The organism is Pseudomonas sp. DW-iso17 (assembly GCF_058725345.1).
Genome location: NZ_JBZXEA010000021.1, coordinates 1 through 115,343 on the forward strand (window position 1 = coordinate 1; position 115,343 = coordinate 115,343).

Sequence of the window (115,343 nt, forward strand, 5' to 3'; positions counted from 1 at the left end):
ATCAAGGCTGCCAAGACGAAAAGACCTTGAAAGGGCTGGCTGTAAAAGCGGAACCATAAGTGGCCGTTACCGCAGGAATGGATATGTACTCGGTATACCTGTGTCGGCTGTCAGGCTGCTATCGCAGGCAAGCCAGCTCCCACATTTGGAACGCGGGGTGTCAGCCAGATCGGCGTCGGCTGTCAGGCCGCCATCGCAGGCAAGCCAGCTCCCACATTTGGAACGCGGGGTGTCAGCCAGATAGGCGTCGGCTGTCAGGCCGCCATCCCAGACAAGCCCCCACATTTGGAACGCGGCGCGTCAGATAGACCAACAGGCTAAATCACCAGATAAGCCCGGCCCATATGGCAAGAGAGATTGGCACCGACTTCGGCGTTACCCAGGTTGATGCCCAAGGCGCTGAGTAAAGTGTTGACGACGGGGTCGAGAATCGGCGACAGCACGTTCTGGATCAACCCCACCACCGCCGTAGTGATAGTCGCCAACAGCCCGGCAACGCCAGCCAACGCGCCATTGGAGACACTCCCGCTGGGCGGTGCGTAAGTCACCTGCAAGCCATTAAGGGTCGCCGCCAGGCTGCCGACGATATTGGCGGTGCCCGGCGCGAACTTGTAGGTGGGCGGCGCATTCATCTCGGCAACCGGCGCAAACACCATCGTGCTGGTTTGCGCGGCAATGGTGGAGTTGGCTTTCAACAGCAAACCGCCCCCCACATTAGGCGTACGGTTGGGGCTGCACAGCAGCGTCAGGACGACGCAGTAGCGCTCGCCAAAATCGATCAATCTGACGGGCTGTACATTGACTGCTGCGGAGGAAGAAAAAGCCGCCGCCGGATCCACCGTACCGACGGCCAAGGTAGCCAGGGACGTGGTGGTTTTCACTGTCAAGGACTTGGAAGCCGGCGAGTCGCAATTGAAATCCGTGACATTGGTTTGCGCACTGCCGGCTTCGATGTAAATGCCTAGCGATGTTGTGACATCGACGTCAGCCACATTGCAGGCCACCAGGCACAACACACCGCCAACCACCGCCGGCAGGTTGAGATTCAACAAGCCCTTGACCACCTGGGACACCGGCGTGCCCAGGCCCGTCAATATGGACGCCACGCCAGAAACCGCCTTGATGATCGGCGCCTGTACAGTCACCAACGTACGCACTTGCGCAGTGCGTACAAAAATCTGATCGGTCGGCGGGGTATTCAATAAGCCCTTCTTCGCCAACGCTGGATTGCCAATGGCCGACAGCTGCGGCGGTTCGATGACCTTGGTCTGGATCGACACATTGCCCACTAGCGGAATCGCGACCTGCGCCGCCGCACTCACCGCATTCTTGCTACTGGACAACTGCGCTACCGCTTCCAGCAGTTGAAACAACTGCACGTTGCTATTCAGCGCCGCTGTCGGCGTGCCGGTGGCGATGTCGACCAGGTCTCCCACCGTTAACAGCTTGCTGTTAGGTGCAATGGCTTGAATCGAAATCACGTCATTGATGACTGCCGTGGCCGCCGCGCCGTTTTTCTGCAAGACCTTCACAGCAGCGTCGATCAGTTGAGTCGCCGAGACCGCGGTACTGAGCAAGGCATCGTAGTCACCGGCCTTCACGTTCAGGTTGATCGCCAGTTGGTCCAGGTAACTGAGCAGGTTGACGTTGGTCTGCAGCAAGCCGTTCCAACCCGCCGCCGTGAGCGAAAGGTTGCCGCCGAGCAGGTTGCCGATCACCAGGTTGAGCAGCGGGGATTTGCCTGAATCGACGCTGGCCAGGCTGCTGCGGATCGACAACTGCGCCACGGGCGGCGGTGTCGCCGCGACGGCGGTGGCGCTCAAGTTGATCTGCGGGTTGATCGGCGCGCCGCTGAACAGGTTCCACAGGCCATTGGCGATGCTGGTCAGGACGGTGCGCGAGGCCACCACGCGGATTGCGTCACTCTTGGTGGCATCGGCGCTGAACACACGGGTGTTGAGGGCGTTGGTCGCCAGGGTGCCGCATGTCACCGCCAGGGTGCTGCCATTACCGACCACAAAACCGTTGCGCGCCGCATTTTGCGTGGCATAGGCGTTCGCGGTGGTGTTGGTACCGCACTGGCCACCCAGACCAGCGGCTTCCAACGCCGAGGTGTCGGCGACGGATTGCAGCTTGCGCTTTTCCAGATACAAGCGCCCGCTGTCGACCGCCAGCAACGTGAACACCAGAGCCAAGGCCAAGGTGCCTGCCGCCATCAAGCCTATTGCACCACGCTGTCTGGAACCGAATCGGGGAGACATCGAAGCACTCCTGCGCTAACTCTCCGTTGCACTGGAGTGTAGACAAGGCTTCGACAGGTTGCTGGCAACTCGCCACATTGGCGACTGGCGGAGATGCCCAGAATGTCGGCCCCCTAATACAACTCAGCTAAGCGAACGCTATGCTCAAAACACTGAAGATCAAATGTGGGAGCTGGCTTGCCTGCGAAAGCGGTAGTGCAGTAACTGAAGCAGTGACTGACACACCGCTTTCGCGAGCAAGCCCGCTCCCACAGGGGGTACGGGGGATCAGCGTGGCGGGTAGTTTGAAAGAATCTTGGTCACGGTGCTGCGGATGGCCTTGTTGCGATCCTCGGGGTTTGGCGTGCTGGCCATCATTTGTTCGTCGCTGCCGCGCCACACCAGTTTGCCGTCCTTGCCGTCGAGCAGGTCGATCTGGATGGTCGCCACTTTGTAGGTGATATTGCGCGTTTCGTTGTACATCGGCGCGCCCCAATAACCATTCCACGGGCCGCCCCAGGCACCGCCATAGTTGGTGGTGACTTGCTGCTGGCGGTCTTCGACAATCAAATAGGCCTGCACATTCAGGTCTGCCTTGGTACCCGCCGCCGCAGGACGCAAACCGCGCTGATCCAGCTGTTCGCCCACGGCCTGGCGGATGCGTTGCTCGGTGAGGTCGCTCTTGATTCGCGGGTCATCGGGACGGTACTGCAACGCCGGGTCTTTCCAGGCCCAATTGCGATAGGCGCCGAAGTCTCGGCTGGCGTCGAAATCATGGTTGACCTGGTTGCTCTGGCAACCGCCCAGCAACATGACAACAGCAAGTGCAGCGATGCGACGAAGCATGGTGTTCTCCAAAAAACAACGTGGGCCTGTAATGAGAATAGCTGCTAACTGGGCGGATAGGCGGCCATTGCCTTCTGCATCGCCTTGCGCAAGCTATCGGCGCGTTCGCTCAGGCTGCCCTGGCTGGTGGTTTCGGCGCTGGTGCTCCACACCGGCTGGCGGGTGCGCGCATCGAACAGGCTGATACGCGCCACGGCCACTGTCACTTCATAGGTACGCACCACCGGCACGCTGTTGTACATGCCATAACCATTGCCATAACGGTTGTAGCCACCGTAGCCATACCCGTAATCATCCTGGACCTGGCGCAGGCGTTTTTCCAGGCGTACATCAGCGCTCACCAGCAGGTCGGGCGCACGCTTGTCATGCAAGGGACGCAAGCCACGCTGGTCGAGAGCGCTGCTGACCGCCTCGGCAATCTGCGCCGAATCGGCCCAGGCCGTACCCGCCGGCAACTGGCCGTTGAGCCAGCCCCAACTGCGGTAGGCGCCATAGTCGCGTACCGGCGCGGGGTAAGCGCTGGCATCAAAGGTAGTGGCTGCCTGGGCGGGCGCCGGCGGCATCGGTGCCGAACTGGCGACGTAAGGGTTGGGGCTCGAACAAGCCCCAAGACCTAAAGACAACAGGATTAAACCGAGACGACGCATGTCGACCTCCCACGCTGGGCCGCTTAAACCGGGCGGCAGATCCAGTGCAAATATCGCCCAAGCCCGGCAAAGCTTGGGTGACGACGGTGAGCGAGCTCCATCTCCAACAAGTCCTGCAGGTTGGCGCGCGCCTGGAATTCCACCGGCATATAGTCGTGGAACACCCGCACGCCACTTTGGCTTTCGACCTGCCACAGCCCTTCGAGTTGCGTCGCCAACTCCCGTGGGTCCAGGGGTTGTTGCGGCGTCAGGCTCTGCTTTTCGCCGGCCATGTCGTTCTTGCGCATTTTGCGGAAGTGGCCTTTGAGCAGGTTGCGGTAGATCAACGCATCACGGTTGTAGAAGGCCAGGGACAACCAGCCCCCCGGCAGCGTCAGTTGGTGCAGCACCGGCAGGATGGCGTGGGGCTCGGCCAACCACTCCAGCACGGCATGGCACAGCACCAGATCGTAAGGCTCGGTGAGTTGGCCGAGCAAGTCCTGCCACGGTGCATGAATAAAGGTCGCGGTCTGGCCGGCGTCAGCAAAGCGCTGACGCGCCCCTTCAAGCATCGGCGCAGCGGGTTCGGCCAGGGTTACCTCGTGGCCCTGCTCGGCCAGCCACAGCGACATATGCCCCAGGCCTGCACCGATATCCAGCACGCGCAATGGGCGTTGCGGCAAGGCTTCTACCAGGTCGGCCTGGAGCACCGCCAGGCGAATCGCGCCCTTGGCGCCGCCGTAGATTTTTTCGGCAAAGCGCGTGGCCAACTGGTCGAAATGACGATCACTCATGGGCAAACCGCCGTTCGCTATCGGCCAGTTTGGCGCGCACCACTTCGTTCATATCCAGGCCCAGTTCACTGCACAGCAGCAGCAGGTACAGGACGATATCACCGACCTCCTGGCCCGCATGGGCGAGTTTATCGGCGGGCAGTTGGCGGGATTGGTCTTCGGTGAGCCATTGGAAGATTTCCACCAGCTCGGCCATTTCCACGCTGGCAGCCATGGCCAGGTTTTTCGGGCTGTGAAACTGTTTCCAGTCATTGGTATCGCGAATGCGGTGCAGGCGTTCGGTGAGGTGTTCGAGGTTCATGCGCGGGCTCCTGAATGGGTATAGCTTACCCCATGACGGGACGCGGAGCGTCCCAGGCGGCGTTCCCACGCAGAGCGTGGGAACGATCAGCGATCAGTCGACAACGCTGAACTCGAGCCTGGCGGTTTGACCGGCTTCATCCAATACGCTGAGCTGATAGCGGCCCAGCCGTTCAAAACTGGCATTGATGCTGTCCTGATTGGCGCTGTCGCCCAACGGCGCACCATTGAGGAACCACCAACGCCGGCCACTGCCGCCCAGGGCGGAGATGTTCAGGCGCAAGGCTTGCTGACTGGCAGCGGGCAGACGCAATTGATCGCCCTCGCGTACGCCTACGATGGACAACGGCGATGACGCGGCCAGCGCCGGTGGCGGGCAGTCCGGGTCAGCCGCCGGGATGCGCGCTTCGCGGCGTTCAACCCTGGGTAACCAAGGCTCCAGCGGTGCCGGCCATAGGGCAATGCTTTTGGAGGTTGCGCCAGGACAATGGGCATCGACCCGCAAGCCTTTGGTGTTAACCCAGATGCTTTCCATCAAGCCCACACTCAAGGGTTGATCCAATGCCTGCAAGGTCGGCGGCGTGGTGTTGTCCAGGGTCCAGGCAAAACGCTGGCGGCGGCAGTTGGGGTCGCTGCGGCTCATGGGCTGGCCCAGCGGCCAACAGATCGCCGCCACGCCGATATTGGCAGGCACCGGTTTGACCGGCGCACTGATGCCGCGCTGGCTGTCGCGGTTGGTCAGCACGTCGTGCACCTGCAGCATCAACGGCGCTGCCGACGCCAGGCCGAATTGCCCGGGTACCGGCGTGCCATCGGGCCGGCCGATCCATACGCCGATCAGGTAACGCGGGCCTACGCCAATCGCCCAGGCATCGCGAAAGCCGTAGCTGGTACCGGTCTTCCACGCCAGCACCGGGCGTTGGACCAGCTCGGCACGCGGGTCGCGGTCGGGCCGCGCCTGGCCGCTGAGGATGCGCCGCACAATCCACGCGGCGCCGGGCGACAGCAACGGCCGCTCCCTGAGCGCATCGTCCGGTTGCAACCGCAGGGTGGCGCTCTTGCCATCGCGGGCCAGGGCGCTGTAGCCACTCACTAGGTCCTCCAGGCGACTGCCCGCACCGCCGAGAATCAACGCCAGGTTCGGCTCGGCCAATGCCGGCAACGCCAACGGCATGCCACCGATGCGCATCTGCGCGGCAAAGCGCTTGGGCCCGTAGGCTTCCAGCAGCTGCACCGCCGGCAGGTTCAACGAGCTGGACAACGCCGTGCTCGCCGGCACTGCCCCGGTAAAGCCCATGGAAAAGTTGCCAGGGCGGTAGTCACCATAGCGTCGAGGCACATCCTGCAAGAGGGATTCAGAGTGAATCAGGCCGTCGTCCAACGCCATCCCGTAGAGAAAAGGTTTCAAGGTGGAACCGGGCGAACGCAGCGCGCTGATCATGTCCACATGGCCAAAGCGCTTGGTGTCGTTGATATCCACCGACCCCAGGTAGGCGCGCACCGCCATGCTTTCTTCTTCCACCACCAGGATGGCCGCCGAGGTGTGTTCCGGCAGGCGTGCGCGCCAGCCCAGCAACAGGTCTTCCAGACGGCGTTGCAAGGTGGCATCCAGGGTGGTGCGGATCAGCGGCGGGCTGTCGGGGCGGTTCAGCCGGCGTGCGAGCAGAGGCGCCAGGCTAGGTTCCAAGCGTGGGGCGAGCAGCAGGGGTTCTTCCAGGGCTTCATCAACCGCCGATTGCGGCCATACCTGAAACTCGGCCAGGCGGCGCAGCACTTTGTCGCGGGCCTCCTGGGCGCGCTGCGGATGACGGTCCGGGCGCAAACGGCTTGGCGCCTGGGGCAACACCGCGAGCAACGCGGCTTCGGCGTGAGTCAGCTGAGACGGTGACTTGCCCAGGTACGCCCAGCTTGCCGCCGCCACGCCCTGCAGCGTGCCGCCGAAAGGTGCGCGGTTCAGGTACAGGTTGAGGATTTCGTCCTTGGACAGGTGCCACTCCAGCTGCGCGGTACGCCACAGCTGGCGTAACTTGCCGTGCAGGGTGCGTGAATGTGGGTCGAGCAGGCGCGCAACCTGCATCGACAAAGTGCTGCCGCCGGACACCACCCGCGCGCCGCTCAGGTTTTGCCAGGTCGCACGCACCAGCGCCAACGGGTTTACGCCGGGGTGTTGGTAGAACCAACGGTCTTCATAGGTGAGCAACGCGTCAAGGTAATAAGGCGATACTTCGCTGGTGTGTACCGGGTAGCGCCATACGCCATGGGCATCGGCAAATCGCCACAGCGGTGTGCCATCTTCGGCCAGCACTACCCGGGCCAGGCCGTCCTGGGGCAGGGGCAAGGGCCAGATACGATCGGCCAGCCATAGCAGGGCAACCACCAACACCACACAACCCAAAGCCCAGCGCAATAACTGTGGGAGCTGGCTTGCCTGCGATAGCGCAGGATCAGTCAACTTATCCACAACTGCCCCACCGCTATCGCCGGCAAGCCAACTCCCACATTGGGCCGCGTACATTCGGACGTGATTAAACTAAAACTCAAACGGGCAAACCTCTATGCTTGCAGGGAACTCGCCTGCGTTATCGACAACCAAAGGCACAGTTACGCCCACCTTCTCATCAGGACACGCACATGCAGGTAGAAAGCTTTTTCGAATGGTTGGGCCAGGCGCTCGGTTCCGTCATCCGTTTTATCGTCGACGGGCTCAGCGGTTTGTTCGGGGCCTTGACCCACGCCGGCGGCAACTTTATCGACGGCCTGTCACGCACCTTGGGCATGGACACCTCGATCATCAGCATCATTACCCTGATTGTCGGGTTGTTGTTCCTCTACTCGGCGGTACGCGCCTTTATGCGGGCCTCGATTATCGTGGGGATCATCTGGCTGATGCTGGGGCTGTGGTTGCTGAGTTGGGTTGTGCACTGACAGGCAAACGCTCGATTCCCCCTGTAGGAGCGAGCTTGCTCGCTCCTACAGGGATCGAACCATTGTCTTTCAGCGGCCCTTGATCACCATATCCACCGGCGTCTCGCCCACCGCCTGCCAGTTCGGCCGATACATCGACTCTACCTGCGGCGGCGGCACGCGGTAGGTTCCCGGTGTCACCGCGCGCGCCAGGTACAGCAAGTGCGTGGTGCCATAGCCATCCAGATTCATCGCGGCCACATAGCGATCGTCCCTGAACTCCTGATGCTTGAGCGAGGCATTCTGCATCGACTCACGCCACTCCTTCACCTGGCTGCTGGCGTTCTCCAGGCTCGCCGCGCTTTGGGCCAGGTTCTGGTTTTCCAGTTCCAGGCCGGCAGGCAACAGGTCGACCACCAGGGCATCCGGCACCCGTTGCTTGGCGCTGACCGCCAAGTGCACCAGCACCAGATCACCGCTGTTGAGGTTACGCAGGTTCAACGGCTGGCCGTTCATGCCCAGGTATTCGCGGCGGATACTCAGGTTGTTGCCACCGGCCGCTGGCGGCACGTGTGGATAACCCGAGACCGTCAATTGCTGGTACACCGGCGCTTCACCCTGATTGGTCAAGGCCAGGTCGCTGGACAACAACTTACCGTCCAACTCCAACGTCGATTGCTGGTTGTTCAACTCACGCACACCGCCGCTGCCGGTGAGCGACACTTGCCAGTTCGCTTGGGGCTTGGCGAACCCGAGGCGCCCGGCCAGGAACAGGGAATTACGCTCCTGGGTCGACAGGTACGGGCTGGCGGCCAACTGATCCGACAAGGTGAACAACCGCTCCTCGCGCTGGCCCTTGGCCAAGTCGTTCTCCTCCAGCAACGCCAGGATCATCGCCTGGTCGCGCAGCGGGCTACCGTAGTCGGCCAGCCACTCATTGGCATTGCGCTGCGCCGCCAAGCCGGCCAACAACGCCTGATCCGCACGGGGCTGGTCACCCATTTTCTGCAGGGCAATGGCCAACTGCACCAGCGGTAAGCCGGAGCGTGCGTCGCTGCGCCGTTCGAACAGGCTGCGCAACGCGCCCAATGGCGCCTGCTGACTGCGCGCCAACACCATGCCGGCATACGCCTGCACGGCAAACCGGGTGTGTTCGGCGTTGTCGCTGTAATCGACCTCGATCAGATTACGTTCCTGCACATACCGCAACAGGCGCTCGCTGGCCTTCTTCAAGGCTTCAGGCGGGACGGCAAAACCCTGGTCGCGGGCGCGCAGCAGGAAGTCGGTGACATAGGCGGTCAGCCAATATTCTTCCTCGCCATCGGCGCCCCACAAACCAAAGCTGCCGTTGTAGCGCTGCATGCCCAGCAGGCGCTCAATGCCCAACTCGATCTTGCGCTTGCGCTCGGCATCCGGCTCGCCCTTGATACTCAGGCGCTTGAGCAACGCGTCGTCGGCGTACAGCGACGGGTACAAGCCACTGGCGGTTTGCTCCAGGCAACCGTAGGGGTACGCCTTGAGTGCACTGATCTGCGCGCCCAGGTTCAACGGCGGCCGGCTCGACAGGCTCAACAACGCCTCACGTCCCGATGCATCGAATTGATCCAGTGCGCCCGACGGCAAGCTCCACGGCTGCTCCTTGAGCACTGCGCGGTAATGCTTGAGCAAGGCCGGGTACGCCGGGCGTACGCCCAAGGTCCATTCGCGGCTGAACGGCGGCAGGTTTTCACCCGGCAAGTCCAGGCCGTTGACGGTGACCGTGACCTTGCCCTGGCCGAGCCCGCCCCAGGCTTGTACCGGAATATGCAGGGTGGTGCGCTGACCTTGCTTGAGCTCAACCGATTGCGTGCCACTGTTGACCAACTGCAACTGACCTTGCGCGGTCAATTGCACATCGAGTTTCTGGGCCTTGCCCGACAGGTTGGAGAGGTCCAGGGCCAAGGTGGTCTGGTCGCCTCCTGCCAGGAAGCGCGGCGCCGACAACTCGGCAATCAGCGGGGCGGCGATCACGGTCTTGCCTTCGGCCATACCGTAGCGATCATCGCTCCAGGCTTGGGCCATCAGGCGCAGTTCGCCGTTGAAGTCGGGAATATTGACGCTGACTTCACCCTCGCCTTTGTCGTTCAGAGTCACCGGGGCGCTTTGCAGGGCAACGATGGTCACGCTGGTGTCCGGGCGCTTGCCGCCTTTGGCCAATGCCGCGTCGCCACCAAATGCCAGGCTGGCCAGGCGCCCTTGACCGGCTTCGATCAGTTGCCCATAGATGTCGAATTGGTCGACGCCATAGGCTTTGCGGCCAAACAGGCTGGCGTACGGATCGGGCGTTGGGTATTCGGTGATATTGAGGATGCCCACATCCACCGCCGCCAGCAGTACGTGCACCTGTTGGGGCACGCTGCCATCGGCGTTTTTGGCGGCGATCTTCACCGTCAGCGGTTGTTTGGGGCGCATTTTTTCTGGCGCGGTGAGGGTCAGGCCGAGTTTGCGCTGGGTACGATCCAGCGGCAGGTGCAGCAAGCCCACGGCGCGTTTAGGCGTGATGTTGGCTTTGCGCTCGCCCGGACGAATCACCAGGGCGCTTACATACAGATCGTGGCGCGACCATTTCGGGTCGAGCTTCACCGCAAAGCTTTTGCCTTCGGCCGGCACGTCGATTTCCTGCCACCACAGCGGACCTTCGGCAGACTCCACCAACAGGTAGCCTTTACCGGCAGCCGGTGGCGTGACGGTGACGTTGGCGGTGTCGCCATCACCATAGGCGGGTTTGTCCAACGCCAGCTTGACCTGGTCGGGGCGCACGGCACCGCCTTCGGTGTTGTCCTGGGCCTGGTAGCCGGCCCAGAAACGCAGGCTGCTGACCAGCCCGGTCTGCGGGTCTTCGACCTCCACGCGGTAAGGGCCCCACTCCACCTGGAAGCTGACCTTGGCGGTGTCGCCAGCCTTGATGTTCAGGCTCTGCTCATCGAGATTGAGGAATTTCTCGTTGAAGTGGTAGCTCCAGCCGTCATTCTCCGAGTAGTTCCAGTAGTAGTCGCGGCGCTCACGCACCAGGCGCACCTTGAGGTCTTGTGCGGCCAGTTTCTGACCGTCCTGGTTGGCCACCAGCACTTCGAATTCCACCGGGCCATCGCCGTTGGTTTCCTTGCCATCAAACAGGCCACGCAGGCCCGGCAACTGCTCGGCCGGCCAGATCGGCTGCACCAGGCGCCGGGTAATCGGCCGCCCGCCGGACTCTTGCAGGCTGGCTTGCACGATCAGTTGCAACGGCGATTTGGCCTCGGCCCACTTGCTTTCCAGGGTCAGCGCTTGCTCGCCATTGGCGTCGAGTACGCTTTCGTCCAGCTCGAAATCCTGGCTCAGCTCTTCTTCCGTGACGGAACCGAACTGGTAGCCCGGCAGGGATTTGACCGCCTCACGCAGTGGGCGCACGTACACCTGGCCACTGACGCGGTTACCGGACGCGGGCGCGCCGTAGAGGTAACGACCGTTGACCTGGATGACCGGGTTATCCGCCGGGCTCAACGCCGTGTCACTGCCCTTGAGTTCCAGCGCCAGGCGTTCGGGCAGGAAGTCTTCGACGAGAAATTCATACAGTTGCGGCTTGCCGTCACCGAGGTCGAATACCAACTGCCAGCGACCGGTCGGCGCCTCGCCGGCCAGTTGCAACGGGTATTGATACAGGCCGGACGCGTCGGCCTCCCACACGAACTTGCGGCTCACCTGTTCATCCGGGCGCCGTACTTCGACGCTGACCGGTTGCGGCTTTACCGCCTTGCCATCCTTGTCACGCAACAGCGCGTTGAGCAGCACGGTTTCGCCGGGGCGATACAGGTCACGCGGGCCGAACACAAAGAACTGCAACGGGTGAGAGGGCTGCCCGCCGATATCGAACTCGGCGAGGTCCAGCGCGGCGCTGTCCAGGCGCAGCAGGCTGGTTTGCTCGCCCTGCTTGGCCAGTAACACCTGGGCTTTTTTCGGCAGTGGCAACTCGGCGTGGCCACCGTCTTCGGTCTTGCCCTGTCCGAGCACACGGCCTTCGGCATCGAGGATTTCCAGTTCGACGCCGTTGAGCGCCTTACCGCCTTCCAACGCCTGGGTAAACACATCCAGGCGATTGGCATAGCGGTGCACCGACAGACCGATATCACTCAAGGTGAACAGGGTGGCCGGTTGCGAATAGTTGTAGGTGCCCGAAGCACGCATCACCGCCAGGTACACGCCCGGCTGCTGCAACTGCTTGAGGCCGGCAATCGGCAGCAGCAGGGTTTCGCGGGTATTGCGCGCCGGGTTCAGGTCGAAACGCCCGCCGTAGACCAGCTCGGCCATTGGCAGCAGTTCACGGGACTCATAGCTTTGCAGGCTGGTATTACGCCCCCACTGCGCCAGGAATGACGGCAGGGATTCGGGTTTGATCCGGAAGAATTCCACGTCGATCTTGTCGACGTTCAACGCGATCACCGGCAGGCCCTCGGCCAGGCGCGTCGGCAACAGGGTGCCGCGGCTGGCGAAGCCGACGGTGGCTTGCAGGTCGCGGGTTTCCAGGCGGGCGCTGTATTCGGCGGCGAGGGTGTTGCCGTTGACTGCCTTCACCCCGGCGTCCACGGTCAGCACCAGCTTGCGCTGCGGCTCAAGGTGGCGCAGGCGCAATTCCATCAGGTTATCGGACAGTTCCCAGGCGCCATCGACCTTGCCGGACTTGCTGTCTACCAGGTGCAGCTTGTCGGCGAACTTCTGATCCGGATCCAGAGGAATGGAAAAGCTCACCGACAAGGTGCTGGCCCCGTCCAACTGCACCTCGGACACGTCCACCACGCTCAGCTCGCGCCCGGCATAGCGTTGCTTCAACGCTGCCACGTCCACCGCAGCTTTCACCGGCTTCGGCGCTGCCGCCACAGTGGGCGCAGGCGGTGCAGCGGGTTTATCGGAAGAATCGCAAGCGCTCAGCAGGGCCAGCGCGCAGGCCAGGAACAGTCCTTTGTTAAGCATGGGGCACTCATAGTCAGAGGGAACCGAGGGGTGAACTATATATCAGCGCCGACCAAGCCGCTGCGGCACCGGTCACATTGACCGACGGAGGGGCGGTTGGTTCTTGGTGGGGCATGAAGCCAAGCCAAATCCCACAACCATTGGCGATCAAGATCAAAATGTGGGAGCTGGCTTGCCTGCGATAGCGGTGGGTCAGTCACCGGATGAGTTGGCAAAGAGTCCGTCATCGCAGGCAAGCCAGCTCCCACATTGGGCCTGCTGTACAACTGATGGCCGGGTACAATGCCGCTCCCCCGAAGGAGACTACATGTCCACCTTATTGTCCGACTGGCGCCACCGCCCTACCCACCGCCGCGTCTGGGCCCTGGCCGCGCCGATGATCCTGTCGAATATCTCGGTGCCCTTGGTAGCCCTGGTCGACAGCATGGTCATCGGCCACCTGCCCCACGCCCATCAACTGGGCGCCGTGGCTGTCGGCGCCAGCCTGTATACCTTCCTGGCGTGGGCCATGGGTTTCCTGCGCATGGGCTCCACCGGGTTCGCCGCCCAGGCCGCCGGGCGCAACGATGGTGCGGCGCTGCGGCAAATCCTGTTGCAAGGCTTGCTGTTGGCGCTGGGGTTGGCGATGTTGCTGGGCACGGTCGGTATTCCCCTGAGCCACCTGGCTTTGGAATGGATGCAGCCCTCCCCTGAATTGAACCAACTGACCCGCGAGTTTTTCCACACCCGTCTGTTCGGTCTGCCCGCCGCCCTCGCCAGCTATGCGCTGGTCGGCTGGTTCCTCGGCACCCAGAATGCACGAGCGCCATTGGCGATTCTGCTGACCACCAACCTGGTCAACATTGCGCTTAACCTGTGGTTTGTACTTGGCCTGGACTGGGGCGTGGTCGGCTCCGCCCGTGCCTCGGTGATCGCGGAATGGACCGGCGCCCTGCTCGGCCTGGCGCTCACGCAAAAAGCCCTGCTCGCCTATCCGGGGCATATCGCCTGGGCCGCGTTGAAACTGTGGCAAAGCTGGCGCCCATTGCTGGCGGTGAACCGCGACATCTTTATTCGCAGCCTCGCCTTGCAGTCGGTATTTTTCATGATCACGGTGCAAGGTGCGCGGCTGGGCGATGCCACCGTGGCGGCCAATGCGCTGCTGCTTAACGGCCTATTACTGACGGCTCATGCCTTGGATGGCTTGGCTCATGCGGTCGAAGCGCTATGCGGCCACGCCATTGGTGCCCATGACCGCCAGGCGTTGCGTCGCTCGCTGGTGGTGGCCTGTGGTTGGTCGTTAATCGCCAGCATTGGTTTCGCCCTGCTGTTCACCTTCGGCGGCCATCTATTTATCGCCATGCAAACCGATATCCCCAGCGTGCGCGAAACCGCCGATATCTACCTGCCCTACCTTGCGGTATTACCGTTGATTGCGGTGTGGAGTTATTTGCTCGATGGCTTGTTTATCGGCGCAACGCGCGCGCGGGAGATGCGCAATGGGATGTTGCTGACGGTGCTGCTGGTACTGCCGATTGCCTGGGCGTTGCAGGGCATGGGTAACCACGGATTGTGGATCACCTTCCTGCTGTTCATGGCGGTGCGCAGCCTGACGCTGTGGGCAATTGCCTGGCACTTGAATCGGCAAGGGCTGTGGCTGGGCGGGAACTGAAGGAACGCAGACCCAAATGTGGGAGCTGGCTTGCCTGCGATGGCGGTGGGTCAGCCCCCTAACGGTCGCCTGACACTCCGCCATCGCGGGCAAGCCCGCTCCCACATTTTTATTACGAGGACAGGTACGAAGAACGGGTCAGGCCCAGGCGCAACGCATCCAGGAACTGGGTGCGCTCCGAGGCCGAGATCTTCGCACTGGCGCACTTGTCCCGGTAATGAGTCATCAACTCCTCCGGCGACAAGTGCACATAGCGCAGCATGTCTTCGATGGTGTCGTGGGTCTCGATCCCGGCGCTGTACACCGAACCGTCTTCACGCTGGTAGATGTTCACCGAGTCGGTGTCACCGAACAGGTTGTGCATGTCGCCCAGGATTTCCTGATAGGCGCCGACCAGGAAGATCCCCAGCAGGTAGTCCTCGCCTTCGTTCAAGCCGTGCACCGGCAGGCTGGTTTCGATGCTTTGCTCGTCGACGTATTGCTTGATCTTGCCGTCGGAGTCGCAGGTCAGGTCTTGCAGCACGGCGCGGCGCAGCGGCTCTTCGTCGAGGCGGTGCAGCGGCAGAATAGGCAGGACCTGGCCGATGGCCCAGGTATCCGGCAAGCTCTGGAATACCGAGAAGTTGCAGATGTACTTGTCGGCCAGCTTGTCGTTGAGTTCGTCCAGCACCTGGCGGTGCGAGCGCTGGCGGGCTTTCAACGAGTTGTGCAGGCGGCGGCACACCGCGAAGTAGCACTGTTCGGCCAGGGCTTTTTCGGCCAGGGTCAGCTTGCCGTCGGCGTACTGGGCCGCCACATCGCTCATGTAGTGGGTGGCGCGCCAGTAGGTTTCGGTGACCATCTCGATGTCGGTCGGGCCCAGCAGGTCCACCAGCCATTGCACGGTTTCGGGCAGGCTTTCCTTGTTTTCGATGGTCGGGATTTCGTCGTTGTGCTTCTCGACGTCAGTGACCTGTACCACCAGCATGGCGTGGTGAGCGGTCAGGGAACGGCCGCTTTCGGAGAAGATGTTCGGATGCGGCAGGCTCTGCGCGTCGCAGAATTCCTTGAGCATGCCTACTACCACGCCGGCGTAGTCGTCCATGTCGTAGTTGATCGAACTGGCGTTGCGCGAGTGGGTACCGTCGTAGTCCACGCCCAGGCCACCACCGACGTCGATGTGGTCCACCGGCAGGCCGAGGTTGCGCAGTTCGCCGTAGTAACGAATGGCTTCCTTGAACCCGTGCTGGTAGTCGGCCAGGTTGGCGATCTGCGAGCCCATGTGGAAGTGCAGCAGGCGGATGCCCTGGTCCAGGCCGGCCGCGCGGAAGCGCTCGACCACTGACAGCAGCTGCGCTGCGGATAAGCCGAATTTGGATTTCTCGCCACCGGTGTCCGCCCACTTGCTCGATGCCAGGGACGACAGGCGCACACGCAGACCCACCTGCGGCTTGACCTTGAGGCTCGCCGCCTCTTCGATCACCAGCCCCACCTCGGACTCTTTCTCGATCACGATGAACACGTTGTGGCCGAGCTTCTGGCCCATCAGCGCCAGGCGGATGAACTCACGGTCTTTATAACCGTTGCAGACGATGGTGCCGCCCTTCGGCGCCAGGGCCAGCACGGCCAGCAGCTCAGGCTTGGAGCCGGCTTCCAGGCCGATGGAGACGTTCTGGGTGGCAATGATGTTCTCGATCACCGCTTCTTGCTGGTTCACCTTGATCGGGTACAGCGCGGTGTACTTGCTCTGGTATTCCAGGCGTTCGATGTTGGCATCGAAGGCACCGGTCAATTGGCGCACGCGGTCTTGCAGGATATCGGGGAAGCGTACCAACAGCGGCAACGACAGGCCGCTTTTGCGCAGCTCATCGACTTGCTCGTACAGGTCGACGGGCGTGCTGTTCGGGCCGTTCGGACGAACTTCTACGCGACCGGCTTCATTGATCGCGAAATACCCGGCCCCCCAATGGCGAATCCCGTAAACACTGCGGCTGTCCGCAACTGTCCATTGGCTGCCATCGTCTTTGCGTGTGCGTCGTACGGACATCGAAGTCCCCTATAAATGAAGGCGAAGGCGCCACCTCTCGCGGAGGCTGGCGCAGTCTAAAGAATGAAAATGACGATTTGCCTGCAAGGGAAGTAGACCCCACTGGCAGGACAGAGTTTAGCCACAGGTTGGGAAGAGGCTTTCAGCCGCCGGACTTCTTGGCCTTGTACCCGAGCTTGATCAGCTCGGCCAACAGCAACTCGACGTGATCGCCCTGGATCTCGATAACCCCGTCTTTCAACGCGCCACCGGTGCCACAGCGCTTTTTCAGCGAGGTGGCCAATTCCTTCAGGGCCTCTTCAGCCAGGGGCACGCCGGTGATGGTGGTCACCGTCTTGCCGCCACGGCCTTTGCTCTCGCGACGCACGCGGGCAATACCGTCGCCTTCAGGGATCAGGGTCTGTTTGCAGGTGCACGAATCCACGGGCTGACGACAGTCCGGGCAGTGTCGACCTGCGTCGGTGGAAAATACCAGGCCACCAAGGGCGGCGAAGGATGCGGCTTTTTTGGCCACCGGCAATCCTCTTGGGAGGATGAAGACTGATCGGCGCCGCACAAGGCGGTGACCGACCGCGAAGCCCCACTCAGGCAGGGGCAGCGCTACCGAACCGCTAATGTGGTTCGGGTGAAAAGGCGCGCAGTGTAACGGCAAAAAGCCGACTTGCTAAGAGCCAAATGGCGCCATTTTTTGCAACTTTAGCGACGCGAGGCCAGATAGCGCCGCAAGCCTTCCTGGGCGTCCGGGCAGTAGGGCTTTTGTTCGGCCTCTTGCTGGATGATTTCGATGCTTAAAAACCGCGCTTCCATGACCTCCTCGGGCTGCAGGCGCAGGGGGCCGTCCCAGACGGCAGAGTAGGATTTGCACCAAAGCCGACTGTCGCCATCCTCAAAATAGAAATGGTCATGTTCGGTCAAGGGCACACCGCTGACGCCCAATTCCTCTTCCAGCTCGCGGGCTGCCGAAACGGCATAACTCTCACCTTCGGCCACCATCCCACCCGCCGCCGTATCCCAATACCCTGGATACAACGCCTTGCTGAGCGTGCGCCGGTGCACACACAACTCGCCTTTGGAATTGAACAGGAAGATAAACGTGCAGCGGCCAATCAAGCCGCGCTGGCGCAGGTCGGACCTGACCAGGTGGCCGAGCAGGTGGTCCTGCTCGTCGACCCAGCAGATCAGTTCAGCATCGGAAGCCGCTCGGTGTGCGGCCTCCTTTTGAGTAGCGTCCATCATCAACCCTGGTTGAGGAGCTGACGCAAGTCGATCACTGCAGCGTTTGCCCGGGAAATGTAGTTGGCCATCACCAGCGAATGGTTCGCCAGTACGCCGAAGCCACTGCCGTTAAGAATCATAGGACTCCATACCGGTTCCTGCGAGGCCTCCAGCTCACGAATGATCTGGCGCACGCTGACGGTGGCGTTTTTCTTGGCCAGTACGTCGGCAAAGTCGACTTCGATGGCTCGCAACAGATGGGACAGGGCCCACGCCTGGCCGCGCGCTTCGTAGAACACGTTGTCGATTTGCATCCATGGGGTTTCCACCACTTCTTCATCAACCTGCGGCACTTCACCCGGCGCCAGCGCCTCGGTTTTCAGCGCAGTGTTCAACTTGACCCGGCCTACGCTGGCGGACAGACGCTGGGACAACGAACCCAAACGGGTGGCCACATCACCCAGCCAGTTGTTGAGGTTGTCGGCACGCGCATAAAACAGCGCGCCGCGCTGGTTCGGGTCAGACAGGCGCGCTTCGTAGCGGCTCAGGGAATTGATGCCTTCCTGATATTCCGACTCACTGGAAGGCAGCACCCAGCTCTTGTTATCGAAGTTGAAGCGCGGCTCGGCCTTGGCCAAGTCAGCGTCTTCAGCCGACTGCGACTGGGAGCGGGCGAAGTCTTTACGCAGGGCGCGGGTAAGGTCACGCACCTGCACCAGTACGCCGTACTCCCAGCTCGGCATATTGTCCATCCACAAGCCCGGAGGGAAACGGTCGTTGGAGATGTAGCCGCCTGGCTTGTTCAGCAAGGTGCCGACCACGGTCTTGAGTGTTTCAACGGTGGTGTAACCCACCACCATCTGCTTGCCTTCCTTCTCGGCGGCAAGCTGGGCGTTTTGCTGCACCGGAAACAGCGCCGGCTCCTGGCTCCAGTACCAACCCAGGCCACCGGTGACCAGCAGGTACAAGCCGATGATGCTGAGCAACGCCCGGCTCATCAGCAGGTTGCGAAAATAGCTGCGGTTGGCCGACTTGGGCTCAGGGGCGGGGCCTTTGGCACTGCCTTCGCGGTTTTTCCAGTCCAGCATGGCGATATCCTTTCAATCACTTGAGTTCATGCACGTCAATTGTCCGGGTGCGTTCAGACATTCCGACCACAACCCTACCCCATCGTGCCCATCGGTGCGGGGCTTTTACACGAAAGTGGCGCACCGGGCCGCTTGGACTATAAAGGATGCACACCTTTTACGCTGGGCGACCAGCCGGTCAATAACTGAATCTCTGGCATGCAGACTTAATTGACGTATGACACTCATCTATCAGAAAAGAGGTGCTAGCATAGAGCCATCAGTCGACCTCAGCATGCACCCTCACAGTAGTCAGGATATGACCGAGTCAGAAGACCCCAGCCGCGAGCGTCTCAAGCAGCACTTTGCCCAGCGGGTAATTCATCAGGCACGTCAAATTCTTGAGATCTGGCAGCGCCTGCAACGCAGCGAGTGGTCGAACGCCGACTTTTCCGAACTCAGCGAAGCCAACCTGCGCCTGCAGCGCTTCGCCGAACGCTTCGAACAGCCCGAACACACGCAACTGGCACGGCATATCAGTGAGTCCCTGCAAGCCGTGGACGAGAACAGTGGCCGCCTGAGCAGCCAACTGATCACCGAGCTCAACCGCTTGATGCAACGCCTGTCCCGCACCGGCCTGCGCCAGGGCGACCAGCTTGAGCAAACCTTCCTGCCGCCGATGCGCAAGCCGATCTATGTGATGCTCGCCGACCATGACCGCGCCGAGCGCCTGGCCAAGCAGCTCGAATTCTTTGGCATGAGCGCCCACGCCCTGGACAGCGTCGCCGCCTTTCGCGCGGCCATGGCAGAGCGTTTGCCGTCGGCGATCGTGATGGACGTGGACTTCTGCGGCACAGGCCTGGGCCTGAAGCTCGCTGCAGAAGCCCAAGAGGGCCTGGAGCACAAGCTGCCACTGTTGTTTTTCAGCCTGCACGAAACCGACACCCCGACGCGCCTGGCCGCCGTGCGCGCCGGTGGCGAAGAGTTCCTGACCGGCACCCTGGAAGCCTCAAGCCTGCTGGAAAAGATCGAAGTGCTGACCTGCGCGGCCCAGTACGAACCGTACAAAGTGCTGATCATCGACGACTCGCGGGCCCAGGCGCTGCACACCGAACGCCTGCTCAACAGTGCCGGGATTATCACCCGCACCTTGATCGAACCGATCCAGGCCATGGCCGAGCTGGCGGATTTCCAGCCCGACCTGATCATCCTCGACATGTATATGCCTGCCTGTACCGGCACTGAACTGGCCAAAGTGATTCGCCACAACGACCGCTACGTCAGCGTGCCGATCATCTACCTGTCGGCTGAGGACGACCTGGATAAGCAGCTGGATGCGATGAGCGAGGGCGGTGACGATTTCCTCACTAAACCGATCAAGCCGCGTCACCTGATCACCACTGTGCGCAACCGGGCGTCGCGTGCGCGCAACTTGAAGGCACGGATGGTGCGCGACAGCCTCACCGGGCTGTACAACCACACGCATATCCTGCAACTGCTCGAAGATTGCAGCTTCCGCGCCCGCCGCGAGAACAAGCCTCTTAGCTTTGCCATGCTCGATATCGACCACTTCAAGCGCGTCAATGACAGCCACGGCCACCCCATGGGCGACCGGGTGATCAAGAGCCTGGCACTGTTTCTCAAGCAGCGTTTGCGCAAGACCGATTACATCGGCCGCTACGGCGGTGAAGAGTTCGCCATTGTGATGCCCGACACCGACCTGGAATCGGCCTGCAAGGTGCTAGACGACATTCGCCGGCGCTTTGCAGAAATCCACTACCCCGCCCAACCGCAGGATTTGTGGTGCACCTTCAGCGCCGGCCTGGTGGAGCTGTGCGACGATTCCGACAGCCTGATGATGGCCGCTCAGGCTGACGAAGCGCTCTACCGCGCCAAGGACGCCGGACGCAACCGCGTGCAAGCCGCTCGCACATCAAAGCAAAGTGCCATCTTTTCTCCAGAATCCACCGATTCGGTCATAACGCTGTAATACAAACGCAATAAATTCAGGCGCTTATCTCTTGCCGTCGGTTGAAACCCCGCATGCGCCTGAAGCTGCTGACCAATCTCAATACCCTTCTGCTGGTGGCCGTGTGCCTGGCCCTCGGCGCGACGCTGTGGTGGTCGCAACGGGCGCTGGAGCGCCCGTACTTGTTGATGGAGCGCTACCTGGGGTTGTCCCAGATTTTTCAAAACCAGGCCGCCCGAAACATCGAGGACTACTTGGCCAGCGGGGATGCCCTGCGCCTGAGCAGTGCCACCCAGAGCCTGGAAAGCCTGCAGCTGCAACTGGGCGAACTGCCGCCCGAATTGGCGCAAAGCCTGCGGCCCAGCCTCGTGGAGTTGGAGACCTTCAGCAAGACTGACCTGTTGGCCGCCGGTAAATTGGCTGGCGACCCGCAAGCGCTGTTGCTGCAAGCCGAACGTGAACTGGGCGCAAACCTGGAACAACTGAGCCAGTACGCCAGCGGCGTCAATTCCGCGGAGGCTGCGCGCTATATGTCGCCGCTGCTCGCCGCCTCGCAACATTTGGGCAAACTGTCCCTGGCCCGCGACAAGCTGGTCAGCAGCGGGCGCGCCGAGTTGGCTGCTGATGTCGAGCGGGAGGTGACTAACCTGCGAACCCAGGCCGACCTGCTCGCGCAACTGCCCCTATTGGGAATAAAGGCCAGCGCTGAATCCAACACCGATGATTTTTCCGCGCTGATGGGGCTGGAAAACACCGAAAAAACCGAAGCTCAGGACACCGGCGTCGACCTCAAGCGCGAACTCAACAGCCTGCTGACCCGCTACCCCGCCGAGCTGCAGCGCACCCGTGAACAGATCCAGCAACGCGCCGATCTCGCCGCCAGCACCCACCTTAAAATCACTAACGTGCAACAAGCCATCGCCGGCCTGGAACCCGTGGTGCGCGCGCAACATGCCAGGATCCAGGGCGAAGTACGCGTGATGCAGGGCGTGATGATTGGCCTGATCCTGCTGATCGCATTGCTGATCGACACCCTGCAACGCCGCCTGGCGCGCGTACTGACCAACCTGGCACCCGCCTTGTCGACCTGGGCCGAAGGCGACTTCAGCCAACCGATTGCCCTGGGCAAGACCAACCGTGAACTGCACGATATCGAGGCCTCCCTCAACCGCCTGCGCGCCTATCTGGTGGATTTGGTAAGCACCATCCGCGGCAATGCCGAAGAAGTGGCGGGCAGCAGCCGCGCCCTGGCCGAACTGAGCAGCGGCCTGCACGACGGCGCCGAACGCCAGGCCGGCGACACCGCGCAAATCCGTGATTCCCTGGGTGAGTTGGAAGCCACCATCCAGCAAGTTGCCGGGGATGCCAGCCAGGCGGCCGGCGCCAGCCGCAGTGCGGGCCAGGCCGTGGAGCAAGGCCAGCGTGTGATCGGCCTGAGCCTCACCGGGCTGCATGCGCTGGTGGGCGAAGTGCAGCAAAACGCGCAGATGATCGAGAAACTTGCCGAAGAGTCCGCCACCATCGGCGGCGTGCTCACGGTGATTCGCTCGATTGCCGACCAGACCAACCTGCTTGCGCTCAACGCCGCCATCGAAGCCGCCCGCGCCGGTGAGGCCGGACGTGGTTTCGCCGTGGTAGCCGACGAAGTGCGTTCCCTGGCCCAGCGTACCGCCGGTGCCACTGCCGAAATCCAGGGCCTGATCGCCGGCCTGCAAACTGCCGCGCACCAGTCGGTAGAAGGCATGCGCGCCCAGGTCGAACACGCCGAAGCCACCGCCCAGCAGGCCCAGGCGGCGGATGGCGCGCTGGATGAAATCGTCGGCGCGATCCAGACCATCTCGGATACCGCCGTACGCATTGCCGATGTGACCGCGCAGCAAAGTGGAGCCGTGAGCGAGATTCGCGACAACAGTGAACGGATACATCAATTGGGTGAGGATAATTTACTGCGCATTGGCCAGGGCCGTAGCCAGGGCGAACACCTGCTGGTACTGGGCGGGCAACTGACTACCGCCGTGCAAGCCTTCCGCGTCTGACCCGATCTAATGTGGGAGCTGGCTGATCGTTCCCACGCTCCGCGTGGGAATGTCGCCCCAGACGCTCCGCATCCCGCTTTAAAGCCGTGACGCAGAGCATCACTGGATGCGTGCCCACGCGGAGCGTGGGCACGATCAGCTCCCACACTGACCAGATGCAGGGTCTTGGTCACAAATTTTGCGCAATCCTCGCTAATCGTGCCGGCTACTGCATAGAACTGGACAGTCACAAAGGCTTTGCGGCATAGTCGCCGGGTTCTGACGTACCCACACCAATAACAAGGAACAGCCAATGGCGACCTTACTGGTTCTTCACGGACCCAACCTGAACCTGCTTGGCACCCGCGAACCGGGCGTCTACGGGGCAGTAACCCTCGATCAGATCAACCTCGACCTGGAACGACGGGCACGTGAAGCCGGCCACCATTTGCTCTACCTGCAAAGCAATGCCGAGTATGAATTGATTGATCGTATCCATGCCGCGCGCGGCGAAGGCGTGGACTTTATTCTGATCAACCCCGCCGCTTTTACGCATACAAGCGTTGCATTACGTGACGCGCTGCTGGCGGTGAGCATCCCATTCATCGAAGTGCATTTATCGAACGTGCACAAACGCGAAGCTTTCCGCCATCACTCTTACTTCTCCGACGTAGCGGTAGGAGTGATCTGCGGCCTTGGCGCCAGCGGTTACCGACTGGCCCTGGAGGCCGCCCTGGAACACATTGAAGAACAGGCTAAACGCCCCTGACCGACCCTTGGGAGTTGATGATTCATGGATATCCGTAAAGTTAAGAAACTGATCGAACTGCTGGAAGAATCCGGTATCGACGAGCTGGAAATCAAGGAAGGCGAAGAGTCCGTACGGATCAGCCGTCACAGCAAGACCCCGGCCCAACAGTTCTACGCGCCACAGATGCAAGCACCGGCTCCAGCCGCTGCAGCTCCGGCTGCCGCGCCTGCCGCCGCCACTGCACCTGCCGCCCCAGCCGCGCCTGCGCTGAACGGCTTCGTGGTCAAGTCGCCAATGGTCGGTACTTTCTACCGCACCCCGGCACCGACCTCGCCAGCCTTCGTTGAAGTGGGCAAAACCGTGAAAGTGGGTGACACCATCTGCATCGTTGAAGCGATGAAAATGATGAACCACATCACCGCGGAAAAAGCCGGCGTCATCGAATCCATCCTGGTAGAAAACGGTCAGCCGGTTGAGTACGACCAGCCGCTGTTCACCATCGTTTGAACCGCGGAGCGCCTTCGATGTTGAAACCTGCGAAGAAACTGCAAAAAGTCCTGATCGCCAACCGCGGCGAGATCGCGCTGCGTATCCTGCGCGCCTGTAAGGAAGAGGGCATCAAGACCGTCGCTGTTTACTCGACGGCCGATACCGAATTGATGCACGTGAAGCTGGCGGACGAAAGCATCTGCATCGGCCCGCCACTGGCCACGAACTCGTACCTGAAAGTCTCGAACATCATCGCTGCGGCAGAAGTGACCGGCGCCGATGGCATCCACCCCGGCTACGGCTTCCTCGCGGAAAACGCCGATTTCGCCGAACAGGTGGAAAAATCCGGGTTTGCCTTCATCGGCCCGAAAGCCGAAACCATTCGCCTGATGGGCGACAAGGTCTCGGCCAAGGACGCCATGATCGCGGCCGGCGTGCCCACCGTTCCAGGCTCCGACGGCCCACTGCCTGAAGACGAGGAAACCGCTCTGCGCATTGGTCGCGAAGTCGGCTACCCGGTGATCATCAAGGCCGCCGGTGGCGGTGGTGGTCGCGGCATGCGCGTGGTGCACAAGGAAGAAGACCTGATCGAAGCCGCCAAGCAGACCCGCTCCGAAGCGGGCGCCTGGTTCGGCAACCCGATGGTCTACCTGGAGAAGTACCTGACCAACCCACGTCACGTGGAAGTCCAGGTACTGTCCGATGGCCAGGGCCACGCTATCCACCTGGGCGACCGCGATTGCTCGCTGCAACGTCGCCACCAGAAAGTCCTGGAAGAAGCTCCGGCTCCGGGCCTGGATGAAAAGGCGCGTCAGGAAGTCCTGGCACGCTGCGTCAAGGCTTGCATCGATATCAACTACCGTGGTGCCGGCACCTTCGAGTTCCTCTACGAGAACGGCCGTTTCTACTTCATCGAGATGAACACTCGTGTGCAGGTAGAGCACCCGGTATCGGAGATGGTCACCGGTATCGACATCGTCAAGGAGATGCTGAGCATCGCCGCCGGTAACGTGCTGTCGTTCACCCAGGACGACGTGAAGATGCACGGCCACTCGCTGGAGTGCCGCATCAACGCCGAAGACCCGAAAACCTTTATCCCAAGCCCTGGCCTGGTCAAGCATTTCCACGCGCCCGGCGGCAACGGCGTACGTGTGGATTCGCACCTGTACAGCGGCTACAAGGTTCCGTCCAACTACGACTCGCTGATCGGCAAGCTGATCACCTGGGGCGCCACTCGCGACGAGGCCATGGCCCGTATGCGCAACGCCCTGGACGAAATCGTGGTCGACGGCATCAAGACCAACATCCCGCTGCATCGGGATCTGGTTCGTGATGAAGGCTTCTGCGAAGGTGGTGTGAACATTCATTACCTGGAACACAAGCTGGCCAACCAGTAAGTGCTCCACCCAACAAAGCCGCCTTCGGGCGGTTTTGTTGTTTATGGGCCACCGACCCCCGATCGTTCCCACGCTCGGCGTGGGAATGCCGCCTCGGACGCTCCGCGTCCCGTTGTTAAGGCGTGGCGCGGAGCGCCACAAGAGGCGTTCCCACGCCGAGCGTGGGAACGATCGTCGGCGCAGTCGTCTTCTGGCTTGCTCTCGCGTAAACTTGCGCGCTTTCGCGGCCTGCCCGCCGCACATTCATTTTTTTTCAAAGGTGCCCGCCATGCCTTGGCTGCAAGTCCGTCTCGCCATCAGCCCAGAACAAGCCGAAACCTACGAAGACGCGTTCCTCGAAGTGGGTGCCGTGTCGGTGACCTTCATGGACGCCGAAGACCAGCCGATCTTCGAGCCGGAACTCAATACCACGCCGCTGTGGTCCCACACCCACTTGCTGGCCCTGTTCGAAGACGGCACCGACGCCGCTGCCGTTCTGGCCCATATGGAACTGCTCACCGGCAGCCCGCTACCCGAGCATCACAGCGAAGTCATCGAAGACCAGGACTGGGAACGCAGCTGGATGGATAACTTCCAGCCCATGCGCTTCGGCCAGCGCTTGTGGATCGTGCCAAGCTGGCACGCTGCTCCTGAGCCAAACGCCGTCAACCTGCTGCTGGACCCGGGCCTTGCGTTCGGTACCGGCACGCACCCGACCACCGCCCTGTGCCTGGAATGGCTGGACGGCCAGGACCTGACCGACAGCAACGTACTGGACTTCGGCTGCGGCTCGGGGATCCTGGCCATCGCCGCCCTGCTGCTGGGCGCCAAGGAGGCCGTGGGCACCGATATCGACGTGCAGGCCCTGGAAGCCTCCCGCGATAACGCCGGGCGCAACAACATTGCCGAAGGCAAATTCCCACTCTACCTGCCTGAGGACCTTCCCCAGGTTCAGGCCGACGTACTGGTCGCCAATATCCTCGCCGGGCCACTGGTGTCGCTGGCGCCGCAACTGTCGAGCCTGGTCAAGCCGGGCGGGCGCCTGGCGCTGTCGGGCATCCTCGCCGAGCAAGGTGAAGACGTGGCTGCGGCCTACGCCAAGGACTTCGAGCTGGACCCGATCGCCAACCGTGATGGCTGGGTACGCATCAGCGGTCGTCGGCGCTAGAATGAGCGCTTGCCTGAATCGGATGGCCGCATGACCGACAGTTTCGTCACCCAGTGCCCACATTGCCAATCGCGTTTTCGCGTCAACCACGCTCAGCTGAGCGTGGCTCGCGGCGTGGTGCGTTGCGGCTCGTGCCTGCAAGTATTCAACGCCGCTCGCCAGTTGCTGGAGCAACGGGCCCAGGCGTCTGCGCCGGAGCCTGAAGTGCCGACCACCGCCGAGCCGGCCGCCGAACCGACTGTCGAAATGCCTCCCCCGCCACCGCGGGCCATCAGCCAGAAGCAGTGGACGGCCGAAGAGCTGGACCTGGATAACCTGGACAAGGAACTGGCCAGGCTGGAACGTCGCGAGATCCAGCACACCCAGGCAGTGGGCGCAGAACGTCGCCAGCCAGGCGCCGACCGTCGGCAAAAGGAAGAGTCCTTCAGTGCCAGCCGCGACACGGTCAAGGCCGAGGAAGAAAAATGGGCGGCCAGCCTGTTCAGTGAGCCACCCGAAGAGCGTGCACAGGCACCAGAAGAAGAGCCCGAGCCGGTTAAGGCACCTGCGTCCAAACAGCGCACCGAACCGTCCATGTCTGCCCACGTCGACGAACTCGATGACGAACCAGCTCTGCACGCCACTACCGTGGATGACGACCTCGACCCGCCGCTGACACCCACCCGCGACGAGCACGATGAGCCTGAACCCGAAGACCGCGCGTTCGCGCGACGCAAGCGCGCGCGAACGGAGGCCGGTGTACACGATGAGTTGCTCCAGGACCTGGAAGACGACCCCCTGCACCTGTATGCGCAGAAGCGTCCGTCAGGCTGGGGTCGCCGTCTGCTCTGGATATTGTTGGTCGTACTCGCCGCCGCCGGCCTGGCCGGCCAGTACATCGCCTACCAGTTCGACGACCTGGCCCGCCAGGACGCCTATCGCCCGTGGTTCCAGACGCTATGCCCGAAACTGGGGTGCACCGTGCCATCGCGGGTCGACATTACCCATATCAAGAGCAGCAACCTGGTGGTGCGCAGCCACCCCGAGTTCGCCGGGGCACTGGTGGTGGATGCCATCCTCTATAACCGCGCGACCTTCTCCCAGCCCTTCCCACTGCTGGAGCTGCGCTTTGCGGACTTGAACGGCAGCCTGATTGCCAGTCGTCGCTTCAAGCCCGCCGAATACCTGAGCGGCGAGTTGGCCGGCGTGAGCGAAATGCCCTCCCAGACGCCAATCCACATCTCCCTGGACATCCTGGACCCCGGCAACAAAGCCGTGAATTACAGCCTGAGCTTCCATTCACCCGAGTGAAACGGCGCGCCCACCGAGGTTTGACGGCGGATTATTGACTTGGCCATCGTCAACCAAACCGATGGCGATAAAAAAATAACTGTTCAGATTTTATCCAATTCAGCCTTTAACCCGTCATCGAGAGCGGGTATCATGCCAACCCTTTTTCGAACTCTAATGATCCGGCCCCACAACAGGGAAGTCCTATGTCGGCGGTACGCATCGGCCCATACACATTGCAGAACGGCTTGATCCTCGCCCCGATGGCGGGTGTCACCGACCAGCCCTTTCGTCAGCTGTGCAAGCGTTTGGGCGCGGGTCTAGTAGTCTCTGAAATGGTTACCAGCGACATGAGTTTGTGGAACACCCGCAAGTCGCGGATGCGCATGATCCACGAAGGTGATCCCGAGCCACGCTCGGTGCAGATCGCCGGTGGCGATGCGCAGATGCTGGCGGATGCAGCCCGGGCCAATGTGGAGCTGGGTGCACAGATCATCGATATCAACATGGGCTGCCCGGCCAAAAAGGTCTGCAACAAGGCCGCCGGTTCCGCGCTGTTGAAAGATGAGCAGTTGGTCGCCGAGATCCTGCAGGCCGTTGTCGGCGCAGTAGATGTACCGGTGACCCTGAAGATTCGTACCGGTTGGGACCGGGACAACAAGAATGGCCTGACGGTGGCGAAGATCGCTGAACAGGCTGGTATTGCAGCGCTGGCGGTGCATGGCCGCACCCGCGCCGACCTTTACACCGGTGAAGCCGAGTACGACACCATTGCCGCGATCAAGCAGGCCGTGTCGATGCCCGTCTTTGCCAATGGCGACATCGACAGTGCCGAGAAAGCCCGGCGCGTGCTGCACGCGACCGGTGCCGATGGTTTGTTGATTGGCCGGGCCGCCCAGGGGCGGCCGTGGATTTTTCGTGAAATCGAGCATTTCCTGCGTACTGGTGAAGTCTTGCCGGCACCAGAGTTGGTCGAGGTGGAACGTATTCTGCTAGAGCATCTGGCCGCCCTGCACGCCTTCTATGGGGACGTGATGGGAGTACGCATTGCTCGCAAGCATGTCGGCTGGTATCTCGCCACCTTGCCGGGCGCCAAGGAATTCCGCGCTCAGTTCAATCGTTTGGATGAAACGCAGGCACAGGTCGCCACCGTTCGTGAGTTCTTCGCCGGACGCGACAAGAGCCTGGGAACAGGGGATGGAGAAGGGGTGGCCGCATGACGATGATGACCGAGACTTTAGTGAGTGGAACAACACCCGTGAGCGACAACGTCAATTTGAAACAGCACCTCAACACGCCGAGCGAAGAAGGCCAGACCCTTCGCGGGAGTGTCGAGAAGGCGCTGCACAATTATTTCGCCCACCTTGAGGGCGCTTCCGTCACGGATGTGTACAACCTGGTGCTCTCCGAAGTCGAGGCGCCCTTGCTCGAAAGCGTGATGAACTACGTCAAGGGCAACCAGACCAAAGCCAGTGAGCTGCTGGGCCTCAACCGTGGCACCTTGCGCAAAAAGCTCAAGCAGTACGATTTGCTGTAAGCATTCAATCAAACCAGAAAGGCGCCCGCGTAAAACCGGTCGCCTTTTTTGCTGACTTCCTTTGCTTTTGATGGAAATTGAGATGACCGACCAGACCACCCGCCTGCCGATCCGCCGTGCCTTGATCAGTGTTTCCGACAAGACCGGGATCCTTGAATTTGCCCGGGAGCTGGAAGCCCTGGGTGTGGAAATCCTCTCCACGGGCGGGACCTTCAAACTGCTGCAGGACAACGGCGTGGCCGCAGTGGAAGTCGCGGACTACACCGGTTTCGCAGAAATGATGGACGGTCGCGTCAAGACCCTACACCCGAAAATCCACGGCGGCATCCTTGGCCGTCGCGGCATCGACGACGCCATCATGACCGAGCACGGCATCAAGCCGATCGACCTGGTGGCCGTTAACCTCTACCCGTTCGAAGCCACCATCAACAAGCCAGGCTGCGACCTGCCGACCGCCATCGAAAACATCGATATCGGCGGCCCGACCATGGTGCGCTCGGCGGCCAAGAACCACAAAGACGTGGCCATCGTGGTCAACGCCAGTGACTACGCCAACGTCCTGGAAAACCTCAAGGCCGGTGGCCTGACCTACGCCCAGCGCTTCGACCTGATGCTCAAGGCGTTCGAACACACCGCCGCCTACGACGGCATGATCGCCAACTACATGGGCACCGTGAACCAGGCGGCTGACACCCTCAGCACCGAAGGCCGCAGCCAGTTCCCGCGCACCTTCAACAGCCAGTTCATCAAGGCCCAGGAAATGCGCTACGGTGAGAACCCGCACCAGAGCGCGGCGTTCTACGTGGAAGCCAAGCCTGCCGAAGTGGGCATTGCCACCGCGACCCAACTGCAAGGCAAAGAACTTTCCTACAACAACGTGGCCGATACCGACGCCGCGCTGGAATGCGTGAAGAGCTTCGTCAAACCGGCCTGCGTGATCGTCAAGCACGCCAACCCGTGCGGCGTGGCCGTCAGCCCGGACGCTGAAGGCGGTATCCGCCAGGCGTACGAACTGGCCTACGCCACCGACACCGAATCCGCATTCGGCGGCATCATTGCCTTCAACCGCGAACTGGATGCCGAGACCGCCAAGGCCATCGTCGAGCGCCAGTTCGTCGAAGTGATCATCGCCCCAAGCGTCAGCGAAGAAGCCCGCGCCATCGTCGCCGCCAAAGCCAACGTGCGCCTGCTGGCCTGTGGCGAGTGGTCGGCAGACCGCGCCGCGGCCTGGGACTACAAGCGCGTCAATGGCGGCCTGCTGGTACAGAGCCGCGACATCGGCATGATCGGCAGCCAGGACCTGAAAGTCGTGACCAAGCGCGCGCCGACCGAGCAAGAGATCAACGACCTGATCTTCGCCTGGAAAGTGGCCAAATACGTCAAGTCCAACGCCATCGTGTACGCCAAGAACCGCCAGACCATCGGTGTCGGCGCTGGTCAGATGAGCCGCGTGAACTCGGCGCGTATCGCCGCGATCAAGGCTGAGCACGCCGGTTTGCAGGTGGTGGGTTCGGTGATGGCTTCCGATGCATTCTTCCCGTTCCGTGATGGCCTGGACAATGCTGCGAAAGCCGGTGTGACTGCCGTGATCCAACCAGGCGGTTCGATGCGTGATGCAGAAGTCATCGCCGCCGCTGATGAAGCTGGCATTGCGATGGTCTTCACCGGCATGCGCCACTTCCGCCACTGATTGATCGTTCCCACGCTCCGCGTGGGAACGCAGCCAGGGACGCTCCGCGTCCCTCGGACGCAGAGCGTCCGTAGAGGCATTCCCACGCAGAGCGTGGGAACGATCATCCTAACGAGGTTTTTGAAATGAATGTTTTGATCATTGGCAGCGGTGGCCGTGAACACGCCCTGGCCTGGAAAGTAGCCCAGGACCCACGCGTGCAGAAAGTCTTCGTGGCCCCCGGCAACGCCGGCACCGCCATCGAAGCCAAGTGCGAAAACGTCGCCATCGACGTGCTGGCCCTGGAGCAACTGGCAGATTTTGCCGAGAAGAATGTTTCCCTGACCATCGTCGGCCCGGAAGTGCCACTGGTGGCAGGCGTCGTCGATCTGTTTCGCAACCGTGGCCTGGACTGCTTCGGGCCTACCGCGGGCGCCGCCCAGCTGGAAGGCTCGAAAGCCTTCACCAAGGACTTCCTGGCTCGCCACAAGATCCCCACGGCCGACTACCAGAACTTCACCGAGATCGAGCCGGCCCTGGCTTACCTGCGTGAGAAAGGTGCACCGATCGTGATCAAGGCCGATGGCCTGGCTGCCGGTAAAGGCGTGATCGTCGCCATGACCCTGCAGGAAGCCGAAGACGCCGTGCGCGACATGCTCGCCGGCAATGCCTTTGGTGACGCCGGCTCGCGGGTGGTCATCGAGGAATTCCTCGATGGCGAAGAAGCCAGCTTTATCGTGATGGTCGACGGCAAGAACGTATTGCCGATGGCCACCAGCCAGGACCACAAGCGCGTCGGCAACGGCGACAGCGGCCCGAACACCGGCGGCATGGGTGCCTACTCCCCGGCACCCGTCGTAACCGCCGACGTGCACCAGCGCGTCATGGACCTGGTGATCTGGCCAACCGTGCGCGGCATGGCGGATGAAGGCAACGTATACACCGGTTTCCTCTATGCCGGCCTGATGATCGACAAAGCAGGTAACCCCAAAGTCATCGAGTTCAACTGCCGCTTCGGCGATCCGGAAACCCAACCGGTGATGCTGCGCCTGCAATCGAGCCTGGTGCTGCTGGTGGAAGCCGCCCTCGCCCAGGCCCTGGACAAGGTCGAAGCGCAGTGGGACCCACGTCCTAGTGTTGGGATTGTGCTGGCGGCCGGTGGCTACCCTGCCGACTACGCCAAGGGCGATGTGATCGAAGGCCTCGACGCCGCCGCTGCGCTGGAAGGCAAGGTGTTCCATGCGGGCACCGCGCTCAAGGACGGCAAAGTTGTAACCGCCGGTGGCCGCGTATTGTGCGCCACCGCGATGGGTGCCAGTGTCGATGCCGCGCAACAACAGGCCTACAAACTGGCGGCGAAAATCGACTGGAAAGGCTGCTTCTACCGCACCGACATTGGCTACCGTGCCATTGCCCGCGAACGTGGTGAGAACAACTGAGCAGCTACACTTGCAGTAGCTATCCGTTCGGTTAGGTAAGGGCCTTTGGCCCTTGCCGTACCCTGTCGCCCCGCGCATAGTTAACCCGTGCATCCACCTACCGAAGGGATTTCGCCGTGCGCTGGCTCAGGATCGCCATAGGTTTCACAATCAGTCTACTGACCCTGCTCTGCTTGCTACCGGCCCAGGCCGCCGCACAAGGCAGTGGCTGGGCGGTATTGCTTGATGAACAGGCCGACCTGCAACTGAGCGACATCCGTTCCGCCCGCTATACCAATCAATTCAGCCCCATCGAACTGGACCGGATCACTGCCGCGCAGCCGGACGGTGCGTTGTGGGTGCGCTTCAGGCTGCAACCCGGCAAGCACGAACAAGTGCTGCGGGTGTTTGCCCCGGACCTGTCCAGCCTGAGCCTGTACGTGCTGGACGGCGACACCCTGGTGGAGCAGCAAATCACCGGCACTCGCCAACCCCAGGCTGAGCGCCCGTTGCCCAGCAGTGACTTCATGTTACCGATGCCCCAGAGCCCGCGGCCCCTGGAGGTGTATTTGCGCCTGGTCTCGGAACACGAACTGCGCCCTTACATCACCCTGGAACCGGCGGTGCTGGCCGCTGCCAACCAGAACCAGACATTGATCTACGGTCTGCTGTTCGGCGTGCTGTCGATGCTGATCCTGCACAACCTCACGCGCTTCGCCTACCACCGCTCGCGCAGTAGCCTGTGGCTGGCCGCGTGCGAATTCCTGTTGATGCTCAGCCTGGCGCTACTGCTCAACCTGGTGGGGCCGTGGCTGCCGAACTGGCACGCGATCCAGACCCCTGGCGCCTACCTGGCCCTGCTGCTGACTGCACCCTGCGGGTTGATGTTTGCCTACCGCTTTTTCATGCCACTGGGCCCGCATCCGCTGAACAAAGTGTTGATGGCGGACATCCTGCTGATCGTCCTGTGCGGCTTGCTGTTGTTGTTCGTCAACACCTTGCCGCTGAACATCATCACCTATGCCCTGGTCGCGCTGGCGGGCCTGAGCATGCTGTTCGTCTCGGCCTATCACTGGCAAAAAGGCTACCGCCCGGCGCGCTTGTTCGTGGCGGCCATGGTGGTGTTCAACATCGGCACGCTGATCATCCTGCCCGCCCTGCTCGGCCTCACCCTGGTGGCGCCACAAGGCCTGATCGTCACCCTGCTGAGCTTTATCTGCCTCAGCGGCCTGCTGATGAGCCTGGCCCTCGGCGAGCGCCAGCGCGCCATTGTCGAAACCCGCTTCAGCCTGAGCCGCGACCTGGCGGCCAGCAACGCCGAAATCGCCGCCAAGGCCGAGTTCCTGGCGAAGATCAGCCACGAAATCCGCACGCCCATGAACGGTGTGCTGGGCATGACCGAGTTACTGCTGGGCACGCCGTTGTCGGTGAAGCAACGCGACTATGTGCAGACCATCCACAGCGCCGGTAACGAGTTGCTCACCCTGATCAACGAAATTCTCGACATTTCCAAGCTCGAATCCGGTCAGATCGAACTGGATGATGTGCAGTTCGACCTCAATGCATTGATCGACGACTGCCTGAGCATCTTCCGCGCCAAGGCCGAGCAGCAGAATGTCGAGCTGATCAGCTTTATCCAGCCTCAGGTGCCACGGGTGATCAGCGGTGATCCGACGCGACTGCGCCAGGCGCTGCTGAGCCTTTTGGAAAACGCCCTGCACAAAACCGATGAAGGCGAAGTGCTGATCGTCGTCGCCCTGGATGAGCGCAGCCCCAAGCCACGCCTGCGCATTGCCGTGCAAGACAGCGGCGTACCCATGGAAGCCGCCGAACGCGACGCCCTGCTGCACAGCGAACTGCACAGCAAGAACTTCCTCTCGGCGACGCGCTTGAGCGGCCACCTGGGCCTGGTCATTGCCCGCCAATTGATCCTGTTGATGAACGGCGAGTTCGGCATCAAAAGCGGCAGTCACCAGGGCAGCACCCTGTGGCTGACCCTGCCCCTGGACCCGGAACGCCTGGAGCATCCGACCAGCGACCTCGACGGCCCGCTCAAGGACGCCCGCGTACTGGTGGTGGACGATAACGACACCTGCCGCAAAGTGCTGGTGCAGCAGTGCACGGCCTGGGGCCTGAACGTCAGCGCCGCGCCTTCGGGCAAGGAGGCCCTGGCGCTGCTGCGTACCAAAGCGCACCTGCGTGATTACTTTGACGTGGTGCTGCTGGACCAGAACATGCCCGGCATGACCGGCATGCAACTGGCGGCGAAGATCAAGGAAGATCCGAGCCTGAACCACGACATACTGCTGATCATGCTCACCGGCATCAGTAACGCGCCGAGCAAGATCATTGCGCGCAACTGTGGGATCAAGCGCATTCTCGCCAAGCCAGTAGCGGGTTATACCCTCAAGACCACCCTGGCCGATGAGCTGACCCAGCGCAGCAAAGGCGCCCTCGTTGCACGCCCGGCCCCCAGCGCACCGGCAGCCATTACCGTGCCCAGCGATTTCCGCATCCTGGTAGCCGAAGACAACAGCATCTCCACCAAAGTGATTCGCGGCATGCTCGGCAAGCTCAACCTCAACCCGGACACCGCCAGCAACGGCGAAGAAGCGCTGCAGGCAATGAAAGCCCAGCGTTATGACCTGGTATTGATGGACTGTGAGATGCCGATCCTCGATGGTTTCTCCGCCACGCAGCAACTGCGGGCGTGGGAAATCAGCCATCAACGCGTGCGCACGCCGGTGGTGGCGCTTACCGCGCATATCCTGTCGGAACACAAAGAACGCGCACGCCAGGCGGGCATGGACGGGCATATGGCCAAGCCGGTGGAACTGTCGCAACTGCGCGAGCTGGTGGACTACTGGGTGGCGCAGCGCCAACAGCGCCCTGAGCACAGCACCCTTTCCTGATGATCGTTCCCACGCTCCGCGTGGCAACGCCGCCCGGTAAGCTCCGCGTCCTGCTTGAACGCGACGCAGAGCGTCACTGGATGCATTCCCACGCAGAGCGTGGGAACGATCAGCAGAGCGCGGGAACGATCAGCCAGCTCCCACATTTGATCTGTGTCGGATAGACTCCTCCACACTTTCCCCGCCCGCGAGCCGCGCCCATGCTCCATGTGTTGTTCAGCGTTTACCTGAAGATGCTGGTGCTCTACAGCCCGTTCTTTGTGCTGTCCTGCTTTATCAGCCTGACCCGTGGCTACTCCAGCAAGGAGCGTCGGCGCCTGGCGTGGAAAGTTGCACTGGCCACCCTGGTATCGAGCGTGTTGCTCTACCTGTTCGGTCGGGTAATTTTCAGCGTGTTCGGCATTACCGTGGATGCGTTCCGTATCGGCGCCGGCAGCGTGTTGTTTATCTCCGCATTAGGCATGGCTCAGGGCAAGTCGGCGGTGCAGACCGACAACGTGCAGCAGGACGTGACCATCGTGCCGCTGACCATCCCGCTCACCGTCGGCCCCGGCACCATTGGCGCCTTACTGGTGATGGGCGTCAGCCAACCGCACTGGGACGATAAGCTCACCGCCATCCTCAGTATTGCCCTGGCCAGCCTGACAGTGGGCGTGGTGCTGTACCTGTCCAACCGTATCGAACGCATTCTCGGCGACCAGGGCTTGCAGATTGTCAGCCGGTTGATGGGCCTGTTCGTCTGCGCCCTGGCCGCGCAAATCATTTTTACCGGGGTACGCGGCTACCTGGTGCCCTAGATCCGGTATTTGGCGATAGCCATTTCCACTTTGTCACCGGCGCTTTCGCGCATCAGTTGGATGGTTTTCTCGTTGACCATCGAGGTACTGAGCACCAGGCAAGTCTGCCCGCTGAAGGCCTCGAACGAGGAGCTGTCCCACTCCAGGAAGGGCAGGCCCACCTGTTTATCCACACCATGGGTGCTGTAGGTCACCAGCACCATGATCAACTCGCCGTCTGTTTCAGCGCAGGAGGCCAGGCCGAAATCGCCGCCCTCACGCACCGCGCAATTGCGCTTGAACAGCTCGAAAGACGCTGGCTGGCGCTTCAGTGTGTCCAGCGCATCGGCGGCCAGCTTTGGCAATGCGCTGAGCAGTGGCCCGGACAGCGCCGTCGACGTCAGCATCGAGGCGATGATATTCAGCGCCGCCAGTTGCACCGTCAGGCCCTTGCCCGCACGCGAGACTCGCTCAAAGCGACTGCGCAGCGGCAGCCACCCCAGGCTGACCATCACCTTGATAAATTCCTCGTACCACGCCTCGCTGCCTCGCTGGACGTTCAGCACATCGCTCACATAACTGCTGGCCAGCAGATAGCTTTTGCGCACGTATTCCCGATTCAACGCCGACAAGCCTTCGGCAAACGAAATCACGCCGTTGTTGACCACGGCCGCATTGCAATCATCCTCGCTATCCAACACTGCCGTGGCCTGCCTGGCAGGTGCGCCCGGTAACTTGTAGGCGGCAATCAACTTGCGCCTTTTTTTGCTGTTGATCCTTTTGTGACGTCGCTCCATTTTCTGTTCTCCACAAGCACCCCACATGGGGCTTGCTTCCACACTAGTCCAGGGAGCGGCGGGGTTTCCATGCGACAAACATCCCTTGGCCTGCCCCGCCCAAAACCAGCGTCCAGCAATGACAAGGCGCGGCGGGCAGGCGTGCGGTTTTCATCGCATAAAAAAGAAAAAGCTCCGAACAACGCCAGGGGAATCCCTGGGATATTCGGAGCTTTCCGGCAGCCAACGGGGCTGTTTCAGGAGTTGGGTTTGTTGCCATACCAACGTGGCGTGTACACCCACTCGCCGCCACCCGCACGCGGGAACACACAAGTGGTGGATGAACCGATCAGTACCATGGTGCGCATGTCCACCTGCTCGGGCGTCAGTTGCCCCAAGGTGGTGACGCGCAGTGTCTGGCCTGGGCGGCCGATGTCACGGCCCAGCACCACTGGCGTCTGTGGCGTGCGATGCAGCGCGACGATTTCCAGGGCGCGCCCCAGTTGCCAAGGCCGCGACCGCGAGATCGGGTTGTAGAACGCCAAGGCCAGGTCGGCCTGGGAAGCCAGGTCCAGGCGTTTTTCGATGATAGACCAAGGCTTGAGGTTATCCGACAGCGACATCACACAGAAGTCATGCCCAAGCGGCGCGCCTGCCTGGGCGGCGGTGGCCAGCGAGGCGGAGACCCCTGGCAGGATTTCCAGGTCGACCTGATGCCAGGCCGGCTCGCTGGACTCGTGCAGCGCCTCGATCACCGCCGCGGCCATGGCGAATACACCCGGGTCACCAGAGGACACCACCACCACCGAGCGGCCTTGCGCAGCTAGCTCGAAGGCGTGGCGGGCGCGCTGCATTTCTTCGCGGTTGTCGGTGCAGTGTTGCACTTGATCGTCACGGAATGGCCCGGCCATGCGCACGTAGGTTTCATAGCCCAGCACATCGGTGCAACGCGCCAGTTCCGCCTTCACCGCCGGCACCATCAGTTCTGCGGCGCCGGGGCCCAGGCCAATCACCGCCAGCCGCCCGCGCGGGCGCCCAACCTGTGACAGGTCCAAGGGCTGCTCGGCCACGGTAATACTGATGTCCGCAACGGGTGTCAGCGCGGCAAAGCGCAACGGTACACCCAAGGCCGACGCGGCCTCATGCAAGGACGCGTCAGCCATCTGCAGGTCGCTGGCCAGCAAGCAGGCCAGGGATTGCACGGCCACGCCCGCCTCCTGCAACGCCGTGCGCACACGCTCGGCCAATTGCGCACCCGGCCGGCAGGTAACGTAGACATTCTGCGGGTAAATCAGCAACTCGTTGGCTGTCGGTGTGCGCTCGGCACTGCCTACATGAATCGCCAGGCGCGCTTGTTGATCCTGAGGCAGGTTAGCCTCCTCCAGCCATGGCGCCGTGCCTTCGATGCGCACGCTTTCGCCGGCCAGAAGGTCGGAGACAAAGCGTTTGCCCAACTCGATGTCGGCCAGTTGATAACCCGCTGGCGGGTTGAGCAGGCAGGTGCCAAAACGCAACTCGCCGCTGGTGGTGATGGCGGCAGACACGCCAAGTGCTGCGCCAATGTCGCGCGCCATCAGGTTCACGCCACCCAGGCCACCGAGCAACGGCACCACCGCGCTGCCGTCTTCGGCCACGGCCAGCACGGCGGGCTCTTCGCCCTTTTCCAGCAGCAACGGCGCCAGGGTGCGGATCACAATGCCCGCGGCGCACAGGGCAATCAGTGGCGTGCCCTGCTGATAAAGCTGACGCAAGGTCGCGCCGAATTCGCTGTAGGTGCGGTCTGCACCTTCAACCCGTGTGGCCAAACCGTGGATCAACGCGCCGGGGTAAACCTGCTGAAGCTTGCGCGCAGTCGCCAGGCTGCCCTGGCCCAGAATCACAATCGCCGGGGTCATCAACCTTGCCACCGTTCACCGGGCACGATGATCAGTGAGAAATACGGCGACGACATCGGCTCCACCTGATCCAGCGGCACGATCTTCTGGTTGGCCATGGTCGCGCGTTCCACGTACAACGCCCGCTCGGCCAGACCCAGTTCTTCCAACACCTGGCGCACTTTCGGAAAGTTGCGCCCCAGCTTCATGATCACTGCGGCATCGGCGTCCGCCAAGCGGCGCTTGAGATCCTCGTGGGGCAACACGCCCGAGAGCACCGACAAGCTCTGGTTGCGATACACCAACGGCGCGCCGAGTACCGAGGCACCACCGAGCATCGAGCACACGCCTGGAATCACCTCGGCGTCGTAGCGCTCGGCCAGGCGGTCATGCAGGTACATGTAGGAGCCGTAGAAAAACGGGTCACCTTCGCAGATCACCGCCACGTCGCGGCCCGCGTCCAGGTGCGCGGCCACGTCGAGGCTGGCGTTGTCGTAGAAGTCGCTGATCACTTGCTCGTAGGACAGCGGCGCGGGCAGCGCTTCGGTGGTCACCGGGTACACCAGCGGCATCAGGGTCTGTTGCGGCACCAGGTGGTCCTCGATGATGCCGAAGGCGTTGCCCTTCTTGCCCTTGGCCACGAAGTACGCCACCACCGGCGATTCGCGCAGCAAGCGCAGAGCCTTGACGGTGATCAGTTCCGGGTCGCCGGGGCCTACGCCCAGGCCAAGCAAACGTCCGCGCACCTGCATTATTCGACCTCCGTGGCCAGGGCATTGACGGCGGCGGCAGCCATGGCGCTGCCGCCCAGGCGACCTTGCATGATCACGAACGGCACCCCACGGCTGTCAGCGGCGAGCATGGCCTTGGATTCGGCGGCGCCGACAAAACCCACCGGGAAACCGAGGATCAACGCCGGTTTCGGCGCGCCGGCGTCGAGCATTTCCAGCAGGTAGAACAACGCGGTCGGCGCGTTGCCGATCACCACCACACTGCCCTCCAGGTGCGGGCGCCACAGCTCAAGGGCGGCGGCGGAACGAGTGTTGCCCAGCTCCCGCGCCAGCTCCGGCACGCTGTCGTCACGCAGGGTGCAGATCACCTGGTTATTGGCCGGCAGGCGTGTGCGAGTCACGCCTTCGGAGACCATCCGCGCATCGCACAGAATCGGCGCGCCAGCGGCCAACGCGTCACGCCCGGCCTTGCCGGCCCCTTCGGAGAATTGCAGGCCGTCGATGGCTTCGACCATGCCGCACGCATGAATCACCCGCACCGCGAGTTTTTCCAAATCAGCCGGGATGCGGTCCAACTTGGCTTCCGCGCGAATAATGGCGAAGGAGTTGCGATAGATCTCCTGACCGTCGCGGATGTAATCAATCATCGGTGTTGCTCCGTGGACGAGCGCGCAACAGGGCGCCCGCCGCTTCAATGGAAAGAGTGCGCGCGTGCAGCCGGCCAAAACCAGGCTGGGCTGCATCGCGAAAATAGAGGTCGTAGTGGCCGGGGCTCACCGCCAGCAAGGTGACTGGCGCGGTGTGCGCGGCAGCACAGGAGCGCGGGCAGCCGGACAGATGCACCTCAACGCCCGATTGCAGAGCGGCCAGTTGCACGGCGTCGGCCTTGGTGTCGGCCAGGCCTTTTGCGCAGCCGCTGGAACCGGTGCAGGCAATCATGCGCGCCAGCGGGTGGCCGAGCGAGCAGATAAAGCCCAGTTGCGCCAGGCGCTCGGTCACGGCGTGAGGCTTTTCGACGTTGGGCACCAGCACACCTTGCCAGGGGGTGAAGCGCAAGGTGCCGTCCCCATAGTCGCTGGCCAGTTGTGCGGCGCCCTTGAGCATCGTCGGGTCCAGGCGGCCCAAGGGCGCGAGGGCGGCGACGTAGAACTGATTCTTTTGCACTTGTGGATAAGTGCCCACCTGGAGCGACGCGTCGCTGCGCGGGCGTGTGAAGCCGTCGGCTGGCAGCAACGGCAAGCGCAAATGGCTCAATACGTTATCCACAGGCAAATGACGCATACGCGTTTGCTCTGGGGTGGCGAGGTCCAGAAAGGCTTCCAGCACAGCCACTACCAACTCACGGCCTTGGCCCAATGGCACGGCGGCCAGGGGCGCATCCAGGCCCGGACAGCCGGCCAGGCCGAACGCGAGCAGGGTTTCGCCGTGGCGTACGAAGGCCGATAACCACAGGTCGTGGTGATGTTCGAGCATCGCCAGGTCCTCACCACCATCGAGTTGCACCGCGAACTTGGCCGACAACTCATGGAAACGCGGATGGTTCTCCAGAGTGGCGAGGATCTGTGCGGCCAGCGGGCGGGTGTCGAACAGCATCTGCGGGTCGATGCCGGCGCTGGGGCTGAGCATCAGGTTGCGCACGTCGTCACCGCCCGCGTTGCTGGGGCCCAGGCCCGCCGCCAGCAGCCAGGCGATCAACGCCTCCTGCTCGGCGCCGATGCCGCGGATCTGCAGGTTGGCGCGGTTGGTCGCCTCGATCACCCCGCCCGCATACGCCTGGGCCGCGTCCGCCACGGCGTGGGCCTGGGCGGCAGTGATCGCGCCGCCCGCCAATTTGACTCGGCAAATGCCGCCGTCCAACGCCTGCACAATACGCAGCAACCCCGGACAAGCCGAGGGGCGCAAGGTATTCACAGCGGGCGTTGGGTTCACGGGGCTACCGGTTGATGGGCAAAGGCGCGGTATTATGCCTGCTTTGTCCGGCGGCATGAAAAGCCTGCCCGTCGGATGTCGTTCAAGGAATTGATATGTCGCCCTGGCTGACGGTTGTAGGCATCGGTGAAGACGGCTTCAAAGGCCTGGGCAGGAATGCCCGGCATGCCTTGCTGCGCGCCACGCGGATTATAGGTGCTCAGCGCCAGTTGGACCTGCTGCCGCAGTGTATTGGTGGCGAGCGCCAGCTGTGGCCGAGCCCGTTTTCCCTGGAGCCGGTGTTGTCGCGGCGTGGAGAGCCTGTGTGCGTATTGGCCAGTGGCGACCCGATGTTCTATGGCGTCGGCGCCAGCCTGGCCCGGCAAGTGGCGGCTGAGGAGTTGACGATTTTGCCAGCGCCCTCGTCGGTATCCCTGGCGGCGGCGCGCGTGGGCTGGCCGTTGCAGGAGGTGGTGACATTGTCGGTAGTGGCGCGGCCATTGGCGGCAATCAACGCGCATTTGGCCAGTGGCGTGCGCTTGTTGGTATTGAGCAATGACGGCAGCAGTCCCGCCTTGATTGCTGCGTTGTTAACCGAGCGCGGTTTTGGCCCCAGCCGCATCAGTGTGTTTGAACACCTGGGCGGCCCGGCTGAACGGCGTATCGACGGGCACGCGCAAGCGTGGGAGCACACCGCGGTTGCTGATTTGAACCTGGTCGCCATCGACTGCCTGGCGGATGCGAACGCACCGCGTCTGTCGCGTCTTGCCGGCTTGCCGGACTCAGCCTTCAAACACGATGGCCAACTGACCAAGCGCGATGTGCGCGCCATGACCCTCGCCCGCCTCGCGCCCATGCCGGGCGAACTGTTATGGGACGTGGGCGCGGGCAGTGGCTCCATCGGTATTGAATGGATGCGCACCCATCCCAGCTGTCGTGCCTTGGCGATTGAAGCCGACACCGGCCGCCAAGGCCTGATCGAACACAACCGCGACGCCCTCGGGGTGCCCGGTCTGCAACTGATTCGCGGCAAGGCGCCGGAGGCGTTAAGCGGCCTGGAAACACCAGACGCCATCTTCATCGGCGGCGGCGTCACCCGCGACGGCGTGCTCGATACCTGCTGGCAACACCTGCGCCCCGGTGGCCGCCTGGTTGCCAATGCCGTGACCCTGCAAAGCGAAATGACCTTGATGAACTGGCGTGCCGAGCATGGCGGCGAACTGACCCGCATCCATGTGGCCCAGGCGCAGCCCTTGGGCGAGTTCGATACCTGGCGCCAGGCGCTGCCGATCACGTTGCTGGAAGTGATCAAGCCGCTATGAAAAGAATTCTGCTGCTGGGCGGCGTCACGGAAGCGCTGGCCATCGCCCGCACCTTGGGGCCTGAACACGTCTACAGCCTGGCCGGCGTGGGCCGCGTACCCACCGACCTCACCTGCCAGGTGCGGGTCGGCGGCTACGGCGGTAGTGAAGGCCTGGCGCAGTTTGTACGTGCCGAACGCATCAGCCTGATCCTTGATGCTACGCACCCGTATGCGGCGCAGATCAGCCGCAACGCGGCCGAGGCTGCAAGGGCATGCGGCGTACCTTGCTGGGCATTGCGACGCCCGGCCTGGCAGCCGCAGCCGGGGGATGACTGGCGAGAGGTCGCCGACTGGGCCGAACTGGTCGAAGCGCTCAAACCCTTCAAGCGCCCGCTGTTCACCTTGGGTCGCGAACCCTTGCAGCACCTCGACGAAATCCCCGCCGAGCAGTTCTGGACCTTGCGCGCGCTGGATGTGTATCCGGGCAACAAGCGCTGTGAAGTGATCGGCGCACGCGGGCCGTTCCTCATCGAGGACGAGCGGGCGTTATTCGAAGAACGGCGAATTGATGTGCTGATCAGCAAGAACAGCGGCAGCACCGGCACCGAGCCGAAGCTGGAAGTGGCGCGTGAGCGGGGGGTGCCGGTGTTGGTGTTGAAGCGGCCGATGTTGGCTCAAGTAGATAGGGAATTCCTGTCGTCTGAAGAAACACTCAGCGCGTTGGCAAACTTCACTCGATGAGTCAGGATCGCTCGCTTGCTTGATTAGTAACCTATTTGTTACCTTCAGGACGGCTAATGATTGAGATCGAAGAATACCAACGCGACAACGATTCCAGTCCGTTCGATGAGTGGTTTTCATCCTTGAGTGTCCCAGCGGCAACTCGAGTTTCAACCGCTTTAGTTCGGCTTGAAACAGGCAACACCAGCAACATCAAGTGGTTCGATGGGCTAGGCGAATACCGTATCGACTGGGGACCCGGCTTGCGAATCTATTTGATACGAGAAGGACATCGATTAATCATCCTGTTCGGTGGTGGTGATAAGTCCAGTCAAAAGCGCGATATCAAGGTCGTAAAGTCGCTGATTAACGAGTATCAGCGTGACAAGAAATTGAAACAAAAGAGGTGACCAGCATGGCGCTTACCCGTAGCTACAAACACACCATCGCTGAACGTGCCCAGCGAGACCCTGCATTCGCCCAAGCGCTTCTCGACGAGGCCGCTACGCTATTTCTCAATGGCGAGCCGGAAATCTCTCGCGTGATCCTGCGTGATTTAGTCAACGCCACAGTAGGCTTTGAAGGCCTTGCGAAACAAACCGCCAAACCTAGCAAAAGCCTGCACCGAATGCTTTCGGCCAGCGGCAACCCCAGCATGGATAACCTTGCGGCGATTTTTGCCGTGATTAGAAAAGCCCTGGGTGTCGATATGCAGGTCCACGGCGTACCCGCTGCATAATTTGGGAGCGGGCTCGCTCGCGAAGGCAGTGTGTCGGCCAAAACATCCAGCGACTGACACACCGCTTTGCGAGCAAGCCCGCACACACTTTGGAATTGCGTTATCAAATGACGGTAGTAGATCAGCCAGCCAAGGCGCTAGCTCAATCAACTGCGCAACCATTGGCTGGAAAAAGCCCTATACCTGACTTGATCGTTCCCACGCTCCGCGTGGGAATGCATCCTGTGACGCTTCGCGTCACGGCTTTAAAAGCGGACGCAGAGCGTCCAACGCGGCATTCCCACGCAGAGCGTGGGAACGATCAGCCCGCCTGGTACGCTGCGTCCCTTCTGCAAAATTGGCAAGCGGCCGTTCTCGTCTATCCTCAAACCCACCACTGCGACACCAAACCACACCCGCCCTTTTTACTTATCCCCCCCGATCAGGCTAAATACCCGCCTGATCGTTTAACCCTACGGATTATCCGCCATGGCCCGTCAACGCTTTGCAATTGCCTGGATCGCCTGCCTTGCAGTGCTGTTCAATGCGTTTGCCATGCCGTTGGCCAGTGCGATGCAGCAGACGGATGACCCGATCAAGCGTCTGATGTGGGGCGGGTTCTGTTCGTCCAATGGCGCGAGCCTCAAGGCGATTGCCCTGGGCAAGCTGGAAATCCCGGCGCCGCCGGATGATCACTCGGCTATGCAGCATTGCTGGTGTTGCTCGGGTTCGGCGCCGTTGGTGGCGTTGCCAGGGCATGTGCCGCAGTTGTATGTGACGCGCTTCGAGGCGGTGCAGAGCCTGCCGCCGCGCTTATTGCGCAATCCCACCCCGCGCCAGCAATGGCCAAGCCTTAACCCCCGCGCCTCTCCAACGGTCTGAGCTTCTTCGCAAGTGAACTGCGTTTAGAACCGTTCTGGAGAACTGCCATGCTTAAATCTTCCCTGCTTCTGGCCGCGTTGCTGCTGCCGGTGTTCAGTGCTGCCAATGCCGATGACTACAAGGCCGGCGACTTGGAGGTCAGCAATCCCTGGTCCCAGGAATTGCCGCCGAATGCGCCCACCGTCGCGGCGTACTTTGTGATTCACAATACTGGGGAGACGGCAGATCGCCTGCTCAGTGCCGAGACGCCCTTGGCGGAGAAAGCCGAATTGCATGAGCACGTAATGCAAGGCGACCTGATGAAGATGCAACAGGTGCCCAACGTGGACGTACCAGCCAAGGGTGAACTGACCTTCGCGCCAATGGCCTATCACGTCATGCTGCTGGGCCTCAAGGACCGCAGCCTGCTCGCCGATGGCAAGCAATTCCCGCTGACCCTCACCTTCGAGAAAGCCGGCAAGGTCGAGGTGCAAGTGTCGGTGCACAAAGCGCCACCGATGGCTGGCCACGAGCATATGCACGCTCAGTAAGCCAACCTCGATGGGCGCTCCTCGCGCCAGGTTGTCTCCCCACTACCGCGTGAAGCGCGGCAGTTGGATCAGCCTGTTCGCCATGCTGATGATCTTTATCGGTCCGCTGATTTCCCAGGCGATGCCGATGGATCATCACGCCGGTATGTCCATGGAAATGCCCATGGATATGCCGAGCGACCACGGTAAATCCCATCACACCCAAGCTCCAGCCGAACACCACGCACTCTGGGCCAAGTGCGGCTATTGCGACCTGCTATTCAGCTGCCCGGCCCTGCCCGGCAGTGTGTCGTTCGTGGCCCTCGGCACCCCGCCGCCCGCCAACGCCCTCACACCCGCCACGCGCCTGGGCCATTCCCGGCAGAGCATCTTCCCCGGCGCCCGTAGCCGTGCGCCGCCCATCGTTTCGTAAGCCCTTCACAGCGTTACTTCACCCCGGCCGACTTTAGACAGACAGCCGCAGGCTGCTGGCCGTGTTGTTTACGATTGATTGATGGAATTTGTCATGTCCAGGTTTTCTGCTGACACCCGTTTGGGAAGTACTGCCCTGCTCACCGCCTTATGCGGCGCACTATTGGCTGCCCACGCTCACGCCGACGAGCATGAGCTGAGCCCCACCGTCATCACCGCGATCGCCCCCAGCTCACCGCTGACCGTGGTCACCAACCCCAAAGACCCGCGCCAACCGGTGCCCGCCAGCGATGGCGGCGACTACCTCAAGACCATCCCCGGCTTCGCCCTGGTGCGCAACGGCGGCACCAACGGCGACCCGGTGCTGCGCGGCATGTTCGGCTCGCGCCTGAATATCCTCACCAACGGCGGCATGATGCTCGGCGCCTGCCCGGGCCGCATGGATGCGCCAACTTCGTATATTTCGCCGGAAACCTACGACAAGCTCACCGTGATCAAAGGCCCGCAAACCGTGCTCTGGGGCCCGGGCGCGTCTGCCGGCACCATCCTGTTCGAGCGTGAGCCGGAGCAGTTCGGCGAGCTGGGCACACGGGTCAACGCCAGCGTATTGGCCGGCTCCAACGGGCGTTTCGACAAGGTCATCGATGCCGCTGCCGGCGGGCCATTGGGCTACGTGCGGGTGATCGGCAACCAGGCCCATGCCGACGATTACAAGGACGGCAACAACGACACCGTCGCCTCGCGCTATGACAAGTGGAACGGTGACGTGGCCGTGGGTTTCACGCCCGACGCCGACACCCTGCTGGAACTCACCGCCGGGCGTGGCGACGGCGAGGCGCGCTACGCCGGGCGCGGCATGGACGGCTCGCAGTTTCTGCGCGAAAGCCTGGGGCTGCGTTTCGAAAAGTCCAATATCGGTGAGGTGCTGGATAAGGTCGAGGCCCAGGTCTACTACAACTACGCCGATCATGTGATGGACAACTACAGCCTGCGTGTCCCTTCGGGCACCGGCATGATGGCGGGCCCCATGGCGTCCAACGTCGACCGCCGCACCCTTGGCGCACGCATCAAGGCCACCTGGCGCTGGGCGGATGTGCAATTGATCAGCGGCCTGGATGCGCAGACCAATGAACACCGTGCGCGCAGCAGCATGGGCATCGACACGTATAAGGATTTGCCGCGCAACAAGGACGCCAATTTCCACAACTACGGTGTGTTCGGCGAACTGACCTGGTACGCCGCCGACAACGATCGCCTGATCACCGGCGCGCGCTTGGACCGCGCCTCGGCCAAGGACTTCCGTCAACGTACCGGCTCGGGAATGATGTCGCGCCCGAACCCGACCGCCGGCGACACCCGCGCCGATACATTGCCCTCGGGCTTTGTGCGTTATGAGCACGACCTGGCGGACAGCCCCACCACGCTGTATGCCGGCCTGGGCCACGCGGAACGTTTCCCGGATTACTGGGAGCTGTTTTCCCCCAACACCGGCGCGGCCGGTTCGGTGAATGCCTTCGACGGCGTGAAGCCCGAGAAAACCACCCAGCTCGACTTCGGTGCCCAGTACAAGAGCGCCGACCTGGAAGCCTGGGTGTCGGGCTATGTCGGCCAGGTGCGCGACTTCATCCTGTTCGACTACAGGCCCGGCATGATGGGTACCACCTCCCAGGCGCGCAATGTGGACGCACGCATCATGGGCGGCGAAGTGGGCGCGGCGTACAAGCTGAGCCAGCACTGGAAAGCCGACGCCAGCCTCGCCTATGCCTGGGGCAAGAACAGCAGCGACGGCAAGGCCCTGCCACAAATGCCACCGCTGGACACGCGCCTGGGCCTGACCTACAGCGAAGACGATTGGAGCGCTGGTGCGTTGTGGAGGGTGGTCGCGGCGCAACACCGTATCGACCCGAACAAAGGCAACGTGGTCGGCAAGGACTACGACAAGAGTGGCGGCTTCGGCGTGTTCTCGCTGAACGCGGCCTACCGCATCAACAAGCACTTCAAGGTCAGCACCGGCGTCGACAACTTGTTTGGCAAGGCCTACGCCGAGCATCTGAACCTGGCCGGTAACGCAGGCTTCGGTTACCCAGCCAACGACCCGCAGGCCATCAAGGAGCCGGGGCGTACGCTCTGGACCAAGGTGGACATGAGCTTCTAAAAGCATCGCAGGCAAGCCAGCTCCCACAGGTGCAATACAGTCCCCTGTGGGAGCTGGCTTGCCTGCGATGACGGTGTAACAGACCAAGAAAAATCAAAAGCCTTATGCGGAGCAGCCGATGACCACACAAAAAATTTCCTTCTACAACCTGGCCTGGCGCTGGCACTTCTACGCCGGCCTCTTCGTCGCCCCCTTCATGGTGCTGCTGGCCCTCACCGGCATCATCTACCTGTTCAAACCCCAGCTCGACCCGCTGATGTACGGCCACCTGCTCACCGTGCCCGCCGCCGAACATGCGCTGAGCGCCGACGAGCAACTGCAGCGCGCCCAGGCCGCCTACCCCCACGCCGCGATCAGCAAATACCTGCCCCCTGCCGGCGCCACTCGCAGCGCGCAGTTCGTGATGCGCAACGATGCCCACGAGGTGGCGGTGTTCATCGACCCCTATCGCGGCACCGTCCTCGGTGAGCAAGACGCAAACAACAACCTGCAAGCCATCGTCCGCGCCCTGCACGGCGAACTGATGATCGGCACCGTGGGCGATCGCCTGATCGAATTGGCCGCTGGCTGGGGCGTGATGCTGGTGGTGTCCGGCCTGTACCTGTGGTGGCCGCGGGGCAAGTCCTCGGCCGGCGTGTTATGGCCGCGCATCGGCAGCCGTGGCCGCTTGTTCTGGCGTGACCTGCACGCTGTCGCCGGCTTCTGGGGCGCAGCGTTCCTGCTGGTGATGTTGCTCAGCGGCATGACCTGGACCGGCTTCTGGGGCAAGCAATACGCCGACCTGTGGAACACCTTCCCAGCCGCGATGTGGAACAGCGTGCCGCAGTCCGACCAGCAGGCCCGTGTGCTCAACACGGCCACCCAGCAAACCGTGCCCTGGGCCCTGGAAAACACGCCGATGCCAATGTCCGGCGACCACGCCGAGCATATGAATCACGGCGCAATGCACGCAGGCCCGGCCGCACCCACGGTGCGCCTGCAACAGGTGGTCGACCTGGCCAACGCACGCAAGGTCGAGCCCGGCTACAGCATTACCTTCCCCACCACCGCCACCGGTGTATTCACCGTCGCGGTGTTCGCCGACGACCCGCGCAACGACGCCACCCTGCACGTGGACCAGTACACCGGCAAGGTCCTGGCCGATGTACGCTGGGATCATTACAACCTGGTCGCACGCGCCACCGAGACCGGCGTGATGCTGCACGAAGGCAAGATGTTCGGCTGGGTCAACCAACTGATCGTGCTGGTGATCTGCCTGATGATTCTGCTCAGTGCGGTCAGCGGCGTGGTGATCTGGTGGAAGCGCCGGCCCCAGGGTGGACTGGGTGTACCGCCGCTGCGCCACGACCTGCCCAAGTGGAAAACCGCGATGGCGATCATGCTCGGGCTGGCGATCATTTTCCCGTTAGTAGGGGCTTCGTTGGTCCTGGTGTGGGCGCTGGATCGCTTGCTGCTGTCACGCATTAGCGCAACCGCCTGAAGCATTGTCGCCCAACGCCCTCTTTTGAAGCCTGCCGTGCACCCAACGGCCTCCGTGGCGCCAACCTGGTGCGCCACGGAGCGGCTTTACCTCCCGAACCCGCCGGTAAACCCGTGTCTGGCGTAGCAGGCACAGCCCTTGCAAAGCCCTGTGTATCTGCCCCACAACAATTATCGGTACACGGAGATCGCACCATGAAGCGTCGCAGCTTGATCAAGGCTTTCACTTTGTCGGCATCCATTGCCGCCATGGGTTTGACCTGGACCGTCCAGGCCGCCGAGACCATCAAGGTCGGCATCCTGCACTCGTTGTCCGGGACCATGGCGATCTCCGAAACCTCGCTCAAAGACATGGCGCTGATGACCATCGACGAGATCAACGCCAAAGGCGGGGTGAACGGCAAGATGCTCGAACCGGTGGTGGTAGACCCAGCGTCCAACTGGCCGCTGTTCGCCGAGAAAGGCCGCCAACTGCTGACCCAGGACAAGGTCGCCGTGGTGTTCGGCTGCTGGACCTCAGTGTCGCGTAAATCGGTGTTGCCGGTGTTTGAAGAACTCAACGGTTTGCTGTTCTACCCGGTGCAGTACGAAGGTGAAGAGATGTCGCCCAACGTGTTCTATACCGGTGCGGCGCCGAACCAGCAGGCGATCCCGGCGGTGGAATACCTGATGAGCGAAGAAGGCGGCAGCGCCAAGCGTTTCTTCCTGCTCGGCACCGACTATGTGTACCCGCGCACCACCAACAAGATCCTGCGCTCGTTCCTGCATTCCAAAGGCGTGGCGGATAAAGACATCGAAGAGGTCTACACCCCGTTCGGCCACGCCGATTACCAGACCATCGTCGCCAACATCAAGAAGTTCTCCGCCGGTGGCAAGACGGCTGTGGTCTCCACCGTCAATGGCGACTCCAACGTGCCGTTCTACAAAGAACTGGCCAACCAAGGCTTGAAAGCCACCGAGGTACCGGTGGTGGCGTTCTCGGTGGGTGAAGAAGAACTGCGTGGCATCGACACCAAGCCGTTGGTGGGCAACCTCGCGGCCTGGAACTACTTCCAGTCGGTGGAAAACCCGGTGAACCAGAAGTTCGTGGCCGACTGGAAAGCCTACGCCAAGAAACACAACCTGCCGGGCGCCGACAAAGCCGTGACCAACGACCCGATGGAAGCCACCTATGTGGGCATCCATATGTGGGCGCAGGCGGCGGAAAAAGCCAAGTCCACTGACGTCGACAAAGTGCGTGAAGCCCTGGGCGGCCAGACCTTCGCCGCGCCGTCGGGCTTCACCCTGACCATGGACAAGACCAACCACCACCTGCACAAGCCGGTGATGATCGGTGAGATCCAGGCCGACGGGCAGTTCTCGGTGGTGTGGCAGACCGAAGCGCCGATTCGTGCACAGCCGTGGAGCCCCTACATCCCGGGCAATGACAAAAAGCCGGACTATGCCGTGAAGAGCAACTAACGCCCCCACAGCTCGAATGTGGGACATGGTCACTGTGGGCGCTGGCTTGCCTGCGATGCAAACAACTCGGTGTGCCTGACACACCGCAGCGATGCCATCGCAGGCAAGCCAGCCCCCACACAGCCTGCTCCCACACTGTCCCCGCATGATCAGGACATTTTGCTATGCCCACTGCCCTCCACCGCCTCATCCTCGCCGTGCTGCTGTTGCTGCCCTTTGGCGCACACGCCAGCGACGCCGAAGACTTCCTTGCCGCCAACCCGGTGCAGCAAGCCAAACTCCTGCAGGACTGGGCCGCCCACCCCGACCCAACGCGTATCGAGTTGGTGGACGCCCTTGAGCAAGGTCAACTCATGCTCAACGGCGAAACCAAGACCGTGCGCCTGAACAACCGCCTGCGCGGCTTGATCAATAACGTGCAAGCCAGCCAACAACTGCTCGCCGCCGACCCCAAGGTGCGCCTGGACGCAGCGCGCACCCTGCAAAAAAGCGCGGTGCCTGCACAACTTAAATTCCTCGACCAGCAGGTCGCCGCCGAAACGGATGAGCAGGTGCACAGCGCCCTGAGCCTGGCCCTGGCCAACCTGCAATTGGTCGACCCCGACCCGGTGGTGCGCCTGGCAGCCGTGCGCTTGCTCGGCAGCACCGGCGACCCGCTGGCCCGCACGCGCCTTGAAGCGCTGCTGGCGCCAGGCGTGGAAGCCGACGCCGCCGTGCACACCGCCGCTGAAACCAGCCTGGCCCAGGTCAAACGCAAACTGATGATGGGTGAAATCCTCGGCCAGGCGTTCAGCGGCATGTCCCTGGGCTCGATCCTGCTGTTGGCGGCCCTGGGCCTGGCGATCACCTTCGGCCTGCTCGGCGTGATCAACATGGCTCACGGCGAGATGCTGATGCTCGGCGCCTACTCCACCTATGTGGTGCAGTTGATGATGCAGCGCTATGTGCCCCAGGCCATCGAGTTCTACCCGTTGATCGCGTTGCCGGTGGCGTTTTTTGTCACCGCGGCCATCGGCATGGCGCTGGAACGCACAGTCATCCGTCACTTGTATGGCCGCCCCCTGGAAACCCTGCTCGCCACCTGGGGCATCAGCCTGATGCTGATCCAGCTGGTGCGCCTGGTGTTCGGCGCGCAGAACGTCGAAGTGTCGAACCCGGCCTGGCTGTCTGGCGGCATCCAGGTACTGCCCAACCTGGTGCTGCCGTACAACCGCATCGTGATCATCGCCTTTGCGCTGTTCGTGGTGGTGCTCACCTGGCTGCTGCTGAACAAGACGCGCCTGGGTCTGAACGTGCGCGCCGTCACCCAGAACCGCAACATGGCCGCCTGCTGCGGCGTGCCTACCGGGCGCGTGGACATGCTCGCCTTTGGCCTCGGCTCCGGTATCGCAGGTTTGGGCGGCGTGGCGCTGAGCCAGATCGGCAACGTCGGCCCGGACCTGGGCCAGAGCTACATCATCGACTCGTTCCTGGTGGTGGTGCTCGGCGGCGTCGGCCAGTTGGCCGGCAGTGTCATGGCCGCCTTTGGCCTGGGGATCGCCAACAAGATCCTCGAACCCCAGATCGGCGCCGTGCTCGGCAAGATCCTGATCCTCGCGCTGATCATTCTGTTTATCCAGAAACGCCCGCAAGGACTCTTCGCACTGAAAGGACGGGTGATCGACTGATGAACCAGCCATTGATGCTTACGGCCACGCAAAAGGCCGGCCCCAAGGTCACGATTGCAGTCGGTGCAGTCATCCTGCTCCTGCTGCTGGCGTTGCCCCTGTGCTCGCTCTTGTCTGCCGACAACCCGCTGCATGTGTCGGCCTACACCTTGACCCTGGTGGGCAAGATTCTCTGTTACGCCATCGTCGCCCTGGCGCTGGACCTGGTGTGGGGTTACGCCGGGATGTTGTCCCTGGGCCACGGTTTGTTCTTCGCCTTGGGCGGCTACGCCATGGGCATGTACTTGATGCGCCAGGCGTCCGGGGATGAGTTGCCGGCGTTCATGACCTTTTTGTCCTGGACCGAATTGCCCTGGTACTGGGCCGGCACCGACCACTTCCTGTGGGCGTTGTGCCTGGTGGTACTGGCCCCCGGGGTGCTGGCGTTGGTGTTCGGTTTCTTCGCCTTCCGCTCGCGAATCAAGGGCGTGTATTTCTCGATCATGACCCAGGCCCTGACGTTCGCGGGGATGCTGTTGTTCTTTCGCAACGAGACCGGGTTCGGCGGCAACAACGGCTTTACCAACTTCCGCAGCATCTTAGGTTTTGGCATCACTGAACCGGGCACGCGGGCGGTGTTGTTTTTCGCCACGGTGTTGTTGCTGGTGGCCAGCCTCTACATCGGCTGGCGCCTGGCGAAGAGCAAGTTCGGGCGCGTGCTCACCGCCCTGCGCGATGCCGAGAACCGCCTGATGTTCTGCGGTTACGACCCACGCGGTTTCAAGCTGTTCGTGTGGGTGTTGAGCGCAGTGTTGTGCGGCCTTGCCGGTGCGCTGTATGTGCCGCAAGTGGGCATCATCAACCCCAGCGAAATGTCACCAACCAACTCCATCGAAGCCGCCGTGTGGGTAGCGCTGGGCGGGCGTGGCACGCTGATCGGGCCGCTGCTCGGCGCCGGTGTGGTCAATGGCATGAAGAGTTGGTTCACCGTGGCCTTCCCCGAGTACTGGCTGTTCTTCCTGGGGGCGCTGTTCATTATCGTCACCCTGTACCTGCCCAAGGGCGTTATCGGCCTGCTGAAGAAATGAGGAACGTCATGCTTGAACCTATTTTCGACGCAGGCAGCGGCCGCGATGCGATTGGCATCGGCCAGGTCGCGGGCAAAGGGCTCAACACCCGCCACGGTACCATTCTGACCCTGGAAGATATCAGCGTCAGCTTTGACGGTTTCAAGGCCCTCAACGACCTGAACCTGTACATCGGCGTCGGCGAATTGCGCTGCATCATCGGCCCCAACGGCGCGGGCAAGACCACGCTGATGGACGTGATCACCGGCAAGACCCGGCCCAGCCACGGCAAGGCCTGGTTTGGCGAAACCCTGGACCTGACGCGCATGAGCGAAGTGCAGATCGCCCAGGCCGGCATCGGGCGCAAATTCCAGAAGCCCACGGTGTTCGAAGCCCTCAGCGTGTTCGAAAACCTGGAGCTGGCGCAGAAGACCGACAAGTCGGTGTGGGCCAGCCTGCGGGCGCGCCTGGACGGTGAGCAGAAGGACCGCATCGAGGAAGTGCTCGACACCATCCGCCTCACCGCCTCGGTGCATCGCCCCGCCGGCTTGCTGTCCCACGGCCAGAAGCAGTTCCTGGAAATCGGTATGTTGCTGATGCAAGACCCGCAACTGTTGCTGCTCGATGAACCAGTGGCGGGCATGACCGACGCCGAGACCGAGTTCACCGCCGAACTGTTCAAGCGCCTGGCCGGCAAGCACTCGTTGATGGTGGTGGAACACGACATGGGGTTTGTCGGCTCGATTGCCGACCATGTGACTGTGTTGCACCAGGGCAGCGTGCTGGCCGAAGGGTCGCTGGAACAGGTGCAGGAAAATGAGCGGGTGATCGAGGTTTACCTCGGCCGCTAACGCTGACACGAACGGCTGTATGTGGGAGCTGGCTTGCCTGCGATAGCGGTTTACCTGACACACCGGGTCGCCTGCATCGCAGGCAAGCCAGCTCCCACAGTTGATCCGGTTCCCGCAGGGGGATTGAGGAGGTTTTGAGAATGCTGCAAGTCGACAAGCTGCACCAGTATTACGGCGGTAGCCATATTCTGCGCGGGCTGTCCTTCGACGTGAAGGTCGGCGAAGTCACCTGCCTGCTCGGGCGTAACGGCGTGGGCAAGACCACCCTGCTCAAGTGCCTGATGGGTCTGCTGCCAGCCAAGGAAGGCGCGGTGAACTGGGAAGGCAAGGCCATCACCGGCTTCAAGCCGCACCAGCGCGTACATGCCGGCATCGCCTACGTGCCCCAGGGCCGGGAGATATTCGGGCGGCTGACCGTAGAAGAAAACCTGCTGATGGGACTATCGCGTTTCCCCGGTTCCGAAGCCAAAGAGGTGCCAGCCTTCATCTACGAACTGTTCCCGGTATTGCTGCAAATGAAGCACCGCCGCGGCGGCGATTTATCCGGGGGCCAACAACAACAGTTGGCGATTGGCCGCGCCCTGGCGAGCCGCCCGCGCCTGTTGATTCTCGATGAGCCCACCGAAGGCATCCAGCCGTCGGTCATCAAGGAGATCGGCGCGGTGATCAAGAAGCTCGCGGAGCGCGGCGACATGGCGATCCTGTTGGTGGAGCAGTTCTATGACTTTGCCGCTGAACTGGCTGACCAGTACCTGGTGATGTCCCGTGGCGAAATCGTGCAGCAGGGCCGTGGTGAAAATATGGAAAGCGAGGGTGTGCGTGGGCTGGTAACCATCTAATCTGTAGCCTCCTAACGATAAGCACACGCCATGAACCTGCCCATTACCCCTGCCCTGTTCACGCCCAGCTGGCACGCCGAGCTGGAACTCGGCTACGCGCGTGTCAAAGACACCACACGCCCGGTATTGCGCCGCCACCTTGGCCCGCTGCGCGTGCAAAAACACTTGTACGCCGAAGGCCCCGAGGTGTGCCAGCACATCATCGTGCACCCACCCGGCGGGATTGCCGGTGGCGATCGCCTGGACATCAGCGCCCATGTGGGCACGGGTGCCTGGGCACAACTGACCAGCCCCGGCGCCGCCAAGTGGTACCGCGCCAGCGGCCCGGCGTATCAGCAACTTGAACTGACTGTGGAAGCCGGCGCGACCCTGGAATGGCTGCCTCAGGAAACCATCGTGTTCAGCGCGGCCCAGGCCGAACTCACCACGCGAATCGAGCTGTTGGGCGATGCACGGTTGTTCTATTGGGATGTGGTCGCCCTGGGGCGCCCGGCCAGTGGCGAACGGTTCGACCTGGGCCATTTCCAATCGCACCTGGACATTCGCCGCGACGGCCAGTTGCTCTGGCATGAGCGCCAGCGCATTGTGGGCGCCGATGGGTTGCTGGATTCGCCTATCGGGCTGGATGGGCAGCCGGTGTTTGCCACATTGTTGGTGACCGGTGAGATCGAACCTGAATTATTGGAACAATGCCGCTCACTGCCCCACGCGGTGCGCGGTGACCTGACCCAACTGCCCGGCTTGCTGGTGGCGCGGTGCCTGGCCAGTGAAGCGCTGCTGGCGCGGGGGTGGTTGATTGATTTATGGCGGCTTTTGCGACCGGCCGTACTCGGCAGGGAAGCGATATCACCAAGAATCTGGAGCACATGAAGATCAAACTGTGGAGCCAGCTCCCACATAAATCAGCTTCACATGGGATCTTCTATGTATTTAAGAATGAATTTTATGAAGGACCCTGAACCATGGACCTGACCCCACGGGAAAAAGACAAACTGCTGATCTTCACCGCAGGCCTGGTCGCCGAACGGCGCCTGGCACGCGGAGTGAAGCTCAACTACCCGGAGACCATCGCCTATATCTCCGCCGCCCTGATGGAGGGCGCCCGCGATGGCCGCACGGTGGCCGACCTGATGCACTACGGCACCACCCTGCTCAGCCGCGAACAGGTTATGGAAGGCATCCCGGAAATGATCCCGGATATCCAGGTGGAAGCCACGTTCCCCGACGGCACCAAGCTGGTCACCGTCCACCAGCCCATTGCCTGAGGCGCAGCCATGATTCGTGATGCAACCGAACACGACCTGCCGGCAATCCGCGCCATTTACAACGACGCGGTGTTGAACACCACGGCGATCTGGAACGAGCAACCGGTGGACCTGGCCAACCGCCAGGCCTGGTTCAGTGCACGCCAGGCGCAGCAATACCCGATCCTGGTGGCGGTGGACAACGACGAAGTCACCGGCTACGCCTCATTCGGCGACTGGCGCCCCTTCGAAGGCTTCCGCTACAGCGTCGAACACTCGGTATACGTGCGCAATGACCAGCGTGGCAAAGGCCTCGGCCCACACCTGATGCAGGCCCTGATCGAGCGCGCCCGCAGCTGCGGCAAGCACGTCATGGTCGCCGCCATCGAAAGCGGCAACCTGGCCTCGATCCGCCTGCATGAGCGCCTGGGCTTCGTGACTACCGGGCAAATGCCGCAAGTGGGCATCAAGTTCGGCCGCTGGCTGGACCTGACCTTTATGCAACTGACCTTGAACCCGGGCGCACAACCGCCCAAGGAGTGACATCGATGAGCGCTGCACAACTGCGTCGAGTCAATGCGGAAAGTTTTGCCCACTACCGCCGGGGCTTGATCGAGCTGTTGCTGGACGCGGTGCAGCACGGCGCGTCGGTGGGCTTCATGGCCGACTTCGATGAGGCCCAGGCCCGGGACTACCTGAGCGGCGTGCAAGCCGGTGTCGAGGACACCAGCCTGCTGCTGTGGGTGGTGGTGCGCGACGAGCAGGTGATCGCCAGCGTGCAATTGGCGTTGTGCCAGAAAGCCAACGGTCTGAACCGCGCCGAGGTGCAAAAGTTGCTGGTGCACAGCAGCGCCCGTCGCCATGGCCTGGGCCAGCAATTGATGAATACCCTGGAACTCGCCGCGCGCCAGCACAAGCGTGGCCTGCTGTACCTGGACACCGAGGCCGGCTCCGGCGCCGAAGCCTTTTACCAGTCGCTGCGCTACACCAAAATCGGTGAGCTGCCCGACTATTGCCAAAGCCCGGACGGGCGCTACAGCCCGACCGCCATCTACTTCAAGACCCTGGGGCAACCTGCATGATTCCTGGTGAATATCAGATCCAGCCTGGCGAGATCGAACTGAATGTCGGCCGCCGCACCCTCACCCTCGGCGTGGCCAACAGCGGCGACCGGCCGATCCAGGTGGGCTCGCATTACCACTTTTTCGAGACCAATGACGCGCTGGAATTCGACCGAGCGGCCAGCCGTGGCATGCGCCTGAATATTCCGGCGGGCACGGCGGTGCGGTTTGAGCCGGGGCAGCGTCGGGAGGTGGAGTTGGTGGATTTGGGTGGTGGGCGGCGGGTATTTGGGTTTGCAGGGCGAGTCATGGGCGACCTTTAGGGCCTCATCGCAGGCAAGCCAGCTCCCACAGTTGAAATGCAATCCCCTGTGGGAGCTGGCTTGCCTGCGATAGCGATTTCACATTCAACACCTATTCTTCAGGGCACACACATGAAAATCACCCGCCAAGCCTACGCCGACATGTACGGCCCCACCGTCGGTGACAAGGTGCGCCTGGCCGACACCGAACTGTTCGTCGAAGTGGAACAGGACTTCACCGTCTACGGCGAAGAGGTCAAATTCGGCGGCGGCAAGGTGATCCGTGACGGCCAGGGCCAGAGCCAGTTGCTCGCCCATGAAGTGGTCGACACGCTGATCACCAACGCGCTGATCATCGACCACTGGGGCATCGTCAAGGCTGACGTGGGCCTCAAGAACGGCCGCATCCACGCTATCGGCAAGGCTGGCAACCCGGACATCCAGCCCGGTGTGACCATGGCCATCGGCGCCAGCACCGAAGTGATCGCCGGGGAAGGCATGATCCTCACGGCGGGCGGCATCGACTCCCATGTGCACTTCATCTGCCCGCAGCAGATCGAAGAGGCCCTGACCAGCGGCGTCACCACCATGATCGGCGGCGGCACGGGGCCGGCCACCGGCACCAACGCCACCACCTGCACCTCCGGCCCGTGGCACCTTGCGCGGATGCTGCAGGCCAGCGATTCGTTCCCGATGAACATTGGCTTTACCGGCAAGGGCAACGCCAGTTTGCCCGAGCCGCTGATCGAGCAGGTCAAGGCCGGTGCGATCGGCTTGAAGCTGCACGAAGACTGGGGCACCACGCCGGCGAGCATCGACAACTGCCTGAGCGTCGCCGATGCCTACGACGTGCAGGTGGCGATCCACAGTGACACCCTCAATGAGTCGGGCTTTGTCGAAACCACCCTCGCCGCGCTCAAGGGCCGCACCATCCACACCTACCACACCGAAGGTGCCGGTGGCGGCCATGCACCGGACATCATCAAGGCCTGCGGTTTCCCCAATGTGCTGCCCAGCTCCACCAACCCGACGCGGCCGTTCACGCGTAATACCATCGACGAACACCTGGACATGTTGATGGTGTGTCACCATCTGGACCCGAGCATTGCCGAAGACGTGGCCTTCGCCGAAAGCCGCATCCGCCGCGAAACCATCGCCGCCGAAGACATCCTGCACGACCTCGGCGCGTTCTCGATGATCAGTTCCGACAGCCAGGCTATGGGCCGCGTCGGCGAGGTGATCACACGCACCTGGCAGACCGCCGACAAGATGAAAAAACAGCGTGGCCCGCTGCCCGGCGACGGCCCCGGCAACGACAATTTCCGCGCCAAGCGCTACATCGCCAAATACACCATCAACCCGGCGATCACCCACGGCATCAGCCATATCGTCGGCTCCATCGAAGTCGGCAAATGGGCCGACCTGGTGCTGTGGCGCCCGGCTTTTTTCGGCATCAAGCCCACGCTGATCCTCAAGGGCGGCGCCATTGCTTCGAGCCTGATGGGCGACGCCAACGCCTCGATCCCGACGCCGCAGCCGGTGCATTACCGCCCCATGTTCGCCAGCTTCGGCAGCTCCCTGCACGCCACCAGCCTGACGTTTATCAGCCAGGCCGCGCAGGCGGCCGGACTGCCCGAGGCCCTGGGCCTGAAGAAGCAGATCGCGGTGGTCAAGGGTTGCCGCGATGTGCAGAAAACCGACCTGATCCACAACGATTACCTGCCGGATATCGAGGTTGACCCGCAAACCTATCAGGTCAAGGCTGACGGTCAGTTGCTGTGGTGCGAACCGGCCGAGGTGTTACCGATGGCCCAGCGGTACTTCCTGTTCTAGAGGATGGCGCTGATCGCTTGATCGGTCAGTGTCTGGTTCAAGGTGATCAGCTCGGCATTGATGCGGCCAAAGGTGTCATCGTAGTCTTGCTGGGGCATCAGTTGCCCCGGTTCACTTTCCGAAGCCGATCGGCCCAGGCGCCGGGCTGTCTGGCTGATGGTTTGACGCAGGGCCTGCCTCGCTCTCTCGGGGAGGTGGGCAGCGGCGGCCCATTGTGCCTGCGCGGCCTCATAGTCGATCAGGGCGTCGAATTTTTCGGCAATCAGCGCGTAATCAGTTTGATGCGCACGCTGCAGGAAGTCAGTCCACATCGGCTGCTCCAGCAGATTGTCACGCAACTGCGCGCCCTGATCCTGCAGCTGTACGCGCTGGAATGCCGCCTCCACCATCGGCGCCGTGACATAGTCCTCGCGAAACATCATGCTTCTGGATTGCCAGGGCAAGTCCAGCCGGGTGGCCAGCGGCACCGTATACGCCAGATAGATTTCGACTTCGTCGATATCGGCGATCACATTACCGGCGCCATCGTAATGCTCAATGCGCAGGCCCTGGGCATCATACTCGGGAAACCTGGCGCCCTGCTCCTGCAACTCGGCGACGCGAGCATGGGCAATACGCCCCAGCTCATCAAGGCGCCATTTCCTCCTGGCCAGGTTGAACACGGCCCTGCGCACGGCGTCGACATCCTCGCTGAAGTAGGCTGACCAATGCAGCACGGCAACGCCCATCGAATTGAACAACTGCGCCCCGGCGTCCACGCAGGCCGCTGGGTCCCGGGCCATCAGGAACAAGTGTTCGCGTAATTCGGCGTCTTCGCCCATCGCCTCAAGCATGCGCCAGACTTTGGCGGTCAATTCCGGCAACCATACGCCGCCCCTGCCTGTCGAGTCCCCGGAGTGCCTGACGGCACGAAGAAGATTGAAAAAGCCCTCAGAGCCAAACGAGCCTTCAAGCATGTCCCATAACACTTGCCTGGAGGGCCATTCCTGCGCCGAATAACCGGTTTTCCACTGCTCGCTGTCGAGCGCGCCCCTTTTCGGCAATTGGCGATCCGGATCCCGGCCAGCGGCCTCGATGTACCGCTTGAATTGAGCAAGCAGCTCAGGCGTCAGCTCTTCACGGGTGAGGAAGGTTTTCGCCACAATCAGTGCCTTATCCGAGCCCGGCGCGAACTCGGGAATCCGCGCTATCGGGTTCTGCCGCATATCCAGAATGAAATTTTCCGGCCTGGGCACACGGAACACACTGGCAGGCCACTCCTCCAGGCTTGTGTCATTGAGCAGCAAGGTCTGTAAGCGCGGCATGCGCCCAACATCGGGTGGCAAGCCGAGTGGGTTCATGTCCAAAAACAACTCCTTGAGACGCACCCGATCTTTCAAGCGCAGGACGTCTTCAGGCGTCAGGACAATATCGTTGCCGCCCAAATGCAACCGCTGCAAATGCGGCATCTGTTCGATGGCTGACGGCACGCTTGTCAGTTGAGCAGCCTCGATCCCTAATCGACGCAGACCGCGAAAGTTGGCGAGCAGTGGCTGCACATCCGCATCCGTCAGCTGCGAGCCTTCGGTTCCCACAATGCCCAAGTAGCTGACATGGTCGAAGTTTGCAGTCAGTGCGGGCAAGGTTCTGAGCTGCTGTGCCAGGTCGTCTTCCAACCATTCGATTTTCTGCCCCAAAAGGCGCCCATTTCGATCGTAGTGCCGTGGGCCGACCTTTCTCCAGGCGTCATCCAGCGCCGTATAAATCTTGCGCCTGGCCCTCAGCACCTGGCGTTGCTGGTCACCGAACGCCTCCATGCCCTGGGGCGGTGTGCTCAACCAGTTGTGCAAGGTGGCCTGCAGGGTCTTGTACTCTTGCTCCAACGCACGCAGCCAGCTCAGGTCCAGCGCGCCGCGCTCGTTGATCAGGGCGAGCATTTCGTCCCGGGTGATTTGCGGGTACAGGCTGCGGATCCGCTCGCGCGTGATTTTTTCCCACTCAGTGCCACCCCGCCCGCTCAATGGATAGCCGCGACGCTCACCCGGCAACACGCTGGGCGGTCGAAAAAAAGGCAGTTTTTCCGGCGACATGCCCAAGGCTTTGCGCAACGGTACTCGGCCTATTGCATGCTGCTTGATCAACCCCTTCAATTGCTCACCCTGGCCGACGTGGGGCACGCCAATCGCGTTGCGATGGGCATCGGTCAACGCATGCTGCAAAGCACCATAGAAACCATTGAGCCCATGCAGGTGCTGGCCGCGCTCATCGAAGGCTTGGTAACGCCCATCCTCCATGCGTGCCAACACCTTGCGACTACTCGCCTCCAGGGGGCCGAAGCTGGCGCGCAATGGGCCTTCAAACCGGCCTTCGCGAACTTCCAGGCGCAAATTGTCCGACCAGCCGGGCAGTGCCGGCAGTGTGTGGAGGGCCAGGGTTTCGGTGTCTGGGCCGGCCAACGCGTCGAGGTACAAGCCTTCATACGCGAGGGTCAGGCGCATTTGCTGCTGCGCCCGGCGCGCCTTTTCAGCGAGGCGCAGGGGAATGCGCTTGGCGCGGTTCATCGTGTCGCGCTCGCTCGGCGTCGCGTCCGCCAGCACTTCGCGCGCCAAAATCGTCGGCACGCCACTGAAGTCGCGCTGGATCAGCATAATCGCGGTGTCGGAGGGTGGCTGCTGCTCGACGTAGATACTCTTCATCAACCGCTCGCGCACCTCGATGGCCCTTTGTTCGAGTTTCAATCTCAGGGCCTCGGTTCTCGCCTCGGGTGTGCGGGCGGTGTAACTGCCCACCAGAGCATCGCGCTGAGGTTCGCTGAGCGCTTCGATAATGCGTATGGGCAACTGGCCGCTCATCAAATCGGCGCGGTGGACCTGCACGGTGTCCGCCCCCGCGGCCTGCTGATTACCGTATTTGATCGACGGTCCGCTCAACTCGGTGCCGGCAAATGCCTCGATCGCCTTGCTCGCTGGCCATCCCGGCAACTCCACCGCCAGGGATGCGGCATAGCTGCACAGTGCGCTGCTGAGCGAGCCCTGGCGAATGCCCTCGGCGACGTTCACCGCATCGCGATACGCCCTGAACTGGCGCAGGGTGTCGAGCAGGATCGCCGGTACCGCCTCGCCTTCCACATGCACGCGGCGCAGCACGTCCTCACTCACAGCCGCCACGCTGCGCGCCTGCTCCAACTCGGCATCGCTGAAGCCCTCCGTCACCGGGCCCAATCGCCGCATCAACGTGGCGCCTTCCCAGGTGTGCGGGCGTTCCACTTCATGGTTCCAGAGGCCAGCGCTGTTGCTCTTCAATATCGGTTGATAGGCCTCGGCACGTGTGGGATGGAGGATGCGGAATTGCTCGGTCAGCGGGTCTTGTTGCACGGCATAGCGTTTGCCCTCCAACGGCAGCACGGTCTGGCCGTTGTGCCGGTGCAGGCCTTGCTCATCCGCTGCCACTGAAGGGAGGGACGCGGTGTGCTCATAGGCCGACAAGTCGGGTTTCCAGAGCCGAGTCTTGCCACTGGGCAGGGTAACGGCCTTGAGCTGCTCGATAAACGGCGACACGGTGAAGTGCACCACGGCTGCCTGTACCGCCAGCGCCGCCAGGTTTTCCACCACGTCGGTGATGTGCGCCCAGCCCGCTTCGCGGTCGCCTTCGCTCAGCTCGATAACACCGTCGATGACTTCGTAAAGTAGTTGCCCGGCCATCGCCACAGCCATCACCACACCCAGCGGCGGCACCGCCATGGCCACCAGGTTCAGGCCGAACAGGCCGATACTCAGGTAATGCGCAGCGCGCAGTGAACGCGAGGCCTCATCGACATCGGAGGTGCTCACCGCACGATGCCGGGCGTTCTCGAACAGCCGCGTACGCAGGCTGCCCAGGCGATAGGTCCACAGGTCTGCAACTTGCCATAGGTCCGTCAGGGTGTGGGCGCGAATGTTGAATTCAGGGGCAGCGGCATGTACGCGCACGTAGGGCTGGGGTTCGCCCAGTGTCGAAGGCGTGGCAAAGGACGGAGAAGTCAGCAAGCGCCCCCACTCCGATCGCAAGGCCTGTGCACCAAACGGCTGGGGAGGTGCGTCCAGCACCAGTTCGGTCAGTCGTTTGTAGTAGTAGGCGCGGTCTTTGTCGGCAACGAACCGGGCAAAAAAATGCTGGTTCGGCGTAGCCTTCCAGCCTTGGGAGCGGTCAGCTTGCTGGGTGGTTTTCGCGCTCAGGCGCTCGGTCAAATCATTGCGAAAGTCATTGAAGCTTTCATAACGCTTGATGGGATGGTCGGGGTCATCGGGAATATAGACGATGACCCAGCAGGTGTAGCCAGGCTTGGCGCAAGTGTCGATGACCAGGCAATCGTGCACATGCAGGTTCATCAGGCTCAGGCTGCGATACCCGATGGGCTTGCCGTCGCTGAGGATGTGTTTTTCCCCGGCCGCCACGCGCATCAGCAGCGCGTGGTCGCTGTCGCCAATGTCGCCTTTGAGCAATGCCAGGTACGCCGCCGCCTTGAAGGCGGCTTTCTGATGCCGGACATAACGTTCGCGCAGTTCGGCTTGGGATTTGGCGTCGTCAGGTTTCAATTGCGCCCGCAGGTGAGCCTGGTACTGCTTGCCCAGGTCCAGGTCTCGGCACAGCTGGGTGAACGCATGAATCTTCAGGGTCGTGGTGTGGCGCTCGAAATGATCGCGCACGTCCGGTTGGGTAATGAAACCTGAGGCGCTGTTGAAATAGCCCTCTCGAGTCTCCCGTTGCTCAAAGTTGCCGAGGGCAGCGTGCAGCAGGGAGAACGTTTTGACCCTGAAGCCACCGGTCTTCACGCCAAAGGCATCCTCGACCGGTACATACAGGCGCAACCAGGTTTGATTGACGTCCAGCTCGTGGCCGATAGCCTTTAGCTCGGCTTCCAGCAAGGGTTGGGCAAACGCTTGCTCCGAGCGTATGGGACTGAAGGTTTTCTCCAGTTCGTTGAGCGACTCGCAACGGGCATCCAGCAGCACCTTGAGCTGATCTTTGCGTGCCTGGGAAGCGGCGTCATACCAGCGGGGAATAGCCGGCGGCGTGTCCTTGAGGGCCTTGCGACGGGAGGGCGAACTGTTGACCAGGCAAGTGGGGATCGCCTGCTTGATCAGTTCGTAATGCTGGCCCTGCTCACCAGGAGGCGGGGTGGCGGGGTCGATGACCTGAAAGTCCGGCATGGGATGACAACCTTTTCTTGGAAGAGGTTGTCATCCTAGGCACGCCGTTTTTGCGGCTGGCGCTAACTAAATCAATGATCTGTTCAGAACTGCTCGCGCGGATTGAACGCAGCCTTTTGCGCCAGGGCCTCCCACAACGCCTTGACCTCATCATCCGCCGCCTTGGGCATGACAGCCTTGAGCTGGATGAACAGATAACCGCGCTGCCCGGCCTTGTTCAGCAAGCCATGGCCCTTGGCGCGCATGCGCTGGCCGTTCTGGCTGCCGGCGGGCACCTTGAGATTAATCTTGCCGGTCAGCGTGGGCACCGCGACTTCCGTACCCAGCGCCAACTCCCACGGCGCCAGCGGCAGGTTGATGATCAGGTTTTCACCATCCACCTCGAACTTGGCGTGTGGTGCAAACTTGATGATCAGGTACAAGTCGCCATTGGACCCACCACCAATGCCAGGCGCACCCTGGGCCTTGAGGCGAATGCGCTCGCCATCGGCCACACCGGCCGGGATCTTCACGTTCAGGCTCTTGACGGTATTGCTGACGTGCCGGCCGGAGGCATCGTACTGGGGCACCTGGAAGCTGATCTGCTTGGACTCGGTCGACAGGGTTTCTTCCAGCGACACCGTCAACTGCATCTCCACATCCTGGCCCTTGCGCCCGGCGGGACGGCGCTGGCCGCCACCGAAAGCGTCACCGCGCGAGCCGAAGATCGAACTGAAGAAATCCGAGAAGTCGCCCGCGTCCTGGCCACCGCCAAAGCCGCCACGGCTCTGCCAGCCCGGCGGGCCCTGGAACGGCTGGCCATGCTGGCCGTATTTACGCAGCTCGTCGTACTCGGCGCGCTTGTCAGCACTTTTCAGTGCCTCATAGGCTTCGGACGCGTCCTTGAACTTGGCTTCGGCATCCTTTTCCTTGCTCACGTCCGGGTGATATTTACGCGCCAGCTTGCGATAAGCCGACTTGATCTCCTTGTCGTCAGCCGTTGGCTCGACACCGAGAATCTTGTAGTAATCTTTGAAATCCATGGGGGCATCACCATCCGTTATCGATATCGCGCAGCCCGCCACACGGCACGCCATGGCTGGCAGCCTGGGAATTGATGTCAGGGCGCGTCATAAGTTAAATGGCGATACACGGCATCAATGCAATGGCTGTGTACCGCCTGGATATGCCCACAAGATTGGGGCAAAACATGGACTTTCAAGATAGGACGCGTCTATTTACGACGACAGACGCGTTACCCGCAACGCAAGAATCAGGCAAATCGGCCTCTTATCATGTCTTCGGTGTACTGGTAGTCCAAACGCAACTCGGTGCCAGCGGCGATATCTTCGGTAGCGAAAATGGCATTGAGTAAAAATGGCTTGCGCTTGATCTGCGCGTCAGGCCCCACGCCCAGCCACATGTCGGCCTCGACGTCGAAAGCCACGGTCTCAACGTTGTAGCCTCCCAACGCCTGGCGCAGGGGTGTGCCGTTGGCGTCGTACTCAAAGTGGGTGTTGATTCGCGACAGGATGTTGTCACCCGACAAGTGAATCGGTTCTTCCACCAGCGTGTTCCCGTGGGCAACCCTCTGGCTGCCCACCTTCATGGTATAGGTCTGTTCGCCAGGCCCGAAGATACCGAACGGCAGCACGGTACCGCCGTACACACCGACGATTTCGCCTTTGGCGATTCGGCGGTTGGCCACCACCATCGACTGGCCGATCAACGCTTTCTCGCCCGGCACTTTCACGTCTTGTTCGGTGAACGTGCGCAGTTGCAGTTGCGCTTCATAGCGCGCGCCGACCTGTTCATATCCCTCGAACTGGATGTAAGGCTTGATCTGCGCCGAGGTGTAGTGGGCGCCCGAGTCCTGGGTCACCTGCTTCTCCAGCGACCTGATTCGAATAGGCCGTCCCTGATAATCCCTCAGCGGATACTTGCCGTTGTTGGCACGGACGTAGCTGCCGGCCGGATTGGGATTGGCCGTGAAATGGATTTCACGGCGCATATAGCTGAGTTCGCCCGCCGTGTATGGCCGCACCGGCATGGACTCCGAGGCCTCCACAAATTCATCGTCCGAACCTTGCGGTACCATCCCGCCCCTCAGGCCCCGGCGCTTCCAGACCCCGGTGATATCAGGCTTGGCAATCACACCGCTGCTGGTCAACAGCAACGGATTGTCCACCGCCTGTACCCACAGCACGTAGTACTCACCGTCGCCCGCGTCGGGCATGCTCGCGACAAAATATTGCTTGCCATTGAATTCAATGGCTTGCGCCTGGGAAAGTTGCAGGTTCACGGAGGTGCTTTCCACCAGCGCCTCAAGCGTTGCCGTGGGTACCAACGCCTGCGCCACTTCATCGCGGGTCAAGGTTTCAATCAACTGCGCTTCTTCAATCGCAAACTGTGCCTGCAACTCCTCGGCCTTGGCATCGTAGGCTGCGCGCGATAACGTCCCAGCCTCGAAATCACGCCGCAAAGTATCCATTTTTTGGTGATGGGGCTCGTTCTGTACTTCAAACCGTGCGCGGTATTTGTTCGCCACATAATCTTTCCAGAAGTCCCTTGAAAGCACGGCCTGAAACTCCTGTGCGGAGTTATCCAGGCTGATGACTCGCTGATAGGCATCATTAAGCATCTCCAAGGAGACATTACCCAGACGGGCGAACCGTGGCTGTTGCGGCTGGCCCGGCAACTCAAGGCGATCCTTCAGGCCATGACGATACGCCAGCCGAATCTCCACCTCTTCCAAGCGGCTGAACTCCACCTCGCGCTGAGCGGAGGTCAAGTCGTCGCGCTTGCGGATCGCAGTTCTACGCTGATCGATATCTTGCAGTGCGATCTTCTCCAGCTCCTCCAGGCGCAACAGCCCCCTGGACAGTTTCAGCAGCGCCGCTCCCTGGGACGCGTCCAGTGCGAGGGTCCTGGCGTTGTGGGTCATCAGCAGGATCTCAAGGTTGCTGAAAGTCAGGGCCGCGCGATCACAACAGGCCGCCCGGCCCGCCCATTCAAACATTTCCTTGCGCAACTGCTCGGACTCGGCGCTGTTTTGCGTGATGCTATCGATCACGTCCCACACGCGCCGCTGCAAGTCTGCATGGCCTGCTGGTGCGACTTCCAGGTCACGCAGCACTTCGAAGAAACCTTGCGCACCGGGCAGGGCCTGCAGGGCGGACCATTGAAGTCTGCGCTGCGCAACCTGTTGCGTGGAGAACCCGGTGGACCAGCGCCGGAACGGAGCATCAGTGGCAGCCAACACCACAGGACGATCAGCCACCCGCATGACGCTGGCGACCAGCCTGTTAGTGGCTCGTTCTCCCGCACTTAGCCGGTTGCCGTAAGCGACTATGCGTTGTCGCGTCTCGACCGACAACGGGTTCAAATCCAGATCGGTCACACGGGTGACGCGCAGGGTCTGTGCCAGTTGCTCGTCCGGCGGGGCTATCAGCGAATCGGGCAATGTGGAAATATTGTTAGCTCTGAGGTACACCGCATCCAGGCTTGGTTGGCCACCCAAGCCCGTCGGCCAGCTATCAATGCCGGTTGCCCCCATGCCCAATGATCGCAGATCCGACATTTGACTGAAATCCGGCGTGATACCCAGTGGGTTTGAATTGAGCAGCAACGCCCTGAGCGTGGTGCGTGACGACAGCATCGCTGCAGAATCGGGGGTCAGGCGTATCCGGTTGTTTTGCAGGGACAGCCGGGTCAAGCCCTGCATCTGCCCCAGCGCCGGTGGCAATTCGCGCAACCGGTTACTCGACAGGTCCAGCCAGCGCACGCCTCGAAAGCCAGAGAGAAAACCTTCAGGCGACGTATTGAGGTTCATGTTGCTCAATTTGAGTGAACCGACATGGCTGAAATCCGCATCCAGATCAGGCAGGCTCGGCAGGTTCAGGCCACTGAGGTCCAGCTCCAGACCGAAGGGGTCACCCGCGTGGGTGAGTTGCTGCGGGGTTTCCCTGCGCCAGCAACTCAAGATACGTTGCTGGGCCGTTGCGCGATCACTCAGTGCCGCCACCTCGGTGGAACGTTGCCCAACCCGCACATAGCGCTGGCGCTCACCGCCGCCGGAGAACCGCCAGCCCTCCAACTGACGCAGCAGCGTGTCAAATGCCTGCTCACGCGACGCCAGCTCTGCCTCGGCGGCCTCGCCCAACGCCCAAATCATCCCCCTGGAAAACTGCACGCTGTTGTTCGGGTATAGTTTCTGCATAACCCGAAGCCTTGGATTCGCGCTGTCGAAGGCGTCCTCAAGGGCGCCTCGCAGGAGCCGCGGATGGTTCTGCGTCAGGTTCTTCCAATACTGGTCGAACTTCTGCCAATAGTCGGCCGCAAAGGGGTTGCCATGCACGATGGTGACGTTATTCGTGCGCACGACCGCTTCGAGCTGATCCGCCGGCGGCGTCAAGTGTTGCGCGGGGACCTCCTGCAGTCGGTTATTCGACAGGTCGACACGCTTTAATCCGGTCAGGCTGGTTAATCCAGAAGGCCACCGGTCAATCTGCGTACCGCGCAAGTTCAACTCCGTGAGGTTTGGCATACCACTGAAGTCGGGCAATGTACCTAACGGGTTATGCATCAGGTCCAGGTTTTCAAGCGCGCTGAGCCGGCTTAACAAGTGCGCACTGTGCGGTGTCAATCGAAGCCCGCTGAAGGTGATGCTCAACGAAGTCAGATTTTTCATTTCCCCGATCACAGGCGGAAATTCGGCAACGTCGCCATTGAAGATCTTCAAACCCTCCAGATGCCTGAAGTTGTCGAGAAACTTGCCCGCGTTGCTCGACCAACTGATGTCGGACAGCTCAAGGTGTTGCACATGACTGAAATCTGCACTCACTGGCGGCAAATCAAACCGTTCCCCCCTGCCGTAATGCAGCTTCAGTGACGCCCCGGTTTCCCGCCGCCAGCAACGCACGACTTGATTGACCAGCTCTGTCTGAACGCTGTAGGCATTCATGGCTTGCGGCCCTTGGGCGCGCCACCACACCTTCAAGGTTTTTTTCAGTGCCCGAAACTCTTCCTCCCGCCGCGCTAGTCCCCCAGTCACGTCATCACCCAAGGATTGGATAAACGCGGTGATTTGCTCCTCGTTGAAGCTGGGAAACAACTGCCGTACACGCCCTCTGTCCGTGCGCAACGCGTTGCCAATTTTCCTGAACAGACGAAACCCCGGCCCGCCACCCAACAGACGAACCATCGGGTCATACTCCGGTTTGCGCAGTGGGTTGGCCTCCAGCACCGTAAGCAGCTCCGTGCGTGGTAAAGGGCTGCGCTGAATCGCCTGCTTGAGCTCAGCGGCGCTGCCCAGGCCCAGGCGCTGACGCTCGTCGAGCGCCAGTTGCTCCCAGATGGCACTGTAGAAATCGCCGGGCATGGAAGCCTGGAATTCGCCGCTCTCCAGCAGCACCAAGGTTCGCTTGTGCGGGAAATCGGGTGAGCCGATGGCATCGAGCACCGTGCCCTCAGGGGAATACTGGCGTAACTCCAGCCGCGAACCTCGGTGCCATCCTGGCAACGTTTCCAGGGTGCGCAAGGCCAAGCGATGGCTGTCGAGTCCGGTCTGAGTGTCAAGGTGCAGGCCCTCGTAGGCACGCGCCACACGGGTTTGCTGGGCACACCATTTCGCTTGCTCGGCCAATCGCTCAGGCAAGCGACCGCTGCTGCGCAAGGCCTCCAGTTCGTTTGCCGCAGCCCCTTGCAACAGCCGCTCGGCCGCCAGGGTCGGCAAGGCCGGGAATGCGTCCAGCACACGTTGTACATCCGCATCGGGCGCGGGGTTCAGCGCTCGGTAGCGTTCTTCCAGCAACGGACCCTTGAGGCTCTGCACGGCATCGCCGAGGTACTGGCGCAGTTGGCCGCAGCGAACGTCCAGGGATTGATCGGGGCTACCCGGGAACTCCTTGAGCTGCGGGTCGACATCCTGCAAGGTGTACAGCAACTCCCTGAGCAAGCGGCCCTGAGCCACGGTGCTTTCGGTCAGCACTATCACACGCTTGCGCACTGAAGTTGGCGCATCGGCGGTTTCCCACAGCACATCGCCGGTGGGGCCAATGACTTTAAGCGGTACGTTATCGGGCAGCAAACCGCGGCGCTGGAGCATGTCAAATTGCAGCACAGGATCGGCTTTCTGGTACACCAGCGGGTCGCTGCTTTTGATTTGCTCGACAAAGGTGCTGAGTTGCCGGTGCAGTTCGAGGCGCTTGAGGGTGTCGTCCAGCAAGAGCGGCAGCGGCTCATGATCGACCATGGTCTGGCGCAACGCATCGGTCTCGACGCCGCTGATACGTAGCGGTTCGGACTGTCCGACGAGGCCCAGGCGCTTGTGCAGCGTGGGCTCGTCCCACGTCAGCGGTTGCTCCAGTTCATGGCTCCAGACCCCGTTATGGTTGTGCTCCAGTTCCGGCGCATAGGCATTGGGACGGCTCGGATGCTGGATGCGGTATTGACCTGTGTGTGGGTCTTGCTTGACCTGATAATGGGAGTCGTCGAACGGCACCAACTGTTGGCCTTCGTGCTCGTACAGGCCCAACGCATCGGGCTTGGCCTCGGGCAAGGGTTTGAGTGGCGATGCATAGGGCGCAAGATCAGGGTTCCACAGCACCTGCTTGCCTGTTGGCAGCGTCACCGGTTTGAGATGATCCACCGCACTCTGCCATTTGACGGCAGGCAACACCTTGGAACCGGCGGCGATGAAGGCAACGTTCAGCGCCACGGAAGCGAAATGCGCCCACATCTGGCGCGGCTCGCCCTGTTCGTAGGCCTCAATGCCCTCGAACACTTCGTAGCACATTTGCGAAGCACCCACCGCGAGCATGATCGGCCCCAGCCCCGGCACTACAAAAGCGGCCAGGTTGAACACGCTGACAGCCGCGTCGAAAAAGCTCTCCAAACGTTCGAGCCGAGCCTTGCGGTCTTCATCTTCAGTGGGCACGGCCACGGCACGTGCATCACTCAAAATCTTGCTGATATGTGCTTGGCGACTGCGCTGCCACAGGTCACCGGCAACGACCCAGTCTTGCATCGGCAACCGCGCTAACGGTGTGCGCAGCGGATAGTCTGCCCCGCCATTTCCGTTGTTGGCAGGCTGGTACAACCGATTGAACCGGGCGAAAAAACCGCCTTGGTCGCGCACCGGCACAAAGCGGCTGAAAAAGCGTCGATACGATGCGCTGTGCAGGCGTGTGCGCAAGTCAGCCATGAACTCGCTACTTGACGCATATTCCTTGACGGGCTGCTGGGGGTCACCGGGGATGTACACCACCAGCGGCTCGGAGCGGCTCGTATTTTGACGATCGGGCCCGATCAAAAGCGGCCCTACCAACACGCTATCGAATACTTTAAGTGCGGCATAAGTCACCGGTTTCCCACCAAGCCTGGGGATATCAGAACCGGTCACCACCTGCTTGAGCATTCGATAGGCATCGGCACTCAGCGCTCCGTTCAACTGCAGCCTGGCAATCTCGATGCACACTGCAAGCTGCTGGCGCTGGTGCTCCTCGAGTAGCTGCTGCAGTGCCTGGCGCTCGCCGGCGTCTGCAGGTTCAACCACCGCCTTGATATGCGCCTGGTACAGCGCGCCCAGGTCCAGAGTGCGGCAGAGCTTGGCGAACGCGTGGGGGGCGATTGCTACAGCTTGGGCATTGACCGCCGCGAAGCTCGCAATGATGTTGGGGTTTTGCGGGTTGAAGGTGGTGATCAGTTGGCAATCGGTGCACGCGCAGGGCTGTTCTTCATCGGCCTCGAAATTGGCCAGGGCGGCTTCCAGCAATGAAATGCCGCGGTATGTGTAGGTCAGCGATGCGTCATTTTGTTGTTCGAAAACAAAGGCACCGTAGAAGTCATCGCGAGCGCCTTTGGAGCCATACTTGCGCACGAAGAACACATTGCGTACATCCAGCTCCAGATTGAACTCGTTTTTGATCGCATCTTTCAGCGGTTGCTCGGCGAATGTCAGGACGTCTTCAATCTGGCCCAGGTGCGCCTCAATCGAATTAAGCGTTTCACGAAAGCGCGAATGCTGCGCCGCCAGGGTGGTTTTGTCCGTGTGGGTGGCGGCCAGGTACCACGCAGGAATATCCATCTCGTGCTTGCCCAGTTCTTCCTGGCGTTGCGGCGTACCTTCCTTGAACCAGTTCGGCACGCGTTGTTTGAGAAAGTCGTAATGCACGCCGCGCAGGTCGGCATTGAAGGTTGCATCAGGCATAGCAGTTCGTCCGTGAGGGCAGTAAAACCGCAGCCTAACCAAGCCCCCGCCGGTTCAAGACGTAGCTATGTAGCGCGATTACGCACTGATTTACGGATCACCGGTCTACGCATCCGCTCGCGAGTGACATACACTGCGCGGCCGTTTTTTGACCGGAACCTGTTAGACATGAAAAACGAATCTCCAGCCCGTGCCTGCGGCATTGACTTCGGCACGTCCAACTCCACCGTCGGCTGGATCCGCCCCGGCGAGGAGACGCTGATCGCGCTGGAGGACGGAAAAATCACCCTGCCGTCAGTGGTCTTCTTCAACTTCGAGGAACGCCGCCCGGTGTACGGTCGCCTGGCGCTGCACGAATACCTGGAGAACTACGAAGGCCGCCTGATGCGCTCGCTCAAGAGCCTGCTGGGTTCCAAGCTGATCAAGCACGACACCAGCGTGCTCGGCACTGCCATGCCCTTCACCGACCTGCTGGCACTGTTTATCGGCCAGCTCAAGAGCCGCGCCGAAGCCAACGCCGGTCGTGAATTCGAAGAAGTGGTACTGGGCCGCCCGGTATTCTTCGTCGATGACGACCCGATGGCCGACCAGGAAGCGGAAAACACCCTGGTGGATGTGGCGCGCAAGATCGGCTTCAAGGACATCTCGTTCCAGTACGAACCGATTGCAGCGGCGTTCGACTACGAGTCCACCATCGAGAAAGAAGAGCTGGTGTTGATCGTCGATATCGGCGGTGGTACCTCCGACTTCTCCCTGGTGCGCCTGTCGCCGGATCGTCGTCACAACGACAACCGCCAGAGCGACATCCTCGCCACCGGCGGCGTGCACATCGGCGGCACCGACTTCGACAAACAACTCTCGCTGGCTGGCATGATGCCGCTGTTCGGCTACGGCAGCCGCATGAAGAGCGGCGCCTACATGCCCACCAGCCACCACATGAACCTGGCGACCTGGCACACCATCAACTCGGTGTACTCGCAAAAATCCCAGCTGGCCCTGGGCAGCATGCGCTACGACATCGAAGACACCGGCGGCATCGACCGCCTGTTCAAGCTGATCGAACAGCGTGCTGGGCACTGGCTTGCCATGGAAGTGGAAGAAACCAAGATCCAGCTCACCCATCAAGACAGCCGCCACGTGCCGCTGGACCGCATCGAAGCGGGCCTGAGCGTAGACCTGAGCCGGGCGCTGTTCGAATCGTCCATCGACAACCTGCTCGAACGCGTGCGCGGCAGTGTCACGCAGTTGCTCAATGACGCCTCGGTGAGCGTGGCCCAGGTGGATACGGTGTTCTTTACCGGTGGTTCCAGCGGCATTCCGGCACTGCGCCACAGCATCTCGGCAATGCTGCCGAATGCGCGGCATGTGGAAGGTAATATCTTCGGCAGCATTGGCAGTGGTTTGGCGATTGAGGCGAGCAAGCGTTACGGCAGCTGAGTTTTAGCTGAAACCGTGGCGCGCCCTTCGCGAGCAAGCCCACATAGTTGGATCGTTGGGGTTTCAGGTAGATAGGCTTCGGCTGGCAGGCCGTCATCGCAGGCAAGCCAGCTCCCACAGGTGATCGCATTTCAATGTGGGAGCGGGCTTGCTCGCGATGGCGTCAGCCCAGGCGGCACAAGGCTTAAACCATCCCACCCAGCTTCAGCTCGCTTTTCAGATAGGCATAGTAAATCGGCCCCGCCACCACCCCCGGCAGGCCGAACGCTGCCTCAAACACCAGCATCGCCAACAGCAATTCCCATGACTTGGCACTGATCTGCCCGCCGACGATTCGCGCGTTGAGGAAGTACTCGACCTTGTGGATCACGATCAAATACCCCAGCGCCGCCACCGCCACCCAGATCGACAGCGACAGCGCCACGATGGTGATCAGGGTGTTGGAGATCAGGTTGCCGATCACGGGCAGCAGACCGAGCAGGAAGGTCAGCACGATCAGGGTCTTGGTCAACGGCAGGTGAATGCCACACAACGGCAGCACCACTGCCAGGAACACCGCGGTGAAGGCGGTGTTGAGCGCGGCGATCTTGATCTGGGCGAAGACGATGTTGCGAAACGCCTGGACCAACAGGTGCAGGCGGTCGAACAGCGCGGCGGCCAGGGGTTTGCGCTTGGTCAAGTCGGGCACGCGCTGCAAGGCGATGATCGCACCCAGCACCATGCCGATCAGCAAGGTGACGAACATGTGGGCGGCGTCTTTGCCAACCAGTTGCAGTTCGCTCAGGTGCTTGCTTAGCCAATCACCGATGGCCACGCGAAACTCCGCGGCGCTGGCGGGCAGGTAAGCATCGATGGACGGCGGTAATTGCCCGCGCGCGCGGTCGACCACGCCCATGAATTTGTCCAGGGAAGCCCCGGGGTTTTCCGCTTCGTGGAGCAGGAAGCTGATGGCGCCGGCGAAGATCAAGGCCAACACGCTGACGATCAAGGTGCCCAGCAAGGCCACCGCCAGCCAGCGCGCGCGCCGGCCTTCGATCAGGCGTTGCAGTTGAGGGGTGAGCATGTTGACCAGTTCATAGACCAACAGGCCGGCCAGCAGGCTGGGTAGCAATTTCAGCGGCAGTACCAGCAGCAACCCGCCGAAAATGATGATGTAGCTGGACAGCAACAACACATGACGCTGAGAAAACGTTGGCATACAGCCTCAAAACAAACGGCGTTGAAGGATGGGCAGTCTGCCAGCCTTGGAAGAATCAAGCGAGAGCGGGTGTTGTGAATACGATCAAGTGTGGGGGCTGGCTTGCCTGCGATGCGGGCACCTCGGTGTATCCGTCATACCGAGGCAGGCAAGCCAGCTCCCACAGGGGTTCTGCAGCATTCGTGAACTCGCGATCAGCCCTTGAGGCAGGTGCTCATGAATGTCTTGCGCGCATCACCGGTCAACGCCTTGGTTTTCGCCGACGCATTGCAGTCTTTCATCTTCTGCTGCTGCGGGGTCAGGGTCTTGGCGTCGTTGGCGGCAGGTGCCGACAGGCAGGTCTTCATGAAGGCCTTACGGTCATCGCCCTTGAGCGTCTTGGTGGTGGCCTCGGCATTGCAGGTGGTCATTTTGTTTTGCTGGGCAGTGGCGGCAAAACCCTGGGCACACATCAGCAGGCCCATCATCAACAACGGAATACGCAGCATCTTCATGGAGTTTTCTCCCTGTTACCGTGCCGACGGGCACGGCCTACAGCGCAGTGTAGTCAAAACCTGTTACAACTTCACCGGCCACGAATGTTCGCCCGCCGATATTGCTCCGGCGTGCAGCCGGCGTGGCGTTGGAACATGGCGATAAACGCTGAGGCGGTGCTGTAGCCCAGATCAAACGCCACGTGTTGCACACTGCGGTCGCTGTCCAGCGCTTCGATGGCCGCCAGGTAGCGCAAGCGCTGGCGCCATTCGCCGAAGCTCATGCCCAGCTCGCGCACAAACTGGCGCGCCAGGGTGCGCTCGCTCACATGCACCTGCTCGGCCCATTGCGCCAGAGGGCGGTTGTCTCCCGGTTCTGCCTGCATGCCCTCCAAGACCCCAAGCAATCCCGGGTGGCGGGCGTAGGGCAGGAAGCAGTCGTGGACCGGCGCCTGCCTGAGCTGGTCCACCAGCACCTGGGCCAGGCGGATATCGGCATCGGTGCGCGGTGCATTGACATCGCGCAGGGCGAAATCCTTGAGGATCGCCTTGAGAATGTCGCTGATCGCCAGGGTGCAAGGCTGCTGCGGCAACTGCTCGCACAGCTGCGGCGCCAGCCCTACGGAGTGGTAGACAATCGCCTCGGCATTGTAGGAGCTGTGCTCGGTAAGCGGCGCCACCAACACGGCGTATTGCGGTGGCGACATGAAGCGATTGCCCGCCACTTCCATGCGCATCACACCGCTGGCCGAGTAATCCAGCGAGCCCCATGTGTGCTGGTGGGGGGTGCATTCGGTGTCCGGGGCAAAATCGGAATACCGAAAGTACACCGGGCTTGGCAGGCGGGCGAAATCGGGCAGGCGTACGGTGTGTCGGGACATATTGTCTGGATTCAACGCTCAGTTGTCTGGATCGCAGTGTAGGCTTCGATCCAGACAGAGGATAATCCTGCCTCGTCAACACACTGGGTTTCTTTTCAATGCAATACGCGTATCCGCTGCTGGCTATCTTTATCTGGGCCGGCAACACCGTGGTCAACAAATTGGCCGTGGGCTCGATCTTCCCGGCTGAAATCGGCTTTTACCGCTGGCTGTTCGCTGCGTTGCTGTTCACGCCGTTCATGCTCAAACCGGTGGTCGCCCACTGGCCGCAGATCCGTCCCAACCTGGGCAAGATCTTTATCCTCGGCGTGCTTGGCATGGCGGTGTATCAGAGCCTGGCCTATTACGCCGCGACGCTGACCAGCGCCACCAATATGGGCATCATCCTGTCTCTGATGCCGTTGATGGCGCTGACCGCCGCGATCATCAGCCTTGGCCAACGCCTGACCTTCGGTGCGCTGACCGGCGCGGTGCTGTCGTTCGCAGGCGTGGTCGTGGTGGTGTCGGCCGGCAGCCTGGGCGCGTTGCTGCAACATGGGGTCAACCTGGGCGACGGCATGATGCTGGTGGCAACATTGGCTTATGCGGTCTACAGCACCCTGCTGAAAAAATGGCAGCTGCGCCTGCCGCCGTTGGTGCTGCTGTATTTGCAGGTGCTGGTCGCGGTGATGGTGCTGCTGCCGCTGTATCTGTTCTCGGCCAAGGCCGGTTTGGGCTGGGCGAATATTCCGCTGGTGCTATATGCCTGCCTGCTGGCTTCGATGCTGGCACCGCTGGCGTGGATGCACTCGGTCAAGACCCTGGGGCCCAGCCGTACCACGTTGTTCTTCAACCTGCTGCCGCTGATTACCGCGCTGATTGCGGCGGTGGTGCTGAAGGAAGAGTTGGCGCGGTATCACCTGGTGGGTGGCTTGCTGACCCTGGGTGGAGTGATCCTGTCGGAGCGCTGGACCACACCGGTCAGACGCCCTCAGGACGCATCCTGTTAAATCCGATAAAACTTTTCGCCTGGCCCGGGACTCACAACCAATAGCGATCACGCCGGCAGAGCGTGGCGTACAACCGGATTAGCCCCAGGAGATTGAAATGACTCAAGCACAACTGACTGACGTTGCGACCCTGCGCAGCCGCGCCCGCCAGAACGTCGAAAACGGTGCCGTGACCGAAGGCTACGACGCCGACCGTCAGGAAATCATCCGACTGCTCAACGAGTCGCTGGCCACTGAACTGGTCTGCGTGTTGCGCTACAAGCGTCACTACTTCATGGCCAACGGCCTCAAGGCCAGCGTGGCTGCCGATGAGTTCCTGGAACATGCGACCCAGGAAGCCGAGCACGCTGACAAACTGGCCGAGCGTATCGTGCAACTGGGCGGCGAGCCGGAGTTCAACCCCGACCTGCTGTCGAAAAACTCCCATGCGCAATACGTGGCGGGTAACACCTTGAAGGAAATGGTCTACGAAGACCTGGTGGCCGAGCGGATCGCAGTAGACAGCTACCGCGAGATCATCCAGTACATCGGTGACAAAGACCCGACTACCCGCCGCATCTTCGAAGACATCCTGGCTCAGGAAGAAGAACACGCGGACGATATGGCGGATATTCTGCAGGATCTGTAATAACTAACACCGCAACATCCCCCTGTGGGAGCGGGCTTGCTCGCGATAGCGTTGGATCAGTTGATAAATCATTGACTGATACCCCGCTATCGCGGGCAAGCCCGCTCCCACAATTACTTCACGGTCTTGGGCGCCTTGCCTTCCTTCATCTGTTGCAGCAACGGTGCGCACTCATTGGGCTCGCCACCGCTTGGGGCAACCAAGGCGAGCAAGCCGGCGGCCGGCCCGGCGATCACGCCCAGGGCGACCATGCCTGCACCACGTAGCGCCAACGGAATGGCTTTCACGCCAGCATTGGGCTTGATGAAAGGTCCATTGACGTAAAGCGGTGAACGCAGGGAGAACAGGCGAAAACCCTTGGATTCCGGCGTGATGGTCAGGTCCAGTTGCTCGGTGGCCATATTCGCGGTGCCGTCGATGTAGATGATCGCGTTCTCGGTATCGAACACAAACAACCGTGTGGTCGCCAGGCCCGTCTTGATGCCGAAGTCCGCCGCCGCGCAGTTGATCTTTACCTCTTCGTCGCCGAACAGGCGGCCGACCACGTAGTTGCCCACGTTGAGCCCGGCGATTTCCATCAGGCTTCGGCTGATGGCACCATCGTTGATGAGCATCTTCAGGTCACCGTTGGATGTGCCCAACAGTGCCGCCACCGAGTTACCGCGCCCGGTAATATCAGCATCGCCGTTGAGTTCACCGAAGCTGGTTTTCATCGGTTCGAAAGTCGGGAACAACTGCTTGAGCTTGAAGTTGCGCGCCGTCAGCTTGGCGCGGCCCTCCATCGGCGTAGTGCGGCCGTTCAAGCGAATCTGCGCATCGAGCTTCCCACCGGCCACGCCAAAGCGCAGGGGTTCAAGGCTCAGTTGGCCGTCGTTGAGCACCAGGTGGGTGTAGAGGTCGGTAAAGGGCAAGTCGGCACTGTGCACGATACGCTTGCCGGTGAACTCCACATCGGCATCCATATCGCGCCAACGCTCGGTGCGGAACTCCTCAACCGGCAGCACTTTGGTCGCCGGTTGCTTGCTTTCACCGCCACGGGCTTTTTGCTTGGCGTTGGAGTCCGCGCCAATCAAAGGCGCCAGGTCATCCATCAGCAGTTGGTTGGACACCAGCGCGCCACTGAGCTTGGGGCGTGGCTGGCTGGCGACATAGGCCAGGTCGCCGTGGATGTCGCTGTTGCCGATCTTGCCGTTGAAGTTCTCGTAGCGGAAGGAGGCACCGCTGGGCTCATGCAGTTTGGCGATCAGGTGGCCGTCGGTGGAATAGGCCGGCGAGTCCGGCAGGGTCACGCCGGTCAGCGGATACAGGTTGCCCAGACTGCTGCCTGAAAGCTTCAGGCGCAGGTCCAGGGCGCCGAGGTTCAGCGGGTCGGTCAGGGTGCCGGCCAGGGCGATGCTGGTGTCCGCGATCTTGACCTGGGCTTGCAGCGGGAACGGCTTGGCCGCGTCCTGCAAGGCCAGCAAGCCACCGATCTTGCCCGTGCCCGCGAGCTTCTGACCATGATATTGACCTTTGACCTTGAGGCCGAACGCGTAGTCCTGGGGCGCCGAGCCTTTTTCCAGGGCCTTCTTGGCATCGGCGTCGCCGACGATTTCACCGAAGGGGATCGGCTTGCCCAGCGGGTCGATGATCACATCCAGCTGGGTCTTGAGGCTTTGATCGTCAAGGGTCACATGGCCTTTGTCGAAGCCGATGGCGCCAATATCCACCACCCAGTTGGACGGTTCGGCGTTGGGGTCCTTGGGGTCGAACTTGAACGTCCAGTTGGCGCGGCCATCCGCCAGGCGCTGCAACTGGGCACTGGGTTCGGTGAGGTCGATGCGGGGGATCACCACACGCTGCACCAGCAAGGCCAGGGGCGAAATGCGCAGCTCAACCTTCTTGAGCGTGACCATCTGCGGTTGTTTCGACCAATCGGGGTTACCCAGGGTCAGGTCTTCGGCAATCACATGGGGCCACGGCACCCAGGCGCGCCAGCCGCCTTCATCGGGCTCACGCTGCCACACCACTGCGAGGTTGCCGTTGATGGCGAACGGACGATGCAGTTCTTCGGAGACCTTGGCATTGAGGGGCGGCTTGATGCGGTTCCAGTCGAAGAACACCAACACCAGTACCACGATGGCAATCAACAGAACGAAGCTGGCGCAGCTCCAAGCGAGAATTTTACGAGTGCGCGTCATTGCACAGGACTCCTGAATACGACTGGCTGGGCAACAGCCTTTTAAACAGCTTATAGGACTACGACTGGCAAAGTGCCTGGGGGTTTAACGCAACGGCGGATTTAGCCGAAAAAAGCGATTTTCCTGATCAACCAGACAATTTTCCCCATCGACGACGCACCATTGTTACCCAGGTTCGTGTCGAAAATACCCACATCGGTGCAAAGCCGCGGGCTTGAGAGGCTCGATCTAGAGCCTCCCGCGAGAACAATCAATTCTGTTGATTATTACCATTGTGTTTATGAACTTTTATATCGACTTATCAAGGGTAACATTAGCCCTGTACCCACTTTATCGCCCTCCCTAGGAGCAACCATCATGAAACGCCAATTACTCGCTACCGTTCTGTTATCTGTCCTGGCTTCCAGCGCCTTTGCCCTGCCAGCTGCCGAACAGGCCACCCCACAGAACAAAGCCCAAGCCGTGCAAACCAGCCAAACCGTGGCTCGCAGCGGTTCGCAAGAAGACGAAAACCGTGATTACGCCAAAGGCGCCGTAGCTGAAAATGGCTACAACCGTCTGCAAGAGAAAGGTTTGGTCGAAGGCGGTGCTGAACAAGCCAACAAACGTGCCTACACCGAAGGCGTTGCTGAAGGCGGTGCCGACCGTCTGCAAGAACTGCATCAAGCACAGAGCTAAGCCTGTGGTGGCCCAGAAAAAAGCCCGATCTGCCGATCGGGCTTTTGCTTTTATATAGACCGCGTCACGCCCCGCCCCTGCCAAGTTCGACGCCGGCAAAGCGCTTTTGCTAGAGTGCGTCGCTGTACTTGCCGACAAAGCTCATCCGCTCATGCTGCCCCGCGCCGAACAGAAGCAACAGACCCGCCTCGCCCTGATGGACGCAGCCCGCCATCTGATGGAGTGTGGCCGTGGGTTTGGCAGCCTGAGCCTGCGTGAAGTGGCCAAGACGGCGGGTATCGTGCCCACCGGTTTCTATCGCCATTTCGCCGATATGGACCAGTTGGGGCTGGTACTGGTCAGCGAGGTCGGCCAGACCTTTCGCGCCACGATCCGCCTGGTGCGCCACAACGAATTCGTGATGGGCGGCATCATTGATGCCTCGGTGCGCATCTTTCTCGATGTGGTTTCGGCTAACCGCTCTCAGTTCCTGTTCCTGGCTCGCGAACAGTACGGCGGCTGCCTGGCCGTGCGCCAAGCCATCGCCGCCCTGCGCGAAGACATCACCCGCGACCTGGCCGCCGACCTGACGCTGATGCCCAAACTCCAGCACTTGGATGCCGAAGGTTTGCATGTGATGGCCGACCTGATCGTCAAGAGCGTGTTCGCCACCCTGCCCGATATTATCGACCCACCGGCCCACGCCCTGCCGGCCCACCTTACGCCCCAAGCGAAAATCACCCAGCAACTGCGCTTTATCTTTATCGGCCTCAAGCATTGGCAAGGGCTGGGCAGCACCGAATAAAGCAATCAACCCGCCGTGTGGAACCGTTTGGCGCTGGTGTAGTGCTTGTTCCAGTAGCTATTGCTCAATGAATCGATACGAATGGTTTTGCCGGTGCGCGGCGAATGAATGAATTTGCCGTGGCCAATGTAAAGCCCGACATGGCTGACCTGGCCGCGCCCGTTGCCTTTGAAAAACACCGCATCCCCAGGCTTCAACGCATTGCGCTTGATGGTCGCCGCCGATGAACGGTGCATGGCCGTGGTGGTGCGCGGTATCTGGATATTGGCCTGGGTCTTGAACAGGTACACCAGGAAGCTGCTGCAATCGAAGCCCTGCTCCGCCGAGGTGCCGCCCCACTTGTAGGGTGTACCGAGCAACTCATGGGCGCGGTCGATCACGTCGTCGATGGAAGCCGGCTTGAGGCTTTGCAGCGACGAGCCGAAGCTGGCGCGGGGCTGAAAATTGGCCGATGCCGATGAAATAAAGAAGGTCAGGCTGACCAGGCATATACAGAAAATTGATCGAAGCATGATGAACGTCGCGGTGGTATTAAACAGGGCGCATAGCCTAAAGAACCCTCAGGTAATCTCATGAACTCCAAATCCTCATGATTCGTAGGACAAATCCTAAAAACTGCCTACAGAGAAAAAGATGAAAGAAATTTCATCAAGACAAGCGCCTCCATCAACGCAAAACGCCCTTCGCCGGTGCTATAAACCTCGCCACGCACCAAATTGATTCACACACTGAATTATCTGACGCCCTATTGAGCAGCATGCCTGCCTGACTACAGGGAATTCCGACTCAATTCCGTGATTGGCAAGCCCCTTGCTCTAGGTCTTTCATCGCTCACAGTTGGAAGCTCTCTGATGCTGGTGATACACCGCCGAATCGCCCCCCAAGCCCTCTGGGCCGCCGAGTTGCTGCTCAACTTCGAAGCCCGCAGCAAAAGTCGCCTGCGCTGTTTCAGTGCTGACGGTGAAGACGTCGGCCTGTTTTTGGAGCGGGGTCAGCCGCCCTTGCACGATGGTGAATTCCTGCAGGCAGAAGACGGACGCGTCGTACGGGTGTGCGCCCGCCCTGAACAACTGCTGCATGTCACCTGCCGCAACGCGTTCGAGTTGACTCGCGCCGCCTATCACCTAGGCAACCGCCATGTAGCCCTGCAAGTCGGTGACGGTTGGCTGCGCCTGCTCGATGACTACGTGCTCAAGGCCATGCTTGAACAGCTGGGTGCCGATGCACAGACCATCGAAGCGCCGTTTCAACCCGAGCACGGCGCCTATGGCGGCGGCCATCATCATTCGCGCCATGGGGATGAAGACTTCAACTACGCCCCCAAGCTGCATCAGTTCGGCGTACGTCTATGAACCCAGCCTGGGCGCTTCTACGCCTGGCCAGTCCGCAATTGCCGATTGGCGGCTACAGCTATTCCCAGGGCCTGGAAATGGCGGTGGACAACGGCCGCGTGCAGGATGCCGCGAGCGCCCGACGCTGGATCAGTGACCAGTTGCTGCTCAACCTGGCGCGTTTCGAAGCACCGCTGTTGCTCGCCCATTGCCGCGCCGCCGCTGAGCAGGACTGGGCACAACTGGCGCAGTGGTGCGACGAGCATCGCGCTAGCCGTGAGAGCCGGGAGCTGTATCAGGAAAGCCGCCAGATGGGCTACTCCCTGCAACAGTTGCTCAACGGCTTGCCGGAACTGGACGACAGCGCCCGTGACTTTCTCGCTCAACGCGACGAACCGCACCTGGCCCTTGGCTGGGCCTTGGCCGCGCGCGCCTGGCACATCAACGCCGACGACGCCCTCGCCGCCTGGCTGTGGAGCTGGCTGGAAAACCAATTGGCCGTGCTGATGAAAACCCTTCCACTGGGCCAGCAAGCCGCCCAGCGTCTAACCAGTGAACTGCTGCCGCTGCTGCAACAAGCCCAGCAGGATGCCGAGCGCATTAACCCTAACCATTTGGGCAGCGCTGCTTTTGGCCTGTCCCTGGCGTGCATGGCCCACGAGCGCCAGTACAGCCGCCTGTTCCGTTCCTGATTCTGGAGAAGCACATGAACACACAACCCCTGCGCGTCGGTATCGGCGGCCCGGTAGGCTCGGGCAAGACCGCCCTGACCCTGGCCCTGTGCCTGGCGCTGCGCGATCGCTACAACCTGGCGGTGGTGACCAACGACATCTATACCCGTGAAGATGCCGACTTCCTGGTGCGCAACCAGGCCCTGGCGCCGGAGCGCATCATCGGCGTGGAAACCGGCGGCTGCCCACACACGGCGATTCGCGAAGATGCCTCGATCAACCTGGAGGCCGTGGACCAACTCAACCGTCGTTTTCCGGGCCTGGACCTGATTCTGGTGGAGTCCGGCGGCGACAACCTGTCGGCCACCTTCAGCCCGGAACTGTCGGACCTGACCATCTATGTGATCGATGTGTCTGCGGGCGACAAGCTGCCGCGCAAGGGCGGGCCTGGCATTTGCAAATCCGACCTGCTGGTGATCAACAAAATCGACCTGGCCCCGCTGGTCGGCGCGTCGCTGGACCTGATGAACAGCGACACTCAACGCATGCGCAACGGCAAACCCTTTGTGTTCAGCAACCAGAAAACCGGGGTCGGCCTGGATGACATCGTCGCCTTCATCGAACGCCAGGGCCTGCTGACCGCCGCCTGATCAACCCATAAGGAACCTGTCCATGAGACTCAACAGACTTTTCGCCGCCGCCGCGCTGCTGCTCGCGCCTGCCCTGGCCTTCGCCCATCCGGGCCATGGCGACAATGGCCTGGTGGCCGGTATCAGCCATCCCCTGGGCGGCCTCGATCACTTGCTGGCCATGCTTGCGGTAGGCCTCTGGGCGGCCCTACAAAAAGGCGCCGCGCGCTGGGCGCTGCCATGCACCTTTGTCGGCACCATGCTGATCGGCGGCGTGCTGGGTTTTGAAGGGCTGCAACTGCCGGCGCTGGAAAGCGGGATTGCTGCTTCGGTGCTGGCCTTGGGCCTGGCGGTAGCATTGGCGGTGCGGCCGCCGCTGTTCGTGGCCGTGGGCGCCACGGCGTTGTTTGCGCTGTTTCATGGCGTGGCCCATGGCCTGGAACTGCCGGATATGACCAGCCCTTGGGCGTATGCCGCTGGGTTTGTGGGGGCGACCGCGGCGTTGCATGCAGCCGGTTATGCAGTCGTGCGCTTTTTGCCAGCTGCTGCTGCACCCTTGGTGCGAGTGGCCGGGGCGGCTTCGGCGGCGACTGGGGTGTGGTTGCTGGCGGGCTGATTTGCGGCACTGCTGAGGGCCTCTCGTTCCCACGCTCCGCGTGGGAACGCAGCCGAAGACGCTCTGCGTCCCAAAGCATGACGCAGAGCGTCATAAAATGCATTCCCACGCAGAGCGTGGGAACGATCAGCCTGCTACCATGCGCGCCTACACCCCTGCCGTGACGACGCCAGCCAATGCCCATCGCTTCCCCCTCTTCCCTGACGCCTGTGCTTACGCACTTCCATGACCTGATCGTGCCTCTCTGGCAAGGCCCGGGCTGGAATGCCGACCTGGCACTGCCCTTTGAGGCCCTGGACGCCGACCACCAGCCACTGCCCCCCCAGCGCTATCGCGCCATGGCCTGCGCCCGGCAGCTGTACCTGTTCGCCAGCCTGATCGGCGAACCCGGCGCGGCGTTCGCCGAAGAACGTGCGGCGGCGCTGTTTCGCTCCCTGCAACGGCACTTTCATGATGCCGAACACGGTGGCTGGTTCTACAGCATCGACCCTGCCGGCCAACCGCTGGACAAGCACAAAGACCTCTACACCCACGCCTTCATTATCTTTGCCTGCGCCCATTACTGGGCCAAGGTGCGTGAGCCGTTGGTGGAATCGGTGCTCAACGCTGCCCTGGAAGTCGTCGCCCAACGTTTTGCCACCGGTGACGGCTTGTACGAGGCCGTACTGGAGCGCAACTGGGCCTCGCTCGACTCCGGCCCGTTGCAAAACCCGTTGATGCACCTGGCCGAAGGTTTCCTGGCCACCCTCGCGGTGCGTGAGGACGCCCAGGTACAAGCGGCCCTGCTGGCACTGGCGACGGCCATGCAGCAACGTTTCATCGACCGCGAGCACGGCGTGATGATGGAAAAACCTGTGGGCGCTGTGGATAACTGGTTTGAGCCGGGGCACCAGTTCGAATGGTTCTTTTTGCTCGAATCTTCAGCTGTGCTGCGCGGCACTGCGCTGCATGGGTCGCTGACACGGGCATTTGCCTATGCCGAGCAAAAGGGTGTGGATAAGTTAAGCGGGGCGGTCAGCGGCATGCTCGCGCTGGATGGCACGGTGCGCGACGGTACCCAACGGATCTGGGCACAGGCAGAGTACCTGCGGGCGCTGACATTGCGACCAGGTAGCGAAGCGGTGCTGCAGCGTCAGTTGCAGGCGTTGCAACAGCGCTTTTTGCATGCCAAGGGTTGGCATGAATGCCTGGATGCCGAGGGTAAAGTGAGCCGACGGGATATGCCTTCGACTACGCCCTATCATTTGGCGACTTGCTATCAGGGCTTGGTCCAACATCTGGGCTGACCTGCTGGGCCCCATCGCAGGCAAGCCAGCTCCCACAGTTGATAGTGTTCGCACATTTAAATGTGGGAGCTGGCTTGCCTGCGATAGCCTCACCTCGCTCTAACAGACTTTAGGCAATCCACTTGCGATCCCCGGTAAAACTGATCGTCAACCACCGCGCCGCATCCGCCGCCCCAAGCCCTGTGGATATCTCTTCCCGCAGCCCATCGAGAGTCGCGACGTTATCCACCGGGTAATTCGCTGGCAGCACCACATGAATTTCGATAAACCGCGCACGCCCGTGCTTCTGCACATAGGACACATAGTCGTCGAAACCATGCTTGGCCTGCGCCGCGTCCATCACTTCGCGAACCTTGTCGTCCAAGTGATCCGGCGCGATGCCCAACACTTCGCGCAGCGCCGGGCGCAGGATCTTGAATGCCGGCGCCAGCATGCTCAGGGCCAGCAGGATCAGAATCAACGGGTCCACGTAGACCGCCCACTCGCCATAGCCCTGGGACTTGAGCAACAGTGCGGCCAGGAAGCTGATCAGCAAGCCCACCGACAGCATCGCGTCCACCAGCCAACTGATGTTGTCGAACTGGATCAATGACGATTTGAGTGTGCGATTGCGGTAGCGCACATAGAAGAAGTAGGCGAACTCCACGACGGTAAACACCGCCGCATAAATGATCACCAGCCCCAACTCGATTTCGCGCCCGCCATTGATAATGCCGAACACGCCATTGAGGAACGCGTAGATGGCGATCAGCAGCAGGAAACTGCCTTCGATCAACAGCACCATTGGCTCCAGGTGCCAATAGCCGAACTGGAAACGCTCGTTGCTTTTCTTGGCGATCAGCTTGGCCGTGATCAGCATCAGCACCTTGATGGCGGTGGCGATCAGCGAGAAAAAGCCGTCGAACAGAATGGATTGGGCGCCGGATATCACACCCGTGACAATCCCGGCGATCGCGACTGCGAACATCAGGATAGTCGATTGTTTGAGCAGTGCCTGCTCACCTCGGTTACTCACATTGCCTCCTGTCAAAACCTTTAAACCGCTGGGTGCGGTGGGGTTTTCAGGCGGGCAGTGTACCTTATGCCGCATTTTGGCCGATTTGCCGCCATCGCAGGCAAGCCCCCTCCCACATTTGGATGTGTGAATACCGTCAAATGTGGGAGCTGGCTTGCCTGCGATGGCAGCGACGCGGTCTTAGCCTTTGGCCCCACGCTCAATCGCAAACCCAGCCCAGGTCTGGCTCACCGGCATCAACTCCAGGCGGTTGATGTTCACGTGCGCCGGGGTGTTCATCACCCAGAAAATCGTATCGGCAATGTCCTGCGGCTGGATCGGCTCGGCACCTGCGTAGGTGGCGTCATAACGCGCCTGGTCACCGCCGAAGCGCACCAGGGAGAACTCGCTTTCACACAAGCCCGGCTCGATATTGGTCACGCGCACGCCGGTGCCTTGCAGGTCGCAGCGCAGGTTCAACGAAAACTGCTTCACGAACGCCTTGGAACCGCCATACACATGGCTGCCCGGGTACGGGTAGTTACCGGCGATGGAGCCCAGGTTGATGATCCCGGCCCCGCGGCCATGGGCAATCAGGCGCGGCAACAGCAGGTTGGTGGTGGTCAGCAGGCCCTTGATGTTGGTATCGACCATGGTTTCCCAATCGTCGAGGTCGCACTTGGGCGCAGGGTCGGTGCCCACGGCCAGGCCGGCGTTGTTGATCAGGCCGCGCAGCGTGGCGAACGACGGCGGCAGGTTGGCGATGGCCTCCTCCATGCCTTTGCGGTCGCGCACATCCACCACCAGGCCATGCACTTCGGTCTGCTTGGAAAGCTCTTGGACCAAGGCATTCAAGCGCTCGGCACGACGACCGGTGAGCACCAGTTTCCAGCCGGCCTCGGCAAAACGACGGGCACAGGCTTCGCCGAAACCTGAAGTAGCGCCAGTGATAAACAGCGTGTCGGACATGGTGTTCTCCTTGCGGGCATCGGGAAAAAAACAGCCAGCAGAATGCCCTTACGCCGCGTTTGCGGCAACCGCTGTGCACACACGCGCATGCTTGACTGATCACTTTTTAATCAAGCGACGCAAAGCCTTATAAACCGTAGCTTGCAGCCATATGCGCGCAGGTTATCCACAACTGCGCCCACAGTCTTTGGGGGCAAGTGCAAACGGCTCAAAGCCACTGTGTACAAGGGTTGCAGGCGGTTTTATAAAGTTTTTTGCTTGACCTGGGCAAGCGCCTATGTAGCCGGCGACAAATGCTGAAAAACACAACGATGGCTCCAGGCCAGTCATTGCGGCCCCTGCGCGCGTCTTTCCAGAGTTTAATCACAGACTTATCCACAGGCAGGAACGACTTATTTCGTTCATATACCTGTGTCTTTAAACAGGTTGACAAACCCTTGAGACGGTCGCGAAAAACACACTGATCGAAAAACAACCAACACGCTACAAGCCACGTGGTTAAAGGCTTTCAGCCAGCTACTCCCACGTTACCCACAGCCGGTTCCACAGTGGATGGGGACAAGTCAAAACTGTGACAAAACAGGGATTTGCGGCGACTATATGTCGCGCTTTTGAGGTGGGCTGGATTTGTTTTCCACAATTTGGTTGAGCGCTTGTGGACATCGCAAAAACAAATGTGGGAACCGGCTTTGGGTGGGAGCTAACTTGCCTGCGATGCGGCCACCTCGGTATGTCAGCTAAACCGAGGTGATGCTGTCGCGGGCAAGCCCGGCTCCCACATAAGGCCCGGTTCCCACAGGGTTGATGCGCCTGGATCTTAGGTCAGTGGCCGCCCAGGTAGGCGTTGCGCACGTCCTCGTTCACCAGCAACTCCTTGCCGGTGCCGGTCAGGCGAATCTCACCATTGACCATCACATACGCTCGGTCCGACAGGCGCAGCGCATGGTTGGCGTTCTGCTCCACCAGGAAGATGGTCATACCGGTGGACGCCAGCTCGCGCAGGGTGGAAAAGATCTGCTTCACCACAATCGGCGCCAACCCCAGGCTTGGCTCATCGAGCAGCAACAGCTTGGGCCGGCTCATCAGCGCACGGGCGATGGCGAGCATTTGTTGCTCACCACCGGACATGGTCATCGCCCGCTGGTTGCGCCGCTCCTTGAGCCTGGGGAACAGCTCGAACATGCGTTGCATGTCCTCGCTGGCGAACTTGTCGCCAATGGGGATAGTGCCCATCAGCAGGTTTTCCTCGACGGTCATGTCGGGGAACACCCGCCGCCCTTCCGGCGACTGCGCAATGCCGTTGGAAGCGATGTAGTGGGACGATTTGTGGGTAATGTCGACGCCGTTGTAGAGGATCTGCCCCGACTCGGCCCGAGGCTGACCGAAGATCGACATCAGTAACGTGGACTTACCCGCGCCATTGGAGCCGATCAGGCTGACGGTTTCGCCTTCGTTGATGTGCAGCGAGACTTTTTTCAGGGCCTGGATCGGGCCGTAGAACACGTCCAGGTCCTTCATTTCGAGGATAGGTGCACTCATACCAACTCCTCTTCATCCGCGCCCAGGTAGGCGGCGATCACTTTCGGGTCGTTGCGGATCGCATCCGGGCCGCCTTCGGCGATCACGTTGCCGTGGTCCAGCACCACAATGTGGTCGGAAATACTCATCACCATGCCCATGTCGTGTTCGATCAGCACCACCGTAAGGTCGTGTTCGTCGCGCAGCAGGCGAATCATCGCGCTGAGGGCTTCGGTTTCCTGTGGATTGAGGCCCGCTGCCGGTTCGTCCAGGCAGATGATCTGCGGCCGCGTGCACATGGCGCGGGCGATTTCCAGGCGGCGCTGCTGGCCGTAGGAGAGCTCGCCGGCCAGACGGTTGGCGCAGTCCACCAGGTCGACCACTTCCAGCCAGTAGAATGCGCAGTCCAGCGCATCGCTTTCGGCCTTGCGGTAGCCTTTGGTATTGAGGATGCCGGCAAGCATGTTGCGGTTGACCCACATGTGCTGGGCCACCAGCAGGTTTTCCAGCACCGACATTTCCTTGAACAGGCGAATGTTCTGGAAAGTGCGCGCCAGGCCGGCACGGTTCACCAGATGGGTGCCGCCGAACATCTTGTAGTACACGCGGCTGAGGAAGCTTTTGGGCGAGACAAAGTCGGTGGCCTCAAAGCGCTCACCCAGCAACTGAATGACGTTGGTTTGCTTGCCCCGCACGTTGAGCTCGATCTTGCCGCCACTGGCTTTGTAAAAGCCGGTGAGGCAGTTGAACACCGTGGTCTTGCCGGCGCCGTTGGGGCCGATCAGGGCGAAGATCGAGTTGCGTTTGACCTGTAGGCTCACATCACTGAGGGCCTTGATGCCCCCGAAGTGCATCATCAGGTGTTCGACAGACAGCACGACTTCCTTGCTCATGGCGCTACCCCCTTGCGTGGCGTCACACCGGTACGACTAATCCGAATCAAGCCACGCGGTCGCCAGATCATCATCACCACCATCAACACCCCAAACAGCAGCACACGGTACTCGGAAAAACTACGCAGCAGTTCCGGCGCCACGGTCAACACGAACGCTGCGATCACCACGCCAACCGTCGAGCCCATGCCGCCCAACACCACGATGGCGAGGATCAACGCCGACTCGAAGAAGGTAAACGACGATGGGTTGACGAAGCCCTGGTAGCTGGCAAAGAACACCCCGGCCAAACCGGCGGTGGACGCGCCGATGGTGAAGGCCGAGAGTTTGACCAGCACATGGTTCAGGCCCATGGAACGGCAGGCGATTTCATCTTCGCGCAGGGCTTCCCAGGCGCGACCGACCGGCATGCGCGTCAGGCGATGCTTGATGTACAGCACGGCCAGCACCACCAGAAACAGCACGATGTAGATGAACATGAACTTGATGTTGGGGTTGTAATCGATGCCGAAAAACTCGTGAAACGGAATGCCGCCATCCTTCGCACGCTTGCCGAACTCCAGGCCCAGGAAGGTCGGTGACGGCACGGGCATCCCGTTCGGGCCGCCGGTGAACGACAGCCAGTTGTTGAGCACCAGGCGTATGATTTCACCAAAACCCAGGGTCACGATGGCCAGGTAGTCACCGTGCATTCGCAGCACCGGGAAGCCGAGTATGCACCCCGCCAACGCCGCCGCGATGGCCGCCAGTGGCAGCACCGTCCAGAAGCCCAGGCCCAGGTATTGATAACCCAGCGCCAGGCCGTAGGCACCGATGGCATAGAACGCCACGTAACCCAGGTCGAGCAGGCCCGCCAGGCCCACCACGATGTTCAGCCCCAGGCCGAGCAATACGTAGATCAGCCCCAGGATCACCACGGTGAGCAGGTACTTGTTGGCAAAGATCGGGAACACGATGGCGATCACGATCAACGCCGGGATGATCCAGCGCAGCCGCGACTTGTAGTCCGGTGGCAGCACGTGCACGCCGGAGCCGCTGCTCTCGAACCCCTGCAGGATCTTCACGCCCTTGGAAGTTTGCAGGAATAGGCTCAAGGCAAAGCGCCCGGCCATCACGATAGCGACCAGCACGGCAACCCGCGCAGGTTCCAGGTTGAAGCTGTAGCCGTCGAGCACCACGCCGACAATCGGGCCGAATACGATCAGCGAAATCAGTCCCGCGAGGACCGTATCGACCACACTTTTCTTGATATCAATGGATTTGGCAGCAGACATGTTTACACCTTCGCCACAAGTGGGCGACCAAGCAGGCCCTGGGGACGGAAAATCAGAATCACCACCAGCAGGGAGAAACTGAACACGTCTTTGTAGTCAGAGTTGATCAACCCCGAGAACAGCGACTCGGAGATACCGAGGATGATCCCGCCCAGCATCGCCCCAGGCAGGGAGCCGATGCCGCCGAGGACCGCCGCGGTAAACGCCTTGATGCCGATGATGAAGCCGGCATAGAAGTCGAAGGTGCCGTAGTTGAGGGTGATCAGCACGCCGGCCAGGGCAGCCATGGCTGCGCCGATGACGAACACGTAGGAGATCACTCGGTCGGTGTTGATGCCCAGGATCGAGGCCATCTTGCGGTCTTGCTGGGTGGCGCGGCACATGCGGCCGAGCTTGGTGTATTTGATGATGTAGGTGAGCAAGGCCATGCCGGCGAACGCCGCCACGAGGATGAACACTTTGGTGTAGGTCAGTTGCACGAACCCGGTGCCGATATCGACGCGCCAGGCGCCGGCCAGCAGGGTGGGAATGCCTTGTTGCTTGGCGCCCTGGGCGATCTGCGCGTAGTTCTGCAGGATCAGCGAGATACCGATGGCGCTGATCAGCGGTGCCAGGCGGGTGGAGTTACGCAGGGGTTTGTAGGCGACACGCTCAATCACCCAACCGTACACGCCGGTGACGACTACGGTGAAGATCAAGGTACCGAGAATGAGCAGCGGGAAGGATTCGATGCCGAAGTAAGCCAGCAGTGCCAGACTGATCGCCGCGAGGTAAGCGGAAATCATATAAACCTCGCCGTGGGCGAAGTTGATCATGCCAATGATGCCATAGACCATTGTGTAGCCGATGGCGATCAGGCCATAGACCGACCCGAGGGTCAGGCCGTTGACCAGTTGCTGCAGGAAAATACCATCCATAACGCAATCTCACGCGGTGAGCACCTGCACACCGGTGGGTGTGCGGCGCTTCTGGAGGAAAAGACAGGTTTGTTGCAATAGAGCAGGCAACCAGGCCCTCTGTGGGAGCTGGCTTATGTGGCGAGGGAGCTTGCTCCCGCTGGGCTGCGAAGCAGCCCCAAACTGGGCAATCGAGATACATCAGATGTATTTCGGTAAGCGGTTGGGAGTGCTACGCACTCCAGCGGGAGCAAGCTCCCTCGCCACAACAAGCCCCCCCTAACCTTAGGGCCGTGGTGCTTGTACTTACTTCTGCTTTTCCAACTGATGGTATTCGCCGTCTTTGTCCCACTGGTAAACCACGTAGTCAGAGACTTTCAGGTCGCCCTTGGCATCCCAGGCTTTTTCGCCCATGACGGTTTTAACCGGGTTGGCCTTGAGCCACTTGGCAGCGTCTTCGCCCTTGTTGGACTTGGCACCGTTGAAGCCGGCGGCCAGGGCCTGGATCGAGGCGTAAGCGTACAGGGTGTAGCCTTCAGGCTCGGTGCCGTTCTTGCGGAACTCTTCCACGACCGTCTTGCTGTCCGGCAGCAGGCGTGGGTCGGCGCCGAAGGTCATGTACACGCCATCGACGTACTGCGCGCCGCCGGCGGTGGCTACCAACTCGTCGGTGACCACGCCGTCATCGGACATGAACTTGACGTCTTTGAGGCCCGCTTCGCGGATCTGGCGCACCAGTGGGCCGGCTTCCGGATGCAAGCCGCCGAAGTACACGACGTCGGCGCCCAGGGAACGGATCTTGGTAACCAGGGCGCTGAAGTCTTTCTCACCTCGGGTCAGGCCCTCTTCCAGCACCGGCTTGACGCCGCGCTTGGTCAACTGGGCGGCGGTGGCGTCGGCCAGGCCTTTGCCGTAGGTGTCCTTGTCGTTGATCACCGCGACTTTCTTGCCCTTGAGCACGTCGACGATGTAGTCGCCGGCGACGATGCCTTGCTGGTCGTCACGCCCGCACATACGGAACATGGCGCCCAGGCCGCGTTCGGTCACTTGTGGGTTGGTGGAGCCTGGGGTGATGGCGATGATGCCCGCTTCGTCGTAAACCTCAGACGCCGGGATGGTGTTGGAGGAGCAGAAGTGCCCGACCACGCCGATCACCTTGTCCTGGTCGGCCAGGCGGTTGGCCACGGCCACGGCCTGCTTGGGTTCGCAGGCGTCATCGCCCGCCACCAGCTTGATCTGCTCGCCGTTGATGCCGCCGGCCTTGTTGATAACGTCGGCTGCCGCCTGGGCACCCTTCATGTACTGCTCACCGAAAGCGGCGTTGGCACCCGTCATCGGGCCTGCCACACCAATTTTCACATCAGCTTGAACAAACGTAGAAACACCCAGCGCCGCAGCAACGGCGAGGGCCAGAAAACCTTTCTTGTAAAACGTCTGGGACATGAGTGGTGCTCCGATATTTTTGATTTTTGGCACGACAACTTGCATTCAAACTTTTCACTGAAAGCTCAGAGCAAGCCGCGTGCCATTACGTTTTTATTCTTCAAAAAGACACGGTGTCATTGTTATTACAGGCGTTTCGACGCCTTTTGCCAGGACGTGCAACCGTCTAGCGTCTACGGGTGCAACCAGCACTGCAAAAAAGTACAACCCTGGTAGGTCGCACCTGCAACCACAGGCATAAACGACAGTTCCTACAGCTGTAACAATGTGCGTAACGGAACTGCACATTTACAGTGCGTGATTGCTACGACTTGCACCAATACAGATGGGTAGCCTGCTAAGAAAACGCAGGCTTCTGAGGAGTATTTCGCTGATCAGATCACGATCCTCAGGCATTGCCCGGCGTGATAGAGCGAGAAGCCGGCTTCATACAGGCAACTGCGCAGGCCCACAGCGGCCAGAGGTTGCATAGGGGCAAAAGGGATCGGTAAGGCTTGGGGGTCCTGGTGACACAGGTAGTCGGCAAACGCCTTGCCCACTACGCTGCCGGTGGTCACCCCGCGCCCGTTATAACCGGTAACCGCCACCAGGCCGGGGGCCGGTTCGAACAGGCGCATCAAGTGGTCGGGGGTGAACGCGATGCAGCCGGTCCAGGTGAATTCCCATTGCACCGGTTTGAGGTACGGGAAGTAGTGTTGCTGCACCCGATCGGCCCATGCCTTGAGGAACCACGCCGGCTTCTGGTTGCCGTTACCCAGGCTGCCCAGCAACAGGCGCCCGTCGGCATCGCGGCGAATACTGCTCAGGACCTGGCGCGTGTCCCACGAACCCTGGCCGCCGGGGAGGATCTGTTTGGCCGCGTCATCGGTCAGCGGCGCCGACGCCACCTGGTAGTAATAGCCGGGGAAGAAGTTACGCCGCAGTTCAGTCCATTCGCCTTCGGTGTAGGCGTTGGAGGCGATCACCACCTGCGCGGCCTGCACCGCGCCCTCGGCGGTCTGCACCGACCAATCGGCGCCTTGGCGTTCAAGCTGGGTGACCGGAGAATGGTCAAACAACTGCCCGCCCAACGCTGCGGCGGCATTTGCCAACCCAGTGGTGTAGCCCATGGGGTTCAAGGTGCCGGCGCGCCGATCCAGCAACGCGGCGGCGATTTTCCGGGTACCGGTGGCGTGCTCGCAGGCCTGGCCGGTGAGTAACTCAACCGGTGCGCCACGGCGCTTCCACTGCTGCTCACGGCTGCGCAAGTCCGCCTCGCCACGGGCGTTGTGCGCCATGTGCAAGGTGCCTTCACGGCGCAATTGGCAGTCGATGTTGTACTTGTCGATCAGGCTGAACACCAGGGACGGCGCCGCACCCAACATGCGGTTGAGCTGGCTGCCCACCGCCGTGCCGAAACCGGCCTCGATCTCGTCCGGTGGAATCCACAGGCCGGCGTTGACCAGCCCGACGTTGCGCCCCGAACCACCGTGACCGGTGCGATGGGCCTCCAGTACGACGACGCTTTTACCCTGTTCCAGCAAATGAATGGCCGCCGACAAACCGGTGATGCCGGCGCCGATCACGCACACATCCACCTTGACCGCGCCCTTGAGCGCGGCTCGGTCGGGACGGCCTGGGGTGAGGTGTTCCCATAAACATGTTTCGCGCAGTGCCATTGCCAGACTCCGGGATGAATTCACCACCGCTCGTTCCCACGCTCTGCGTGGGAATGTAGCCTTGGACGCTCCGCGTCCGCATTGTCGTGACGCGGAGCGTCACAGAATGCGTTCCCACGCAGAGCGTGGGAACGCTCAGTCTGGTCAGTCGAACGTGATGCCTTGTGCCAACGGCAGTTCCAGCGAGTAGTTCACAGTATTGGTTTGCCGGCGCATATACCCGCGCCACGCATCCGAGCCCGATTCACGCCCGCCGCCGGTTTCTTTTTCACCCCCGAACGCGCCACCGATCTCCGCGCCGCTCGGGCCGATGTTGACGTTGGCAATGCCACAGTCACTGCCCACCGCCGACATGAACTGCTCGGCTTCACGCACGTCGGTAGTGAAGATGCAGGACGACAAACCTTGTGGCACGGCATTGTTCAGGCGCAGGGCTTCGGCGAAGTCGGTGTAGCCGACCACGTAAAGAATCGGCGCGAAGGTTTCGCTGCACACCACGTCGCTTTGCTCGGGCATTTCCACGATGGCCGGCGATACGTAGTAGGCGTTGGGGAATGTGTCTTGCAGTTGGCGCTTGCCGCCGAACACCTTGCCGCCTTCGCTCAAGGCTTGCTCAAGGGCGTCCTGCATGTTGTCGAAACTGTGCTTGTCGATCAGCGGGCCGATCAGGTTGCCTTCCAGGGGGTGGCCGATGCGCACTTTGGAATAGGCGGCCTTGAGGCGGGTGACGATTTCTTCCTTGACCGACTCATGGGCGATCAGCCGGCGCAGGGTGGTGCAGCGTTGGCCGGCGGTGCCCACCGCGCTGAAGAGGATGGCGCGCACGGCCATGTCCAAGTCGGCGCTTGGACCGAGAATCATCGCGTTGTTGCCGCCCAGTTCAAGGATGCTGCGGGCGAAACGTGCGGCGACTTTGGGTGCCACTTCACGGCCCATACGCGTGCTGCCGGTGGCGCTGATCAGGGCGACGCGCGGGTCATCCACCAGCGCAGCGCCGGCGTCACGGCCGCCGATGATCACTTGGCTGAGGTACTCGGGGGCACCGTCGAATTTTTTCAGTACGCGCTCGAACAAGGCCTGGCAGGCCAGTGCAGTGAGCGGGGTCTTTTCCGACGGTTTCCAGATCACTGCGTTGCCGCACACCAAGGCCAGCGCAGTGTTCCACGCCCACACGGCCACCGGGAAGTTGAAGGCGCTGATCACGCCGACCACGCCCAGCGGGTGCCAGGTTTCACGCATATGGTGGCCTGGGCGCTCGGAGGCGATGGTCAAGCCGTACAACTGGCGCGACAGGCCGACGGCGAAGTCGCAGATGTCGATCATTTCCTGCACTTCACCCAAGCCTTCCTGGGTAATCTTGCCCGCTTCCCAGGAAACGAGTTCGCCCAGGTCGGCCTTGTACTCGCGCAATACGTCGCCGAACTGGCGCACCAGCTCGCCACGTCGCGGCGCCGGCACCTTGCGCCAGGCCTCGAATGCATGCTCGGCGCGACTGACCTGTTGCTCCACCTCGGCGGCGCCTTCCCAGTGCACACTGCCGATACGGCTGCCATCAATCGGTGAATGCACGGGTTGTTTTCCAGCCTGGTACAGCGCCGGGTTTACCCCGAGACGATCAAGCAATGCGGCAACCATGGGTCACTCCTTCAATCTGCAGACAAAAATTCGCGCCGCAATACGCACGGCGATCCTGGCCCTATTTGTAGCTGGCCCAAGACTTGCCAACAAACGACGATTAGGCGAGATATCATTCCCTTTATTCATGCAAAGAATAAAAAGAGGCATGCCGTGCTGAACAAAAGACATTTGCCCTCGATCACCGCCCTGCAGTGTTTCGAAGCGGCCACCCGCCACCTGAGCTTCACCCGCGCCGCCGAGGAACTGAACCTCACCCAAAGCGCGGTGAGCAAACAAGTAGCGCAGCTGGAAGAACTGTTGCAACACCTGCTGTTTCGCCGCGTGCGCCGCCGCTTGCAGATGACCCCGGCGGGCGACCTGTACCTGGTGGAAGTGCGCAAGATCCTCACCCAGGTGGAAATGTCCACCCACTACCTGCGCTCCTACGGGGGCGAAACCGAAGTGCTGCGCGTGTCCACGCCCTACACCTTCGGAGCACGCTGGCTGGTGCCGCGCCTCAAAGGCTGGCGTTTGCGCCACCCGCAGATCCACCTGGACCTGTGCAACGAACAGGACCCGGACGAGTTACTGCAAGGCAAGGCCGACATGGCGTTCTATTTCGGCCAGGGCGCACGTCCCGGCACCGAGAGCCTGAAACTGTTCAGTGAAGAGCTGGTACCGGTGTGTTCGCCCGACAGCCTGCCCGCCCAGCCTTTCACCGACCCCACGCAACTGAGCGACCTGGTGCTACTGCAAAACGCCTCGCGGCCCCAGGGCTGGCATGACTGGTTCGCCAGCCAGGGCTTCCATACCGAGCACAGCTACCATGGCCCGCGGTTCGACACGTTTTATATGTGTATCCGTGCGGCGCAGGTGGGATGCGGCGTGGCGTTATTGCCGCGCTTTCTGGTGGAGGAGGAATTGGCCGAGGGCAAGTTGGTGATCCCCTGGCAACATGCGATGCCGAGCCAGGATGCTTACTACCTGGCGTATCCTGAGCATTCGGCAGAGGTGCCCAAGGTGCGCGAGTTTGTGAAGTGGATGATGGAGCAGGTGCTTTAGCGCCTGGAGAATCGCCATCGCAGGCAAGCCAGCTCCCACCGTTTGGAATGCACTTCAAATGTGGGAGCTGGCTTGCCTGCGATGGCGCCAGTGGCCTTACTGAAAAAATCACTGGCAAAACCCCACAAGTCTATGCGCCACTAACCCCCTTCCTCAATTGTGCGTAAAGGCCGGCCTCCATCGCCGACCCGTCTGGAGATTCCCGTTATGAGCGAGAGTGTGTTTGCCGATCGCATCGTGCAGAACCTGCTCGACACCGACTTCTACAAGCTGACCATGATGCAGGCGGTGCTGCACAACTACCCGAACGTGGAAGTTGAATGGGAGTTTCGTTGCCGTAACAGCGAAGACCTGCGCCCTTACCTGGCGGAGATTCGTTACCAGATCGAGCGCCTCGCCGAGCTGAGCCTGAGCCCCGATCAACTGGGGTTCCTGGAACGCATCAGCTTTATGAAGCCGGATTTTCTGCGCTTCCTCGGGCTGTTTCGCTTCAACCTGCGGTATGTGCAAACCGGCATCGAGAACGGCGAGTTGTTTATCCGCCTGCGCGGACCGTGGCTGCATGTGATCCTGTTTGAAGTGCCAATGCTGGCCATCGTCAGCGAGGTGCGTAACCGCTACCGCTACCAGACCGTGATCCTCGAGCAGGCCCGCGAGCAGTTGTATCGCAAATTCGACTGGCTGACCGCCAATGCCAGCAGCGATGAGCTGTCGGAGCTGCAAGTGGCGGACTTCGGCACGCGCCGGCGCTTTTCCTACCGGGTGCAAGAGGAAGTGGTCAGCGTGCTCAAGCACGATTTCCCTGGCCGTTTTGTCGGCACCAGCAACGTGCACCTGGCGCGCGAATTCGATATGAAGCCGCTGGGCACCATGGCCCACGAGTGGATCATGGCCCACCAGCAACTCGGCCCACGCCTGATCGACAGCCAGATCGCCGCCCTTGATTGCTGGGTGCGCGAGTACCGTGGCCTGTTGGGTATCGCCCTCACCGATTGCATCACCACCGACGCGTTCCTGGGCGACTTCGACTTGTACTTCGCCAAGCTGTTCGATGGCCTGCGCCATGACTCCGGTGATCCGATCCAGTGGGCAGAAAAAGCCATCGCTCACTACCACAAGCTGGGCATCGAACCGATGAGCAAGACCCTGGTGTTCTCCGACAGTCTGACATTGCCCAAAGCCTTGGAAATATTCCGGGCGTTGCGCGGTCGCATTAATGTGAGCTTTGGCATCGGCACCAACCTGACCTGTGATATTCCAGGGGTGGAACCGATGAGCATCGTGCTTAAAATGACCGCCTGCAATGGCCAGCCCGTCGCAAAAATTTCCGATGAAGCGGGCAAGACCCATTGCACCGACCCGAATTTTGTCGCCTATTTGCGTCACGTTTTCAAAGTACCTGCCCTATCCAGCAAGGAGTGAATCATGCAAGCCGTACAGCGTGAGATTGCACAACAGCTCAAGGTGCAAGCCCCGTTCAAGGACCAGGCCGCACTCGAAGCCGAGGTTGCCCGGCGCGTGGCCTTTATCCAGGACTGCCTGCGCAATTCCGGGCTCAAGACCCTGGTGCTCGGCATCAGTGGTGGTGTCGACTCCCTGACCGCAGGCCTGTTGGCCCAACGTGCGGTGCAGGAACTGCGCGCCAGCACCGGCGATGAGGCGTACCGCTTTATCGCCGTGCGCCTGCCCTACGAAACCCAGTTCGACGAGCACGACGCCCAGGCCTCGGTGGACTTTATCGAGCCGGATGAACGTCACACCGTGAACATCGGCCCGGCGGTTAAAGCCCTGGCCAATGAAGTGGCCGCCTTTGAAGGCAAGGCCGCGGCGTCCCGTGACTTCGTGCTGGGCAACACCAAGGCGCGTATGCGTATGGTGGCGCAGTACACCATCGCCGGCGCGGCCGGTGGGCTGGTGATCGGCACCGACCATGCGGCGGAAGCGGTGATGGGCTTCTACACCAAGTTCGGTGATGGCGCGTGCGATCTGGCACCGTTGAGCGGGCTGGTGAAGCATCAGGTGCGGGCCATTGCCCGTCACTTTGGCGCGCCGGAATCGCTGGTGGAGAAGGTGCCGACCGCCGACCTGGAAGACCTGTCGCCGGGCAAGCCGGACGAGGCGTCACATGGCGTGACCTATGCCGAGATTGATGCGTTCCTGCAGGGAGAGCCGGTGCGTGAGGAGGCGTTCAGGATTATCTGCGAGACCTATCGCAAGACTGAGCACAAGCGGGTGATGCCGTTTGCACCTTGAGGTGAACCTGATCGTTTTGCATTGATTGTCACATCGCCATCGCAGGCAAGCCAGCTCCCACACTTGACCGGATTCCAACATGGGAATGCGGTCGAATGTGGGAGCTGGCTTGCCTGCGATGAACGATAACGCGGTCTTACTTCAGAACCACAGCACCTTTCATCATCGAGATGTGGCCTGGGAACGAGCAGAAGAAGCTGTATTTCTCATCGGCCTTCAGCTTGGAGACGTCGAAGGTCACCGAGTCTTTCTCGCCGGCACCGATGATCTTGGTGTGGGCGATGATGCGCTCATCACCGGCTTTCAGGTAATCCTTGTCGATCCCCGCAGCCATGCCGTCGGTTGCCACCGGTTGCATATTGGCTTCGGTAGTCAGCACCCAGTTATGGCCCATCACGTTCTTGGGCAGGTTACCCGAGTGAGTCAGCTCAACGGTGAACTGCTTGCAGCTCTTGTCGATTTCAATCGCTTTGGTGTTGAACGACATTTGGTCGGTGGAGTCGACAGTGACCTTGCACTCTGCAGCAAGCAACTGGCCGCTCGCCAGAGTCAGCAGGGAAACAGCAACGAGTTTGGCAAACATGTGAATCTCCAAGGCAGGGTTTTAAAAACGCGGATTGCGGTAAGGGTGCCTCAATCAGGCTTGAGTTCTTATGATCTGAATCAACAGATTGTATACAACTTTAGGCTATCAGCTTCATCAACACAATCAACCAGCCAAACTGCCGCACCCTGATTATGATCGGCCCATCACTCACGGGAGTTCATGCCATGCACCTCAATCACCTGTTCAACGGCCTTCTGGCTGCCTACGCCTGCGGTAAGTGAAAGCAAAGGGCCCCCTGAAGCTGCTACCATGACGACCCGAGGCAGCTGCGCGCCGCCCACCCTCACCTTCGACCCTAGAGGATCGCCCATGGCCAAACCTAATTACTCCTTCGCCAAACGTCAGAGAGACTTGGCCAAGGAACAGAAGAAAGAGGAAAAGCTGCAACGCAAGAAAGCCGCTGCAGAGGAAGAAGCCGGCGCGCTGAACCCGGATGCCGAAGGTGAAGCGGCAACTGACGAGACCGAAACCCCGAAAGACCCAGCTGAATGATCGTTCCCACGCTCCGCGTGGGAATGCAGCCCCGGACGCTCCGCGTCCCGCACCAGGCTTGAAGCCAGCGCAAGGGTGACGCAGAGCGTCACAGCAGGCATTCCCACGCAGAGCGTGGGAATGATCGTTTTTCATTCCAGCGGCATCACCGTCACCCGCACCTCCGGGTCGTGGCTGCCTCCCCCCAGAATCACCCCCCGCAATGGCGACACATCAGAAAAGTCCCGGCCCCAGGCCAGGGTGATGTGCTCCAGCGCCGGCTGCACATTGTTGGTCGGGTCAAAATCCACCCAGCCTGATACCGGGCAAAACACCGAAACCCACGCATGGGAAGCATCCGCGCCAATCAGCCGTGGCTGGCCGGGCGGTGGCTGGGTGAGCAGGTAGCCGCTGATATAGCGCGCCGCCAGGCCACGGGAACGCAGGCAGGCAAGCATCAGGTGAGCGAAGTCCTGGCACACGCCGCGACGGCGCTCCAGCACTTCAACCAGTGGCGTGGCGACCTGGGTGGCTTCGGCATCGAAGGTGAATTCGCTGAAGATCTTCTCCATCAATGCCTGCGTGCCCAGCAGTAAAGGCTCGCCGGGCGGGAAGCAGCTTTCGGAGAACTCGACGAAAGTTTTCTTCAGATGGACATAGGGCGACTCGAAGCGATAACGACAGGCTTCGATCAGTTCGGCGCTCAATGCCTGGCTGCTGTAAGTCAGGCTGTCGCGGGTGTGGTCCCAGGGCGGCGACCGCTGGAAGTCCAGAGCGGGTCGCGCCAGCACTTCCACGGTGAGCCCGGCGTTCACTAGCAATTCATCATGGGGCCGTTCGAACGCCAGGCGAGTGATCGGGTTGCCGAATACGTCCAGTTCGTCGCGGCGCGAGGTGGGTTCCGGGCTGATATCCAACTGCTGCCAGGTGCACTTCTGCCAGGCGCACGGCCTTGGCCACAGATGCGCCAGTTGCTGGGCCAGGGACACCGGGCTGTCATAGTGGTAATGGGTATCGTGGAAAATCTGGTAGCGCGCACTCATTACACCGACACCGTTTGCTGGCTGACATCATCCACGTGGGCAAAATGGCGCAGCGCCAGGCGATCCGACACCTGCCCGCTTTCATCGGCCACCGCTTGCAGCAAGTCGGCCAGGCCGTCCAGCGCGGCACGCACGCTGGTTTCGCCAAACAGGCCGTTCTCCAGGCAGCCCAGGTCAAAACGCGCCAGGCACTCGACCAAAGGCACCAGCCCGGTTTCACGGGGCACGCCAAAATCATCATTGAGACGGCGCAGGGTGCGGCTCACCAACTTGAGCTGGAACAGCACCGCATGGGGGTTCTGCTCGTCGAGCAGCAGCAGGTCGAGCACCGGGATCAACTGCGGCACCGCCAGGTAGCGCGAGCGGTAGGTGATGCTGCTGTTGCCCAGCTCCAGCAACCATTCCAGCCCGGCCTGATCGAACACGGCCACGCCACGCAGGAACGCCGCTAGGCTGCTGCTCAGAAACTGCAGACGCTCGATACGCCGGCCCATCATCAAGAAGCGCCAGCCCTCATCGCGGGTCATGTCGTCCAGGGCAAACCCGGACAGTGCCGCCAGGGACATCACCAGGCGGTTGAGAAAGTCGAGCAGCTCGCCAAAGTCTGCAGTGTCGCTTTCCAGTTCCATGGCTTCGCGTTGCAGCTCCACCAGGGCCTGCCAGTTTTCCCGGGACAACTTGCCGCGCACCTGGGACGCCGCCCACTGCAGGCGCTGCAAATTGGCGCGCAGGCTTGAAGGCCAGTCATCACCCAGCAAGGCGGCGAGCAGGCGCTCCGGCAGCTCGCCCTCCTCCGGCAACAGGCGCAGGCTTTCGCCGAGTTCGACGGCGGCCTGCAACGCCAGCGGATCGTCGCCATCGACATACCGCGCCAGTACGATACGCAGCCAGCGCGCACTGTCGTCGCAGCGCTCGCAGTAACGACCGAACCAGAACAGGTTTTCCACCACGCGCGAGGGCAAATAGGGATCGCGGCGCACCAGGTCATAGGCGCCAATGGTGCGTTGGGCGCGCCACTGCTCGCCACCCGGCGCGCGCTCACCGAGCACCCAGGTGTCCTTGCTCGCCCCGCCGCGCTGCATCGACACCACCTCGGCATCGGCGTCGGCCGCCACGCGAGTCAAGCCGCCAGGCAGTACCCGATAACCGTCTTCACTGGCCACGGCGTAGACACGCATGCCGATGGCACGGTGTTGCAAGTGGTCATCCACGGTGTGCCATACCGGTGCCTGAGACAGTTGCGCCAGCTCTTGGGCGACATAGGCATAGGGCCGCGCACGCATGCGTTCGGCCAGGGCCTGGCGCTGTTCGTCGTCAAGGTCGCGACCAAACACCGGGGCGAAACTTTGTGAGGGAAATGCCGGCTTGATCAGCAGTTCCGGGAGTTTTTCCAGGGCTTCGGCAAGCACCGGCGCTTCGCCGCACCACCAGGTGGCAATCGACGGTAGGATCAAGGTTTCACCGAACAAAAATTCGTTGATCTTGGGCAAAAAGCCCAGCAACCCCGGGGACTCCAGCACGCCACTGCCCAAGGCATTGGCCACCAGCACGTTGCCTTGACGCACGGCGTCGAGCAGGCCCGGCACGCCGAGCGCCGAGTCAGTGCGCAGTTCCAGCGGGTCGCAGAAATCATCATCAAGGCGACGCATGATCGCGTGCACCCGGCGCAGGCCGCTGAGGGTTTTCAGGAACACGGTGCTGTCGCGCACGGTGAGGTCGCCGCCCTCTACCAGGGGGTAGCCGAGCTGACGCGCCAGGTACAGGTGTTCGAAATAGCTTTCGTTGAAACGCCCCGGCGTGAGCAGCACGATCAGTGGCGGCTGGTCATCGCCAGGGGCCTGGCGCGCCAGGGTTTCCTGCAGCGTGCGAAAGAAACCGGTGAGGTGCTGCACCTGCATATCCCGGTACAGGTCCGGGAAGGCGCGGGACACGATGGTGCGGTTTTCCAGGGCGTAGCCGGCGCCCGACGGGGCTTGGGTGCGGTCGGCGGTGACCCACCAGCGGCCATCCGGCGTGCGTGCCAGGTCGACCGCGTACAGATGCAGGAACGCACCGTCGGGCGGCTGGATACCCTGGCACGGCCACAGAAAATTGTTATGCCCGAACACCAGTTCGGCGGGCAGCAAGCCTTCCTTGATCAAGCGCTGCGGGCCATACAGGTCGGCCAGTACCGCATTGAGCAGGCGCGCACGCTGGGCGATGCCGGCCGACAGTTGCTGCCACTCCTCGGCCGCCAGCACATGGGGCAACAGGTCCAGCTCCCAGGGGCGGTCGGCGCCCTTGGGATCGGCGTAGACGTTGTAGGTCACGCCGTTTTCCTGGATCTGGCGCGTCAGCAACGCCTGGCGCTGGGCCAGTTGTGCGGGCGTGCTGCGTTGCAGGTGATCGAACAAGCGCCGCCAATGGGCACGCACCGCGCCGCTGGCGTCCAGCAGTTCGTGATAGGTGCCCGCGGTGAGCGGGTAACGGTCGAGCAAGTCGGACATGGAACGCTCGGCAGAGGCAAGGGAAGTCAGGTTAACTCAAATTCACTACGATCCAATGTGGGAGCTGGCTTGTTGTGGCGAGGGAGCTTGCTCCCGCTCGACTGCGCAGCAGTCGCCTGCTATTGGGGGCGCTTCGCACCCCAGCGGGAGCAAGCTCCCTCGCCACAAAAGCCCTCCCACACTTGGATCATGTTCATTCCTTATTTTTTGTGAAACGCCGCAAATCCAGGGTCATTGGCAACTCATCGTTTACCGTTACAGTCGGCACCACAAGCTTGCCCGGGCTATGCCCCAAGCGGAAAAACCGCGCCATGCGCCGGCTCTCCGCCTCATTGGCATTCACCGGCAGGCTGTCGTAATTGCGCCCGCCCGGGTGCGCCACATGGTATTGGCAGCCGCCCAACGAACGCTGCATCCAGGTGTCGAGCAGGTCAAATACCAGCGGCGCATGCACGGGGATGGTCGGTTGCAGGCAGTTGGCCGGTTGCCAGGCGCGGTAACGCACGCCCGCCACGAACTCACCGACGCGGCCGGTCGGTTGCAGCGGCACCGGCACGCCATTGCAGGTCAGCAGGTAACGTTGCGGCGGCAACCCGCTCAACTTCACTTGCAGGCGCTCCAGGGACGAATCCACATAGCGCACCGTGCCACCCACTGCGCCCTCCTCGCCCAGCACATGCCAAGGCTCCAAGGCCTGGCGCAGTTCCAGTTCGATACCGCTGACGGCGTAGTCGCCCACCTTGGGGAAACGAAACTCCAGATGCGCCGCGAACCATTCGGCACGCAGCGGGTAACCAGCCGCGTTCAGCTCGACGATCACGTCGGCAAAGTCCTGCTCGATAAAGTGCGGCAACAGGAAACGGTCATGCAGTTCTGTGCCCCAGCGCGCCAGCTTCGACGGCGCATAGGGCTCGCGCCAGAACCGCGCGACCAGCGCCCGCAGCAACAACTGCTGGGTCAGGCTCATGCGCGCATGGGGCGGCATTTCAAAGGCGCGCAGTTCCAGCAGGCCCAGTCGGCCCGTGGCGCCGTCGGGTGAGTAGAGTTTGTCGATACAGAATTCGGCGCGATGGGTATTACCCGTCACGTCGATCAGCAGGTTGCGCAACAGGCGATCCACCAACCATGGCGGGCACTCCTCGCCCGGTGCCGGCATCTGCGCGAAGGCGATTTCCAGTTCATACAGCGCATCGTTGCGCGCCTCATCCACCCGGGGTGCCTGGGAGGTGGGGCCGATAAACAGGCCGGAGAACAAATAGGACAACGACGGGTGGTTATGCCAGTAGCTGATCAGGCTGCGCAGCAGGTCCGGTCGGCGCAGGAAGGGCGAATCCTTGGGCGTCGCGCCGCCGAGTACGAAGTGGTTACCGCCACCGGTGCCGGTATGGCGCCCGTCGATCATGAACTTCTCGGTGGTCAGGCGGGTTTGCCGTGCCTCTTCGTAGAGGAATTCGGTGCGTTCCACCAACTCGTCCCAGGTGGCGGATGGCTGTACGTTGACCTCAATGACACCGGGATCTGGCGTGACGCGGAAATTGCTCAGGCGCGTATCCGCTGGCGGCTCGTAGCCTTCCAGCAGTACCGGGCAATGCAGCTCTTCGGCGGTGGCCTCAATGGCAGCCACCAGCTCCAGGTAATCCTCGACGCGCTCCAGCGGCGGCATAAACAGGTAGAGGCGCCCTCCCCGTGCTTCGGCGCACAGCGCGGTACGGGTCAGCCAGTCGGCGGACTCGTCGACCTTGGGCACACGCTCATCACCCGGCGCGGGCTCGCCATGGTTTTGCAACTGGGCGCTGGTCGGCAGCTCCGGCTGATCCTGGTTAGGGTCGGTCGGATGCACAAACGGATACTCTGCCGCCGTCACCCAGGGCTGCGAAGCGAGCGGCAGACGATAGCCCAGCGGCGAATCCCCCGGCACCAGGCGGCAATGGTTGTCGCGCAGGTACCAACGCCCACTCTGCCAGCGGTCATTGGCCGCAGTCCGTGCCAGCGGCAGCACTTGGCCGATGATTTTATCCAGGCCCTGGCTGAAGACTTTGCGCAGGCGCTCACGCTCCAGGTCGTCGCTCAGGCGCGGGTCTTGGGCAGTGACGTTCTGGGGCAGCGCCCCTTCGCGCCACAGGTAGTAGAAATTGTCTTCGAACGCCGGGAACACAAAGCGCGCCGGCAGTTTCAGGCGTTCGGCGACGCTGGCCAGGAAACGCCCGGCCATCACCCCATCGGCGCCGTAGTCCTCTTGCTCATCGGCGATCAGCGCGCTGTTGTGCCAGATCGGCACGCCATCGCGGCGCCAATAACAGTTGAGCGACCAACGTGGTAATTGCTCCCCGGGGTACCACTTGCCTTGGCCGAAATGCACCAGGCCCTTGGGCGCATAGTGCTGGCGCAGGCGCTGGAACAGCTCGGCGGACAGGCGACGCTTGTCCGGGCCCAGGGCTGCGGTGTTCCATTCGGCGCCGTCTGGGTCGTCGATAGAGACGAAGGTCGGCTCGCCGCCCATGGTCAGGCGTACGTCGTCCTTGAGCAGGTCGCCGTCGATCTGCCGGCCCAGGGCCTGGATCGCCAACCATTGTTCTTCGGTGTAGGGCTTGGTCACCCGTGGCGCTTCCCAGATGCGCTCCACCGACATCTCATGGGTGAACTCGCATTCGCACGGCTCCACCAACCCGCTGATGGGCGCGGCGGACGATGGATCGGGGCTACAGGCCAACGGGATATGCCCTTCACCCGCGAACAACCCGGACGTGGCATCCAGGCCAATCCAGCCAGCGCCGGGCAAATACACTTCGCACCAGGCGTGCAGGTCGGTGAAGTCCACCTCGGTACCGGACGGGCCGTCGAGGGCTTTGACGTCGGCGGTCAGTTGAATCAGATAACCAGAGACAAATCGCGCCGCCAATCCGAGGTTGCGCAGCAATTGCACCAACAACCAGGCCGAGTCGCGGCAAGAGCCGGATGCGTTTTCCAGGGTAAATTCCGGAGTTTGCACGCCCGGTTCCATGCGAATCAGGTAACCGATATCGGCGGCCAGGCGCTGGTTGAGGCCGACCAGGAAATCCACAGCAGGCAGCGGCGTGCGATCGATACCGGCCAGGTACGCAGCCAACCTTGGCGTCAGCGGCAAGGTTTCCAGATACGGCGCCAGCTCGCGCTGCTCATCGGCGGCGTAGCTGAACGGGATATTTTCGGCGTAGGGCTCGAGGAAAAAATCGAACGGATTGAACACCGCCATCTCGGCGACCAGGTCGACTTCAATGCGCAACTCGTCAGTCTTTTCCGGGAACACCAGGCGCGCCAGGTAATTGCCCTGGGGGTCTTGCTGCCAGTTGATGAAATGCTGCTCGGGCAACACCTTCAACGCGTAGGACAGTATCCGCGTACGGCTATGGGCCGCCGGGCGTAGCCGCACGATCTGCGGGCCGAGTTCAACTGCACGGTCGTAGCGGTAATGCGTAACGTGGTGCAACGCGACATGAATCGACACGGCGGCCTCCTGCGAGCCAGGGCATAAGCACAACGCGCGCAAGACTTATGCCACAGCAGCAGTCATTGCACTAAAACGTCAGGCCCGGTGCAGTACAGCACCAAAACAGCGCCAACGTTGCGGCTATGGTGCAGGCGCTGCACACATTTGTAGCGCCGGGCTGAGTGCAGGTGGTGAATCTACCCAGTTAAGGCGTAGTACGCCTGGTATTCAGGGCTTGGCGCAGTTGACGGATTTGCACAAGTTTTGCCCGCATCTCTCGCTGCCCGCTGCTGTTGAGCACCAGCAGGCCGAACAGCGGGAAAATCAGCGACAGGCTATAGAGAACCCTGTGTGGGTTGTACTGAATCATGGGGAGCACAAACAACAGACAGGCAGCGTAGATGGCGACCATCACCCATGCCCATGAAGGTTTGCCCCGCAGGATCATAAAGTTGCTATGGACCGTCAACAAGATAAGCAATGCACCTGCGACCAGGATCTTGAGCCCGACTTGAGCAAGGGGCGCATCACGAAAATAGGTAACGAAAGCCAGCGCCACTGCAAGTGCCAGCGAAAAGTACGCAGCAAATACGCCGCCCAGAAACGTCAAGAAGTGACGCCTGAAGAAGTCGCGCAGCGTCATCAGCTCACTCATTCGTTTATTTCCTCGTACAAGCCTATCGCAATGGTATTGACGTTCCCAGAGTAGGCGCTGCCTCCGAACCCGACGGTCGCTCCCAGGATATCTTTGATCTGAGTACTGGTGCTTTGCTTGAGTTGCGTCGGGGTGAAACGCTTGGAGAGCTCACCCGATGCCTGCCTGAGCTTGAGCATCTTCGAGGTCAGGCTGGGATCATTGATGCTCAGTAGTTCCTTGGTCAGCTTGGCCCTCTCCTGACGGTTCAAGCCGCGTAGCACTTCCCGCAGGCTCTTGCCCGTCGATGCCTTAGCGACCTTGACCAGCTTGACCGTCGTCAGGGCTGAAGCGCCCACACCGGCCAACGATGCCGCGTCCAGCACAATGGATGCATTCTGGTACCAGCCTTCACTGTCGAGCCAATCGTTTACCTCAGGCTTGGCCACCTCAAGGGTCGTTCGGGCAATGCCATTGAAGCACTGGAGCGAACTCGCGCCTGCGGCCGCGTACCCCACCACCACAATGACTGAGCTCGCGCCGGCACTGAAAGGAACCAGAATAGTACCGCTGGCAATCGCAGCCCAACTGATGACAGCACCCAGGCAAGAGATTCCGGTATTTACGGCCTCGCCGATCAGCCTGGATTCCCGTGGATTGTTTACTACGTGATCAGCGAATTGTGTCGGCGCGATGTATTTCTGCGCCTCGCGCAGGATGACACGCTTTGGCTTGATGCTGCAGATGGGCTTGAATTCGCGCAGAGTGACGATATTAAAATCGGCATCGATATACACCACGCCAGCACCGACAACGCCGGGGTCAGCATCGATCGCCGCAAACAGCCGTGGCAGATTGATCAGGCTCTCGATGCGCTGGCGCGCCATAAATTGAGAGCGGTTGGAATCCATGCCGATGTTGAACAAGGAGTTGCCCATAAGTGTTCTTCCTTGACATTGAAAGTGCCCAGACCGGCCTCATCGCAGGCAAGCCAGCTCCCACACTTGAAATGCATTCCCCTGTGGGAGCTGGCTTGCCTGCGATAGCAATCTGATGGGCGCCACCCTAACAAACAGGCCACCTACCGCCAATAAACCTACCTAATCAACGGGCCTTGCGTTGCGCAATCACCGCCCGACGCAGGTGACGTATTTCAAGTAACCGCTGGCGCATTTCACGATGGCGCTTACTGTTGAGCAGCAGCAAGCCCAGCAGCGGAAACAGCACCGCCGAGCCGTACACCAGGGTATTGAGGCCGTATTGAATCATCGGCAACACGAACAGCAGGCAACACACCAGGTAGCCCGCCACCAGCCGGGTCGCCCAGGGATACCCGCGTGCAATCATCACATTGCCAAACACCAACACTGCCACCAGCACCAGGATTGCAGCCCCGGAGTAGTTGGCCTTGAGCGCCGGCTCAACACCGCGCAAATAGGTCACGCCCGCCGTGGAGACAGCCACCGAACCAGAGAAAATTGCCATGAAGATGGTGCCCATGAACACCGGAAAATAACGCGCAAGGAAACTGCGCCTATCGGGAAACCCCTTCATTCCGTCAGTTCCTCATACAGGCCAATGGCAAGCGTCGATGCCGAGCCAACGTGACCGGTTCGATAGCTGCCCCAGATACCCAACATGCCGCCCAAGGCGTCCTTGAGCTGGGTGAGCGTGGCATGACGAATTTCCGTGGAGCTGTAGCGCTTGGGCAATGTGCCGGCGCGCTGCTGCAACTTGAGCAACTTGGGGGTCAGGCTTGGGTCTTTGAGACTGAGCAATTCCTGGGTCAACTTCTTGCGCTCCTGGCGATTCAAGCCCTTGAGCAATTCATACCAGCTCTTGCCCAACGCAGCGGCTTTTTTGGCCTTGAGTAGCCTTAATGTGGTGAAGGCTCCCGTTCCGATCCCGACCAACGACGCGGCATCGAGAATCGGTGACACCGCGCCATACCACTGGGCGTCGTCCATGCGGTCGTTGGCATCTGGGTCAAGGATCTCGTTATAGGTACGGGCCACGCCAAACCCGCACTGAGCACTGCTGGCCAGCGCCGCTGTGACACCAATACCCACCACAAAAGCACTGGCGCCGGCGGTGAAGGGTACGGCGACGCTGCCACTGAACACCACGATCCAACCGATCACCGCCGCCCCACAGGAAAGCCCCATATCAAAGGCCTCCTTCTGGAGTCGCCCTTCACGGGGGTCGGTCTTCACCTGCTCGACGAACTGCGCCGGCGAGATGTACTTCTGCGCCTCGCGCAAAATGACGCGCTTGGGTTTGATGCTGCAGATGGGCTTGAATTCGCGCAGGGTGATCACGTTGAAGTCGGCGTCGATGTACACCACGCCAGCGCCGACGATGCTGGGGTCGGCGTCAATGACGGCGAACAGCCGCGGCAGGTTGATCTGGCTCTCAATGCGCTGGCGCGCCATGAATTGGGAGCGGTTGGAGTCCATGCCGATGTTGAGCAAGGGGTTGCCCATAGTGTTCTTCCTTGAAATCGAGAGTGCCCAGACCGGCCTCATCGCAGGCAAGCCAGCTCCCACAGGGGAATGCGTTCCAAGTGTGGGAACTGGCTTGCCTGCGACAGCAATCTAATGGGCGCCACCTTACCAAACAGACTCACCACCGACCAGAAAGCAAAACGCCAGCACGAGGCTGGCGTTTTGCATTTCAGGCGTCGATCAACGCGGCACAACCGGCTTGCGCGTAGGCTTGCCGCCCTTGCCCTTGGCCGCATCGCTGCGCTCTTTGGCCGCCTGCTTATTGCGCGCCTGGGCCGCAGCCTTGGCTTGCTCGCGCTTGTCCCACGGGTTGCTGCCGTCGCTGCCACGGGGTGGCAGGCCGGTGTGCTGGGTGAGGATCTTGGTGGTGGTTTCCTTGGCGACCTTATGGCTGCCGGCCGGCGTCGAGTTCTTACGCCGGGCGCTCTGGTAGCTGTCGGTGGACGGCTGGTGCAGCGGGATCAACTGGTCCTTGCCCGACCCGATCAGGTCGGCACGGCCCATGCGGGTCAATGCTTCACGCAGCATTGGCCAGCCCTTCGGGTCGTGGTAACGCAGGAACGCCTTGTGCAGGCGGCGCTGCTCCTCGCTCTTGACGATGGTCACCGCGTCGCTCTTGTAGGTGACCTTGCGCAGCGGGTTTTTGCCCGAGTGGTACATCGCGGTGGCGGTGGCCATCGGCGACGGGTAGAACGCCTGCACCTGGTCGGCACGGAAGCCATTGCCCTTGAGCCACAGGGCCAGGTTCATCATGTCTTCATCGGTGGTGCCGGGGTGGGCGGCGATGAAGTACGGGATCAGGTACTGCTCCTTGCCCGCTTCCTTGGTGTACTTCTCGAACATGCGCTTGAACTTGTCATAGCTGCCAATGCCCGGCTTCATCATCTGGTTGAGCGGACCTTCCTCGGTATGTTCCGGGGCGATCTTGAGGTAGCCACCGACGTGGTGGGTGACCAGCTCTTTGACGTACTCCGGCGACTCGACGGCCAGGTCGTAGCGCAGGCCGGAAGCGATCAGGATCTTCTTCACACCCGGCAACGCACGGGCACTGCGGTACAGCTGGATCAACGACGAGTGGTCGGTGTTCAGGTTCGGGCAGATCCCAGGGAACACGCACGACGGTTTGCGGCACGCGGATTCGATTTCCGGGCTTTTGCAGGCGATGCGGTACATATTCGCCGTCGGGCCGCCGAGGTCGGAGATCACGCCGGTGAAGCCCGGCACTTTGTCGCGGATCTCTTCGATTTCGCGAATGATCGACTCTTCGGAACGGTTCTGGATGATGCGGCCTTCGTGCTCGGTGATCGAGCAGAAGGTGCAGCCGCCGAAGCAGCCACGCATGATGTTCACCGAGAAACGGATCATGTCGTAGGCCGGAATCTTTTCCTTGCCGTATGCCGGGTGCGGCACGCGGGCGTAAGGCATACCGAACACGTAGTCCATTTCTTCGGTAGTCATAGGAATGGGCGGCGGGTTGAACCACACGTCCACTTCTCCGTGCTTCTGCACCAAGGCACGGGCGTTGCCTGGGTTGGTTTCCAGGTGCAACACGCGGTTGGCGTGGGCATAGAGCACCGCGTCGCCGCGGACCTTTTCCACCGATGGCAGGCGGATCACGGTCTTGTCACGGGTCATACGCGGGCTGGCGAGGATCTGCACAACCTTGGCTTCTTCCGGATCGTCGACTGGACCTTTTTCCTGCTCGATGGCGCAGGCCTGGGTGTCTTGGGTATTCACATACGGGTTGATGATCTTGTCGATCTTGCCCGGACGGTCGATGCGCGTGGAGTCCACTTCGTACCAGCCCGCCGGCGTGTCACGGCGAATGAACGCAGTACCGCGCACATCGGTGATGTCTTCGATCTTGTGGCCCCACGACAAGCGCTGGGCAACTTCGACGATGGCCCGCTCGGCGTTGCCGTACAGCAGGATATCGGCGGTGGCGTCGATCAGGATCGAGTTGCGCACGCGGTCTTGCCAGTAGTCGTAGTGGGCGATGCGGCGCAGGGAAGCTTCGATGCCGCCGAGTACGATCGGTACATTCTTGTAGGCTTCCTTGCAACGCTGGCTGTACACCAGGCTTGCACGGTCGGGGCGTTTGCCAGCCATGCCGCCGGGGGTGTAGGCGTCGTCGGAGCGGATTTTCTTGTCGGCGGTGTAGCGGTTGATCATCGAGTCCATGTTGCCGGCCGCGACGCCGAAGAACAGGTTCGGCTCGCCGAGCTTCATGAAGTCGTCTTTGGACTGCCAGTTCGGCTGCGCAATGATCCCGACGCGAAAGCCCTGGGACTCCAGCAGCCGGCCGATGATCGCCATGCCGAACGATGGGTGGTCAACATAGGCATCACCGGTGACGATGATGATGTCGCACGAATCCCAGCCAAGCTGATCCATCTCCTCCCTGCTCATCGGCAGGAATGGCGCAGGACCGAAACATTCGGCCCAGTACTTGGGATAGTCAAATAACGGCTTGGCTGTTTGCATGACGGTGACCGGTGTGAAGATGAAAAATCGCGGGCGCGGAATATAGCACAAATTTTGACCAATTCCGACGGTAGTAGTCGGAATTGTGGTGACCCCATCGCAGGCAAGCCAGCTCCCACAGGAGAACGCATTCCACATG

Annotated in this window: 90 protein-coding genes and 1 pseudogene; 49 read left to right on the top strand and 42 right to left on the bottom strand. The window is 61.5% G+C overall.

The features are described 5' to 3' along the window. Positions 1-317: 317 nt before the first annotated feature. From AC4PS6_RS14510 to pbpC, 6 genes are all read right to left on the bottom strand, one after another. Positions 318-2,261 carry a pilus assembly protein TadG-related protein gene (locus AC4PS6_RS14510; RefSeq protein ID WP_130175381.1) on the bottom strand — a complete coding sequence of 648 codons (1,944 nt, stop codon included), beginning with the start codon at positions 2,259-2,261 and terminating at the stop codon, positions 318-320. 267 nt (positions 2,262-2,528) lie between these two features. Further along, on the bottom strand, positions 2,529-3,086 hold the full coding sequence (locus tag AC4PS6_RS14515; RefSeq protein WP_014716741.1) for a DUF4136 domain-containing protein: 558 nt from the start codon (positions 3,084-3,086) through the stop codon (positions 2,529-2,531). A 44-nt stretch (positions 3,087-3,130) separates the two neighbouring features. Further along, entirely contained in the window at positions 3,131-3,733 is a 603-nt protein-coding gene (locus AC4PS6_RS14520) for a DUF4136 domain-containing protein (RefSeq protein WP_014716740.1), read from the bottom strand. 23 nt (positions 3,734-3,756) lie between these two features. Beyond that, positions 3,757-4,506, bottom strand: a complete 750-nt coding sequence (locus AC4PS6_RS14525; RefSeq protein ID WP_014716739.1) for a methyltransferase — start codon at positions 4,504-4,506, stop codon at positions 3,757-3,759. Then, positions 4,499-4,807, bottom strand: coding sequence for a MazG-like family protein (locus AC4PS6_RS14530; protein ID WP_003188211.1), 309 nt, complete (start codon positions 4,805-4,807; stop codon positions 4,499-4,501). Before AC4PS6_RS14530 ends, AC4PS6_RS14525 begins: the two co-directional genes overlap by 8 nt. A gap of 93 nt (positions 4,808-4,900) precedes the next feature. Then, on the bottom strand, positions 4,901-7,192 hold the full coding sequence (gene pbpC, locus AC4PS6_RS14535) for a peptidoglycan glycosyltransferase PbpC (RefSeq protein WP_336826803.1): 2,292 nt from the start codon (positions 7,190-7,192) through the stop codon (positions 4,901-4,903). Positions 7,193-7,437: 245 nt separating this feature from the next. Here pbpC and AC4PS6_RS14540 point away from each other — a divergent pair, with 245 nt between their 5' ends. Continuing rightward, a complete protein-coding gene (locus AC4PS6_RS14540) occupies positions 7,438-7,731 on the top strand; it encodes a hypothetical protein (protein WP_003188208.1) in 294 nt (97 codons plus the stop codon). A gap of 69 nt (positions 7,732-7,800) precedes the next feature. On the opposite strand, the gene AC4PS6_RS14545 is transcribed toward AC4PS6_RS14540, so the two are convergent. Continuing rightward, positions 7,801-12,696 carry an alpha-2-macroglobulin family protein gene (locus tag AC4PS6_RS14545; protein ID WP_492180867.1) on the bottom strand — a complete coding sequence of 1,632 codons (4,896 nt, stop codon included), beginning with the start codon at positions 12,694-12,696 and terminating at the stop codon, positions 7,801-7,803. A gap of 307 nt (positions 12,697-13,003) precedes the next feature. Between AC4PS6_RS14545 and AC4PS6_RS14550 the strand changes: the two genes are divergently transcribed. Beyond that, entirely contained in the window at positions 13,004-14,347 is a 1,344-nt protein-coding gene (locus tag AC4PS6_RS14550) for an MATE family efflux transporter (RefSeq protein ID WP_198833765.1), read from the top strand. A 112-nt stretch (positions 14,348-14,459) separates the two neighbouring features. Here the strand turns inward: AC4PS6_RS14550 and speA are convergent, their stop codons facing one another. From speA to AC4PS6_RS14570, 4 genes are all read right to left on the bottom strand, one after another. Further along, positions 14,460-16,373, bottom strand: coding sequence for an arginine decarboxylase (gene speA, locus AC4PS6_RS14555; RefSeq protein WP_003188203.1), 1,914 nt, complete (start codon positions 16,371-16,373; stop codon positions 14,460-14,462). A gap of 142 nt (positions 16,374-16,515) precedes the next feature. Then, positions 16,516-16,887, bottom strand: coding sequence for a translation initiation factor Sui1 (locus tag AC4PS6_RS14560; protein WP_003188201.1), 372 nt, complete (start codon positions 16,885-16,887; stop codon positions 16,516-16,518). 182 nt (positions 16,888-17,069) lie between these two features. Further along, positions 17,070-17,606, bottom strand: a complete 537-nt coding sequence (locus AC4PS6_RS14565; RefSeq protein ID WP_014716735.1) for an NUDIX hydrolase — start codon at positions 17,604-17,606, stop codon at positions 17,070-17,072. 2 nt (positions 17,607-17,608) lie between these two features. Continuing rightward, positions 17,609-18,676 carry a DUF2333 family protein gene (locus AC4PS6_RS14570; protein WP_003188197.1) on the bottom strand — a complete coding sequence of 356 codons (1,068 nt, stop codon included), beginning with the start codon at positions 18,674-18,676 and terminating at the stop codon, positions 17,609-17,611. Between the two features lie 298 nt (positions 18,677-18,974). Between AC4PS6_RS14570 and AC4PS6_RS14575 the strand changes: the two genes are divergently transcribed. The 13 genes and pseudogenes from AC4PS6_RS14575 (at position 18,975) to AC4PS6_RS14635 (ending at position 36,025) form a co-directional block, all read left to right on the top strand. Further along, the gene (locus AC4PS6_RS14575) at positions 18,975-20,645 is read left to right on the top strand and encodes a response regulator (protein ID WP_014716734.1); all 1,671 of its coding nucleotides are present in this window, start codon (positions 18,975-18,977) and stop codon (positions 20,643-20,645) included. 1,499 nt (positions 20,646-22,144) lie between these two features. Further along, positions 22,145-22,660: pseudogene (locus AC4PS6_RS14580) on the top strand (methyl-accepting chemotaxis protein); the annotation flags it as partial. Positions 22,661-22,952: 292 nt separating this feature from the next. Beyond that, positions 22,953-23,408, top strand: a complete 456-nt coding sequence (aroQ, locus tag AC4PS6_RS14585; RefSeq protein WP_014716732.1) for a type II 3-dehydroquinate dehydratase — start codon at positions 22,953-22,955, stop codon at positions 23,406-23,408. A gap of 24 nt (positions 23,409-23,432) precedes the next feature. Beyond that, positions 23,433-23,897 carry an acetyl-CoA carboxylase biotin carboxyl carrier protein gene (gene accB / locus AC4PS6_RS14590; protein ID WP_014716731.1) on the top strand — a complete coding sequence of 155 codons (465 nt, stop codon included), beginning with the start codon at positions 23,433-23,435 and terminating at the stop codon, positions 23,895-23,897. 17 nt (positions 23,898-23,914) lie between these two features. Beyond that, positions 23,915-25,276, top strand: a complete 1,362-nt coding sequence (gene accC, locus AC4PS6_RS14595; protein WP_003188188.1) for an acetyl-CoA carboxylase biotin carboxylase subunit — start codon at positions 23,915-23,917, stop codon at positions 25,274-25,276. A 268-nt stretch (positions 25,277-25,544) separates the two neighbouring features. Further along, positions 25,545-26,423: a 50S ribosomal protein L11 methyltransferase gene (gene prmA / locus AC4PS6_RS14600; RefSeq protein ID WP_014716730.1), complete on the top strand. Its 879-nt coding sequence runs from the start codon at positions 25,545-25,547 to the stop codon at positions 26,421-26,423. A 30-nt stretch (positions 26,424-26,453) separates the two neighbouring features. Then, entirely contained in the window at positions 26,454-27,713 is a 1,260-nt protein-coding gene (locus tag AC4PS6_RS14605; protein WP_058410327.1) for a DUF3426 domain-containing protein, read from the top strand. Between the two features lie 185 nt (positions 27,714-27,898). Further along, complete coding sequence (gene dusB, locus AC4PS6_RS14610; RefSeq protein ID WP_003188182.1) at positions 27,899-28,912, top strand: tRNA dihydrouridine synthase DusB; 1,014 nt, start codon at positions 27,899-27,901, stop codon at positions 28,910-28,912. Next, the gene (gene fis / locus AC4PS6_RS14615; RefSeq protein WP_002555375.1) at positions 28,909-29,229 is read left to right on the top strand and encodes a DNA-binding transcriptional regulator Fis; all 321 of its coding nucleotides are present in this window, start codon (positions 28,909-28,911) and stop codon (positions 29,227-29,229) included. Before dusB ends, fis begins: the two co-directional genes overlap by 4 nt. Positions 29,230-29,311: 82 nt before the next feature. Continuing rightward, entirely contained in the window at positions 29,312-30,919 is a 1,608-nt protein-coding gene (gene purH / locus AC4PS6_RS14620) for a bifunctional phosphoribosylaminoimidazolecarboxamide formyltransferase/IMP cyclohydrolase (protein WP_014716728.1), read from the top strand. Positions 30,920-31,044: 125 nt separating this feature from the next. Continuing rightward, on the top strand, positions 31,045-32,337 hold the full coding sequence (purD, locus tag AC4PS6_RS14625; protein ID WP_492180868.1) for a phosphoribosylamine--glycine ligase: 1,293 nt from the start codon (positions 31,045-31,047) through the stop codon (positions 32,335-32,337). A 116-nt stretch (positions 32,338-32,453) separates the two neighbouring features. Further along, a complete protein-coding gene (locus AC4PS6_RS14630; protein WP_019818278.1) occupies positions 32,454-35,228 on the top strand; it encodes a hybrid sensor histidine kinase/response regulator in 2,775 nt (924 codons plus the stop codon). Between the two features lie 200 nt (positions 35,229-35,428). Further along, positions 35,429-36,025: a MarC family protein gene (locus tag AC4PS6_RS14635; RefSeq protein WP_003171467.1), complete on the top strand. Its 597-nt coding sequence runs from the start codon at positions 35,429-35,431 to the stop codon at positions 36,023-36,025. On the opposite strand, the gene AC4PS6_RS14640 is transcribed toward AC4PS6_RS14635, so the two are convergent. The 5 genes from AC4PS6_RS14640 to cobG all read right to left on the bottom strand — a co-directional run bounded on the left by AC4PS6_RS14640 (position 36,022) and on the right by cobG (position 41,371). Continuing rightward, positions 36,022-36,801: a hypothetical protein gene (locus tag AC4PS6_RS14640; protein WP_032904016.1), complete on the bottom strand. Its 780-nt coding sequence runs from the start codon at positions 36,799-36,801 to the stop codon at positions 36,022-36,024. The genes AC4PS6_RS14635 and AC4PS6_RS14640 overlap by 4 nt on opposite strands. 236 nt (positions 36,802-37,037) lie before the next feature. Continuing rightward, complete coding sequence (gene cobJ / locus AC4PS6_RS14645; protein ID WP_133634014.1) at positions 37,038-38,675, bottom strand: precorrin-3B C(17)-methyltransferase; 1,638 nt, start codon at positions 38,673-38,675, stop codon at positions 37,038-37,040. Then, the gene (locus AC4PS6_RS14650; protein ID WP_014716723.1) at positions 38,675-39,406 is read right to left on the bottom strand and encodes a precorrin-2 C(20)-methyltransferase; all 732 of its coding nucleotides are present in this window, start codon (positions 39,404-39,406) and stop codon (positions 38,675-38,677) included. Before AC4PS6_RS14650 ends, cobJ begins: the two co-directional genes overlap by 1 nt. Further along, positions 39,406-40,032 carry a precorrin-8X methylmutase gene (locus AC4PS6_RS14655; RefSeq protein WP_014716722.1) on the bottom strand — a complete coding sequence of 209 codons (627 nt, stop codon included), beginning with the start codon at positions 40,030-40,032 and terminating at the stop codon, positions 39,406-39,408. The genes AC4PS6_RS14650 and AC4PS6_RS14655 overlap by 1 nt, the downstream gene beginning before the upstream one ends. Then, a complete protein-coding gene (gene cobG / locus AC4PS6_RS14660; protein WP_492180869.1) occupies positions 40,025-41,371 on the bottom strand; it encodes a precorrin-3B synthase in 1,347 nt (448 codons plus the stop codon). Before cobG ends, AC4PS6_RS14655 begins: the two co-directional genes overlap by 8 nt. A gap of 38 nt (positions 41,372-41,409) precedes the next feature. Here cobG and cbiE point away from each other — a divergent pair, with 38 nt between their 5' ends. From cbiE to ureC, 20 genes are all read left to right on the top strand, one after another. Then, positions 41,410-42,615 carry a precorrin-6y C5,15-methyltransferase (decarboxylating) subunit CbiE gene (gene cbiE, locus AC4PS6_RS14665; protein WP_073453173.1) on the top strand — a complete coding sequence of 402 codons (1,206 nt, stop codon included), beginning with the start codon at positions 41,410-41,412 and terminating at the stop codon, positions 42,613-42,615. Then, positions 42,612-43,337: a cobalt-precorrin-6A reductase gene (locus AC4PS6_RS14670; RefSeq protein WP_103451344.1), complete on the top strand. Its 726-nt coding sequence runs from the start codon at positions 42,612-42,614 to the stop codon at positions 43,335-43,337. Before cbiE ends, AC4PS6_RS14670 begins: the two co-directional genes overlap by 4 nt. 56 nt (positions 43,338-43,393) lie before the next feature. Then, positions 43,394-43,726, top strand: coding sequence for a type II toxin-antitoxin system RelE/ParE family toxin (locus tag AC4PS6_RS14675; protein ID WP_019818285.1), 333 nt, complete (start codon positions 43,394-43,396; stop codon positions 43,724-43,726). Positions 43,727-43,731: 5 nt separating this feature from the next. Beyond that, positions 43,732-44,055: a helix-turn-helix domain-containing transcriptional regulator gene (locus AC4PS6_RS14680; RefSeq protein ID WP_014716718.1), complete on the top strand. Its 324-nt coding sequence runs from the start codon at positions 43,732-43,734 to the stop codon at positions 44,053-44,055. Positions 44,056-44,523: 468 nt separating this feature from the next. Beyond that, positions 44,524-44,916 carry a DUF2946 domain-containing protein gene (locus AC4PS6_RS14685; protein ID WP_003188156.1) on the top strand — a complete coding sequence of 131 codons (393 nt, stop codon included), beginning with the start codon at positions 44,524-44,526 and terminating at the stop codon, positions 44,914-44,916. Between the two features lie 47 nt (positions 44,917-44,963). Continuing rightward, positions 44,964-45,446, top strand: a complete 483-nt coding sequence (locus AC4PS6_RS14690) for a copper chaperone PCu(A)C (protein ID WP_032904022.1) — start codon at positions 44,964-44,966, stop codon at positions 45,444-45,446. 10 nt (positions 45,447-45,456) lie between these two features. After that, a complete protein-coding gene (locus AC4PS6_RS14695; RefSeq protein WP_032904023.1) occupies positions 45,457-45,858 on the top strand; it encodes a DUF2946 domain-containing protein in 402 nt (133 codons plus the stop codon). Positions 45,859-45,951: 93 nt separating this feature from the next. After that, positions 45,952-48,012, top strand: a complete 2,061-nt coding sequence (locus AC4PS6_RS14700) for a TonB-dependent copper receptor (RefSeq protein ID WP_014716715.1) — start codon at positions 45,952-45,954, stop codon at positions 48,010-48,012. Positions 48,013-48,130: 118 nt separating this feature from the next. Then, positions 48,131-49,492 (top strand): PepSY-associated TM helix domain-containing protein, encoded by a 1,362-nt coding sequence (locus tag AC4PS6_RS14705; protein WP_336826798.1) that lies wholly within the window; start codon positions 48,131-48,133, stop codon positions 49,490-49,492. A 194-nt stretch (positions 49,493-49,686) separates the two neighbouring features. Further along, positions 49,687-50,952, top strand: a complete 1,266-nt coding sequence (urtA, locus tag AC4PS6_RS14710) for an urea ABC transporter substrate-binding protein (protein WP_003188149.1) — start codon at positions 49,687-49,689, stop codon at positions 50,950-50,952. Between the two features lie 164 nt (positions 50,953-51,116). Next, on the top strand, positions 51,117-52,619 hold the full coding sequence (gene urtB, locus AC4PS6_RS14715) for an urea ABC transporter permease subunit UrtB (RefSeq protein ID WP_020301609.1): 1,503 nt from the start codon (positions 51,117-51,119) through the stop codon (positions 52,617-52,619). Beyond that, positions 52,619-53,686, top strand: a complete 1,068-nt coding sequence (urtC, locus tag AC4PS6_RS14720; protein ID WP_020301610.1) for an urea ABC transporter permease subunit UrtC — start codon at positions 52,619-52,621, stop codon at positions 53,684-53,686. Before urtB ends, urtC begins: the two co-directional genes overlap by 1 nt. Continuing rightward, a complete protein-coding gene (gene urtD / locus AC4PS6_RS14725; RefSeq protein WP_162236640.1) occupies positions 53,683-54,516 on the top strand; it encodes an urea ABC transporter ATP-binding protein UrtD in 834 nt (277 codons plus the stop codon). The genes urtC and urtD overlap by 4 nt, the downstream gene beginning before the upstream one ends. 140 nt (positions 54,517-54,656) lie before the next feature. Further along, on the top strand, positions 54,657-55,355 hold the full coding sequence (urtE, locus tag AC4PS6_RS14730; RefSeq protein ID WP_014716709.1) for an urea ABC transporter ATP-binding subunit UrtE: 699 nt from the start codon (positions 54,657-54,659) through the stop codon (positions 55,353-55,355). Positions 55,356-55,385: 30 nt separating this feature from the next. Further along, the gene (locus AC4PS6_RS14735; protein WP_014716708.1) at positions 55,386-56,225 is read left to right on the top strand and encodes an urease accessory protein UreD; all 840 of its coding nucleotides are present in this window, start codon (positions 55,386-55,388) and stop codon (positions 56,223-56,225) included. 92 nt (positions 56,226-56,317) lie between these two features. Beyond that, positions 56,318-56,620 carry an urease subunit gamma gene (gene ureA / locus AC4PS6_RS14740; protein ID WP_003171437.1) on the top strand — a complete coding sequence of 101 codons (303 nt, stop codon included), beginning with the start codon at positions 56,318-56,320 and terminating at the stop codon, positions 56,618-56,620. Positions 56,621-56,629: 9 nt separating this feature from the next. Next, complete coding sequence (locus tag AC4PS6_RS14745; RefSeq protein ID WP_019818288.1) at positions 56,630-57,142, top strand: GNAT family N-acetyltransferase; 513 nt, start codon at positions 56,630-56,632, stop codon at positions 57,140-57,142. A gap of 5 nt (positions 57,143-57,147) precedes the next feature. Beyond that, the gene (locus AC4PS6_RS14750) at positions 57,148-57,681 is read left to right on the top strand and encodes a GNAT family N-acetyltransferase (RefSeq protein WP_020301611.1); all 534 of its coding nucleotides are present in this window, start codon (positions 57,148-57,150) and stop codon (positions 57,679-57,681) included. Continuing rightward, the gene (locus tag AC4PS6_RS14755) at positions 57,678-57,983 is read left to right on the top strand and encodes an urease subunit beta (RefSeq protein ID WP_003188134.1); all 306 of its coding nucleotides are present in this window, start codon (positions 57,678-57,680) and stop codon (positions 57,981-57,983) included. The genes AC4PS6_RS14750 and AC4PS6_RS14755 overlap by 4 nt, the downstream gene beginning before the upstream one ends. A gap of 111 nt (positions 57,984-58,094) precedes the next feature. Next, entirely contained in the window at positions 58,095-59,795 is a 1,701-nt protein-coding gene (gene ureC / locus AC4PS6_RS14760) for an urease subunit alpha (RefSeq protein ID WP_020301612.1), read from the top strand. Here ureC and AC4PS6_RS14765 read toward each other — a convergent pair. The 3 genes from AC4PS6_RS14765 to AC4PS6_RS14775 form a co-directional block, all read right to left on the bottom strand. Further along, complete coding sequence (locus tag AC4PS6_RS14765; RefSeq protein ID WP_336826797.1) at positions 59,792-64,963, bottom strand: dermonecrotic toxin domain-containing protein; 5,172 nt, start codon at positions 64,961-64,963, stop codon at positions 59,792-59,794. The two genes, ureC and AC4PS6_RS14765, sit on opposite strands and share 4 nt — an antisense overlap. Positions 64,964-65,046: 83 nt before the next feature. Next, positions 65,047-65,985, bottom strand: a complete 939-nt coding sequence (locus tag AC4PS6_RS14770; protein WP_060767964.1) for a DnaJ C-terminal domain-containing protein — start codon at positions 65,983-65,985, stop codon at positions 65,047-65,049. 230 nt (positions 65,986-66,215) lie between these two features. After that, positions 66,216-73,151, bottom strand: coding sequence for a dermonecrotic toxin domain-containing protein (locus tag AC4PS6_RS14775; protein ID WP_336826796.1), 6,936 nt, complete (start codon positions 73,149-73,151; stop codon positions 66,216-66,218). Between the two features lie 168 nt (positions 73,152-73,319). Here AC4PS6_RS14775 and AC4PS6_RS14780 point away from each other — a divergent pair, with 168 nt between their 5' ends. Further along, positions 73,320-74,588, top strand: a complete 1,269-nt coding sequence (locus AC4PS6_RS14780; RefSeq protein ID WP_014716701.1) for an Hsp70 family protein — start codon at positions 73,320-73,322, stop codon at positions 74,586-74,588. 184 nt (positions 74,589-74,772) lie between these two features. Here AC4PS6_RS14780 and AC4PS6_RS14785 read toward each other — a convergent pair whose 3' ends face one another. The 3 genes from AC4PS6_RS14785 to AC4PS6_RS14795 form a co-directional block, all read right to left on the bottom strand. Then, the gene (locus tag AC4PS6_RS14785) at positions 74,773-75,786 is read right to left on the bottom strand and encodes an AI-2E family transporter (RefSeq protein WP_003188124.1); all 1,014 of its coding nucleotides are present in this window, start codon (positions 75,784-75,786) and stop codon (positions 74,773-74,775) included. 194 nt (positions 75,787-75,980) lie between these two features. Beyond that, entirely contained in the window at positions 75,981-76,280 is a 300-nt protein-coding gene (locus AC4PS6_RS14790) for a PsiF family protein (RefSeq protein ID WP_014716700.1), read from the bottom strand. Positions 76,281-76,351: 71 nt separating this feature from the next. Further along, on the bottom strand, positions 76,352-77,140 hold the full coding sequence (locus AC4PS6_RS14795) for an AraC family transcriptional regulator (RefSeq protein ID WP_492180870.1): 789 nt from the start codon (positions 77,138-77,140) through the stop codon (positions 76,352-76,354). Positions 77,141-77,238: 98 nt separating this feature from the next. Between AC4PS6_RS14795 and AC4PS6_RS14800 the strand changes: the two genes are divergently transcribed. After that, on the top strand, positions 77,239-78,129 hold the full coding sequence (locus AC4PS6_RS14800; protein WP_032904034.1) for a DMT family transporter: 891 nt from the start codon (positions 77,239-77,241) through the stop codon (positions 78,127-78,129). A gap of 97 nt (positions 78,130-78,226) precedes the next feature. Next, positions 78,227-78,757 carry a ferritin-like domain-containing protein gene (locus tag AC4PS6_RS14805; RefSeq protein ID WP_014716698.1) on the top strand — a complete coding sequence of 177 codons (531 nt, stop codon included), beginning with the start codon at positions 78,227-78,229 and terminating at the stop codon, positions 78,755-78,757. A gap of 113 nt (positions 78,758-78,870) precedes the next feature. Here the strand turns inward: AC4PS6_RS14805 and AC4PS6_RS14810 are convergent, their stop codons facing one another. Continuing rightward, the gene (locus AC4PS6_RS14810) at positions 78,871-80,937 is read right to left on the bottom strand and encodes an AsmA family protein (protein WP_073845632.1); all 2,067 of its coding nucleotides are present in this window, start codon (positions 80,935-80,937) and stop codon (positions 78,871-78,873) included. Between the two features lie 357 nt (positions 80,938-81,294). On the opposite strand from AC4PS6_RS14810, the gene AC4PS6_RS14815 reads away from it, so the two are divergent. Both AC4PS6_RS14815 and AC4PS6_RS14820 read left to right on the top strand, forming a co-directional pair. Next, entirely contained in the window at positions 81,295-81,615 is a 321-nt protein-coding gene (locus tag AC4PS6_RS14815; RefSeq protein WP_003188116.1) for a hypothetical protein, read from the top strand. 151 nt (positions 81,616-81,766) lie between these two features. Next, positions 81,767-82,399 (top strand): TetR family transcriptional regulator, encoded by a 633-nt coding sequence (locus tag AC4PS6_RS14820; protein WP_003188114.1) that lies wholly within the window; start codon positions 81,767-81,769, stop codon positions 82,397-82,399. A 5-nt stretch (positions 82,400-82,404) separates the two neighbouring features. On the opposite strand, the gene AC4PS6_RS14825 is transcribed toward AC4PS6_RS14820, so the two are convergent. Continuing rightward, positions 82,405-82,911: a C40 family peptidase gene (locus tag AC4PS6_RS14825; protein WP_103451336.1), complete on the bottom strand. Its 507-nt coding sequence runs from the start codon at positions 82,909-82,911 to the stop codon at positions 82,405-82,407. Between the two features lie 339 nt (positions 82,912-83,250). Here AC4PS6_RS14825 and ureE point away from each other — a divergent pair, with 339 nt between their 5' ends. From ureE to AC4PS6_RS14850, 5 genes are all read left to right on the top strand, one after another. After that, positions 83,251-83,751: an urease accessory protein UreE gene (gene ureE / locus AC4PS6_RS14830; RefSeq protein WP_003188112.1), complete on the top strand. Its 501-nt coding sequence runs from the start codon at positions 83,251-83,253 to the stop codon at positions 83,749-83,751. Next, positions 83,748-84,422 (top strand): urease accessory protein UreF, encoded by a 675-nt coding sequence (locus AC4PS6_RS14835; protein ID WP_198833866.1) that lies wholly within the window; start codon positions 83,748-83,750, stop codon positions 84,420-84,422. Before ureE ends, AC4PS6_RS14835 begins: the two co-directional genes overlap by 4 nt. Before the next feature lie 14 nt (positions 84,423-84,436). Then, positions 84,437-85,051 (top strand): urease accessory protein UreG, encoded by a 615-nt coding sequence (gene ureG, locus AC4PS6_RS14840; protein WP_014716693.1) that lies wholly within the window; start codon positions 84,437-84,439, stop codon positions 85,049-85,051. A gap of 22 nt (positions 85,052-85,073) precedes the next feature. Then, positions 85,074-85,646 (top strand): HupE/UreJ family protein, encoded by a 573-nt coding sequence (locus AC4PS6_RS14845; RefSeq protein ID WP_336826795.1) that lies wholly within the window; start codon positions 85,074-85,076, stop codon positions 85,644-85,646. A 176-nt stretch (positions 85,647-85,822) separates the two neighbouring features. Next, positions 85,823-86,932 (top strand): AGE family epimerase/isomerase, encoded by a 1,110-nt coding sequence (locus AC4PS6_RS14850; protein WP_336826794.1) that lies wholly within the window; start codon positions 85,823-85,825, stop codon positions 86,930-86,932. A 109-nt stretch (positions 86,933-87,041) separates the two neighbouring features. On the opposite strand, the gene AC4PS6_RS14855 is transcribed toward AC4PS6_RS14850, so the two are convergent. The 9 genes from AC4PS6_RS14855 to amaB form a co-directional block, all read right to left on the bottom strand. Continuing rightward, positions 87,042-87,947: a cation diffusion facilitator family transporter gene (locus tag AC4PS6_RS14855; RefSeq protein WP_014716690.1), complete on the bottom strand. Its 906-nt coding sequence runs from the start codon at positions 87,945-87,947 to the stop codon at positions 87,042-87,044. A 180-nt stretch (positions 87,948-88,127) separates the two neighbouring features. Then, positions 88,128-88,895, bottom strand: coding sequence for an SDR family oxidoreductase (locus AC4PS6_RS14860; RefSeq protein ID WP_014716689.1), 768 nt, complete (start codon positions 88,893-88,895; stop codon positions 88,128-88,130). A gap of 822 nt (positions 88,896-89,717) precedes the next feature. Then, entirely contained in the window at positions 89,718-90,434 is a 717-nt protein-coding gene (locus AC4PS6_RS14865) for an ABC transporter ATP-binding protein (protein WP_003188103.1), read from the bottom strand. Next, positions 90,431-91,306 (bottom strand): ABC transporter ATP-binding protein, encoded by an 876-nt coding sequence (locus AC4PS6_RS14870; RefSeq protein WP_003188102.1) that lies wholly within the window; start codon positions 91,304-91,306, stop codon positions 90,431-90,433. The genes AC4PS6_RS14865 and AC4PS6_RS14870 overlap by 4 nt, the downstream gene beginning before the upstream one ends. Then, positions 91,303-92,580 (bottom strand): high-affinity branched-chain amino acid ABC transporter permease LivM, encoded by a 1,278-nt coding sequence (gene livM, locus AC4PS6_RS14875; RefSeq protein WP_014716688.1) that lies wholly within the window; start codon positions 92,578-92,580, stop codon positions 91,303-91,305. Before livM ends, AC4PS6_RS14870 begins: the two co-directional genes overlap by 4 nt. Before the next feature lie 2 nt (positions 92,581-92,582). Then, entirely contained in the window at positions 92,583-93,497 is a 915-nt protein-coding gene (locus tag AC4PS6_RS14880; protein ID WP_003188099.1) for an ABC transporter permease subunit, read from the bottom strand. Positions 93,498-93,782: 285 nt separating this feature from the next. Then, positions 93,783-94,919: a branched-chain amino acid ABC transporter substrate-binding protein gene (locus AC4PS6_RS14885; RefSeq protein ID WP_336826793.1), complete on the bottom strand. Its 1,137-nt coding sequence runs from the start codon at positions 94,917-94,919 to the stop codon at positions 93,783-93,785. 374 nt (positions 94,920-95,293) lie between these two features. Beyond that, entirely contained in the window at positions 95,294-96,577 is a 1,284-nt protein-coding gene (gene amaA, locus AC4PS6_RS14890; protein ID WP_038448662.1) for an L-pipecolate oxidase, read from the bottom strand. A gap of 144 nt (positions 96,578-96,721) precedes the next feature. Continuing rightward, a complete protein-coding gene (gene amaB / locus AC4PS6_RS14895; protein ID WP_003188096.1) occupies positions 96,722-98,212 on the bottom strand; it encodes an L-piperidine-6-carboxylate dehydrogenase in 1,491 nt (496 codons plus the stop codon). A 153-nt stretch (positions 98,213-98,365) separates the two neighbouring features. Between amaB and AC4PS6_RS14900 the strand changes: the two genes are divergently transcribed. The 3 genes from AC4PS6_RS14900 to nadE all read left to right on the top strand — a co-directional run bounded on the left by AC4PS6_RS14900 (position 98,366) and on the right by nadE (position 101,509). Beyond that, positions 98,366-99,256, top strand: a complete 891-nt coding sequence (locus AC4PS6_RS14900) for a LysR family transcriptional regulator (RefSeq protein ID WP_014716686.1) — start codon at positions 98,366-98,368, stop codon at positions 99,254-99,256. Positions 99,257-99,463: 207 nt separating this feature from the next. Beyond that, complete coding sequence (pncB, locus tag AC4PS6_RS14905; protein WP_003188094.1) at positions 99,464-100,678, top strand: nicotinate phosphoribosyltransferase; 1,215 nt, start codon at positions 99,464-99,466, stop codon at positions 100,676-100,678. Positions 100,679-100,681: 3 nt separating this feature from the next. Continuing rightward, positions 100,682-101,509, top strand: coding sequence for an NAD(+) synthase (gene nadE / locus AC4PS6_RS14910; protein ID WP_014716685.1), 828 nt, complete (start codon positions 100,682-100,684; stop codon positions 101,507-101,509). A 136-nt stretch (positions 101,510-101,645) separates the two neighbouring features. Here the strand turns inward: nadE and azu are convergent, their stop codons facing one another. Then, a complete protein-coding gene (gene azu / locus AC4PS6_RS14915; protein WP_014716684.1) occupies positions 101,646-102,092 on the bottom strand; it encodes an azurin in 447 nt (148 codons plus the stop codon). A 333-nt stretch (positions 102,093-102,425) separates the two neighbouring features. Between azu and AC4PS6_RS14920 the strand changes: the two genes are divergently transcribed. Beyond that, a complete protein-coding gene (locus AC4PS6_RS14920) occupies positions 102,426-102,608 on the top strand; it encodes a hypothetical protein (protein ID WP_014716683.1) in 183 nt (60 codons plus the stop codon). 131 nt (positions 102,609-102,739) lie between these two features. Here AC4PS6_RS14920 and AC4PS6_RS14925 read toward each other — a convergent pair whose 3' ends face one another. The 8 genes from AC4PS6_RS14925 to AC4PS6_RS14960 form a co-directional block, all read right to left on the bottom strand. Next, a complete protein-coding gene (locus tag AC4PS6_RS14925; RefSeq protein ID WP_020301622.1) occupies positions 102,740-103,630 on the bottom strand; it encodes a transglutaminase family protein in 891 nt (296 codons plus the stop codon). Further along, positions 103,630-106,116, bottom strand: coding sequence for a circularly permuted type 2 ATP-grasp protein (locus tag AC4PS6_RS14930; RefSeq protein WP_336826792.1), 2,487 nt, complete (start codon positions 106,114-106,116; stop codon positions 103,630-103,632). The genes AC4PS6_RS14925 and AC4PS6_RS14930 overlap by 1 nt, the downstream gene beginning before the upstream one ends. A gap of 193 nt (positions 106,117-106,309) precedes the next feature. After that, entirely contained in the window at positions 106,310-109,600 is a 3,291-nt protein-coding gene (locus AC4PS6_RS14935) for a transglutaminase family protein (protein WP_020301624.1), read from the bottom strand. A gap of 187 nt (positions 109,601-109,787) precedes the next feature. Continuing rightward, on the bottom strand, positions 109,788-110,237 hold the full coding sequence (locus AC4PS6_RS14940) for a hypothetical protein (RefSeq protein WP_020301625.1): 450 nt from the start codon (positions 110,235-110,237) through the stop codon (positions 109,788-109,790). Further along, positions 110,234-111,154: an Ssp4 family T6SS effector gene (gene ssp4 / locus AC4PS6_RS14945; RefSeq protein WP_014716678.1), complete on the bottom strand. Its 921-nt coding sequence runs from the start codon at positions 111,152-111,154 to the stop codon at positions 110,234-110,236. Before ssp4 (AC4PS6_RS14945) ends, AC4PS6_RS14940 begins: the two co-directional genes overlap by 4 nt. Positions 111,155-111,320: 166 nt before the next feature. Next, entirely contained in the window at positions 111,321-111,770 is a 450-nt protein-coding gene (locus AC4PS6_RS14950) for a hypothetical protein (RefSeq protein WP_014716677.1), read from the bottom strand. Next, on the bottom strand, positions 111,767-112,699 hold the full coding sequence (gene ssp4 / locus AC4PS6_RS14955; RefSeq protein ID WP_014716676.1) for an Ssp4 family T6SS effector: 933 nt from the start codon (positions 112,697-112,699) through the stop codon (positions 111,767-111,769). Before ssp4 (AC4PS6_RS14955) ends, AC4PS6_RS14950 begins: the two co-directional genes overlap by 4 nt. Before the next feature lie 201 nt (positions 112,700-112,900). After that, positions 112,901-115,204, bottom strand: coding sequence for a YgiQ family radical SAM protein (locus AC4PS6_RS14960; RefSeq protein ID WP_003188080.1), 2,304 nt, complete (start codon positions 115,202-115,204; stop codon positions 112,901-112,903). Between the last annotated feature and the right edge of the window lie 139 nt (positions 115,205-115,343).

Excerpts from the sequence above, each read along its gene's own strand:
- AC4PS6_RS14510 (WP_130175381.1), bottom strand. The coding sequence starts at position 2,261 with ATGTCTCCCCGATTCGGTTCCAGACAGCGTGGTGCAATAGGCTTGATG.
- AC4PS6_RS14515 (WP_014716741.1), bottom strand. The coding sequence starts at position 3,086 with ATGCTTCGTCGCATCGCTGCACTTGCTGTTGTCATGTTGCTGGGCGGT.
- AC4PS6_RS14520 (WP_014716740.1), bottom strand. The coding sequence starts at position 3,733 with ATGCGTCGTCTCGGTTTAATCCTGTTGTCTTTAGGTCTTGGGGCTTGT.
- AC4PS6_RS14525 (WP_014716739.1), bottom strand. The coding sequence starts at position 4,506 with ATGAGTGATCGTCATTTCGACCAGTTGGCCACGCGCTTTGCCGAAAAA.
- AC4PS6_RS14530 (WP_003188211.1), bottom strand. The coding sequence starts at position 4,807 with ATGAACCTCGAACACCTCACCGAACGCCTGCACCGCATTCGCGATACC.
- AC4PS6_RS14540 (WP_003188208.1), top strand. The coding sequence starts at position 7,438 with ATGCAGGTAGAAAGCTTTTTCGAATGGTTGGGCCAGGCGCTCGGTTCC.
- AC4PS6_RS14545 (WP_492180867.1), bottom strand. The coding sequence starts at position 12,696 with ATGCTTAACAAAGGACTGTTCCTGGCCTGCGCGCTGGCCCTGCTGAGC.
- AC4PS6_RS14550 (WP_198833765.1), top strand. The coding sequence starts at position 13,004 with ATGTCCACCTTATTGTCCGACTGGCGCCACCGCCCTACCCACCGCCGC.
- speA (WP_003188203.1), bottom strand. The coding sequence starts at position 16,373 with ATGTCCGTACGACGCACACGCAAAGACGATGGCAGCCAATGGACAGTT.
- AC4PS6_RS14565 (WP_014716735.1), bottom strand. The coding sequence starts at position 17,606 with ATGGACGCTACTCAAAAGGAGGCCGCACACCGAGCGGCTTCCGATGCT.
- AC4PS6_RS14570 (WP_003188197.1), bottom strand. The coding sequence starts at position 18,676 with ATGCTGGACTGGAAAAACCGCGAAGGCAGTGCCAAAGGCCCCGCCCCT.
- AC4PS6_RS14575 (WP_014716734.1), top strand. The coding sequence starts at position 18,975 with ATGACCGAGTCAGAAGACCCCAGCCGCGAGCGTCTCAAGCAGCACTTT.
- aroQ (WP_014716732.1), top strand. The coding sequence starts at position 22,953 with ATGGCGACCTTACTGGTTCTTCACGGACCCAACCTGAACCTGCTTGGC.
- accB (WP_014716731.1), top strand. The coding sequence starts at position 23,433 with ATGGATATCCGTAAAGTTAAGAAACTGATCGAACTGCTGGAAGAATCC.
- accC (WP_003188188.1), top strand. The coding sequence starts at position 23,915 with ATGTTGAAACCTGCGAAGAAACTGCAAAAAGTCCTGATCGCCAACCGC.
- prmA (WP_014716730.1), top strand. The coding sequence starts at position 25,545 with ATGCCTTGGCTGCAAGTCCGTCTCGCCATCAGCCCAGAACAAGCCGAA.
- AC4PS6_RS14605 (WP_058410327.1), top strand. The coding sequence starts at position 26,454 with ATGACCGACAGTTTCGTCACCCAGTGCCCACATTGCCAATCGCGTTTT.
- dusB (WP_003188182.1), top strand. The coding sequence starts at position 27,899 with ATGTCGGCGGTACGCATCGGCCCATACACATTGCAGAACGGCTTGATC.
- fis (WP_002555375.1), top strand. The coding sequence starts at position 28,909 with ATGACGATGATGACCGAGACTTTAGTGAGTGGAACAACACCCGTGAGC.
- purH (WP_014716728.1), top strand. The coding sequence starts at position 29,312 with ATGACCGACCAGACCACCCGCCTGCCGATCCGCCGTGCCTTGATCAGT.
- purD (WP_492180868.1), top strand. The coding sequence starts at position 31,045 with ATGAATGTTTTGATCATTGGCAGCGGTGGCCGTGAACACGCCCTGGCC.
- AC4PS6_RS14635 (WP_003171467.1), top strand. The coding sequence starts at position 35,429 with ATGCTCCATGTGTTGTTCAGCGTTTACCTGAAGATGCTGGTGCTCTAC.
- AC4PS6_RS14640 (WP_032904016.1), bottom strand. The coding sequence starts at position 36,801 with ATGGAGCGACGTCACAAAAGGATCAACAGCAAAAAAAGGCGCAAGTTG.
- cobJ (WP_133634014.1), bottom strand. The coding sequence starts at position 38,675 with ATGACCCCGGCGATTGTGATTCTGGGCCAGGGCAGCCTGGCGACTGCG.
- AC4PS6_RS14650 (WP_014716723.1), bottom strand. The coding sequence starts at position 39,406 with ATGCAGGTGCGCGGACGTTTGCTTGGCCTGGGCGTAGGCCCCGGCGAC.
- AC4PS6_RS14655 (WP_014716722.1), bottom strand. The coding sequence starts at position 40,032 with ATGATTGATTACATCCGCGACGGTCAGGAGATCTATCGCAACTCCTTC.
- cobG (WP_492180869.1), bottom strand. The coding sequence starts at position 41,371 with ATGCCGCCGGACAAAGCAGGCATAATACCGCGCCTTTGCCCATCAACC.
- cbiE (WP_073453173.1), top strand. The coding sequence starts at position 41,410 with ATGTCGCCCTGGCTGACGGTTGTAGGCATCGGTGAAGACGGCTTCAAA.
- AC4PS6_RS14670 (WP_103451344.1), top strand. The coding sequence starts at position 42,612 with ATGAAAAGAATTCTGCTGCTGGGCGGCGTCACGGAAGCGCTGGCCATC.
- AC4PS6_RS14675 (WP_019818285.1), top strand. The coding sequence starts at position 43,394 with ATGATTGAGATCGAAGAATACCAACGCGACAACGATTCCAGTCCGTTC.
- AC4PS6_RS14680 (WP_014716718.1), top strand. The coding sequence starts at position 43,732 with ATGGCGCTTACCCGTAGCTACAAACACACCATCGCTGAACGTGCCCAG.
- AC4PS6_RS14685 (WP_003188156.1), top strand. The coding sequence starts at position 44,524 with ATGGCCCGTCAACGCTTTGCAATTGCCTGGATCGCCTGCCTTGCAGTG.
- AC4PS6_RS14690 (WP_032904022.1), top strand. The coding sequence starts at position 44,964 with ATGCTTAAATCTTCCCTGCTTCTGGCCGCGTTGCTGCTGCCGGTGTTC.
- AC4PS6_RS14695 (WP_032904023.1), top strand. The coding sequence starts at position 45,457 with ATGGGCGCTCCTCGCGCCAGGTTGTCTCCCCACTACCGCGTGAAGCGC.
- AC4PS6_RS14700 (WP_014716715.1), top strand. The coding sequence starts at position 45,952 with ATGTCCAGGTTTTCTGCTGACACCCGTTTGGGAAGTACTGCCCTGCTC.
- AC4PS6_RS14705 (WP_336826798.1), top strand. The coding sequence starts at position 48,131 with ATGACCACACAAAAAATTTCCTTCTACAACCTGGCCTGGCGCTGGCAC.
- urtA (WP_003188149.1), top strand. The coding sequence starts at position 49,687 with ATGAAGCGTCGCAGCTTGATCAAGGCTTTCACTTTGTCGGCATCCATT.
- urtB (WP_020301609.1), top strand. The coding sequence starts at position 51,117 with ATGCCCACTGCCCTCCACCGCCTCATCCTCGCCGTGCTGCTGTTGCTG.
- urtC (WP_020301610.1), top strand. The coding sequence starts at position 52,619 with ATGAACCAGCCATTGATGCTTACGGCCACGCAAAAGGCCGGCCCCAAG.
- urtD (WP_162236640.1), top strand. The coding sequence starts at position 53,683 with ATGAGGAACGTCATGCTTGAACCTATTTTCGACGCAGGCAGCGGCCGC.
- urtE (WP_014716709.1), top strand. The coding sequence starts at position 54,657 with ATGCTGCAAGTCGACAAGCTGCACCAGTATTACGGCGGTAGCCATATT.
- AC4PS6_RS14735 (WP_014716708.1), top strand. The coding sequence starts at position 55,386 with ATGAACCTGCCCATTACCCCTGCCCTGTTCACGCCCAGCTGGCACGCC.
- ureA (WP_003171437.1), top strand. The coding sequence starts at position 56,318 with ATGGACCTGACCCCACGGGAAAAAGACAAACTGCTGATCTTCACCGCA.
- AC4PS6_RS14745 (WP_019818288.1), top strand. The coding sequence starts at position 56,630 with ATGATTCGTGATGCAACCGAACACGACCTGCCGGCAATCCGCGCCATT.
- AC4PS6_RS14750 (WP_020301611.1), top strand. The coding sequence starts at position 57,148 with ATGAGCGCTGCACAACTGCGTCGAGTCAATGCGGAAAGTTTTGCCCAC.
- AC4PS6_RS14755 (WP_003188134.1), top strand. The coding sequence starts at position 57,678 with ATGATTCCTGGTGAATATCAGATCCAGCCTGGCGAGATCGAACTGAAT.
- ureC (WP_020301612.1), top strand. The coding sequence starts at position 58,095 with ATGAAAATCACCCGCCAAGCCTACGCCGACATGTACGGCCCCACCGTC.
- AC4PS6_RS14765 (WP_336826797.1), bottom strand. The coding sequence starts at position 64,963 with ATGCCGGACTTTCAGGTCATCGACCCCGCCACCCCGCCTCCTGGTGAG.
- AC4PS6_RS14770 (WP_060767964.1), bottom strand. The coding sequence starts at position 65,985 with ATGGATTTCAAAGATTACTACAAGATTCTCGGTGTCGAGCCAACGGCT.
- AC4PS6_RS14775 (WP_336826796.1), bottom strand. The coding sequence starts at position 73,151 with ATGCCTGATGCAACCTTCAATGCCGACCTGCGCGGCGTGCATTACGAC.
- AC4PS6_RS14780 (WP_014716701.1), top strand. The coding sequence starts at position 73,320 with ATGAAAAACGAATCTCCAGCCCGTGCCTGCGGCATTGACTTCGGCACG.
- AC4PS6_RS14785 (WP_003188124.1), bottom strand. The coding sequence starts at position 75,786 with ATGCCAACGTTTTCTCAGCGTCATGTGTTGTTGCTGTCCAGCTACATC.
- AC4PS6_RS14790 (WP_014716700.1), bottom strand. The coding sequence starts at position 76,280 with ATGAAGATGCTGCGTATTCCGTTGTTGATGATGGGCCTGCTGATGTGT.
- AC4PS6_RS14795 (WP_492180870.1), bottom strand. The coding sequence starts at position 77,140 with ATGTCCCGACACACCGTACGCCTGCCCGATTTCGCCCGCCTGCCAAGC.
- AC4PS6_RS14800 (WP_032904034.1), top strand. The coding sequence starts at position 77,239 with ATGCAATACGCGTATCCGCTGCTGGCTATCTTTATCTGGGCCGGCAAC.
- AC4PS6_RS14805 (WP_014716698.1), top strand. The coding sequence starts at position 78,227 with ATGACTCAAGCACAACTGACTGACGTTGCGACCCTGCGCAGCCGCGCC.
- AC4PS6_RS14810 (WP_073845632.1), bottom strand. The coding sequence starts at position 80,937 with ATGACGCGCACTCGTAAAATTCTCGCTTGGAGCTGCGCCAGCTTCGTT.
- AC4PS6_RS14815 (WP_003188116.1), top strand. The coding sequence starts at position 81,295 with ATGAAACGCCAATTACTCGCTACCGTTCTGTTATCTGTCCTGGCTTCC.
- AC4PS6_RS14820 (WP_003188114.1), top strand. The coding sequence starts at position 81,767 with ATGCTGCCCCGCGCCGAACAGAAGCAACAGACCCGCCTCGCCCTGATG.
- AC4PS6_RS14825 (WP_103451336.1), bottom strand. The coding sequence starts at position 82,911 with ATGCTTCGATCAATTTTCTGTATATGCCTGGTCAGCCTGACCTTCTTT.
- ureE (WP_003188112.1), top strand. The coding sequence starts at position 83,251 with ATGCTGGTGATACACCGCCGAATCGCCCCCCAAGCCCTCTGGGCCGCC.
- AC4PS6_RS14835 (WP_198833866.1), top strand. The coding sequence starts at position 83,748 with ATGAACCCAGCCTGGGCGCTTCTACGCCTGGCCAGTCCGCAATTGCCG.
- ureG (WP_014716693.1), top strand. The coding sequence starts at position 84,437 with ATGAACACACAACCCCTGCGCGTCGGTATCGGCGGCCCGGTAGGCTCG.
- AC4PS6_RS14845 (WP_336826795.1), top strand. The coding sequence starts at position 85,074 with ATGAGACTCAACAGACTTTTCGCCGCCGCCGCGCTGCTGCTCGCGCCT.
- AC4PS6_RS14850 (WP_336826794.1), top strand. The coding sequence starts at position 85,823 with ATGCCCATCGCTTCCCCCTCTTCCCTGACGCCTGTGCTTACGCACTTC.
- AC4PS6_RS14860 (WP_014716689.1), bottom strand. The coding sequence starts at position 88,895 with ATGTCCGACACGCTGTTTATCACTGGCGCTACTTCAGGTTTCGGCGAA.
- AC4PS6_RS14865 (WP_003188103.1), bottom strand. The coding sequence starts at position 90,434 with ATGAGTGCACCTATCCTCGAAATGAAGGACCTGGACGTGTTCTACGGC.
- AC4PS6_RS14870 (WP_003188102.1), bottom strand. The coding sequence starts at position 91,306 with ATGAGCAAGGAAGTCGTGCTGTCTGTCGAACACCTGATGATGCACTTC.
- livM (WP_014716688.1), bottom strand. The coding sequence starts at position 92,580 with ATGTCTGCTGCCAAATCCATTGATATCAAGAAAAGTGTGGTCGATACG.
- AC4PS6_RS14880 (WP_003188099.1), bottom strand. The coding sequence starts at position 93,497 with ATGGATGGTATTTTCCTGCAGCAACTGGTCAACGGCCTGACCCTCGGG.
- AC4PS6_RS14885 (WP_336826793.1), bottom strand. The coding sequence starts at position 94,919 with ATGTCCCAGACGTTTTACAAGAAAGGTTTTCTGGCCCTCGCCGTTGCT.
- amaA (WP_038448662.1), bottom strand. The coding sequence starts at position 96,577 with ATGGCACTGCGCGAAACATGTTTATGGGAACACCTCACCCCAGGCCGT.
- amaB (WP_003188096.1), bottom strand. The coding sequence starts at position 98,212 with ATGGTTGCCGCATTGCTTGATCGTCTCGGGGTAAACCCGGCGCTGTAC.
- pncB (WP_003188094.1), top strand. The coding sequence starts at position 99,464 with ATGAGCGAGAGTGTGTTTGCCGATCGCATCGTGCAGAACCTGCTCGAC.
- nadE (WP_014716685.1), top strand. The coding sequence starts at position 100,682 with ATGCAAGCCGTACAGCGTGAGATTGCACAACAGCTCAAGGTGCAAGCC.
- azu (WP_014716684.1), bottom strand. The coding sequence starts at position 102,092 with ATGTTTGCCAAACTCGTTGCTGTTTCCCTGCTGACTCTGGCGAGCGGC.
- AC4PS6_RS14920 (WP_014716683.1), top strand. The coding sequence starts at position 102,426 with ATGGCCAAACCTAATTACTCCTTCGCCAAACGTCAGAGAGACTTGGCC.
- AC4PS6_RS14925 (WP_020301622.1), bottom strand. The coding sequence starts at position 103,630 with ATGAGTGCGCGCTACCAGATTTTCCACGATACCCATTACCACTATGAC.
- AC4PS6_RS14930 (WP_336826792.1), bottom strand. The coding sequence starts at position 106,116 with ATGTCCGACTTGCTCGACCGTTACCCGCTCACCGCGGGCACCTATCAC.
- AC4PS6_RS14940 (WP_020301625.1), bottom strand. The coding sequence starts at position 110,237 with ATGAGTGAGCTGATGACGCTGCGCGACTTCTTCAGGCGTCACTTCTTG.
- ssp4 (WP_014716678.1), bottom strand. The coding sequence starts at position 111,154 with ATGGGCAACTCCTTGTTCAACATCGGCATGGATTCCAACCGCTCTCAA.
- AC4PS6_RS14950 (WP_014716677.1), bottom strand. The coding sequence starts at position 111,770 with ATGAAGGGGTTTCCCGATAGGCGCAGTTTCCTTGCGCGTTATTTTCCG.
- ssp4 (WP_014716676.1), bottom strand. The coding sequence starts at position 112,699 with ATGGGCAACCCCTTGCTCAACATCGGCATGGACTCCAACCGCTCCCAA.
- AC4PS6_RS14960 (WP_003188080.1), bottom strand. The coding sequence starts at position 115,204 with ATGCAAACAGCCAAGCCGTTATTTGACTATCCCAAGTACTGGGCCGAA.